98 protein-coding genes and 1 tRNA gene (2 of these 99 cut by a window edge) are annotated in these 115,343 nt (G+C 54.8%); 47 read left to right on the forward strand and 52 right to left on the reverse strand.

Translation table 11 applies throughout. The features are described from left to right. On the reverse strand, positions 1–275 hold the 5' portion of the coding sequence (locus tag L462_RS12595; protein WP_032678557.1) for a protein disulfide oxidoreductase. The gene continues 241 nt to the left of window position 1, outside the view; 275 of the gene's 516 nt are visible here — the first part of the coding sequence; it begins with the start codon at positions 273–275; its stop codon lies off the left edge, out of view. A 70-nt stretch (positions 276–345) separates the two neighbouring features. Then, entirely contained in the window at positions 346–1,266 is a 921-nt protein-coding gene (locus L462_RS12590) for a LysR family transcriptional regulator (RefSeq protein WP_160890458.1), read from the reverse strand. A gap of 122 nt (positions 1,267–1,388) precedes the next feature. Here L462_RS12590 and L462_RS12585 point away from each other — a divergent pair, with 122 nt between their 5' ends. After that, positions 1,389–3,167 carry an adenine deaminase gene (locus L462_RS12585; RefSeq protein WP_032678559.1) on the forward strand — a complete coding sequence of 593 codons (1,779 nt, stop codon included), beginning with the start codon at positions 1,389–1,391 and terminating at the stop codon, positions 3,165–3,167. Between the two features lie 20 nt (positions 3,168–3,187). Then, positions 3,188–4,531, forward strand: a complete 1,344-nt coding sequence (locus L462_RS12580; protein ID WP_032678560.1) for an NCS2 family permease — start codon at positions 3,188–3,190, stop codon at positions 4,529–4,531. Here the strand turns inward: L462_RS12580 and L462_RS12575 are convergent. Genes L462_RS12575 through L462_RS12565 form a run of 3 tightly spaced genes read right to left on the reverse strand, consistent with a single transcriptional unit; the run spans position 4,528 to position 8,314 of the window. Continuing rightward, positions 4,528–6,726: a polysaccharide biosynthesis tyrosine autokinase gene (locus tag L462_RS12575; RefSeq protein ID WP_032678561.1), complete on the reverse strand. Its 2,199-nt coding sequence runs from the start codon at positions 6,724–6,726 to the stop codon at positions 4,528–4,530. The two genes, L462_RS12580 and L462_RS12575, sit on opposite strands and share 4 nt — an antisense overlap. Beyond that, positions 6,726–7,175, reverse strand: coding sequence for an arsenate reductase/protein-tyrosine-phosphatase family protein (locus L462_RS12570; RefSeq protein WP_020883220.1), 450 nt, complete (start codon positions 7,173–7,175; stop codon positions 6,726–6,728). Before L462_RS12570 ends, L462_RS12575 begins: the two co-directional genes overlap by 1 nt. Continuing rightward, the gene (locus tag L462_RS12565; protein ID WP_032678562.1) at positions 7,175–8,314 is read right to left on the reverse strand and encodes a polysaccharide export protein; all 1,140 of its coding nucleotides are present in this window, start codon (positions 8,312–8,314) and stop codon (positions 7,175–7,177) included. The genes L462_RS12570 and L462_RS12565 overlap by 1 nt, the downstream gene beginning before the upstream one ends. A gap of 489 nt (positions 8,315–8,803) precedes the next feature. Between L462_RS12565 and L462_RS12560 the strand changes: the two genes are divergently transcribed. After that, positions 8,804–9,136, forward strand: coding sequence for an RcnB family protein (locus L462_RS12560; protein ID WP_008500887.1), 333 nt, complete (start codon positions 8,804–8,806; stop codon positions 9,134–9,136). Beyond that, on the forward strand, positions 9,111–9,566 hold the full coding sequence (locus tag L462_RS12555) for a GNAT family N-acetyltransferase (RefSeq protein ID WP_014170875.1): 456 nt from the start codon (positions 9,111–9,113) through the stop codon (positions 9,564–9,566). The genes L462_RS12560 and L462_RS12555 overlap by 26 nt, the downstream gene beginning before the upstream one ends. A 94-nt stretch (positions 9,567–9,660) precedes the next feature. Here L462_RS12555 and apbC read toward each other — a convergent pair whose 3' ends face one another. Beyond that, positions 9,661–10,770, reverse strand: a complete 1,110-nt coding sequence (gene apbC, locus L462_RS12550; protein ID WP_020883218.1) for an iron-sulfur cluster carrier protein ApbC — start codon at positions 10,768–10,770, stop codon at positions 9,661–9,663. 137 nt (positions 10,771–10,907) lie between these two features. Here apbC and metG point away from each other — a divergent pair, with 137 nt between their 5' ends. After that, positions 10,908–12,941: a methionine--tRNA ligase gene (metG, locus tag L462_RS12545; protein WP_020883217.1), complete on the forward strand. Its 2,034-nt coding sequence runs from the start codon at positions 10,908–10,910 to the stop codon at positions 12,939–12,941. A 64-nt stretch (positions 12,942–13,005) separates the two neighbouring features. Here the strand turns inward: metG and L462_RS12540 are convergent, their stop codons facing one another. The 3 genes from L462_RS12540 to L462_RS12530 are packed head-to-tail and all read right to left on the reverse strand — an operon-like array spanning position 13,006 to position 15,927. Further along, entirely contained in the window at positions 13,006–13,476 is a 471-nt protein-coding gene (locus tag L462_RS12540; protein ID WP_014170878.1) for a YehS family protein, read from the reverse strand. Positions 13,477–13,528: 52 nt separating this feature from the next. Beyond that, on the reverse strand, positions 13,529–14,248 hold the full coding sequence (gene btsR, locus L462_RS12535) for a two-component system response regulator BtsR (RefSeq protein WP_020883216.1): 720 nt from the start codon (positions 14,246–14,248) through the stop codon (positions 13,529–13,531). Then, positions 14,242–15,927, reverse strand: coding sequence for a sensor histidine kinase (locus L462_RS12530; protein ID WP_032678563.1), 1,686 nt, complete (start codon positions 15,925–15,927; stop codon positions 14,242–14,244). Before L462_RS12530 ends, btsR begins: the two co-directional genes overlap by 7 nt. A 217-nt stretch (positions 15,928–16,144) precedes the next feature. Here L462_RS12530 and mlrA point away from each other — a divergent pair, with 217 nt between their 5' ends. Then, the gene (gene mlrA, locus L462_RS12525; RefSeq protein ID WP_020883214.1) at positions 16,145–16,885 is read left to right on the forward strand and encodes an HTH-type transcriptional regulator MlrA; all 741 of its coding nucleotides are present in this window, start codon (positions 16,145–16,147) and stop codon (positions 16,883–16,885) included. Positions 16,886–16,954: 69 nt separating this feature from the next. Beyond that, on the forward strand, positions 16,955–17,068 hold the full coding sequence (locus tag L462_RS24385; RefSeq protein ID WP_010433613.1) for a protein YohO: 114 nt from the start codon (positions 16,955–16,957) through the stop codon (positions 17,066–17,068). Here L462_RS24385 and L462_RS12520 read toward each other — a convergent pair. From L462_RS12520 to bglX, 5 genes are all read right to left on the reverse strand, one after another. Next, positions 17,043–17,780, reverse strand: a complete 738-nt coding sequence (locus tag L462_RS12520; protein ID WP_032678564.1) for an ABC transporter permease — start codon at positions 17,778–17,780, stop codon at positions 17,043–17,045. The genes L462_RS24385 and L462_RS12520 overlap by 26 nt on opposite strands. Then, entirely contained in the window at positions 17,764–18,714 is a 951-nt protein-coding gene (locus tag L462_RS12515; protein WP_032678565.1) for an ABC transporter ATP-binding protein, read from the reverse strand. Before L462_RS12515 ends, L462_RS12520 begins: the two co-directional genes overlap by 17 nt. Continuing rightward, on the reverse strand, positions 18,707–19,864 hold the full coding sequence (locus L462_RS12510) for an ABC transporter permease (RefSeq protein ID WP_025203650.1): 1,158 nt from the start codon (positions 19,862–19,864) through the stop codon (positions 18,707–18,709). The genes L462_RS12515 and L462_RS12510 overlap by 8 nt, the downstream gene beginning before the upstream one ends. Before the next feature lie 12 nt (positions 19,865–19,876). Next, on the reverse strand, positions 19,877–20,794 hold the full coding sequence (locus L462_RS12505; RefSeq protein ID WP_014170886.1) for a glycine betaine ABC transporter substrate-binding protein OsmF: 918 nt from the start codon (positions 20,792–20,794) through the stop codon (positions 19,877–19,879). A gap of 146 nt (positions 20,795–20,940) precedes the next feature. Continuing rightward, positions 20,941–23,238, reverse strand: a complete 2,298-nt coding sequence (gene bglX / locus L462_RS12500) for a beta-glucosidase BglX (RefSeq protein WP_032678566.1) — start codon at positions 23,236–23,238, stop codon at positions 20,941–20,943. A 189-nt stretch (positions 23,239–23,427) separates the two neighbouring features. Here bglX and dld point away from each other — a divergent pair, with 189 nt between their 5' ends. Then, positions 23,428–25,176: a D-lactate dehydrogenase gene (gene dld / locus L462_RS12495; RefSeq protein WP_020883209.1), complete on the forward strand. Its 1,749-nt coding sequence runs from the start codon at positions 23,428–23,430 to the stop codon at positions 25,174–25,176. 111 nt (positions 25,177–25,287) lie between these two features. Then, positions 25,288–25,842 (forward strand): GNAT family N-acetyltransferase, encoded by a 555-nt coding sequence (locus L462_RS12490; protein WP_020883208.1) that lies wholly within the window; start codon positions 25,288–25,290, stop codon positions 25,840–25,842. Positions 25,843–25,908: 66 nt separating this feature from the next. Here L462_RS12490 and pbpG read toward each other — a convergent pair whose 3' ends face one another. After that, positions 25,909–26,832 carry a D-alanyl-D-alanine endopeptidase gene (gene pbpG / locus L462_RS12485; RefSeq protein WP_014170890.1) on the reverse strand — a complete coding sequence of 308 codons (924 nt, stop codon included), beginning with the start codon at positions 26,830–26,832 and terminating at the stop codon, positions 25,909–25,911. A gap of 167 nt (positions 26,833–26,999) precedes the next feature. Next, entirely contained in the window at positions 27,000–27,587 is a 588-nt protein-coding gene (locus tag L462_RS12480; protein WP_014170891.1) for a Yip1 family protein, read from the reverse strand. A gap of 157 nt (positions 27,588–27,744) precedes the next feature. Between L462_RS12480 and L462_RS12475 the strand changes: the two genes are divergently transcribed. Continuing rightward, positions 27,745–28,317 carry a DedA family protein gene (locus L462_RS12475; protein WP_032678567.1) on the forward strand — a complete coding sequence of 191 codons (573 nt, stop codon included), beginning with the start codon at positions 27,745–27,747 and terminating at the stop codon, positions 28,315–28,317. Positions 28,318–28,359: 42 nt separating this feature from the next. Here L462_RS12475 and L462_RS12470 read toward each other — a convergent pair whose 3' ends face one another. From L462_RS12470 to dusC, 3 genes are all read right to left on the reverse strand, one after another. Next, a complete protein-coding gene (locus tag L462_RS12470) occupies positions 28,360–29,124 on the reverse strand; it encodes an SDR family oxidoreductase (protein WP_082209486.1) in 765 nt (254 codons plus the stop codon). 50 nt (positions 29,125–29,174) lie between these two features. Continuing rightward, positions 29,175–30,584 (reverse strand): multidrug resistance outer membrane protein MdtQ, encoded by a 1,410-nt coding sequence (gene mdtQ, locus L462_RS12465; RefSeq protein WP_032678569.1) that lies wholly within the window; start codon positions 30,582–30,584, stop codon positions 29,175–29,177. 321 nt (positions 30,585–30,905) lie between these two features. Further along, positions 30,906–31,838: a tRNA dihydrouridine(16) synthase DusC gene (gene dusC / locus L462_RS12460; RefSeq protein ID WP_025203644.1), complete on the reverse strand. Its 933-nt coding sequence runs from the start codon at positions 31,836–31,838 to the stop codon at positions 30,906–30,908. A 194-nt stretch (positions 31,839–32,032) separates the two neighbouring features. Here dusC and L462_RS12455 point away from each other — a divergent pair, with 194 nt between their 5' ends. From L462_RS12455 to L462_RS12435, 5 genes are all read left to right on the forward strand, one after another. Then, positions 32,033–32,431 carry a CidA/LrgA family protein gene (locus L462_RS12455; RefSeq protein ID WP_020883202.1) on the forward strand — a complete coding sequence of 133 codons (399 nt, stop codon included), beginning with the start codon at positions 32,033–32,035 and terminating at the stop codon, positions 32,429–32,431. Next, positions 32,428–33,123, forward strand: coding sequence for a CidB/LrgB family autolysis modulator (locus L462_RS12450; RefSeq protein ID WP_014170901.1), 696 nt, complete (start codon positions 32,428–32,430; stop codon positions 33,121–33,123). Before L462_RS12455 ends, L462_RS12450 begins: the two co-directional genes overlap by 4 nt. A gap of 129 nt (positions 33,124–33,252) precedes the next feature. Then, on the forward strand, positions 33,253–34,137 hold the full coding sequence (gene cdd, locus L462_RS12445; protein ID WP_032678570.1) for a cytidine deaminase: 885 nt from the start codon (positions 33,253–33,255) through the stop codon (positions 34,135–34,137). 127 nt (positions 34,138–34,264) lie between these two features. Next, positions 34,265–34,984, forward strand: coding sequence for an outer membrane permeability protein SanA (gene sanA, locus L462_RS12440; RefSeq protein ID WP_014170903.1), 720 nt, complete (start codon positions 34,265–34,267; stop codon positions 34,982–34,984). Positions 34,985–35,105: 121 nt separating this feature from the next. Continuing rightward, positions 35,106–36,494: a glutamine synthetase family protein gene (locus L462_RS12435; protein WP_032678571.1), complete on the forward strand. Its 1,389-nt coding sequence runs from the start codon at positions 35,106–35,108 to the stop codon at positions 36,492–36,494. Between the two features lie 49 nt (positions 36,495–36,543). On the opposite strand, the gene mglC is transcribed toward L462_RS12435, so the two are convergent. The 7 genes from mglC to L462_RS12400 form a co-directional block, all read right to left on the reverse strand. Further along, a complete protein-coding gene (gene mglC / locus L462_RS12430; protein WP_014170905.1) occupies positions 36,544–37,554 on the reverse strand; it encodes a galactose/methyl galactoside ABC transporter permease MglC in 1,011 nt (336 codons plus the stop codon). Between the two features lie 15 nt (positions 37,555–37,569). After that, positions 37,570–39,090, reverse strand: coding sequence for a galactose/methyl galactoside ABC transporter ATP-binding protein MglA (mglA, locus tag L462_RS12425; protein ID WP_020883197.1), 1,521 nt, complete (start codon positions 39,088–39,090; stop codon positions 37,570–37,572). Positions 39,091–39,169: 79 nt separating this feature from the next. Beyond that, entirely contained in the window at positions 39,170–40,168 is a 999-nt protein-coding gene (gene mglB, locus L462_RS12420) for a galactose/glucose ABC transporter substrate-binding protein MglB (protein WP_032678572.1), read from the reverse strand. Positions 40,169–40,463: 295 nt separating this feature from the next. Next, positions 40,464–41,486, reverse strand: a complete 1,023-nt coding sequence (gene galS / locus L462_RS12415; protein WP_020883196.1) for an HTH-type transcriptional regulator GalS — start codon at positions 41,484–41,486, stop codon at positions 40,464–40,466. 155 nt (positions 41,487–41,641) lie between these two features. Next, positions 41,642–42,799, reverse strand: coding sequence for a DUF418 domain-containing protein YeiB (gene yeiB, locus L462_RS12410; RefSeq protein WP_032678573.1), 1,158 nt, complete (start codon positions 42,797–42,799; stop codon positions 41,642–41,644). Positions 42,800–42,817: 18 nt separating this feature from the next. Next, positions 42,818–43,486: a GTP cyclohydrolase I FolE gene (gene folE / locus L462_RS12405; protein WP_020883194.1), complete on the reverse strand. Its 669-nt coding sequence runs from the start codon at positions 43,484–43,486 to the stop codon at positions 42,818–42,820. Between the two features lie 102 nt (positions 43,487–43,588). Further along, positions 43,589–44,737, reverse strand: a complete 1,149-nt coding sequence (locus L462_RS12400; protein ID WP_032678574.1) for a YbfB/YjiJ family MFS transporter — start codon at positions 44,735–44,737, stop codon at positions 43,589–43,591. A gap of 138 nt (positions 44,738–44,875) precedes the next feature. On the opposite strand from L462_RS12400, the gene fghA reads away from it, so the two are divergent. Together fghA and L462_RS12390 are read left to right on the forward strand one after the other, a co-directional pair. Next, positions 44,876–45,712, forward strand: a complete 837-nt coding sequence (gene fghA, locus L462_RS12395) for an S-formylglutathione hydrolase (RefSeq protein ID WP_032678575.1) — start codon at positions 44,876–44,878, stop codon at positions 45,710–45,712. 249 nt (positions 45,713–45,961) lie between these two features. Continuing rightward, positions 45,962–47,947, forward strand: a complete 1,986-nt coding sequence (locus tag L462_RS12390) for a ligand-gated channel protein (RefSeq protein WP_032678576.1) — start codon at positions 45,962–45,964, stop codon at positions 47,945–47,947. Positions 47,948–48,000: 53 nt separating this feature from the next. Here the strand turns inward: L462_RS12390 and L462_RS12385 are convergent, their stop codons facing one another. After that, on the reverse strand, positions 48,001–49,470 hold the full coding sequence (locus tag L462_RS12385; RefSeq protein ID WP_020883191.1) for an amino acid permease: 1,470 nt from the start codon (positions 49,468–49,470) through the stop codon (positions 48,001–48,003). 169 nt (positions 49,471–49,639) lie between these two features. Beyond that, positions 49,640–50,506, reverse strand: coding sequence for a DNA-binding transcriptional regulator YeiE (gene yieE / locus L462_RS12380; RefSeq protein ID WP_032678577.1), 867 nt, complete (start codon positions 50,504–50,506; stop codon positions 49,640–49,642). A 98-nt stretch (positions 50,507–50,604) separates the two neighbouring features. Here yieE and L462_RS12375 point away from each other — a divergent pair, with 98 nt between their 5' ends. Next, positions 50,605–51,651 (forward strand): YeiH family protein, encoded by a 1,047-nt coding sequence (locus L462_RS12375; protein WP_032678578.1) that lies wholly within the window; start codon positions 50,605–50,607, stop codon positions 51,649–51,651. A gap of 64 nt (positions 51,652–51,715) precedes the next feature. Continuing rightward, on the forward strand, positions 51,716–52,573 hold the full coding sequence (nfo, locus tag L462_RS12370; RefSeq protein WP_032678579.1) for a deoxyribonuclease IV: 858 nt from the start codon (positions 51,716–51,718) through the stop codon (positions 52,571–52,573). 47 nt (positions 52,574–52,620) lie between these two features. On the opposite strand, the gene fruA is transcribed toward nfo, so the two are convergent. The 3 genes from fruA to fruB are packed head-to-tail and all read right to left on the reverse strand — an operon-like array spanning position 52,621 to position 56,388. Next, positions 52,621–54,303 (reverse strand): PTS fructose transporter subunit IIBC, encoded by a 1,683-nt coding sequence (gene fruA, locus L462_RS12365; protein WP_025203638.1) that lies wholly within the window; start codon positions 54,301–54,303, stop codon positions 52,621–52,623. A 16-nt stretch (positions 54,304–54,319) separates the two neighbouring features. Continuing rightward, positions 54,320–55,258 carry a 1-phosphofructokinase gene (gene fruK / locus L462_RS12360; protein ID WP_014170919.1) on the reverse strand — a complete coding sequence of 313 codons (939 nt, stop codon included), beginning with the start codon at positions 55,256–55,258 and terminating at the stop codon, positions 54,320–54,322. After that, positions 55,258–56,388: a fused PTS fructose transporter subunit IIA/HPr protein gene (gene fruB / locus L462_RS12355; RefSeq protein WP_032678580.1), complete on the reverse strand. Its 1,131-nt coding sequence runs from the start codon at positions 56,386–56,388 to the stop codon at positions 55,258–55,260. Before fruB ends, fruK begins: the two co-directional genes overlap by 1 nt. A gap of 360 nt (positions 56,389–56,748) precedes the next feature. Here fruB and setB point away from each other — a divergent pair, with 360 nt between their 5' ends. Next, positions 56,749–57,930 (forward strand): sugar efflux transporter SetB, encoded by a 1,182-nt coding sequence (setB, locus tag L462_RS12350; protein ID WP_032678581.1) that lies wholly within the window; start codon positions 56,749–56,751, stop codon positions 57,928–57,930. Here setB and L462_RS12345 read toward each other — a convergent pair. Next, a complete protein-coding gene (locus tag L462_RS12345) occupies positions 57,927–58,181 on the reverse strand; it encodes a YkgJ family cysteine cluster protein (protein ID WP_032678582.1) in 255 nt (84 codons plus the stop codon). The two genes, setB and L462_RS12345, sit on opposite strands and share 4 nt — an antisense overlap. A gap of 164 nt (positions 58,182–58,345) precedes the next feature. Here L462_RS12345 and yeiP point away from each other — a divergent pair, with 164 nt between their 5' ends. Further along, entirely contained in the window at positions 58,346–58,918 is a 573-nt protein-coding gene (yeiP, locus tag L462_RS12340; protein ID WP_008500940.1) for an elongation factor P-like protein YeiP, read from the forward strand. A 43-nt stretch (positions 58,919–58,961) separates the two neighbouring features. Here the strand turns inward: yeiP and uxuA are convergent, their stop codons facing one another. Then, on the reverse strand, positions 58,962–60,152 hold the full coding sequence (uxuA, locus tag L462_RS12335; RefSeq protein WP_032678583.1) for a mannonate dehydratase: 1,191 nt from the start codon (positions 60,150–60,152) through the stop codon (positions 58,962–58,964). A 204-nt stretch (positions 60,153–60,356) separates the two neighbouring features. Between uxuA and L462_RS12330 the strand changes: the two genes are divergently transcribed. The 9 genes from L462_RS12330 to yejF all read left to right on the forward strand — a co-directional run bounded on the left by L462_RS12330 (position 60,357) and on the right by yejF (position 71,938). Next, positions 60,357–61,823 carry a mannitol dehydrogenase family protein gene (locus L462_RS12330; RefSeq protein ID WP_032678584.1) on the forward strand — a complete coding sequence of 489 codons (1,467 nt, stop codon included), beginning with the start codon at positions 60,357–60,359 and terminating at the stop codon, positions 61,821–61,823. Positions 61,824–61,946: 123 nt separating this feature from the next. Continuing rightward, positions 61,947–62,933 (forward strand): CobW family GTP-binding protein, encoded by a 987-nt coding sequence (locus L462_RS12325; protein ID WP_014170928.1) that lies wholly within the window; start codon positions 61,947–61,949, stop codon positions 62,931–62,933. Between the two features lie 33 nt (positions 62,934–62,966). After that, complete coding sequence (locus L462_RS12320) at positions 62,967–63,680, forward strand: phosphatase PAP2 family protein (RefSeq protein ID WP_025203633.1); 714 nt, start codon at positions 62,967–62,969, stop codon at positions 63,678–63,680. 416 nt (positions 63,681–64,096) lie between these two features. Next, entirely contained in the window at positions 64,097–64,666 is a 570-nt protein-coding gene (gene mepS, locus L462_RS12315) for a bifunctional murein DD-endopeptidase/murein LD-carboxypeptidase (protein ID WP_014170930.1), read from the forward strand. Positions 64,667–64,793: 127 nt separating this feature from the next. Further along, positions 64,794–66,335, forward strand: coding sequence for a cyclic di-GMP phosphodiesterase (locus L462_RS12310; RefSeq protein ID WP_020883182.1), 1,542 nt, complete (start codon positions 64,794–64,796; stop codon positions 66,333–66,335). 77 nt (positions 66,336–66,412) lie between these two features. Continuing rightward, on the forward strand, positions 66,413–68,218 hold the full coding sequence (locus L462_RS12305) for an extracellular solute-binding protein (protein ID WP_025203632.1): 1,806 nt from the start codon (positions 66,413–66,415) through the stop codon (positions 68,216–68,218). 9 nt (positions 68,219–68,227) lie between these two features. After that, positions 68,228–69,322 (forward strand): microcin C ABC transporter permease YejB, encoded by a 1,095-nt coding sequence (locus L462_RS12300; RefSeq protein ID WP_032678585.1) that lies wholly within the window; start codon positions 68,228–68,230, stop codon positions 69,320–69,322. Continuing rightward, a complete protein-coding gene (locus tag L462_RS12295) occupies positions 69,322–70,347 on the forward strand; it encodes an ABC transporter permease (protein ID WP_014170934.1) in 1,026 nt (341 codons plus the stop codon). The genes L462_RS12300 and L462_RS12295 overlap by 1 nt, the downstream gene beginning before the upstream one ends. A 1-nt stretch (position 70,348) precedes the next feature. Beyond that, positions 70,349–71,938: a microcin C ABC transporter ATP-binding protein YejF gene (gene yejF, locus L462_RS12290; protein ID WP_032678586.1), complete on the forward strand. Its 1,590-nt coding sequence runs from the start codon at positions 70,349–70,351 to the stop codon at positions 71,936–71,938. A gap of 3 nt (positions 71,939–71,941) precedes the next feature. Here yejF and L462_RS12285 read toward each other — a convergent pair whose 3' ends face one another. The 3 genes from L462_RS12285 to rsuA form a co-directional block, all read right to left on the reverse strand. Next, positions 71,942–72,286 (reverse strand): YejG family protein, encoded by a 345-nt coding sequence (locus L462_RS12285; protein WP_014170936.1) that lies wholly within the window; start codon positions 72,284–72,286, stop codon positions 71,942–71,944. Positions 72,287–72,566: 280 nt separating this feature from the next. Beyond that, entirely contained in the window at positions 72,567–73,763 is a 1,197-nt protein-coding gene (locus L462_RS12280) for a Bcr/CflA family multidrug efflux MFS transporter (RefSeq protein WP_014170937.1), read from the reverse strand. 15 nt (positions 73,764–73,778) lie between these two features. After that, positions 73,779–74,486 carry a 16S rRNA pseudouridine(516) synthase RsuA gene (gene rsuA, locus L462_RS12275; protein ID WP_014170938.1) on the reverse strand — a complete coding sequence of 236 codons (708 nt, stop codon included), beginning with the start codon at positions 74,484–74,486 and terminating at the stop codon, positions 73,779–73,781. A 151-nt stretch (positions 74,487–74,637) separates the two neighbouring features. Between rsuA and L462_RS12270 the strand changes: the two genes are divergently transcribed. Together L462_RS12270 and rplY are read left to right on the forward strand one after the other, a co-directional pair. After that, a complete protein-coding gene (locus tag L462_RS12270; protein WP_032678587.1) occupies positions 74,638–76,398 on the forward strand; it encodes a DNA repair helicase RadD in 1,761 nt (586 codons plus the stop codon). A gap of 125 nt (positions 76,399–76,523) precedes the next feature. Beyond that, positions 76,524–76,808, forward strand: a complete 285-nt coding sequence (gene rplY / locus L462_RS12265) for a 50S ribosomal protein L25 (RefSeq protein ID WP_014170941.1) — start codon at positions 76,524–76,526, stop codon at positions 76,806–76,808. A gap of 54 nt (positions 76,809–76,862) precedes the next feature. On the opposite strand, the gene yejK is transcribed toward rplY, so the two are convergent. After that, on the reverse strand, positions 76,863–77,870 hold the full coding sequence (yejK, locus tag L462_RS12260) for a nucleoid-associated protein YejK (RefSeq protein ID WP_032678588.1): 1,008 nt from the start codon (positions 77,868–77,870) through the stop codon (positions 76,863–76,865). Positions 77,871–78,004: 134 nt separating this feature from the next. On the opposite strand from yejK, the gene L462_RS12255 reads away from it, so the two are divergent. The 5 genes from L462_RS12255 (at position 78,005) to L462_RS12235 (ending at position 81,038) form a co-directional block, all read left to right on the forward strand. Then, positions 78,005–78,232, forward strand: a complete 228-nt coding sequence (locus L462_RS12255) for a YejL family protein (protein ID WP_001135586.1) — start codon at positions 78,005–78,007, stop codon at positions 78,230–78,232. A gap of 19 nt (positions 78,233–78,251) precedes the next feature. Continuing rightward, complete coding sequence (gene yejM / locus L462_RS12250) at positions 78,252–80,012, forward strand: LPS biosynthesis-modulating metalloenzyme YejM (protein WP_020883177.1); 1,761 nt, start codon at positions 78,252–78,254, stop codon at positions 80,010–80,012. Between the two features lie 72 nt (positions 80,013–80,084). Further along, positions 80,085–80,161, forward strand: a tRNA-Pro gene (locus tag L462_RS12245). Between the two features lie 186 nt (positions 80,162–80,347). Further along, entirely contained in the window at positions 80,348–80,587 is a 240-nt protein-coding gene (locus tag L462_RS12240) for a DinI family protein (protein WP_014170944.1), read from the forward strand. A gap of 124 nt (positions 80,588–80,711) precedes the next feature. After that, complete coding sequence (locus L462_RS12235) at positions 80,712–81,038, forward strand: NIPSNAP family containing protein (RefSeq protein ID WP_032679718.1); 327 nt, start codon at positions 80,712–80,714, stop codon at positions 81,036–81,038. A 306-nt stretch (positions 81,039–81,344) separates the two neighbouring features. Here L462_RS12235 and L462_RS25565 read toward each other — a convergent pair whose 3' ends face one another. The 4 genes from L462_RS25565 to L462_RS12215 all read right to left on the reverse strand — a co-directional run bounded on the left by L462_RS25565 (position 81,345) and on the right by L462_RS12215 (position 84,981). Beyond that, positions 81,345–81,695 (reverse strand): hypothetical protein, encoded by a 351-nt coding sequence (locus tag L462_RS25565; RefSeq protein ID WP_236900321.1) that lies wholly within the window; start codon positions 81,693–81,695, stop codon positions 81,345–81,347. A 118-nt stretch (positions 81,696–81,813) separates the two neighbouring features. Continuing rightward, positions 81,814–82,773, reverse strand: coding sequence for a hypothetical protein (locus L462_RS12225; RefSeq protein ID WP_032678589.1), 960 nt, complete (start codon positions 82,771–82,773; stop codon positions 81,814–81,816). A 623-nt stretch (positions 82,774–83,396) separates the two neighbouring features. Then, the gene (locus L462_RS12220; protein WP_032678590.1) at positions 83,397–84,584 is read right to left on the reverse strand and encodes an MFS transporter; all 1,188 of its coding nucleotides are present in this window, start codon (positions 84,582–84,584) and stop codon (positions 83,397–83,399) included. 136 nt (positions 84,585–84,720) lie between these two features. Beyond that, positions 84,721–84,981, reverse strand: a complete 261-nt coding sequence (locus L462_RS12215) for a DUF2534 family protein (protein WP_010433451.1) — start codon at positions 84,979–84,981, stop codon at positions 84,721–84,723. 209 nt (positions 84,982–85,190) lie between these two features. On the opposite strand from L462_RS12215, the gene eco reads away from it, so the two are divergent. Beyond that, positions 85,191–85,694: a serine protease inhibitor ecotin gene (gene eco, locus L462_RS12210; protein WP_032678591.1), complete on the forward strand. Its 504-nt coding sequence runs from the start codon at positions 85,191–85,193 to the stop codon at positions 85,692–85,694. A gap of 93 nt (positions 85,695–85,787) precedes the next feature. Here the strand turns inward: eco and mqo are convergent, their stop codons facing one another. Further along, entirely contained in the window at positions 85,788–87,440 is a 1,653-nt protein-coding gene (mqo, locus tag L462_RS12205; RefSeq protein ID WP_032678592.1) for a malate dehydrogenase (quinone), read from the reverse strand. A 187-nt stretch (positions 87,441–87,627) separates the two neighbouring features. On the opposite strand from mqo, the gene L462_RS12200 reads away from it, so the two are divergent. Then, positions 87,628–88,917 (forward strand): SulP family inorganic anion transporter, encoded by a 1,290-nt coding sequence (locus L462_RS12200; protein WP_032669916.1) that lies wholly within the window; start codon positions 87,628–87,630, stop codon positions 88,915–88,917. On the opposite strand, the gene mgtE is transcribed toward L462_RS12200, so the two are convergent. From mgtE to L462_RS12170, 6 genes are all read right to left on the reverse strand, one after another. Beyond that, on the reverse strand, positions 88,880–90,316 hold the full coding sequence (gene mgtE / locus L462_RS12195; protein WP_032678593.1) for a magnesium transporter: 1,437 nt from the start codon (positions 90,314–90,316) through the stop codon (positions 88,880–88,882). The genes L462_RS12200 and mgtE overlap by 38 nt on opposite strands. Before the next feature lie 147 nt (positions 90,317–90,463). Next, on the reverse strand, positions 90,464–92,107 hold the full coding sequence (locus L462_RS12190; protein WP_014170954.1) for a multidrug ABC transporter permease/ATP-binding protein: 1,644 nt from the start codon (positions 92,105–92,107) through the stop codon (positions 90,464–90,466). A 75-nt stretch (positions 92,108–92,182) separates the two neighbouring features. Further along, positions 92,183–92,833, reverse strand: a complete 651-nt coding sequence (gene alkB / locus L462_RS12185) for a DNA oxidative demethylase AlkB (protein WP_020883168.1) — start codon at positions 92,831–92,833, stop codon at positions 92,183–92,185. After that, positions 92,833–93,891: a bifunctional DNA-binding transcriptional regulator/O6-methylguanine-DNA methyltransferase Ada gene (gene ada, locus L462_RS12180; protein ID WP_032678594.1), complete on the reverse strand. Its 1,059-nt coding sequence runs from the start codon at positions 93,889–93,891 to the stop codon at positions 92,833–92,835. The genes alkB and ada overlap by 1 nt, the downstream gene beginning before the upstream one ends. 72 nt (positions 93,892–93,963) lie before the next feature. Then, positions 93,964–95,019 carry an FAD:protein FMN transferase ApbE gene (gene apbE, locus L462_RS12175; protein ID WP_032678595.1) on the reverse strand — a complete coding sequence of 352 codons (1,056 nt, stop codon included), beginning with the start codon at positions 95,017–95,019 and terminating at the stop codon, positions 93,964–93,966. Between the two features lie 113 nt (positions 95,020–95,132). Beyond that, entirely contained in the window at positions 95,133–96,248 is a 1,116-nt protein-coding gene (locus L462_RS12170; protein WP_014170959.1) for a porin OmpC, read from the reverse strand. A gap of 743 nt (positions 96,249–96,991) precedes the next feature. Between L462_RS12170 and rcsD the strand changes: the two genes are divergently transcribed. Next, positions 96,992–99,664 carry a phosphotransferase RcsD gene (gene rcsD, locus L462_RS12165; protein WP_032678596.1) on the forward strand — a complete coding sequence of 891 codons (2,673 nt, stop codon included), beginning with the start codon at positions 96,992–96,994 and terminating at the stop codon, positions 99,662–99,664. Positions 99,665–99,680: 16 nt separating this feature from the next. Further along, the gene (rcsB, locus tag L462_RS12160; RefSeq protein WP_006176468.1) at positions 99,681–100,331 is read left to right on the forward strand and encodes a response regulator transcription factor RcsB; all 651 of its coding nucleotides are present in this window, start codon (positions 99,681–99,683) and stop codon (positions 100,329–100,331) included. Positions 100,332–100,421: 90 nt separating this feature from the next. On the opposite strand, the gene rcsC is transcribed toward rcsB, so the two are convergent. Then, positions 100,422–103,268, reverse strand: a complete 2,847-nt coding sequence (rcsC, locus tag L462_RS12155; RefSeq protein ID WP_032678597.1) for a two-component system sensor histidine kinase RcsC — start codon at positions 103,266–103,268, stop codon at positions 100,422–100,424. Positions 103,269–103,403: 135 nt separating this feature from the next. Beyond that, entirely contained in the window at positions 103,404–106,040 is a 2,637-nt protein-coding gene (gene gyrA, locus L462_RS12150; RefSeq protein WP_014170963.1) for a DNA topoisomerase (ATP-hydrolyzing) subunit A, read from the reverse strand. 146 nt (positions 106,041–106,186) lie between these two features. Between gyrA and ubiG the strand changes: the two genes are divergently transcribed. The 4 genes from ubiG to yfaE all read left to right on the forward strand — a co-directional run bounded on the left by ubiG (position 106,187) and on the right by yfaE (position 110,984). Then, entirely contained in the window at positions 106,187–106,915 is a 729-nt protein-coding gene (ubiG, locus tag L462_RS12145; RefSeq protein WP_014170964.1) for a bifunctional 2-polyprenyl-6-hydroxyphenol methylase/3-demethylubiquinol 3-O-methyltransferase UbiG, read from the forward strand. A 347-nt stretch (positions 106,916–107,262) separates the two neighbouring features. Then, positions 107,263–109,548, forward strand: a complete 2,286-nt coding sequence (gene nrdA / locus L462_RS12140) for a class 1a ribonucleoside-diphosphate reductase subunit alpha (protein WP_020883162.1) — start codon at positions 107,263–107,265, stop codon at positions 109,546–109,548. A gap of 51 nt (positions 109,549–109,599) precedes the next feature. Beyond that, on the forward strand, positions 109,600–110,730 hold the full coding sequence (gene nrdB, locus L462_RS12135; protein ID WP_014170966.1) for a class Ia ribonucleoside-diphosphate reductase subunit beta: 1,131 nt from the start codon (positions 109,600–109,602) through the stop codon (positions 110,728–110,730). Next, a complete protein-coding gene (gene yfaE, locus L462_RS12130) occupies positions 110,730–110,984 on the forward strand; it encodes a class I ribonucleotide reductase maintenance protein YfaE (RefSeq protein ID WP_014170967.1) in 255 nt (84 codons plus the stop codon). Before nrdB ends, yfaE begins: the two co-directional genes overlap by 1 nt. Positions 110,985–111,032: 48 nt before the next feature. Here yfaE and glpQ read toward each other — a convergent pair whose 3' ends face one another. Beyond that, positions 111,033–112,085 (reverse strand): glycerophosphodiester phosphodiesterase, encoded by a 1,053-nt coding sequence (glpQ, locus tag L462_RS12125; RefSeq protein WP_032678598.1) that lies wholly within the window; start codon positions 112,083–112,085, stop codon positions 111,033–111,035. Positions 112,086–112,096: 11 nt separating this feature from the next. Beyond that, the gene (glpT, locus tag L462_RS12120; RefSeq protein ID WP_025203601.1) at positions 112,097–113,449 is read right to left on the reverse strand and encodes a glycerol-3-phosphate transporter; all 1,353 of its coding nucleotides are present in this window, start codon (positions 113,447–113,449) and stop codon (positions 112,097–112,099) included. A gap of 255 nt (positions 113,450–113,704) precedes the next feature. On the opposite strand from glpT, the gene glpA reads away from it, so the two are divergent. Further along, the gene (glpA, locus tag L462_RS12115) at positions 113,705–115,333 is read left to right on the forward strand and encodes an anaerobic glycerol-3-phosphate dehydrogenase subunit A (protein WP_032678599.1); all 1,629 of its coding nucleotides are present in this window, start codon (positions 113,705–113,707) and stop codon (positions 115,331–115,333) included. Continuing rightward, positions 115,323–115,343 carry the 5' end (the start) of a glycerol-3-phosphate dehydrogenase subunit GlpB gene (gene glpB / locus L462_RS12110; RefSeq protein WP_032678600.1) on the forward strand. 1,197 nt of this gene lie beyond the right edge of the window, so the window shows 21 of its 1,218 coding nt (coding positions 1–21); it begins with the start codon at positions 115,323–115,325; the stop codon falls past the right edge of the window. Before glpA ends, glpB begins: the two co-directional genes overlap by 11 nt.

Consider the following 115,343-nt stretch of genomic DNA (forward strand, 5'->3'; position numbering starts at 1 on the left):
CCCTGTTCTGCCAGCGTATTGACCGAGGGCGTCGTAAACCGGCAGATGCTGCACCAGGTTGCCCATACGTATATCAGCAGCGGGCGTTCCTGGCTGAGTGCCGTTATATCGTGGATCTTTCCGTCGATGCTGTGCATCGGTGCAGCGCTAAAGCTGGCGGGGAGTGTGGGCTTGCGGTATTGATCCACGCCCCACATTACGGCCAGCGCGAGCAGAAAGAAGATGATCCCTTCCCGCGCCCAGCGGCGCAGTCGACTGAATTTGCGGTTTTCCATTGTGACCTCTTGATGAATCGACGGTCATCTTAGCGAGCAATGCGCCATCACGCTGTAAAGAAGTGTCGGGTCATTTCGTTCGCAACGTGTCGGCCATCAGCGTAAAGCAGGATTCGATAAGCGGAGGAAGCGGCTGCGGGGCACGCATTAACGCCACCGTGCGGGCCAGGGCCGGTTGTTGAAGATGTACCACCCTGAGCTGCGGGTCCTGGAGGTGCGTGGTATAGAGCTGCGGTAAAATCGCCACGGCGAGTTTCGAGCGCACCAGACCATACAACGTTTCGATGTAGTCCACCTGATAGCGTGTCGGCAACGACAAACGGTGGCTTTCCGCGAGCGCCGCAACCAGACGCTGAATATTGCCTTTTGAGAACACGGCGATATCCCGCCCTGCCAGTTGCTTCCAGGGCAGGTGCGCCGACGCGGCCAGCGGATCGTCGCTGTGAATGACCGCGACAAACGGGTCATCCTGTAAGGGAAACACGTTCAACTGGTCGGGAACAGAGTTATCGAGCGCACCAATGCCGAAATCAATCTGCCCTTTCAGCAGCTGGGCCACCAGCGCATCGTTGGTTTGATCGTGAAATTCCACCCTGAGGCGGGGAAAAGCCTGCGCGAGCGTCCGGGGCAACAAGGGGAACAGCAGCGAACTCACGGAAGGGATCAACCCGATACGCACCGTTCCTTCGCCGCCCGCCTGAACAATGTGCTGCATGTCGTCAAACGCAAGCTGCGCCACGCTGAGCACCCGCTGCGCGTGCGGCAGGATGGCATTGCCAAGCTCCGTCAACGTCACGGCCGAAGCGGTCCGGTTAACCAGTTTGCCCCCAAGCACCGTCTCGATTTGCCGCAACGCACTGCTGAGGGCCGGCTGGCTGATAGCAAGTTTGCTGGCGGTATCAGTAAAATGACGCAGCTGCGCCAGAGTGACAAAATACTGTAGCTGTCGAAGAGAGAGCGCGGGCAAGCGCTGCCAGGGTTCCGTCATGATTATCCATTACACGCGTCACAGAATAACCCGGGGTTATCGGGCGATAAATTTTATCAGCTGGGCAAACGTTTGCCGTGTGCATAGAGTAGCGTCATTATTTTGATGCTGGAACTGTTAATTGCATGACTGCTGAAACCCGACGCCGCGCCGTTCAGGCTGCACGAGGCGAAATGCCCTTTGACCTGCTGCTCACCGATACCCGTATTGTGGATATGGTCACCGGTGAGATCCGCGAAGCGGATGTTGGTATCGTGGGATCACTGATTGCCAGCGTCCATCCGCGCGGCAGCCGCAACGACGCACATGAGACCCACGCGCTGAACAACCAGTTTCTGTCGCCAGGGCTGATGGATACCCACGTCCACCTTGAAAGCTCCCATCTTATGCCCGCCCGCTACGCGGAGATTGTGCTTGCACAGGGCACCACGGCGGTCTTCTGGGATCCGCATGAACTGGCCAACGTGCTGGGCATTGACGGCGTCCGTTTTGCCATTGAGGCCAGCCGCAATCTGCCGCTGCAGGTGATGGTCGCCGCGCCTTCAAGCGTGCCCTCAACGCCCGGCCTGGAAATGTCCGGGGCGGATTTTGCCGGAGACGAGATGAACACCCTGCTTGGCTGGCCGGAAGTGCGCGGTGTGGCTGAAGTGATGGACATGCACGGGGTGCTTAATGGCAGCCAGCGTATGCTTGAAATTATGCAGGCCGGGCTCGACAGCGGAAAGCTGATTGAAGGCCATGCCCGCGGTCTCAGCGGTGCGGATTTACAGGCTTATCTGGCAGCAGGCGTGACTTCTGACCATGAGTTAACGTCAGCTGACGATGCGCTGGAAAAACTGCGTGCCGGGCTGACGCTGGAGATCCGCGGTTCGCACCCTTATCTGCTGCCCGATATTGTCAGCGCCCTGAAAACGCTCCCCCATCTTTCGTCTCACATCACGGTTTGTACCGATGATGTTCCGCCAGACATCCTCATGGAAAAAGGCGGGATCATCGCGCTGCTGAACCTGCTGATTGAACATGGATTAGCGGCCACCGACGCACTGCGTTTTGCAACGCTCAATGCGGCCATACGCCTGCAGCGTAACGACCTGGGGCTGATTGCCGCCGGGCGTCGCGCGGATCTGGTGGTGTTTGACTCGCTGGATAAACTGACGGCGCGCCAGGTCTACGTCGCCGGAAAGCTGATTGCCCGGGACGGGGCAACGCTCGAACCTGTTGCTGATACGCCTCTTACGTTGCCGCGTGATACCGTACGGTTGTCTGCCCTGACCGCTGATGATTTTTGCATGCGCATTGGCAACGCGAACCATGGCGTGGCTCGCTTGCGCCACATCTGCGGCGCGCGCTTTACCCGCTGGGGTGAAACAGATGTGCAGGTGCGCAACGGGTGCGTGCAGATCCCGGACGGCTTTAGCCTGATCTGGGTTCAGCATCGCCATGCCCGTCATGCAGCAAAACCGCAAATTGCCCTGCTTCAAGGCTGGGGGGAACTGCGCGGGGCGATTGCCACCAGCTACTCGCACGACTCTCACAACCTGGTGGTTTTGGGCCGCGATCCGAACGATATGGCGCTGGCTGCCAATACGCTTATCAACAGCGGTGGTGGCATGGCGCTGGCGCAACAGGGTGACGTGATTGCCCACGTTGCCATGCCGATTGCGGGCATGCTGTCGGAACTGCCACCTGCCGAGCTGGCGCTGCAGTTCAGGACGCTGCGCGATCGCAGCAGTCTGATTGCCGATTGGGAACCGCCGTATCGGGTCTTTAAGGCCATCGAAGGAACCTGCCTTGCCTGTAATGCCGGGCCACATTTGACCGATCTTGGACTGACCGATGGCAGCACGCGCCAGATTGTCGATCCGCTGATTTCTTACCGGGAAACCCCGGACAACACACAATAATACCGAAGGAGAGCCGGATAATGGCCGACAATACCGTTAATTCGCCAGCACCAGGGCGCTGGCTTGAACGTCGTTTTGCACTCCGTGCACGCGGGAGCACCGTGCGCACCGAGTGCCTGGCGGGTATCACTGGTTTTCTCGCCGCCGCCTATTTGCTGGTGGTGATCCCGGGGCTACTGGCCGTGGGAGGAATGGACAAAGGCGCCGCGACCACGGGCACCATTCTGGTCTTCGTTGCCGGGACGCTGCTGATGGCGTTTTACGCCAACCTGCCGTTTATCGTCGGGCCAGGAATTGGTGGCTCGGTGCTGGTCGGAGTGACGCTTGCGGGCAGTGAAGGCATTGGCTGGCAAATTGGTCTGGGTATCGCCTGCTGGTCGGGGATTTTATTCTTTCTGCTGACCCGGTTTGGCCTGCGTGAAGTGGTGACCCGCTCGGTGCCGCAGTCCATCAAGCTGGGGCTGACGGCCTCCATCGGGCTGTTTGTCGCCGTACTCGGTTTCCGCAACGCCGGGCTGGTGCTGGCGAATGCCAAAACGAACGCACTGATGCTGGGAGATTTTTTATCACCCGGTGCACTGGTGGCGTTACTCGGCCTGTTCCTGGCTATCGGCCTGCAGGCTCGTCGTATTCCGGGTGCGATCCTGTGGGCTATCCTGCTCGCGACCCTCGTGGGTATTCCGATGGGCGTCACGAAATTACCCGCCAGTTTTATCGATGTGCCCCACTCCATCGCTCCCGTCCTCGGGCATGTCGATATGCTGGGCGCGCTGAATATTGCCTTTCTGCCGTTCCTGTTTGTCTTCTTCGCCTCCGAGTTTTTCTCCACCATGGGAACAACGCTGGCGGTGGGCGGGGAAGCAGGGCTGCTGGATGAAGAAGGCAATATGCCAAACATTAACCGCCCGTTTATGGTGGACTCCATTGCCGCCGCGATTGGCCCGTGGGTAGGCATTCCTGCCGCCACGGCGCTGATTGAATCGTCCGCAGCCGCAGAAGCCGGCGGCAAAACCGGCATGACCGCGCTGGCCGCGGCGGTAATGTTCCTGCTGATGCTGCTGTTTACCCCTGTGGCGCTGATGATCCCGAAAGAAGCCACGGCGCCCGCCCTGATCCTCATCGGGCTGAATATGTTTAGCGGTTTACGTAAGGTTGATCTGGCGAACTTCACCGACGGCTTGCCGGTGTTGATGATGGTGATGATTACGCTCATTGCCAACAGTTTCGGGACCGGTATTGCGGGCGGGCTGCTGTTTTATATCGTTATCAAAGCGATTGCCGGGAAATGGCGCGATATCCCCGTCGGCCTTTGGATCCTCGCCATTCCCCTGGTGTATTACTTCGCCACGCTGGTGAAGCACTAACCCTCACGCCGCTTTTCCTTCGGGGTATAGCCGTAATCGAAATGGCTATACCCCGCGCTGTAATACAGCGCCGCAGATTTCACGATATCATTGAGAATGGCACCGTTCACCTGCACACCCATCTGCTGCAGACGCTTTACACAGTTTTCCGTCTCTTTCACGTTGGTTTTACCAAAGCGGGCAACCAGTAACGTGGTGGCGGCCACTCTGGCAATCAGCACCGCATCGGTCACGGCCAGCACCGGCGGTGTATCAACGATAACAACATCATAATGTGCATTCATCCCCGACATCACCTCCTGGAAGCGTTCTCCCATGAGCAGCTCCACGGGATGTAACGGCTGGGGACCGCAGGTCAGAACATCAAATCCCGCCTTATCAACGCGCTGGATCGCCTCCTGCCACGCCACATTTCCCTCAAGGACAGCGGATAATCCGTGATGGTTGTTCAGCTTAAAGAGATTATGCACATAGCCTTTACGCATATCCGCATCGATAAAGAGCACCCGCTTTCCGGCCTGAGCCGCTATTGATGCCAGTGACGTGCTGACCAGCGTTTTGCCGCAATTCTGCGTGGGGCCCGTAATCACCACGATCTGGTTTGAGGCGTCCATCATCGTGAAGTGCAGGCTGGTACGCAGTCCACGCATCGCTTCAACAAACATATCCGCTGGCCGGTCTGTGGGCAGGAAGGGGATATCCGAAGTTTTGTGTTTCCCGTGGGGCGCCAAAAAGTGCTTTCGGCGCAAATGCGTTTTTTTCCACAGCCAGACCGAGCGCGGCAGCGTCGCCAGAACCGGCATCCCCTGCTCTTCTATTTGCTCTGACGAGGTGATCCCTCGCCGACAGGTAGTACGAACCAACACCCAACCCATGGAGACCATCAGCCCTAGCAGCACACCAGGCAGAATAATAAGCGCTTTACGGGGCTTTATTGGCTCAGGTTGCGTAACCGCGGTATCAATGATCCGCACGTTGCCGATGGCGCTGGAGCGTGAAATGTTCAGTTCCTGTTGGCGTGTCAGCAGCTGCAGGTAAATGGTACGCCCGGACTCGACATCACGGCTCAGGCGCAACACTTCCTGCTGGGTAGAAGGCATAGATGAAACCCGGCTGTTCAGGCGCGCGCGTCCCTCTTCGAGCGTTTGTCGCTTCTCCCGTAATGCGCGATAGGTCGGGTGATCCTTTTTGAAAAGCTGAGAAACCTCTGCCTCACGAAAGGTCAGTTCGTTGAGTTGATTTTCCACGTTAACGACCTGATCCAGTACGGACTTCGCCTCAAGGGATAAGTCGACGGAATCGCGCTGCGCCCGATAGGCATTCAGTCGTGCTTCGGCCTCATCCAGTTCGTGACGGACCTTAGGTAACTGCTCCTGCAAAAACGCCAGACTTCGGGAATCCTGTGCCTCCTGGCGCGCAATATTCTGGCTGAGATAATTTTCTGCAATCGTATTGAGCACCACCGCTATCCTGTCCGGGTCTTCACCCGTCAGCGTCAGGGTGATCATACCGCTCTGTTTACCGGATTCCGCGACAAAAAGTCTCTTCTGCAGCGCGTTAATTGCCTCAAGCCTGGTAAAGGCTTGAAGGGTAAATTGGGTCCCCGGCTCCGCGCTGAGCGAGGTCACCAGAAGCGTGATCCCGTCTTTCACCAGCCGTTTGCCAACCCTACCGTCAGCCTTAAGCGTCTCCCCTTCCAGACGATACCGGCCCTGCCCCAGCACGGTCAGGACAACCGCTTGCGGTTTCCCCTCCTGCTGGGGCAGGGTAAGCTCACCTATCGTCATGTTGCCCGGTTTGCTGCCGCGTAGACGTTCCCAGAGGCGCCCCACAACCGGGAGAACGCGCTGTTTTACCTGATATGTCAGCCCCAGATTATCAACGGTTCCCCCCAGGATCATGCGCGATTTAAGCAGCAACAGTTCAGGTTCAGCGTCGGGTGAAAGGTCAGACCCAAACTGGCTTAAGCTTTTAAGCAACGAGTTGTCCTGCTTTGCTTCTATTTGTACCAGGGCATCCGCCTGGTAGACCGGCGTGGCGCTATACGCGTAGAGCCCCGCGCACACCGTAAACAGGAGCGTGACCAGCCCGATTAGCATGCGGTGATCAATCATCTCAGCAAGTAGCTGCATAAGATCGATTTCATTACTGTGCGGTGCGGCAGCACCGTATTTGTCTGATGTATGAGAAGACATTAACGCTTCATTCCTTTTTGACCCACACGACGAGCCCATTCCTGACTGGCTTTTACCAGCTGCCCGAAAACATATTCAAACGCTTCACGACTTTTGCGGTAAGGATCGGGAATGTCCCTGTTTTCCAGCCATTGGCCAAACAGCAGCGATTTTCCGCGACATTCGGGCGACACAGCGGCAATAAAACGCAGGTGCTCCGGCTCCATCACCAGAATCAAATCGGAGGTTTGCAACATGCTGCGCGTCATCTTGCGTGCCACGTGCCCCTCCAGCGAAACGCCGTAACACCGGGCCACCTCCCGTGCAGTTGCATCCGCCGGGCGTCCTTCAAATCCGTAAATCCCAGCCGATGTCACGAGTCTGCCGGGCAGCTGTTGTCGCAACAGCCGCTCCCCCATCGGCGAACGGCAAATATTGCCGGTGCAAACCACTAAGATTGAGTTGAACATTATTGCGGCCATGAACGGATGAAGCGGACGGTTTCGGTCAGGTCATGGACACCGCTGATGGTGGGTACCAGCTGGGTGATAACGCGATTCCAGCGTGACAACGGCGCGGTGGTGACGTAGACAATGTCATACGGTTCAAGCTGGAATTCCGTCCCCAGCACCATCGCGGAGGCATCCTTCGCATTGAGCTGATAGATATTGGCAATTTTGTCCGTCGCCCCTTTTTTGGCTACCGAGCGAATAACAAAAATCCCGGTTGCATCGGCCATATTCTGATCCAGCCCGCCTGCATTCCCCAGGGCTTCCGCCAGGGTCATTCCGCTACGATCCATCTTCAATGTGCTCTGCTTCACCACCTCGCCCATCACGAACACTTTTAAGGCATCGTTACGCGGAACAAAGAGGATATCGCCCGGATACAGCAGCTTATTCTGGCTTAAATCACCGTGCTGCATCAGCGCATAGAGCGAAAGGCGCGCGTCCTGGCCATTATGCGTGAGGACCACGTTACGCCAGTCGGCATCCGCTGAAAGCCCACCTGCGGCGTTGACCGCGTCCATTACCGTCAACGGGATATTGGTTATCGGTTGCTGGCCAGATTTTGCCACCTCTCCCGTCACATAGGCTTTTTGTGAGCGGAAAGACGCCACGCTGACATCCACCTGCGGGCTCTCAATGACCTTCTCCAGTTGCGCGGTGATTGCTTCACGCACCTGCGCGACCGTTTTGCCTGCAACATGCAGTTTTCCGACGTAGGGGTAGAAGAGCGTTCCATCCGCATTCACCCAGTTACCCGCGTCACTCGCGGTACGATACTGCCCTGCGGGCGTGGTTAATTCCGGATGATCCCAGACGGTGACCGTCAGGATGTCGCCGGTGCCTATGCGGTATTCCCAGTTTTTAACCTGCTCATCCAGAGTAGGATTTGCCTGAGATTTGAGGACAGGCGGTCGCAATCTTTCAATGAGCGCCGGGGTCAGGGGATAAATTTCCACGTGTTGATCGAGCTGATAATTTGTATCTCCGTCAGTCATGACTTTTTTCCCGGTAATGCTGAGATCCTGACCTGGCGAAAATACGCAACCAGTTAACTGGCCGACTGAAAGAAATAAAAGTGAAAATAGCGTTGTATTTTTCATTTATATAAAAAGTTCTTTTATTGTTGTGTTTGTTGTTAAACAGATAAAAAATAAATTCATTTACATTAAAATTTTCAACGGGTTATTGTTTTAGCGGACGTATTACAAAAAACGGACAACGTTTCCCTTCCTGGTGATAAAAAAGCAAAATCGTTCCCATTCTTTTGAAAAAAATGGAAAGAGATTGATGTCATACGGAGGCGATATTAAATGTTCTTACGTGGGAAAGCATGCGTTGAACAGTCCATTTGCGAAGTGAGAAGGTATTTTCAGAATTGATTAATGAAATAATAAATATTGGAAATATCAAACTCGGGAAATATTGGCTGTAGTGATACTGCACGCGTCATTACGACTACACAAAACCGTCCACTTTTGTTACATTTTTTTTCAAACACACCATGCTTTGGTACTTAAAATGGACCGTCTGCCTCGCGTTCCATGAACCCGCAGACGAAAAGTATCTGTAACGATATCACTGGAGAAAAAATGGCTAAGCGTAAATTGCTGCTTCTGGGTGTATTACTGTCTCTGGCGGGTTCCGCGTTTTCTGCCCCGCAAACCGCCGCTGCACCATCAGGCATTAAAGCCTATGAGGAACAAGAGTTCATCGCTGATTTCACCAAATTCAAGATTGGCGACACCGCACCGGCGCAGTATCAAACGCCTGAGTACACCATTAAACAGTACCAGCTGCGTAACCTGCCGGCCCCGGATGCGGGTACCCACTGGACCTATATGGGCGAGAACTACGTCCTGATTGGCGATGCAGATGGCAAAATCTACAAAGCCTACAATGGAGATATCTTCTATCACCGCTAATGACATTTTAATCCGGCCCTGGCAGGAGAGCGATCGCCCCTTTTTGCGAACACTCTATCTCCACGCGCGGCGCGAGGCCTGGCCATGGCTGGACGGTTCCGAGTGGCAGCTTGAAGACTTTGACGCGGCAACCCGCGATGAAGTGATTTGGGTGGCCGTTCAGGACGGGCATCGACTGGGTTTTGCTTCGGTGTGGACGAACGACAATTTCCTGCACAATCTGTTTGTCGATCCGCAGTATCAAGGTCTGGGCGTCGGTCATTTGCTCCTTGAACAGGTGCAAAACGCGTTCACCAGTACGGGTTCGCTGAAGTGTCTGGTAAAGAATGACAGGGCTGTTGCCTTTTACCAGCGCCATGGCTGGCATATTGAAGCGAAGGGTGACTCGCCGGAAGGCGAGTACTTTTTAATGCATTACGTACAGCGTTAAACGCGGGTGACGCTTCGCTGAGCCGGCCTACAACACGTTATTTCCTTAGGCCGGGTCAGGCGCAAACGCCGCCCGGCAATTCAGACTAAAGCACTCACACCGCGCGAAACGCAATTTCACTCGGGATGACTTCGCCCTGCCAGTAAAGCTGCGCCGCAACGCGCCCCGCCAGCTGTCGATACATCTCTGCAAATTCACTGTCCGGACGGCTGACGACCGTCGGCTTCCCGCTGTCCAGATCTTCACGCAGCGAGATGTGCAGCGGCATCTGCCCAAGCAGTTGGGTGTGATACTGCGCAGCCAGTTTTTCTGCCCCACCGGTGCCAAAGATAGGCTCATGGTGTCCGCAGTTGCTGCAGATATGCATGCTCATGTTCTCGACAATACCCAGCACCGGCACGTCCACTTTCTCGAACATCACGATGCCTTTTTTGGCGTCGATCAGCGCAATGTCCTGCGGGGTGGTCACCACGACCGCTCCCGTGACCGGAATGTTTTGCGCCAGCGTCAGCTGAATGTCACCGGTGCCCGGCGGCATATCCAGCACCAGATAATCCAGATCGGGCCACATTGTCTCCTGCAGCATCTGCATCAGCGCTTTGCTGGCCATCGGGCCACGCCATACCATGGCGTTATCGTCAGTTACCAGATAACCAATGGAGTTGGTTGCCAGACCGTGGGCCATGATCGGTGCCATGTGCGTGCCATCCGGCGAGGTTGGGCGCTGGTTTTCCGCGCCCAGCATGTTAGGCACAGACGGTCCGTAAATATCGGCGTCCAGAATACCGACTTTCGCCCCTTCGGCTGCCAGCGCGAGCGCCAGGTTTACCGCCGTGGAGGATTTACCCACACCACCCTTCCCTGAACTGACGGCAATGATGTTTTTCACGCCGTTAACGCCCGGGTGGTTTTTCACACGCTTGAGGGTGGCGATGCTGTGGGTCAGCTTCCAGTCAATGGCTTTCGCGCCGGTAATGCGCAGCAGCTCAGAGCTGGTTTGCTCTTTCAGCGCGTCGAACGCGCTGGTCCAGACGAAGGGCATCTGCAACTCGATGTGCAGCGTATCGTCCAGCCATGCGACATGGTGTAACGCTTTCAGCGTGGTGAGATTGTGCTTCAGGGTTGGATGCTGAAAGTTAGCCAGCGTCCCGGCGACCATTGCTCTTAAGGCTTCCGGTGATTTGGCCTGGGATTGAGAACTCATCCCGACTCCTTTGTTCTTGTGAATAAGACCTTAGATGAACAAGTTTACCTGAAAGGCCGTGGTTTGTGCTTACTTAATAATGCCCCTTTTGGTAATATCAAAAACCCTTTTCACAGTTAAAAGAAGTAATGCCTACTATGACTCAAGTCGCGAAGAAAATTCTGGTAACGTGCGCACTGCCGTACGCCAACGGCTCAATCCACCTCGGCCACATGCTGGAGCATATCCAGGCTGATGTCTGGGTCCGTTACCAGCGAATGCGCGGCCACGAGGTTAACTTCATCTGTGCGGACGATGCCCACGGCACGCCGATCATGCTGAAAGCGCAGCAGTTGGGGATCTCCCCAGAGCAGATGATTGCCGAAATGAGTCAGGAGCATCAGACCGATTTTGCGGGCTTTGACATCAGCTATGACAACTATCACTCCACGCACAGCGACGAAAACCGTGAGCTGTCGGAGCTGATCTACTCTCGCCTGAAAGAGAACGGTTTTATTAAAAACCGCACCATCTCTCAGCTGTACGATCCGGAAAAAGGAATGTTCCTGCCGGACCGCTTTGTCAAAGGTACCTGCCCGAAATGTAAATCACCGGATCAGTATGGCGATAACTGCGAAGTGTGCGGCGCAACCTACAGCCCGACCGAGCTTATCGATCCGAAATCTGTTGTTTCGGGTGCCACACCGGTAATGCGTGATTCCGAGCACTTCTTCTTCGACCTGCCGTCCTTCAGCGAAATGCTGCAGGCGTGGACCCGCAGCGGTGCGCTGCAGGAGCAGGTCGCGAATAAAATGCAGGAGTGGTTCGAATCCGGTCTGCAGCAGTGGGATATATCCCGCGATGCACCGTACTTCGGTTTCGAAATTCCGAACGCACCGGGTAAATACTTCTACGTCTGGCTGGATGCGCCAATCGGGTACATGGGTTCCTTCAAGAACCTGTGCGACAAGCGCGGCGACACCGTCAGCTTTGACGAATACTGGAAGAAAGATTCCGACGCCGAGCTGTATCACTTTATCGGCAAAGACATTGTTTACTTCCACAGCCTGTTCTGGCCGGCGATGCTGGAAGGCAGTAACTTCCGTAAACCAACCAACCTGTTTGTGCACGGCTATGTGACGGTCAACGGCGCGAAGATGTCCAAATCTCGCGGTACGTTCATCAAAGCCAGCACCTGGCTGAACCACTTCGACGCGGACAGCCTGCGTTACTACTACACGGCGAAGCTCTCTTCCCGCATCGACGATATCGACCTGAACCTGGAAGATTTCGTGCAGCGCGTGAACGCCGACATCGTCAACAAAGTCGTGAACCTGGCTTCCCGTAACGCAGGCTTTATCGCCAAGCGTTTCGACGGCGTACTGTCTGCCGAACTGGCCGATCCTGAGCTGTACAAAACCTTCACCGACGCCGCCGCGGCGGTTGGCGAAGCCTGGGAAAGCCGTGAGTTCGGTAAAGCGATTCGTGAAATCATGGCGCTGGCTGACGTGGCTAACCGCTACGTTGACGAGCAGGCACCGTGGGTTGTCGCGAAACAGGAAGGCCGCGACGCCGACCTGCAGGCGATCTGCACCATGGGCCTGAACATGTTCCGCGTGCTGATGACTTGGCTGAAGCCGGTACTGCCACAGCTGGCCTCCCGCGCTGAAGCGTTCCTCAACACCGAGCTGACCTGGGATGCTATCCAGCAGCCGCTGCTCGGCCACAAGGTGAATACCTTCAAGGCGCTGTACAACCGCATCGAGATGAAGCAGGTAGAATCCCTGGTGGAAGCGTCTAAAGAAGAGGTGAAGGCTGCCGCTGCGCCGGTGACTGGCCCGCTGGCAGACGATCCGATTCAGGAGACCATTACCTTTGATGATTTCGCCAAGGTCGATCTGCGTGTCGCACTGATTGAAAACGCGGAATTTGTCGAAGGCTCGGACAAACTGCTGCGCCTGACGCTGGATCTGGGCGGTGAGAAGCGTAACGTCTTCTCCGGTATCCGTTCTGCCTATCCTGATCCGCAGGTGCTGATTGGCCGTCAGACCGTGATGGTCGCCAACCTGGCACCGCGCAAAATGCGCTTCGGCATCTCGGAAGGCATGGTGATGGCGGCAGGTCCTGGCGGGAAAGATATCTTCCTGTTAAGCCCTGATGAAGGCGCCAAACCAGGTCAGCAGGTGAAATAATAAAAAAGCCGGAGATAATCTCCGGCTTTTTTTTGCCTCTTCATCCTTCACGCCCCGGTACCACTCACGGCTTAGCGTGATGCACCCGGTGAGTCAGTCCGCGTAAAAAATAACGCAAAAACTGGTCGCCGCACTCGCGGTAGTTCTTATGGTCCGGCGCACGCATCATGGCGGTGATCTCCGGCATCGACACGCGGTGCTTCTGCTCTGTCATAATCGCCAGAATGTCGTCTGTTTTCAGTGAAAACGCGATGCGCAGCTTTTTCAGCACCGTGTTGTTATTCACCCGACGCTCAAGCGCCAGTTCTGGTGCTGAGTCATCTTTCCCGCGCTTGTCGTAGATGAGGCCGTTCAGGAAGCCAGACAGGATAATGTCAGGGCAGCGAACAAACCCCTCTTCATCCTCTTTTGTCATCCAGGTGTCGAAACCGGCAGAGGTGGACTCCATGCCAGCAAGCGCAAGAATGCGCACCATATCGTTATTGTTTGCTTTCAGGGTGTAGCGCAGGCTACGGAGAATATCATTACTGAGCATGGGTGCCTTTAACTTAACTGTCGATGATGCAATGGGGCGCAGTGTACCAGTTTTACAGGCCGATCGCCTCTTTCAAACTCTTAAGGTAGCGGCGACTGACGGGGACGGTTTGCCCGGCACGCAGCACCAGCTCTGCCTGTCCGTTGTCTTCCAGCCGGATCTCTTTCAGGTGCGCCATGTTCACCAGATACTGGCGATGGCAACGAACGAGCGGCGTTCGGCTCTCCAGCGTCCGCAGCGTCAGCTCGGTAAAGCCTTCGTTCCCCTCCGCGCTGGTAACAAATACGCCGCTCAAACGGCTGCTGACAAACGCCACATCGTCCATCTGCAGAAGGTAAATCCGACTGTGGCCGGTGCAGGGGATAAATTTCAGCGGCTGCTGGTTTTCCGGCAACAGCGTGACATCCTGCACGGTGCGCTCCTGGCGCAAACGGCTGAGGGTCTTTTCAAGACGCTTCTCTTCAATCGGTTTCAGTAAATAATCGAATGCGTGCTCCTCAAAGGCTTTGACGGCGTATTCATCGAAGGCGGTCAAAAACACAATGTAGGGGCGATGCTCCGGGTCGAGCATTCCGACCATCTCCAGGCCGCTAATTCGGGGCATCTGAATGTCGAGGAACAGCACGTCCGGGCGCAGTTTGTGCACGGCGCCAATGGCCTCAATGGCGTTTGCGCACTCCCCCACAATCTCAATGTCAGGCTGCTCCTGCAACAGAACGCGCAGGTTTTCCCGTGCTAACGGCTCATCATCCACAATCAGCACTCTTAGCATGCGTTTTCCTCCAGCGGCAGTCGTAACGTAATACGGGTGAATCGGTCGGGCTCACAGGCAATGGTAATGCCACAGTCATCACCAAAGTGCGCGCGCAGGCGTTTATCCACCAGGCTCATCCCTAATCCGCCTGAGGTGGAAGGCACGTAAAGCCCGGCGTTATCTTCAATATCCAGCACCAGGTGATGGTTAAAGCGACTGGCGGAAATGGTGATCTCCCCAATCCCCAACAGCTGTGACGTACCGTGTTTAATGGCGTTTTCCACAATAGGCTGCAGGGTAAAGGCCGGAAGATGCTGATACGCCAGCTCATCCGGGACGGATAACGACACCTGCAGACGAGTCTGGAAGCGGGCCTGCTCAATCTGCAGGTAGGCATTAACGTGTTCTATTTCATCGGCCAGGGTCACAATCTCGGACGGACGTTTAAGGTTTTTGCGGAAAAACGTCGACAGGAACTGAACCAGCTGCGCGGCCTGATCGCTGTCGCGGCGGATCACCGCTTTGAGCGTATTAAGCGCATTGAACAGGAAATGCGGATTCACCTGAGCGTGCAGGAGTTTAATTTCGGATTGCGTCAGCAACGCTTTCTGACGCTCATACTGCCCGGCGAGGATCTGCGCGGAGAGCAGCTGAGCAATGCCCTCTCCCAGCGTACGGTTGATAGAGCTGAACAGACGGTTTTTCGCTTCATAAAGCTTGATGGTGCCCATTACCCGCTGGTTTTCCCCGCGCAGCGGAATGACCAGCGTGGAGCCCAGTTTGCACTGCGGGTGCAGCGAACAGCGGTAAGGAACTTCGTTGCCGTCGGCATACACCACTTCGCCGGTTTCAATGGCGCGCAGCGTATAGGCGGAGGAGATCGGTTTCCCGGGCAGATGGTGATCGTCGCCCGTGCCGGTAAAAGCCAGCAACCGTTCACGGTCGGTTATCGCCACCGCGCCGATATCCAGCTCCTTATAAAGCACCTGCGCCACCTTCATGCTGTTCTCTTCGTTAAAGCCCTGACGCAGGATCCCCTCCGTCGAGGCGGCGACCTTCAGGGCCGTCGCGGAAAACGCCGAGGTGTACTTCTCAAACATGGCGCGCTTGTCGAGCAAAATACGCATAAACAGCGCAGCACCGACGGTATTCGTCACCATCATCGGGGCGGCGATATTGCTCACCAGATGGAGCGCATCGTCAAACGGCCGGGCAATCAGCAAGATGATGGCCATTTGCGCCATTTCAGCGACAAAGGTGATCGCCCCGGCGGTGAGCGGGCTAAAGACTTTATCCGGACGACCGCGCTTAATCATGTAGCTGTGAACCAGTCCGCCGAGCAGCCCTTCGACGATCGTTGAGATCATACAGCTTAGCGCCGTCATGCCGCCCATCGAATACCGATGCAGGCCACCGGTTAATCCGACCAGCCCACCGACCACAGGGCCGCCAAGCAGCCCGCCCATCACGGCACCGATGGCTCGCGTATTGGCAATGGAGTCTTCGATATGGAGACCAAAATAGGTTCCCATAATGCAGAAAATAGAGAAGGTCACGTAGCAGAGCAGCTTGTGCGGCAGGCGTACGGTAACTTGCATCAGCGGAATGAACAGACGCGTTTTACTCATCAACCAGGCGATGACAAGAAACACGCACATCTGCTGAAGCAACAGCAGCACCAGATTAAACTCGTACATACTCAAAACCGCACACCCTCAAAACGCGTAACATACACTGCTGGCGGTAAACTTTCTTTGAAGCGCGGCAAAAAAGCTGCAATTCGTGCCCGGCATCACACCTTTTGCCGAACCTAACGCCTGCTTCGCATTATTCGTGCAAAAAACAACCATTTCTTCCTGGTTCAGTAAACAGGGACTACAGTTAAGCTGGGGACGCGTAAGCCAGGGGGCGAATATGGCGCTTTACACAATCGGTGAAGTGGCACTCCTTTGTGATATCAATCCCGTCACGCTACGGGCATGGCAGCGACGGTATGGATTACTCAAACCGCAGAGAACGGACGGAGGCCATCGTCTCTTCAACGATGCCGATATCGACCGGATCCGCGAGATCAAAAGCTGGATCGATAACGGTGTGCAGGTTGGCAAAGTGAAATCCCTGCTCAGCCATGACGATCCTGACACGCAGCTTCTCTGGCGCGAACAACAGGAAACGTTGCTGCGCCTTCTGCAGGCGGGCAATCTGCAGCGCCTGCGCGCATGGATAAAAGAGCAAGGGCGCGATTATCCTGCGCAAACGCTGATTACGCATCTTTTCATCCCGCTCCGTCGACGCCTGCAGTGTCAGCAGACCACCCTGCAGGCGCTGCTGAGTATGCTCGACGGCGTCCTGATCAACTATATTGCCGTCTGCCTTGCCTCGGCGAAGAACAAGCACGGAAAAGACGCGCTGGTGGTCGGCTGGAACGTGCACGATACTACTCGTCTGTGGCTGGAGGCCTGGATTGCCACCCAGAATGGCTGGCGCGTTGACGTCCTTGTGCACTCGCTGGCGCAATTTCGCCCTGAATTGTTCGACGGCCAGACCCTGCTGGTCTGGTGCGGAGAAGTGCCTTCCGCCTCGCAGCAACAGCTGATGACGGAATGGCGTGAACATGGCTACCCGGTTTACTCGCTTGGCCCGGAAGAGCCGTAACGGCATTTAATGGTTCATTAACAGCTGCGCTTCACCGTATAATTGTTCCGTTAACAACAGGAGCACATGATGAAGGCAACCAAACTGGCCGTAATTACCCTTTTTGTTCTGATGGCCGTAAGCGGTATCGGCGGCGTGATGCTGGCCGGGTATTCGTTTATTGTTCGTGGCGGTGTCGGCTGAGATACTGCGCCAGACGCTCAAAAACGCGATCGACGACGATTGCCGCCAGCGCGACCAGCAACGCCCCCTGCACAATATAGGCCGTATTGAACCCGCTTAAGCCGATGATAATCGGCGTTCCCAGGGTGTTGGCCCCCACCGTCGACGCAATGGTCGCCGTCCCGATATTGATGATCACCGACGTACGGATCCCGGCAAGGATGACCGGTGCCGCCAGGGGGAGTTCAACTTTGCGCAGCCGCTCTGCATGACTCATCCCCATCCCTTCAGCGACGCTCAGTACCGACGCAGGTACCGCCGCAATACCGGCCAGCGTACCCTGCAGAATGGGCAACACACCGTATAAAATCAGCGCAATGATGGCCGGTTGCTGACCAAAACCCATCACCGGCACTGCAATCGCCAGCACCGCCACCGGCGGAAACGTCTGGCCAATCGCCGCAATGGTCTCCACCAGCGGGCGAAACTCCCGTCCCGCGGGCCGCGTGACCGCGATGCCCGCCCCCACGCCCAGTACAATAGCGATGGCACTTGAGAGCACCACCAGCCAGAGATGGGCCAGGGCAAGATTAATAAAACTCTCCTGCTGATACACCGGGCGCGGCAAGTCGGGGAAGAGTGTGCTAAACAGCGCCGCGCTGTGCGGCATCAGCAACAGCAAAGCGAGAAAGAGCACGACCAGCCAGAGCAGCGGATCACGAAGAGCCTTCACGTGTCACCTCCCCTGCCAGCAGATCGCGAAAATGCAGGGTGCCACTTGGCGCGCCCCGGGCATCCGCAACGGGCAACACTTCACACTGACGGGCAACAAACGCCGAAAGCGCATCCCGCAAGCTCATCTGTTCCTGCAGAGGCTCGCCACGCACCGTCGCGTCCTGTCGACGCATATAGTCGCTGACCGTACGCAGCGAGAGCAGCCTGACGCCCAGCTCGCTGCGGCCAAAAAACTCACGCACAAAATCGTTTTTCGGCCAAGTCAGCAGCTCAAGCGGCGTCCCCTGCTGCACCACCTCGCCATGGTCCATCAGCACCAGATGGTCGGCCAGACGCAGCGCCTCATCAATATCGTGCGTCACAAGAATGATTGTTCGCCCCAGAATGCGATGAATGCGGGTCATTTCCGCCTGCAGTGCGGCGCGCGTGACCGGATCCAGCGCGCCGAAGGGTTCATCCATCAGTAACACCTGCGGATTGGCCGCCAGCGCACGCGCCACGCCCACCCGCTGCTGCTGGCCTCCGGAAAGCTGGTGCGGGTAGCGGTCACGCAGCGCAGGTTCTAACCCGAGCAGAGACATCAGTTCATCAACCCGGTCGGCAGTTTTTGCCCGCGACCATTTCTCCAGCTGCAGCACGGTGGCGATGTTCTGCGCGACCGTCCAGTGCGGAAACAGGCCGATGGACTGGATGGCATACCCCATACGACGACGCAGTTCCAGCACAGGCAGGCTGCGGATCTCTTCTCCGGCAAAGCGGATCAGACCGCTGTCATGCTCAACCAGGCGGTTAATCATCTTCAGGGTGGTGGATTTTCCCGATCCCGATGTGCCAATCAGCACGGAAAATGCGCCCTCGGCAAAATTCAGATTGAGATGGCTTGCCGCCGGACGACCCGCAAAGGTTTTACTGACATCGTGAAATTCAATCATTGGCTCTTCTCCTGAGCAGCGCGAGCCATAAGGCAAACAGCGCGTCGATGACAACCGCCAGCGCAATCGTGGGCACCACGCCCAATAACACCAGGTCCAGGGCGCTACTCAACAGCCCCTGGAAAACCAGCGCGCCAAAGCCGCCCGCGCCAATCAGCGCCGCAATCACCGCCATACCAACGGTTTGCACCGCCACCACCCGCAGGCTGCGCAGCAGCAGGGGCAAAGCCAGCGGCAGCTGGATCTTCCAGAAACATTGTCTCGCGCTCATCCCCATTGCATGGGCACTTTCCAGCACGTCCGGCGCGACCTGGCTCAGCCCGGCCACCACGCCGCGCACCAGCGGCAGCAGCGCATAGAGCACCAGCGCGATAAGGGCTGGCGTTAAACCGGTTCCGGCGATCCCCATCGTTCCCAGCACCGGGAACGACTTCACCAGCCCGGCCAGCGGAGCAATCAACAGGCCAAACAGAGCGACGGACGGGATGGTCTGAATCACATTCAGTACGGCAAACACCCCACCCTGACGTGAAGGGTGGCGATAGCACCACATACCCAGCGGTATGCCGAGCAGTAAGGCCGGGATCAGGGTGCCGAAGAGGATCGTGAGGTGTTGCGCCAGGGCGTCATTAAACACCTCCTGACGGTTGGCGTACTCTTTTAACAGCGAGAGATTATTCAGCTCACCGCTAAACAGCAGCAGCAATGGAATACACCATATCTGGGCATTGAGTATCCAGCGCCAGACGGATGTTGAGATAAGACGGCGAATAGCATCGCTGCAGGCCAGCAGACACAGCGCCAGCCAGAGCCACAAACCGCTACCCACAGAGGTTCTTGCCAGCGGACTTTCCGCCGAGGTCATGTGCGTTGCTGCAAGCCCGCCTCCCCAGAATAAGGCGATAAACAGCCCTTCACAAAGCAGCAGCGTCAGCCACTGAGCCGTGCGTCCTTGCCAGAGCGACAACGCAACCCACGCGCCCAGTGCCGTCACCAGTAACCACGGCGTAAATGACCAGACCTGCCAGAGCGAGCGACTCTCCCCCGACATCAGGCGATTCGGGGCCACATTCACAAACGGTAACGCGACCGCCGCGATGGCCACACAGGCCAACAGCAGCAGTACGCGGTTATGACATTTTATTGGCACAGCCCTGTCCTGTTACTTCACAAGCCCTTGTTGTTTCAGGAAATCGGCGGCCACTTTTTTGGCATCCAGTCCCTCAACGGCAATGCTGGCATTCAGCTGTTGCAGCGTTTTTGCATCCAGCTTTTCGAAGACCGGTTTGAGCCATTCAGCAATATCCGGGTACGCTTTAAGTACCGCTTCCCGCACGACAGGTGCCGGGGCGTATATCGGCTGGACGCCTTTTGGATCGGTTAAGGTTTGCAGGCCAAGCGCCGCGACCGGGCCGTCGGTGCCGTAAGCCATCGCCGCATTAACACCCGACGTTTGCTGCGCAGCGGCTTTGATGGTCACCGCGGTATCACCGCCCGCCAGAGAGAGCAGCTGGGCCTGATCCAGTTTGAAATCATAGGCTTTTTCAAACGCCGGCAGCGCATCCGGACGCTCAATAAACTCAGCGGAAGCCGCAAGCTTAAAGTCACCCTTCTCTTTCAGGTAGCGACTCAAATCCGCAAGCGAGGTCAGCTTTCCTTTCTCCGCCACGTCCTTGCGCACCGCGATGGTCCAGGTATTGTTGGCCGGCGCCGGCGTCAGCCAGACCAGCTTATTTTGCTCAGCGTCGAGTTTTTTGACTTTTTCATACCCGGCTTTGGCATTTTTCCACGCCGGATCGTTTTCATCTTTGAAGAAGAACGCGCCGTTGCCGGTGTATTCCGGGTAGATATCCAGCTCGCCGGAGGTAATCGCGCCGCGCACCACAGGCGTGGTTCCCAGCTGGACTTTATTGACGGTTTTAACACCGTGGCTTTCCAGTACCTGCAGAATAATGTTACCGAGCAGCGCACCTTCGGTATCTATCTTGGAACCCACTTTTACCGGTTCTGCCGCCTGTAATGGCAGACTCAGCGCCGCCAGTAACACCGCTGAACCCAACATCCCCTTTGCAATCGTCATTCCACTGTCCTCATTTTTTTGCTGCCTTTTTCAGAGGCTTGAGAGAAAAGCGTAGCTTAAAACGGCGGAATTAACCGTCAAAATGCCTTTTTAACATAAGGTAAGACGCATCCCCCGCAAAGCGGGGGATGCAAGGGAGGGAAACGTCAGAGCAGCTCGAACTCGCCTTTATTAACGCGGGCGGAATCGACCCCGATAAAGACGTTAAACTTGCCTGGCTCCGCATCATATTTCATCTGCTGGTTCCAGAACTTCAGCGCATCCACGTCGATGGGGAAGCTGATGGTTTTGGTTTCGCCCGGCTTCAGGTTGACCTTCTCGAAGCCACGCAGCTGTTTCACCGGACGGCTCATGGAGGCGGTCACATCCTGGACGTACATCTGAATGACCGTTGCCCCTTCGCGTTTACCGGTGTTGCTCACCTCGACGCTTGCGGTAACTTTGCCGTCACGCTTCAGGGTCGGCGCAGACATTTTGACGTCAGAAACCTTGAAGGTGGTGTAGCTCAGACCGTAACCAAACGGATACAGCGGGCCGTTCGCTTCATCGAAGTAACGGGAGGTGTACTTATTCGGTTTGTCGGCGTTGTACGGACGGCCGGTATTCAGGTGGCTGTAGTAAACCGGGATCTGCCCGACCGAGCGCGGGAAGGACATTGGCAGCTTGCCTGACGGGTTGTAATCGCCAAACAGCACGTCGGCAATCGCGTTACCGCCTTCAGTACCGGCGAACCAGGTTTCCAGGATCGCGTCGGCCTGCTGGTCTTCTTTAACCAGCGCCAGCGGACGACCGTTCATCAGCACCAGCACCAGCGGCTTGCCGGTCGCCTTCAGGGCGGCAATCAGATCGCGCTGGCTTTGCGGAATGGTGATGTCGGTACGGCTGGAGGCCTCATGCGCCATTCCCTGCGCTTCACCCACTACCGCGACAACCACGTCAGATTGCTTAGCGGTGTTCACCGCTTCATCAATCATCTCTTTCGGCGAACGCGGATCGACCTTCACCGCCTCTTCGTACTGATTGAGGAAGGTGACAATGTCTTTATCGTTGGTGACGTTCGCCCCTTTGGCGTAAACCACTTTCGCATTCTCACCCACGGCGTTCTTGATACCGGTCAGCACCGTGACGGACTGATCGGCCACCCCCGCTGCAGACCAGCTTCCCATCACGTCGCGCTTGCTGTCAGCCAGCGGGCCCACCACGGCAATGGTGCCGGATTTCTTCAGCGGCAGCGTGTCGAGGCGGTTTTTCAGCAGCACCAGACTTTCGCGTGCCACATCGCGGGCCTCTTTACGGTGCAGACGGCTTTCCGCGTTGGTGTCTACCGGGTCAGAATCTTTCGGCCCCAGGTGGCTGTACGGGTCGTTAAACAGCCCCATGTCATATTTCACGTTCAGCACGTGGCGCGTGGCGTCATCCAGCTCCGCCATGGTCACCTTACCGCTCTTCACCAGCCCCGGCAGGTATTTGCTGTAGTACTCATCGCTCATGCTCATGTTGATGCCTGACTTGAGCGCCACGCGTACCGCGTCTTCCGGATCGGAGGCGGTACCGTGCTTAATGAGCTCTTTAATGGCGCCGTGGTCAGAAACGGTGATGCCCTTAAAGCCCCACTGGTCACGCAGAACGTCTTTCAGCAGCCACGAATCGGAGGTCGCCGGCGTGCCGTTGAGGGAGTTCAGCGCCACCATCACCGCGCCGCTGCCGGCATCCAGCCCCGCTTTGTACGGTGGCATGTAGTCGTTGAACAGCCGCTGCGGGCTCATATCCACGGTGTTGTACTCTTTACCCCCTTCCACGGCGCCATAGGCCGCGAAGTGTTTGACGCTGGTCATCACCGCGTAGCGATCTGCCGGGCTCTTACCCTGCATCGCTTCCACCATGGTTTTCCCCATCGTGGCTGTTAAATAGGTATCTTCACCGAACCCTTCTGAGCCGCGGCCCCAGCGCGGATCGCGGGAGACGTCCACCATCGGTGCCCAGGTCATATTCAGACCATCATCCGCCGCTTCATAGGCGGAAACGCGCCCCACGGTTTTCACCGCATCAAGGTTAAAGGACGATGCCAGACCAAGGCTAATCGGGAAGACGGTACGCTGACCGTGCACCACGTCATAGGCGAAGAACAGCGGAATTTTCAGGCGGCTGAGTTCCATCACCTGATCCTGCATTTTGCGGATATCCGGGCGGGTGACGGTGTTAAAAATAGCCCCGACCTGCCCGTCTTTGATCATCTCGCGGATGGCCTCTTTCGGGTTATCCGGGCCGACGCTGATAAGACGCAACTGGCCAATTTTCTCATCGACCGTCATTTTCTTGAGCAATTCCGTGACAAACGCGTCCCGGGCTTCAGGCGTGAGCGGGTGATTGCCAAACAAATCCTCTGCCAGCGCAGGTTGCAGCGCCAGGCTGACGGCGACACCTACAGAACATAGCCATTTCATGTCGTTTTACTCTCTCATCAATAACCGCCGGAAGAACTCGGCCAGACCGTGCGAAAAGCGCAGTGTGCCACAAACCCTCAGAACGTTGCAGGGTTATTCTCTGATTTTTCTCATGAATACTCGACCGCTTAACAGTTAATCGCGCTATGCTTTACAGCGAGAAATTTGCCCCACCACAAGGAGTGGAAGATGTCTTCTGTTCGAACTCACGATAACACGACGTTTATTAACGAACTGTCGCGCCTGGTTGGCTCCTCTCACCTGCTTACCGACCCGGCAAAAACCGCCCGCTACCGTAAGGGCTTTCGTTCCGGTCAGGGCGAGGCGCTGGCGGTGGTGTTTCCCGGCACGCTGCTTGAACTCTGGCGCGTCCTGAGCGCCTGCGTGGCCGCCGACAAAATTATTCTCATGCAGGCGGCTAACACCGGTCTGACGGAAGGCTCAACGCCGAACGGCAACGATTACGATCGTGACATCGTGATCATCAGCACCCTGCGTCTCGACAAACTGCATCTGCTGGATAAAGGCGAGCAGGTGCTCGCGTTCCCTGGCACGACGCTCTACTCCCTTGAAAAAGCGCTTAAGCCGCTGGGACGCGAACCGCATTCGGTCATTGGCTCATCCTGTATTGGCGCCTCCGTGATCGGCGGGATCTGCAATAACTCCGGCGGTTCGCTGGTGCAGCGCGGCCCGGCTTACACCGAGATGTCACTTTTTGCCCGTATCGACGAAAACGGCAAGCTGACCCTGGTCAACCATCTGGGCATTGATCTTGGCGTTACGCCGGAGCAGATCCTGAGTAAGCTCGACGACGATCGGGTGAAAGATGAAGACGTCCAGCACGACGGTCGTCATGCTCACGACCACGATTACATCACCCGCGTGCGGGACATCGAAGCGGATACCCCGGCACGTTACAACGCCGACCCTGACCGCCTGTTTGAATCTTCGGGCTGTGCGGGCAAGCTGGCTGTTTTTGCCGTGCGCCTCGACACCTTCCCGGCCGAGAAAAAACAGCAGGTGTTCTACATCGGCACCAATCAGCCGGACGTGCTGACCGAGATCCGTCGTCATATTCTGGGCGAGTTCGCTCACCTGCCGGTGGCGGGCGAGTACATGCACCGTGATATTTACGACATCGCGGAACGCTACGGCAAAGATACGTTCCTGATGATCGACAAGCTCGGCACCGATAAAATGCCGTTCTTCTTCACCATGAAGGGCCGTACCGACGCGATGCTGGAAAAAGTGCCGCTGTTTAAACCCCACTTTACCGACCGCTTTATGCAGAAACTGGGCAACGTCTTCCCGTCACATCTGCCGGAGCGGATGAAAACCTGGCGCGATAAGTACGAGCATCACCTGCTGCTGAAAATGGCCGGGGACGGAATTGCCGAAGCGCAAACCTGGCTCAGTGAATTCTTCAAAACTGCCGAAGGCGATTTCTTTGCCTGTACCCCTGAAGAGGGCAGCAAAGCCTTCCTGCACCGTTTCGCCGCTGCGGGTGCCGCCATTCGTTATCAGGCGGTGCATTCAGACGAGGTGGAAGACATTCTGGCGCTGGATATCGCCCTTCGCCGCAACGATACCGAGTGGTTTGAACACCTGCCGCCGGAAATCGACAGCAAGCTGGTCCACAAGCTCTATTACGGCCACTTTATGTGCTACGTCTTCCACCAGGATTACATCGTTAAGAAAGGGGTCGATGCGCACGCGCTGAAAGAGCAGATGCTCGCGCTGCTGCACGCGCGAGGCGCACAATATCCTGCGGAACATAACGTGGGGCATCTTTATAAGGCTCCTGACGCACTTAAGCAGTTTTATCGCGAGAATGACCCTACAAACAGCATGAACCCCGGCATTGGTAAAACAACGCGGAATAAATACTGGAAAGAGAGTCCTGACGCGGAGCAGCCCGTGACGCAAGCGTCTGATTAATTCCCACAGCCAAATTTGAGAGATTGTTAAGCGCGCCTTAATCGTACTAGAGTAGCGTTCTGTCGCCGGAGAAACGTTTCTCCGGCATCTGTTACGAGGAGCAGGCACATCATGTCGGCTGTTGATATTTTATCCGAAACCGAAGTGGAAGTGCGCGATGCCCTTCCCGACGATGTGCATGCTATCGCCGCTATCTACGCCTGGCATGTGCTTCACGGGCGCGCATCCTTTGAAGAAGTTCCCCCCACCATTGATGAAATGCGTCAGCGAATGAAAAGCGTGGCCGAGAATGGCTTACCGTGGCTTGTCGCGCTGTATCGCGGCATCGTCGTAGGCTACTGCTACGCGACGCCTTACCGTCCGCGCCATGCCTATCGCTACACTCTGGAAGAGTCGATTTACGTGGATGCGAGTACTACCGGTCGTGGTTTTGGCTCCGTCCTGATGGATGCGCTGATCGCCCGCTGCGAGCAAGGACCGTGGCGGCAGATGATTGCCGTTGTGGGGGATGGCAACAACAATGCCGGCTCGTTACGGTTGCATAAGAAATACGGCTTCGAAATCGTCGGTCAGTTACGCAGCGTCGGGTATAAGAAAGGTGACTGGCGGGATACGGTGATCATGCAGCGCTCACTCAATGACGGAGACTGGACGCTGCCGGAGTAAGGCGCAGCGAGGTCTGTTGCCCTCTCCCGTGGGAGAGGGCGAAAACACAGTCATCAGCAATCCGGCTCAGTCGTTCTGGGCGGTTGCCATCTGCTCCGCTTTCTGCTTTTTGTAGGTCAACGCCGCGGCCGGTACCGGCTGCACTTTCCCCGTCTCAATCCAGGTACGCAGTCGGCTTGCATCCGCGAAGTGGGTGTATTTACCAAAGGCATCCATCACCACCAGCGCCACCGGTTTACCGTTGAATACGGTACGCATCACCAGGCAGTGTCCCGCCGCGTTAGTAAACCCGGTTTTCGTTAACTGAATATTCCAGTTATCCCGGTACACCAGATGGTTAGTATTACGGAACGGCAGCGAATAGGCCGGGTTCGCAAAGGTCGCCATCTCTTCACGGGTCGTACTGAGCTGACCAATCAGCGGGTACTGTTTGCTGGCAATCAGCAGTTTTGTCAGGTCGCGGGCCGTGGAGACGTTGTGAATCGACAGGCCAGTCGGCTCGACGTAACGGGTATTGGTCATCCCCAGCGATTTGGCTTTTGCGTTCATCGCACGAATAAATGCGTCATAGCCACCCGGATAGTGGTGGGCCAGGCTCGCCGCCGCGCGGTTTTCAGAAGACATCAGCGCCAGCAGCAGCATGTTTTTACGGCTGATTTCGCTGTTCAGTCGCACGCGGGAGTAGATCCCTTTCATCTCCGGCGTATGGCTGATATCCACTTTCAGTTTTTCGTCCAGCGGCAGATGTGCATCAAGCACCACCATCGCGGTCATTAATTTGGTAATCGAGGCGATCGGGCGTACCAGGTCCGGATGGCTGGCGTAAATCACCTTATTGGTGTTGAGATCAACAATCATCGCACTGCCGGAAGCGATTTGCGGCTGGGCAGCAGCGGTGGTCACGGCGGGCGTTTTGGCGATCGCTGGCGCGGCAGCGGACGCTCCCAGCAACAGGGCCAGGCTAAGTAAAGAGACTCGGAATTTCAGCATGGTGAGACTTCTGATAATTATTCACGCACGTTATGACGTACACCGCCTGTGTCGATGGAGAAACGCAGGCTGGCTTCGGCATCATAGCGGTCACCGGGCTTTGTCGCCAGAGGATAATCGTGAACAGATGCTGCATTGCTGGCATTTACGCCAGCAATGCAGTGAGCCTAGAAGAGACGGTATCCATAACCCCACAGAATAACCGTCAGAGCCAGTAGCGCTTCCAGCACCAGCACGCCGATGGCGAGCGTTGAACTGGAGAAGCTCAGGCCCTCTTCTTTATTGATATTGAGGAAGGTTGGTACCCCCAGATACAGCAGATAACCGGTGTAAAAGAGGGCAATCGTACCGATCAGCGCGCACAACCAGACCAGTGGATACAGCGCCACAATACCGCTTAAAAACAGCGGGGTCGCGACATACCCGGCGAAAACCATACAGTGTGCCAGCGATGGACGTTGCGGATAGTTACGCGCCATCCAGTGAATGACACGCCCCATGACAGCCACACCCGCCAGCATCAGGCCATAAAAGAGAATGGCCAGTGAAAGACCGGTAAACCAGGAAAGCTGAACCACGGTGCCATCACCAAAGTTCCAGCCGATTTGTGTTGTGCCAATAAACGCGCAGATTACAGGCACCGCTGCCATCAGCAGCACATGATGCGTGTAATGATGCGAGACCGTTTCGTTCTCCGTTTTGATGACATGCATTTCACGATCGGGATGGGAGAAAAGTCCCCAGACATGGTTCATAACGCCCCCTTGTTGTCGGCCCGTCAGCAATATCTTAAGTATAATGCAGGCCTGAGATTATTTTATGTACAGTGGGAAATTTCCGTTGATTGCCCCGTTATTGATTCATGGGGTATATGATTAAACGAGGCATAATAAGGGAGATGACATTGACGTAATGGATATCAACAGTCTTATTGAACAATATGGATACGCTGCACTGGTCGTTGGCAGCGTGGCGGAAGGAGAAACCATCACGCTGCTCGGCGGGGTGGCCGCGCATCAGGGGTTACTCAAATTCCCACTCGTTGTTGCCGCAGTCGCACTCGGCGGGATGATTGGCGATCAGCTGCTCTACTTTCTGGGACTGCGCTTTGGCCCTACGCTTTTGAAGCGCTTTTCAAAGCACCGCAAGAAAATTCACCGCGCCCAACGGCTTATCCAGCGTCACCCTTACCTGTTCGTGATTGGCACCCGTTTTATGTACGGCTTTCGGATTATCGGCCCAATACTGATTGGCGCCAGCCATTTACCGCCGAAAATTTTCCTGCCGCTGAACATTCTTGGCGCGATTGCCTGGGCCCTGATCTTTACCACGCTCGGTTATGTGGGTGGAGAAGTGATTGGTCCGTGGCTGCATAATGTTGACCAGCATCTGAAGCACTGGGCATGGGTTATCCTGATTGTCGTGGTGGTAATTGCGGTCCGGCTGTGGCTGAAGCATCGGGAAAAGACGCGGGATGAAGAGTAAGTGCAATGGCGCCCTCTCGCACAAAGAGAGGGCGAAAAGTTTCTACCCGGCGGGCTTAAATTGTGGATTCGCCAGCATAAAACCGCCGTCGACAATAAATGATTGCCCGGTAGCATAGCTGGCGTCACCGTCACACAGCCACGCCACCAGGCTGGCAATCTCTTTGGTATGCCCCGGCCGCGCGAGCGGGATCGCGGGCATCGAACCGGCCTTCACTTCACTGTCGTCCATATCATTCATTGGCGTGGCAATGGCACCTGGCGCAACGGCATTCACCAGGATGTTATGCTCGACCAGCTCCAGCGCCATGGATTTGGTTAATCCGCCCAGGGCATGCTTGGCCGCCGTATACGCACTGGCATCCGGTAAAGGCGTGTGTTCATGCACCGAGGTAATGTTCACAATTCGCCCCCCTTCTCCCTGCTTCACCATCTGACGCGCAGCGATCTGTGAACAGAGAAACGCGCCATCCACGTCAACGGTAAAAATCCCCCGCCACTCCTCAAACGGCATGTCGAGAAACGGCGCTTTGGTCATCGCCCCGGCATTGTTGACCAGCACGTCCAGCCGACCAAAGCGCGTAATTAACGTTTCAATGGCCTGCGCCCCCTGCGGGAGAGTGCTTAAATCAAGTTGAATCGCCTCTGCACGCCGCCCCTTCGCCTCGACTTCGCGGCAGGTTTCCAGCGCACCTTTTTCGTCGGAATGCCAGGTGACGCCGATATCAAACCCTCGTTCAGCCAGCATCAGGGCCGTGGTTTTCCCAATCCCGGAATCCGATGCGGTAACAATCGCGACTTTGGTCATACTCACCTCCAGAAAAGCTGCAAAGAGGTAAGTATAGATAATCGCGCTTTTTAGCCCTGATGATAGCCGCCACCCAGCACCGAGGTCAGCTGCAGCGTGGCGTCAACGTACTGGCCTTTGAGCATCACCCCGGTGAGCTGCTCCCTGAGGGCCGGTATTCTGGCCTCACTTACGCGGGAGCCGGCGATAATGCCGGCGCGAAAGCGGGCCTGAGCCAGTGCAACAACGCGGGCAGCCTCTTTTTCGACCCGCTGCTGGTGCTGGTTTTTGGCGGTCAGTGTTTCGACTTCGCTGGCCGTGCGCGCCACCTGATTCACCGCATCCACCACCGCTTTGTTATAACGCGCGACGGAGAGATTGTTCTGCGCCTGGGCAATATCCAGTTCGGCGTTTAGCCTGCCGCTGTCGAAAATGGGCAACGTCAGCCCGGCTGTGACGCCCATCTGCTGCGCAGAAGAGCGGAACAAATCGCTCAGGTGCAGGGCATCCTGCTGTAAGAAAGCCATCAGATTCACATCGGGATAGAACGCTGCTCTGGCGGCCTCAACGTCACTCATGGAGGCCTCGATATACCAGCGAGCCTCCTGCAAATCCGGTCGACGTGCCAGCAATTCATACCCCAGCGTGGCCGGGAGCGAGGCTTCGACCGTGGGTAAGGCGTGGCGTGTAAGCGTCACTGAGGAGGTGTTCGTCAGGGCGCTCAGACGCGCCTCAACGGCTTTCATTTTTCCGTTCACTTCTGCCAGCTGCTCGTCAGTTTTGCTGGCGTTGATGTCGGTCTCGACGCCCTCAACGGAAGAGGTGATCCCATGCTGATACAGTTCGCGGTCGGCTGCAATAATCGTGTCCTGCTGGTGTTTAATCTCCGTGAGGACATCCCCCACCGCAGCCTGGGTTTGCCACGCCCAGTAAAGACGTGCGACGCTGCTGGCAAGCAGTTGCCGGGTTTGCTCAAGCTCCGCTTTTTGCGCATTTACCCGGCCAATTCGGGCTTCAACCCGTGCACGATTTTTCCCCCACAAATCGAGATCCCAGCCCGCGCTCAAACCAAAAGTACCGTTGGTGTACCACGGCCCGGTGGTTCCCGCCGCCGGATCGGTTATCGCAAAGGGCCCCATCAACCCTTCGGCCGACATTTTTTGCCGTTCAGCATCCGCTGCGAAATCAATTTCCGGCCCCCCGGCGGCCAGGGTGGCTTTTGCCTGCGCTTCCGCCAGCGTGATGCGCTGACTGGCAATTTGCATATCCGGCGCATCGTTCAGCGCCTTCGCAATCAGCGAATTGAGTTCAGGATCGTTATACGTTTTCCACCATGCATCTTTCGGCCACGCGGTATGGCTCAGCGTAGTATTCACCGCAGCCGTTGTTGATTGCATATTTACAGGGGAAACCGAGGCATGTTCCGGCGCGCAGGCCACCAGAATAAAAACCAGGGGAATACTCAGAGATAAAGGTTTCATTACGCCATTCACGCGAAAAATAAAGGCGCAAGTTACGCCAAACGTCGCTCTTTTTTTTAGTAACGCGTGGCAACCCGCAATTTGTCATACATTTTCATATTCGGAAAATTATTCATCATAAGAATGAATTAAATGAGTGAATTCATCTTCATTATAAATTCACTGCTACACTTACTTTCGACAAACAGACGCGGGAGAAACGAATGAAAATATTACTGTGGGTTATTTTAATTATATTTCTGATAGGGCTGCTGGTGGTAACCGGTGTATTCAAGATGATTTTCTGATTTCATTGCCCGGCTCAGCGCCGGGCACATTCCGTTACCTGGACTGAATCACCCGTGCAATATCAGCGGAAGTCTGCAGCGTGCGGATCTCCTGAAATAACCCCAGTGCTTCACTGTACTCTTTGCGTAAATAACTGAGCCACTGCTTAATTCGCGCGACGTGATATAACCCGGTATCACCCTGTTTTTCGAGGCGACTGTATTTTTTCAGCAGCGTGACCACATCAGCCCACGGCATACGTGGTTCGTTATATTTAATCACCCGGCTGAGGTTTGGTACGTTAAGCGCGCCGCGGCCAATCATCACCGCATCGCAGCCAGTCTCTTTCAGGCACGCCTGCGCGCTTTCGTAATCCCAGATTTCCCCGTTGGCAATAACGGGAATGGTGAGTCTTTTGCGGATCTCGCCAATCGCCTGCCAGTTAATACGTTCGGCTTTATAGCCATCTTCTTTGGTGCGGCCATGCACCACCAGCTCAGTGGCCCCGGCCTGCTGCACGGCATCGGCAATCTCAAATTGCCGCGCGTCGCTGTCCCATCCCAGACGCACCTTTACCGTCACCGGCAGATGCGACGGTACAGCCTCACGCATGGCTTTTGCGCCACGGTAAATCAGCTCCGGATCTTTCAGCAAGGTGGCGCCGCCGCCGCTGCCATTCACCAGTTTTGATGGGCAACCGCAGTTGAGGTCAACCCCAAAGGAACCAAGCTCTACGGCACGGGCCGCGTTCTCCGCCAACCATTCGGGATACTGACCCAGTAGCTGAATGCGCACCAGCGTGCCGGAAGAGGTGCGGCTCTGATGATGCAGTTCCGGGCAAAGGCGATAGAATGATTTTACTGGCAACAACATATCGACCACGCGCAAAAACTCCGTCACGCAGAGATCGTAGTCGTTCACCTCGGTCAGAAGCTCGCGCACGAGGGAGTCGAGCACGCCTTCCATTGGGGCCAGTAAAACACGCATAGCAGTACCTGTGAAAAAAGACGCGCTATAGTAGCCGCTCTCCCGGCATGAGGAAAGCCCGGCGGTTAACCCGGTGAGGTTATACCAGACGTTCCATTTCGGAATGTCTGGTATGCTCAAAATTCATGATGTGATCCGTGGCACATTTTTAGGTTTAATTGTATGATGAATGTGTTTCATCAAGGACTTTCACCATGAGAAAATCATTGAACATTATCTGGCAATATCTTCGCGCATTCGTCCTGATTTACGCCTGCCTGTATGCCGGAATCTTTATCGCATCCCTGCTTCCCATCACCATTCCCGGCAGCATCATCGGAATGTTGATCCTCTTTGTTTTGCTGGCGTTGCAAATTTTGCCTGCCAGATGGGTTAACCCTGGCTGCTTTGTCCTTATTCGCTATATGGCGCTGCTGTTCGTGCCTATCGGCGTCGGGGTTATGCAGTATTTTGATTTGCTCCAGGCGCAATTCGGACCCATTGTGGTGTCCTGCGCGGTCAGTACGCTGGTGGTTTTCCTGGTAGTAAGCTGGAGTTCGCATCTGGTGCATGGCGAACGTAAAGTGGTTGGGCAGAAAGGAACAAAACAATGATGGCCAATATCTGGTGGTCGCTGCCGTTAACGCTGGCAGTGTTCTTCGCCGCACGCAAACTCGCCGCACGTTTCAAAATGCCGTTACTTAATCCGCTGCTGGTGGCGATGGTGGTGATTATCCCGTTCCTGCTTCTCACCGGCATTCCTTATGAACGCTACTTTGCCGGCAGCAAAATTTTGAACGACCTTCTGCAGCCGGCCGTGGTGGCGCTCGCCTTTCCTTTATATGAGCAATTGCACCAGATCCGCGCCCGCTGGAAATCCATCATTACCATCTGTTTTGTCGGGAGCCTGGTGGCGATGATCACCGGCACCTCGGTGGCGCTGTTGATGGGCGCGTCCCCGCAAATTGCGGCCTCTATTCTGCCTAAGTCGGTCACCACGCCTATTGCGATGGCCGTGGGCGGCAGCCTGGGGGGGATTCCGGCCATCAGCGCCATGTGTGTGATATTCGTGGGGATCCTCGGCGCGGTCTTTGGACATACCCTGCTGAATGCGATGCGTATCCACACCAAAGCGGCACGAGGTCTGGCGATGGGTACCGCGTCGCACGCCCTGGGCACCGCGCGCTGCGCTGAACTGGATTATCAGGAAGGGGCGTTTAGCTCACTCGCACTGGTGATCTGCGGGATTATCACCTCCCTGCTCGCACCGTTTATTTTCCCGCTGATTGTGGCTGTCATGGGTTAAAATTTGCGATGCGTCGCGCAAATTTCATTTTGTTTTCATAAGTTGCATACATAATGAGAAGTGGATCACATATAAAGCCCCAGCGGCTTCGTAAACTACCGATCCATTAACCTTTATGAGGCAAACGCCATGCATCCACGTTTTCAAGCTGCTTTCGCCCAGCTTGCAGAGAATGTGCAATCAGCTCTGGCCCCGATTCTGGCGGATGAGCATTTCCCGGCCCTGCTGACGGCTGAACACGTCACGGCACTGAAAGAAGCCACAGGGCTGGACGACGACGCGCTGGCCTTCGCGCTGCTGCCGCTGGCGGCAGCCTGCGCCCGCGCCGATCTCTCTCATTTCAACGTCGGTGCGATTGCACGCGGCGTAAGTGGAACCTGGTACTTCGGTGGCAACATGGAGTTCCTGGGCGCGACCATGCAGCAGACCGTTCACGCGGAACAAAGCGCCATCAGCCACGCCTGGCTGCGCGGTGAACAAGCGCTGAGCGCCATTACCGTTAACTACACCCCTTGCGGCCACTGCCGCCAGTTCATGAACGAGCTGAACAGCGGGCTGGAGTTACGCATCAATCTGCCAGGCCGTGCGCCGCATACCCTCGGGGATTACCTGCCTGACGCGTTTGGTCCGAAAGATCTCGACATCAAAACGCTGCTGATGGATGAACAGGATCACGGTTTTGCCCTTTCCGGCGATTCGCTGAGCGAAGCCGCGATTCGCGCGGCGAACAAGAGCCACACGCCATACAGTCACTCCCCAAGCGGTGTGGCGTTGCAGTGTCGTGATGGTCGCATCTTCACCGGAAGCTATGCCGAAAACGCCGCCTTTAACCCGACGCTGCCACCGCTTCAGGGCGCCCTGAATTTGCTGAGCCTCAATGGCTATGACTACCCGGACATTCAGCGCGCTATTCTGGCAGAGAAAGCCGACGCGCCGTTGATCCAGTGGGACGCCACCGCCGCAACGCTGAAAGCGCTCGGTTGCTCAACTATTGACCGTGTTTTGCTTGCGTAATGCCTCCGGCGGGCAGAAATGCCCGCCGCTTTGCTGAAAAACCCCTCAGTTGATTCGCTGTTTCTTGCGCTAACCAGGCGGGTAAAGTAGCCTGAGTTAAATTTCACCTTCGGTACGAGCCATCTGCATGTTAAAGCGCGCTTTTTACAGCCTGTCTGTCCTGGTCGGCATACTGCTGTTGATCGTGCTGGGTCTTGATCGCTGGATGAGCTGGAAAACGGCTCCGTATATCTTTGACGACCTGCAGGACCTGCCCTATCGTCAGGTCGGCGTTGTGCTGGGTACCGCCAAGTATTACCGCACCGGGGTAATTAATCAGTATTACCGTTACCGCATTCAGGGCGCGCTGAACGCGTATAACAGCGGCAAAGTGAATTACCTGCTGCTGAGCGGCGATAATGCGCTGCAAAGCTATAACGAACCGGTCACCATGCGCAAAGACCTGATTGCCGCCGGCGTCGATCCGGCCGATATCGTGCTCGACTACGCCGGGTTCCGCACTCTGGATTCCATCGTGCGTACGCGCAAGGTGTTCGATACCAACGATTTCATCATCATCACCCAACGCTTCCACTGCGAACGGGCGCTGTTTATCGCGCTGCATATGGGTATTCAGGCGCAGTGCTACGCCGTGCCGTCGCCTAAAGATATGCTGAGCGTCCGCGTACGTGAGTTTGGCGCGCGTTTTGGCGCTCTGGCCGATCTGTACATCTTCAAACGTGAACCACGCTTTTTAGGCCCGCTGGTACCCATTCCGGCGATGCATGAAGTGCCGGAAGATGCGCAGGGCTACCCGGCCGTCACGCCAGAACAACTGCTTGATATGCAGAAAAAAGAGAAAAAATAGCCTCGCCTTTATACTTTCTTTATACCGGGCGTAACGCTTTTTATCCCGCCTTTACGCCGCCCCTTTTAAGCTGAGTTCACTGCCGCTACGGCTTCATTGAAGAATGACTATGAACTCAATAATGAATGCGTTTTTCCTGAAAAATATCCGCCCCTATTTTAACTTCCCGGGTTTATCACTCCCGACGGCGCTCAACGCTGGCCTCTGGCTTGATGACAAACTTGATGCCATGCAGCACAACCTCTCGCTGGAAGTGGCGGATTACCTGGAACGTTACCCGCAGACAAAACATATTGACGTTTACCTGAACGATATCAATGGCATTATGCGCGGCAAGCGGCTCTCGGTGGAAAGCATGCTGAATCTGGAAAAAGGCTGTTACTTCCCCCTCTCCGTCTACTCCATGGACCATAAAGGCAAAATAGCCGCCCCGCTTGATGATGAGCCCGACCGGCTCTGCGTTCCCGTCGGCGGTTCCCTGCGCCCCTGTTCGCAAGACCCTCAGCATAACGCGCAGATCCTGCTGACCATGAAAGAGAGCGACGGCAAACCGTGCCCGCTTGAGCCAAGGGTGATATTGCAAAACGTTCTGGCTCGTTTCCATCAGCACGGGCTCTTCCCGGTGATTGCCCCGGAAATTGAGTTTTACCTGACCGGGCGCGGCACGCAGGATCCACAAAATCAGGGCTGCTTTCATATGGATACCTCAACGGCACACGCGGCGCTGTTTGACGAGCTGGAGCAGCTGGCGCACCTGCAGCGTATCCCCCTGACCGGGATCGTGGCCGAGGCCGAATCTGGCCAGTTCGAGTTAAACCTGAAGCATAGCCATCGCGTCGTTGAAGTCTGCGATAACGTGCTGGCCCTGCGACGCCTGACCCGCTACGTTGCGGAGAAACAGGGTCTGCAGGCCAACTTTATGGCCAAACCGTTCAGCCAGCAGTCCGGCAGCGGTTTGCACTTCCATTTCAGCCTGAACGATATTCATGGCGAAAACGTATTCGCGTCTCCGGTGGAAGCGCTGAACAGCATGATGCGCCTCTGCATCGCTGGCCAGCTGGCGCTGATGCCCGCCTCTATCGCCATTCTCGCCCCTGGCGTTAACGCATTCCGCCGCCTGCGTAAAAACCTCACGGAACCGCTATTTAACTCCTGGGGCTATAACACCCGCTCCGCCGCGCTGCGTATTCCCTGCTCCGATGACCATAACCGGCGTATTGAGTACCGGCTGGCCGGGGCTGATGCTAACCCGTATCTGGTGGCGGCAACGCTTCTGAGCGGAATGCTGTACGGGCTGGAAAATTTTGACGAGCAGGATTTACCTGAACCTCAGCAGGACGGGCCGGATCTGCCGCTGTTTCAGCAGGAGGCGATTGAGACATTTGCACGCTGTCAGTATCTCACCGGCAGCCTGGGAGAGGCTTTTTCTCAACAGTGGGTTGCCTGCAAGCTCTCTGAGCTCGACTGGTTCGAGAGCATTGTCACCCGGGAGGAGTCGAGTCTGGCGTGAAGCACAAAAAAGCCCGCTCGATGAGCGGGCCAGGTAATGCCAGAGGCGATTATTTTTTACGCGCGTATTTGAGTGAATCCAGGGCGACCGCAAAGATGATGATGCCGCCTTTGATGATGTACTGCCAGTACGGGTTCACACCGATGTAGGTCAGACCGTAGTTGATTACGGTAAAGATGATGACACCGGTTACCACGCCGAACACGGTACCCACGCCGCCGCTAAAGGAGACGCCGCCGACCACACAGGCTGCGATCGCATCCAGTTCGTACATGAAGCCCAGGTTGTTCGTTGCAGAGCCGATACGGCCCGCTTCCAGCATCCCACCAAAGGCGTAGAACACACCTGACAGGGCATAGATCATCAACAGGTTCAGGGCAACGTTGACGCCGGATACTTTCGCCGCTTCCGGGTTACCGCCGATAGCGAAGATGTTTTTACCGAAGCGGGTTTTGTTCCACAGGATCCAGACAAAAGCGACGGCAATCAGGGCGTAGAAGGTAATGTACGACAGGCGGAAACTGCCCAGCGCGATAAACCCTTGCGTAAAGGTCGAGAACCCGCTGTCGAAGCCAGAGATTGGCGACGCCCCCACGAAGTCGTAGTACAGGGAGTTGATACCGTAAACGATGATCATCGTACCTAAGGTGGTGATAAATGGCGTCACGTTCAGGTAAGCGATAATGATGCCGTTAATCAGACCAATCACTGCGCCGATCGCACAGACAATCAGGATCACCACGAAAATGGGCATGGTCGCCATTTCCGGGAACACCTTGTTGGCGTTTTCCATCGACTGTAGCAGCGTTGCCGCGATAACCGCCGCGAGGCCAACCTGACGTCCCGCTGACAGGTCAGTCCCCTGCGTCACGATAAGTCCCGCCACGCCCAGCGCGATAATAATACGCACGGAGGACTGGGTCAGGATGTTACTGAGGTTCAACAGGCTTAAGAACGTAGGGTCCTGGAAAATGATGATAGCCAGCAGTACTAAAAGAACAACGTAAATACCGCCTTCTTTCAGGTAAGTGAGAAAACTTTTTTTATTTAACGCACTCATGAGGAGCCCCTGATCTTAAAGGTGCAAAGACGCAAGACGCAAAATTTCGTTTTGCGTTGTCGTTTTGGTGTCAACAATACCGGCAACGAGACCATTGCTCATAACCAGAATACGATCTGTGATCCCTAACAATTCCGGCATTTCGGAAGAAATAATAATGATCCCTTTATTCTTTTTCGCCAGCTCGGCAATCAGCTGATAAATCTCAAACTTCGCGCCGACGTCAATACCGCGGGTCGGTTCATCCAGCATCAGGATTTCTGGCTGGGTTAATAACCAACGGCCAATAATGACCTTCTGCTGGTTACCGCCTGACAGCGAACCAATTTGCGTGCGGTGACCTGGCGTTTTGACGCGCATGGAGTCAATCACCCACTGGGTATCGCTCTTCATGCGGGAGTTATCCAGCAGCCCGACTTTGTTTTTATAGTTGCGAATATTGGAAATTAACGAGTTAAAGTTAATATCCAGATACGCATAAATACCGGTCGAACGACGCTCTTCCGTGACCAGCGCAAAACCATTATTAATGGCTTCGTTAGCGCTGTGGTTATTGATTTTCTTACCGTGCAGCGTGATAGTGCCCGCGGCTTTCTCACGAATACCGAACAGGGTTTCGACAATATCAGTACGTTTTGCCCCAACCAGACCTGCGATACCGAGAATTTCGCCCTTATGCAGGTCAAAAGAGACGTCGCGAATAGACGGCTGACGCAGCGAGGTGAGATTGCGAACCTCAAGGATCACTTCACCCGGCTTGTTCTCTTTGTCCGGGAAGCGCTGGTTCAGAGAGCGCCCCACCATCATGGCGATGATCTTGTCCATATCCAGCCCTTCGAGAGGCTGGGTGGCAATCCACTGGCCATCGCGCAGGATGGTAATCTCATCACACAGTTGGAAGATCTCTTCCATTTTGTGAGAGATATAAACAATGCCGCAGCCGCGGTCTTTGAGCTTACGAATAATGGTAAAAAGGTGGTTAACCTCTTTTTCCGTTAATGACGATGTCGGTTCGTCCATGATGACGATTTTCGCATCATAGGAGAACGCTTTGGCAATTTCGATCATCTGCATTTGGGACACGGATAACGTTCCCACGCGGGCGCGCGGATCGATATCAATATCCAGTTCATCGAAAATCGCTTTGGTGTCGCGATACATTTTATCCTGATCGACAAAGACACCTTTGGTCGGATAACGGCCCAGCCACATGTTATCCATAACAGAACGCTGCAGCACCAGGTTTAATTCCTGGTGAACCATTGAGATACCGTTTTCCAGTGCTTCTTTTGCTGAATGGAAATCGATCTCTTTCCCCTGAAAAAGAATGCTGCCAGAATCTTTTTGATAGATCCCAAAAAGACATTTTAATAATGTTGATTTACCTGCGCCGTTCTCCCCCATTAATGCGTGAATAGAGTGAGGACGAACTTTTAAATTAACATTATCGAGTGCCTTAACCCCGGGAAATGACTTGTTGATAGCGCTCATTTCCAACAAGTATTCACCAGATGACTGAGTATTTGTGCTGACCATAATTATACCTTGTTGGCCTCGCATATCGCGTTATAAAAGGGCGCAACAAGTTGCGCCCAGTGAAGACAATTCAAATAACTTATTTACCGATAAACTCAGCCAGGTTGGACTGGTCTACGCCAACGTAAGGTACGCGAACGATTTTATTTTCAATTTTCCAGGTCGTACCGTCTGCCGCACCTTTGCCATCGGCCAGGTTTTTCGCCAGATCGAAGGTTGCTTTCGCCTGGTTGTTGGCATCGTTCAGCACGGTCCCGGCCATTGCACCGGATTTCACCAGGGCCAGAGCTTCTGGCAGTGCATCCACACCGAACACAGGAATGGCTGATTTGTTGTGCGCTTTCAGCGCTTCTACCGCACCCATAGCCATCGCATCGTTGTTGGCAATTACCACTTCGATTTTGTTAGCGTTCGGGCCGGACAGCCACGCGTCCATCTTATCTTTCGCCTGAGCGGTATCCCACATCGCGGTATCTAATGCCAGCTGCTGGGTTTTCAGGCCCTTATCATTCAGCTCTTTGATAACGTAAGTGGTACGGGCTTCAGCATCCGGATGGCCTGGTTCGCCTTTCAGCAGCACGAACTGGATCTGGCCGTCTTTGTTCAGGTCCCAGTTCGGGTTCGCCGCCCAGTGTTTAGCGATCAGATCGCCCTGAATAATGCCGGACTCTTTGGAGTCAGTACCGACGTAAAACGCTTTGTCATAGCTGTCCAGCGCTTTACGGGAAGGTTCTTTGTTGAAGAAGACAATCGGCACATTCTGGCCGCGCGCTTTTTCAATGACCGTGCCTGCCGCAGCGGGGTCAACCAGGTTGATGGCCAGTGCCTTCACGCCTTTTGCCAGCAGAACGTCGATCTGGTCGTTCTGTTTGGACTGGTCGTTCTGGGAGTCATTCATCAGCAGCTGAACATCTGGCGCTGCTTTAGCATCTTTCTCGATAGCTTTACGGACAACAGACATGAAGTTGTCGTCGTATTTATAGATGGTCACACCAATACGGGTATCCGCAGCGTGCACTGCTGCACCAAAAAGCATGCTTGCCATTACAGCAGACAGGGTCAACACCTTCTTATTCATGGTATCTCCGGTTTTTTTTATGCAGGGTAGTTCTTGTGAATAACGATCGGCAGGCAGGTGTTAATAAAACGTTACTGACAGCCGAAGTTCACTTATAAAATTTCTATCTTCCGTGTTCGGTAACGCTCCAGAAATGCGTTTTATTCGTTGTTTGCGGCACATTGGCTATGGTGAAAGTGATTAATCACTGTTACATAGCGTTTCAGCCCCTAAAACGCTGACATCATAGTCAGCGCCTTGTTAAGATACTGTGAATTTACTCACAGATTGAAAACGGTTACATCCGCTGATGTAATCAGTTAGTGATCGGAACCACAATTTGCCGGGCAGCGACAGAATGTCGACGCACTAAAGTCGGCATGAAACAGTGTGTTGCGCCCGGATCCAGCAGCCCTGCCGCCCCCTGTAACGCCAGCTCAGTGGCCAGTTTGGCCATAGAGGCGATGGGGTAACGCACGGTGGTCAGCTGCGGGTCGGTGTAACGGGCAATGGGAATATCATCAAAACCAATCAACGATAAATGCTGTGGCACCGCAATGCCGTTATCCTTCAGCGCAGTCAGCGCCCCGGCCGCCATGTTATCGTTATAGGCAAACACGGCAGACAGCTGCAGATTACGGCCCAGTAACTCCACCATCGCCGCCTCCCCGCCCTGCATATCCGGCGTGCCGGTTCCAACCCAGCTTTCAGACGGCGTAATACCCTGTTCTTTAAGGGCGTTTTGCCAGCCTTCGCGCCGCAGCTCATCATCTTCAATATGATGGCTGGAGGCCAAAAAACCGATCCGCTGATGCCCGTTGTTGATGAGCATTTTGGTGGCCATCATCGCCCCGCTGACGTTATCCAGCCCGACGCAGCGGTGGGCATACCCTGGCACAATACGGTTGATCAGCACCATGCCCGGGATTTGCTCCATAAACCCGGAAATCTCGTCATCGCTTAAGGCTTTTGAATGCACAATCAGTGCGTTACAACGCTGGCGGATCAGCACTTCAATCGCATGACGCTCTTTTTCAGCCTCGTGATAGCTGTTGCCAATCAGCACGTATTTCTGATGCTGCTGAGCGACAACGTCTACCGCTTTAACCAGCGCACCGAAAAAGGCATCAGAGACATCCATCACCACCACGCCAATGGTATCGCTGACCTGCGTGGCTAGCGCCTGCGCATTGGCATTAGGGCGATAACCCAGCTGGGTCACGGCTTTCATTACGGTTTCGCGGGTGTCAGGGCTGACCAGCGCGCTGTTGTTCAGCACGCGTGAGACGGTAGCCACGGAAACACCCGCCTGACGGGCGACGTCACGAATGGTGATCATATTCACCATCCTTCAAAGGATTGCAGCAACTCACAGACACCCCCTGTGTTTAGCAAGGTGGCTATTTTGGCAGCGAGAGAAAGGGGACTACGTGAAGAAGCTCACACAGATGAAAACGTTTACATCCGTTTTGTTAATGATTGTGATCCAGATCGTTATCTGGATGTATTTCTCAATGATACCCCTGAAGCATGTGCGGTTAACTGACGCCACACCCACTCCAGCGGCCCCTGGCGGAAATAACGTAGCCAGAGAACAGAAAACGCCAGGTTAACCATCCAGACCGGGATAACAAACGCCAGCAGCGAAAGCCGGTCGAATTTCATAAACAGGCCAAACCGATAGAAAAGCGTGGTGCATATCAGCGTCTGCAGAATGTAATTGCTGAGGGCCATACGTCCTACGCAGGCAATGGCACTGACAATCCATGCGCGACAAATTTGTGGCCAGAAGCCGTAAATGAGTGCCGCATAGCCAATCGTCTGGAAGGGCGCGCTCAACTCGCGCGGGACCTGAAGCAGAAACGCACACCAGCGGTAGTTCCAGTGCAGATGCCACTGCATGATCACGGCCGGCAGATTAATCAGCACGCCGAGAAGAATTAACCCGGCTCCCGTCAGGCGATAGTGGCGAAGGGAAAACTCCCCTTTCAGCCAGCCGGTGCGCATCAGTGATGCCCCCATCAGCATCATCCCTGCCAGCTGCCAGCCATATTGTGCGCCCAGCGCCAGCAGGTTATCGCCAAGCATATCCGCACGGTTGCTTATCGCTTCCGTGCCTCCTTTCAGCTTCCAGTACTGCTCGTACTGAAGGTTGGCGGCATCGGGGATCCATGAACGGTTTGCCGCATCACCGGAGATTATCCCCAGCAGTAACAGCACGCCAAGGCCCATGACGTAAAGCATCACGCCCGTGTTAAACAGGCTTTTTACGCTGTGCGCATCGCGAATGAGCCGCCAGCAAATCAGCCCGACTAAGCCATAGGCGAGAAGAATGTCGCCATCCCAGAAGAACAGCCCGTGAATAAAGCCGAGGATCACCAGCAACGTCAGACGCGACTGGATCCAGCGCGTACCGCGCCTGAGCAGTAGCTGCAGGCCCGCGCCAAACAGCAGGGCAAACAGGGTGAGGAATTTGACCTGGGCGAAGAGATCGAGGATGGCCCACGTCCAGGCATCGCTGCGGGTAATGTCGCCATACCACGCAGGATTGAGATACGCCGCCTTCGGCAAGCCGAAGGCGCTGATGTTAAGCAGCAGGATACCGAGAATGGCGACGCCTCGAACAAAATCGAGCGTGACGTTTCGCTCCATGTAGCCTGCCCTGTCAGATTAGTTGTGGTGACGCACGGCGCGCAGAAACTCCTGGCGGGTGTTCTGGCTGGATTTAAACAGACCGCCCAGCGACGTCGTGGTGGTCGCACTGGTGGCATCACGCACGCCGCGCGCTTTCACACAGTAGTGAACGGCGTCGATAGATACTGCCACGTTATTGGTGCCCAGCAGCGTTTGCAGCGCGGTCAGGATCTGCTGCGTCAGACGCTCCTGCACCTGCGGACGCTGAGCAAAGAACTGCACGATGCGGTTGATCTTCGACAGACCAATCACCGTATCTTTAGGAATATAAGCCACGGTCGCTTTACCGTCGATGGTCACGAAGTGGTGTTCGCAGGTACTGGTTAACGTGATATCACGTACCGTTACCATCTCATCCACCTTCATCTTGTTTTCAATGACGGTGATTTTCGGGAAATTGGCGTAATCCAGGCCGGAGAAAATTTCGTCAACGTACATTTTTGCGATACGGTGCGGCGTCTCCATCAGACTGTCGTCGCTCAGATCGAGATTCAGCAGTTGCATGATCTCGGTCATATGCCCAGCAATCAGATGCTTACGGGTTTCATTGTCCAGTTCCTGAACGGGTGGACGCAGTGGCGTTTCAAGACCACGCGCAACCAGAGCTTCGTGAACCAGGGCTGCTTCTTTACTGAGTGATGGCATTCTTTTCTCCTGCAGGTGTGGCGTCTTTTGCCCTCGTTGTGGCAAAAGTGTGCGCTCATTGTGCGTGAGGCGGCGCACATAATCCAGTATTCACGACGATAATTATTGCAATTGCTGTTGCCTTTCGGCCTGACGATCCCAGACCAGTGCGCCGCCGATGAACAGCGCGACGCCCGCCAGCCCCAGCGCAGGCTCCAGTCGGTGCGTGAGCCACGTCGACAACGCCGACGTTACCGGGCCAATCAACTGACCGATGGCATAACCAGTAGTAAGCAGTCCCGCCATGTAGCGCGTGTGATCTGGAGCCAGCTCGCGCCCATAAAGTAAAGAGAGCTGAACGGCACACAAGAACCCGCCCCCAACGAGCAAGCCGCCGGTCAGTAACCCGCCAATCCCCGGCAACAGCCAGGCTGCCAGTACGCCGGCCCCCTGCAACCACAATACGATAGCCAGCCTGCGGTTTGAGGTTGAGGTGTGGCGTAAAACGATGCTGAGCGCAATGCCCGCCACGGCGGCAATACCAAATATCGGCCAGACAAACTGGGCAAACAGACTGCCGGGAAAACGCACGGCCGCCATTTGCGATAAAAAGGTCGCCGGAAGGATATAGCCAAACCCGGCCAGGCTGTAGCTCCAGACCAGGCGCTTTAAATTCTTCGTCAGGACGAGCGGTTCCGGTGCGCTGCCCGGCCGGTGAAGTTGACCCGCACGCGGCAGATACCGGGCCACCAGCGCGATAAGCACCAGCGCCAGTACGCCGTAGATTTGCCATGCTGCACCGGCGGAGAGCGCCTTAGCCTGGATATAGACGGCGAGCAGCCCGCTGAGCGCAATACCTGCACCTGGCCCGGCAAATACCGCGGCGCTGAGACCCGGTTTCCCCAGTTGTCCCAGCCGCTCGTTGGTCCAGGCGGCAATCAGCACCATCGACCAGCCGCTCATGCAGCCAATCACAAAGCGCAGCAGGCCATGTACCACGGCGTTATCGGCCGCAGCGGAAAGCAGCGTCAGCGCAACCGCACCAAAAATACCCAACCAGAGGCGTGTTTCAACGAAGCGGTGCGCACGCATTGCATCCCATGCTCCCACCAGATAGCCCAGATAGTTCATCGCCGCCACCAGGCCCGCGCTGGTGAGCGTGAGTTGCCCGGCAGCAATCATTAGCGGCACCTGAGGGGTAAAAGCAAAGCGCCCTATCCCCATTGCTACCACCAGAACCACAAACCCACTGAGCGCGATACGCAGCGCCATGACCGCTCCAATTGTTAAAGAAAAGTTAATTTATGATGCCGCATCTTACCGTCCTGCGAAAGTGAAAGTTACTCACAGGTAAATGAAAACTCTGTATTATGGGCCGAGTGAATAGCAATTCGTATTAAGGAGCCCTGCATGGAACTGCTCGAAGAGCATCGTTGTTTTGAAGGTCGACAGCAGCGCTGGCGGCACGACTCCAGCGTACTGAACTGTGCCATGACGTTCAGCATTTTTTTGCCGCCAACTGAAACGGGCGTAAAGCCACCCGGGCTGTTCTGGCTGTCCGGTTTAACCTGTACCGACGAAAACTTCACCACCAAAGCGGGCGCGCAGCGTATTGCGGCTGAACTGGGGATTGCGCTGGTCATGCCTGACACCAGCCCGCGTGGCGATGATGTCGCCGATGATGCCGGGTACGATCTGGGCAAAGGCGCCGGATTCTACCTGAATGCGACAGAGCAGCCCTGGGCACGTCATTACCGCATGTATGATTACATTCGTGACGAACTGCCTGCGCTGGTTCAGGCCGAATTTGAGGTAAGCGACCGCTGCGCCATTAGCGGACACTCCATGGGTGGACACGGCGCGTTGATAATGGCGCTGAAAAATCCGGGAAAATACACCAGCGTGTCGGCATTTGCCCCGATTGTGAACCCCACCCAGGTGCCATGGGGTCAGAAAGCCTTCACCCATTATCTGGGCAGTGACACGGATAAATGGCAGGCGTGGGACAGCTGTGCGCTGATGCTGGCCAGCAACACGGGGGACGCCATCCCGACGCTGATCGATCAGGGCGATGCGGATCAGTTCCTCGCCGGTCAGCTACAACCTGCGGTGCTGGCCGAAGCGGCACGCCAGAAGGACTGGCCGCTGACGCTGCGTATCCAGCCAGGGTATGACCACAGCTATTACTTTATGGCGTCATTTATTGAAGATCATCTCCGCTTCCATGCGGCGCATCTGTTTAAGTAAGTTCCTCCCTTCTTGCCCGGAGGCGCTCCGTCTGCCGGGCCTCAAAACCCTATCCCTTTGAATAAAAGCCAGTTTCACCAACCAACATCAAAACACAAATGATTTCGATTATCATTTGTGTTTACAATTTCACATTCTTTTGTACAATTCCAGGCTCTTCTCCATCACAAAGAGTTCTTACAAGACAAATACATACAGTTCTCAGGGTTACCCGATGGAGTGTTTTTCTTTTTGATATGGAATGTTCAAATGACAATACCACGCGTTACGTTACTGGCTGTTGCCATCAGCGCCGCCATGCTCTCCCCTCTTGCTCACGCAGCCGACCCGGATACCGTGGTGGTGACCGCCACGGGTTTTGAGCAAAAAATCCAGAATGCCCCGGCCTCTATCTCCGTCATTTCAAAGCAGCAGATTGAAGACAAAGCTTACCGCGATGTGACCGATGCGCTAAAAGATGTCCCGGGCGTCGTCGTCACGGGCGGCGGAAGCAGCAGCGATATCAGCATTCGCGGCATGGCGTCCCAGTACACCTTGTTCCTGGTCAATGGCAAGCGCGTCAGCACACGCAGCACGCGCCCGAACAGCGATAACTCGGGCATTGAGCAAGGCTGGCTACCGCCGCTGGAGTCTATCGAGCGCATCGAAGTTATCCGCGGGCCCATGTCATCGCTCTATGGCTCAGATGCAATGGGCGGCGTAATCAACATCATTACCAAAAAAGTCTCGAATACCAAAGCCTGGACCGGATCGTTACACGGCGATGCCACGTTCCAGGAGAACCATGATTCCGGGGATATCTTCCAGACCAACGCCTACGCTTCCGGCCCGTTAATTGACGGACTGCTCGGTGCAAAAGTGACAGGCCTGCTCTCACGTCGCGCGGAAGATCAGATCCTGAACGGTTTCAATGAGCAGAAAATGCGTAACGGCGGGGTCACGCTGAACTTTACCCCAGACGAGCAGAACGATTTTGACCTCGATTTTACCCGCGAACTTCAGGACCGAAACAGCACGCCGGGCAAGTCGAAAGCGACTGAAACCTGCCGCGGGACAACCTGCACGCCAAACAGCAAAAGCGAAACCCGCTACGAACATACGACCTATTCCCTTACCCACAGCGGTTACTACAGCGACTTCAACACCACCAGCTACATCCAGCAGGAAGAGACCAATAACCCGGTTCGCAAAATGCGTTCGTATAACACCACTTTCAACAACCAGAACCAGATCTTCCTCGGCGACCATACCCTGACCCTCGGCGGTCAGTATCGCTATGAGAAGCTGCGTGACAACGGTAACCAGCTTGAGGCGGCGGACGGGCTCAACAAACTGACGCGCTGGAGCTGGGCGCTGTTTGCTGAAGATGAGTGGGCGATGACCGATAGCTTCACGGCGACCGGTGGTCTGCGTATGGATAAAGACCAGAACTATGGCACCAACTGGACGCCTCGCGGTTATGGGGTGTGGCACCTTGCAGAACAGTGGACGTTAAAAGGGGGCGTTTCTGCCGGCTACCGTGCACCGGATCTGCGTCAGTCCTCCGCCAGCTGGGGCCAGGCAACGGGCGGCGGTCGGCTGGATGGCATGATCGTGGGTAACCCGGACCTCAAGCCGGAGAAGAGCCTGAGCGAAGAGATCGCCCTGCTCTGGGATAACAATGACAGTCTTAACGCTGGCGTTACGCTGTTCAATACCGACTTCAAAAACAAAATCACTGAAGTACGCCGCTGTAACAGCAGTGCCGACCCTGCCTGTACGATTGGCGGTCATGCCTACGATTTTGTCAGCGACCGGGTCAACGTCGACAAAGCCAACATGCGCGGTGTGGAATCCACTTTCGGCTGGAAAATCACCCAGGATGTTAACTGGACGGCTAACTACACCTATACCGAATCCGAGCAGAAGAGCGGTCAGTTCTCCGGTAAGCCACTGAATAAAATGCCTAAGCATATGTTCAACACCACGCTGGACTGGCAGGCCACGCAGGATGTGGGCTTCTGGAGCCGCCTGAACTTCCGCGGCAAATCTTCTGAGTATCTCAGCCGAACCTCAATGTCACAGGGCACACCGTCTTACACGCAGGTTGATGTGGGTCTGCGTTATAACGCCAACAAGAACCTGCTGGTAACCGCAGGCGTGTATAACGTGCTGGATAAACAGATTGATTACGAGACTTACGATACCGTACTTGATGGCCGCCGTTACACTGTCGGCATGACCTACAGCTTCTGATCGCCAATAAAAAAGCCCGCTCAACCGAGCGGGCTAAAAGAGAGGAAGTGCGGTTATTGTTTTACGCGTCCCGGGAATTCCATTTCACTGTAGCGAACAAAGCGCGTCCCCTTCGTCAGTTTGTAACCAAACCAGATTATCAGGAACAGCGGAATACCGATGTAGGTCGCCGTTACACCACCCCAGTCGATACGGTCCGCAAGGAACGCTTCATAGTTCTGTCCCAGCGTAATAATCAGGCACAGAATGAAGGCGAAAATAGGCCCCAGCGGGAAGAACCCTGAGCGATACGGCAGGTCATTGATGTCATGACCTTGCATAACGTAACCGCGACGGAAGCGATAGTGGCTGATAGCAATCCCGAGCCAGGCGATAAAGCCCGTCATACCGGACGTATTGAGCAGCCACAGATACACCGTCTGGTTACCAAACATGGAGGTCAGGAAGCACAGACCGGCAATCACCGTTGTGGCATACAGGGCGTTACGCGGTACGCCGCCACGGGACAGCTTAGAAAAGATGCGTGGCGCTTTGCCGTCGCATGCCAGGGTATAGAGCATACGGGTAGACGCATACATGCCGGAGTTACCCGCTGAGAGCACGGCGGTCAGGATAACGGCGTTCATCACCGCCGCGGCGGAGAGCAGACCGGCATGCTGGAAGACCAGCGTGAACGGGCTAACGCTGATGTCTTTCACATCATTGCGCAGCAGGCTTGGATCGGTGTAAGGAATGATCAGGCTGATAATCAAAATCGCAAACACATAGAACAGCAGGATACGCCAGAATACCTGACGCACCGCGCGTGGAATGTTCTTCTCCGGGTTCTCGGATTCACCGGCAGCAATCCCGATCAGCTCGGTTCCCTGGAAAGAGAAGCCGACAATCATCGCCACGCCAATCATGGCCGAGAATCCACCCGCAAATGGCGCATCGCCAATGCTCCAGTTACTCCATCCTGCAGGTTGAGCGCCTTTGAAAATACCAACGATCATCGCCACACCGACGACGATAAAGATGATGACGGTTGCCACTTTGATCAAAGAGAACCAGTATTCCGCTTCGCCAAAACCACGCACGGAGATGTAGTTGAGCAGGAAGATCACCGCCAGGAACAGCGCACTCCAGATCCAGCCTGGCGTGTCCGGAAACCACCAGTTCATCACCAATTGTGCGGCGACCAGGTCAACGGCAATAGTAACGGCCCAGTTGTACCAGTAGTTCCAGCCCAGCGCGAAGCCGAAGCCTTCTTCAACGTATTTTTGACCGTAGGTCGAAAACGAACCGGATACCGGCATGTACGCCGCCAGTTCGCCCAGACTGGTCATCAGGAAGTACACCATCAGGCCAATCAGGATATAAGAGAAAAGTGCCCCACCCGGGCCGGCTGCCGAAATTGTTGCGCCAGAGGCAACAAAAAGACCTGTACCGATTGAACCGCCGATAGCGATCATCGTCAGGTGACGCGCCTTAAGTTCGCGACGTAGCGCGGGCGCTTCTGTGGTTTTAATTTCTGAAACCATGTGAAAATGCTGTCCCTTCAACAAATGAGGCGCGATTGTAGCAGACGATACGCGTTCCTTCCGGCAGAAATGCTCAGTTATAAGAGAGCTTCATGACTCGGCCAGGATTATAAGTAAAGCACGCATCTGCATCTCCCCTCTCCCAACGGAGAGGATCCGCATTGCGGGTTTACATGTCGCAATAGCGCAGAAAACGCTGCAGCGAGCTGGAAAGGTGTTTCTGACGATGATGAATGCACCACAGCGTGCGCACCAGTTTAGGCAACGGGAGCGGTATTTCGACCAGCGTGCCGGACTCAAGCTGTTCAGCAATCACCCGCCGGGAGAGACAGCTGATGCCCAGCCCATGACGGACCGCGTGTTTGATGGCTTCCGAGTTGCCCAGCTCCATACTCAGCCGGAAATGCGGCAGGTGGGAGAGCAGCAGGTAATCGACAATTTCACGGGTACCGGAGCCCTGTTCCCGGAGGATCCACTGCGCCTGAGCCAGCCGTTCCAGCGTCACTTCACCCTGTAATAAAGAAGAGGCAGGCGAGGCGAACACCACCAGCTCATCTTCCAGCCAGGGTTCAGCAATGATATCGACATTGTGACACGGCCCTTCAATCAAACCAATGTCCACGCGGAAATCGATCACCGCATTGATGACATCCTGGCTATTGCCAACGCTCATCTCCAGCGGCAGGGTCGGGAAATCCCGGCGATAGCGGGCAATCACTTCCGGCAGAATGTAATTACCGATCGTACTGCTGGCGTAAACGCGGATGGCCCCGTTCTCTTCGCGGAACAATTGTTCGATTTCAGTCGCCTGCTCCAGCAGTGCCAGCGCGCGCGGGTACAGCAGGCGGCCATGTTCATTGACGACCAGCCGTTTCCCCACTCTGTCGAAAAGCTGAACCCCCAGTTGCCCTTCCAGATCGGTCAGGGCCGCGCTGACCGCGGACTGGGACAACGCCAGCATTTGCGAGGCCTGCGTCGTCGACCCGCTTTTCAGCACTTCGGCAAAAACTTCCAGCTGACGCAACGTAATGTGCATGGTCACTTACCACTTATATAGATTGATTATAAGTATATAATCAATTTTATTTTTAAGCCACAACGCCGTAACCTTTTAGCCAGATAAAGGAGAAGGTTATGTCAGAACACACCTTACAGCATCAACGTACATTGTGGCACTTCGTGCCGGGTCTTGCGCTCAGCGCGGTGGTAACTGGCGTAGCGTTATGGGGCGGCAGTATTCCGGCCGTCGCCGGGGCAGGTTTTAGTGCCTTAACGCTGGCAATATTGCTCGGCATGGTGGTGGGAAATACCGTTTACCCCCATATCTGGAAGTCCTGTGATGGCGGGGTTATTTTCGCCAAACAGCATCTGCTGCGCCTCGGGATTATCCTTTACGGCTTCCGCCTGACCTTTTCACAGATTGCGGATGTCGGCGTCAGCGGGATCGCTATTGACGTCCTGACCCTGACCAGCACCTTTTTACTGGCCTGCTTTATTGGCCAGAAAGTGTTTGGGTTGGATAAACAAACCAGCTGGCTGATTGGTGCCGGCAGCAGCATCTGCGGGGCTGCCGCGGTACTGGCAACCGAGCCTGTCGTTAAGGCAGAATCCAGCAAAGTGACGGTTGCCGTCGCGACCGTGGTTATTTTCGGTACGCTGGCGATTTTCCTCTACCCGGCCATGTACCCGCTGGTTGCGCACTGGTTTAGCCCGGAGACCTACGGCATTTATATTGGTTCAACCATGCATGAAGTGGCTCAGGTGGTGGCGGCGGGTCACGCCATTAATCCGGATGCGGAAAATGCCGCGGTCATTGCCAAAATGCTGCGCGTCATGATGCTGGCTCCGTTCCTGATTATCCTGGCCGCTCGCGTAAAACAACTCGCGCCGGCAGGCAGTAGCCAGAAGAGTAAAATCACCATTCCGTGGTTTGCGATTCTTTTCATCGTGGTGGCGGTATTTAACTCCTTCCACCTGCTGCCGAAAGCCGTGGTGGATATGCTGGTCACGCTTGATACCGTCCTGCTGGCGATGGCGATGGCGGCGCTCGGGGTCACGACACACGTTAGCGCGCTGAAAAAAGCAGGTGCAAAACCGCTGCTGATGGCGCTGGTACTCTTCATCTGGCTGATCGTTGGCGGCGGTGCGATTAACCTCGCGGTACATAGCCTGATGGCATAAACCACTTCATCCTTCTCCTGTTAACCCGCTATCATACGTATTTCGGGTTAACAGGAGTCCCTTTATGAAATATGTTGGAGCGCACGTCAGCGCTGCAGGTGGCCTTGCGAATGCCGCCATTCGCGCCGCCGAAATTGAGGCGACCGCTTTCGCCCTGTTCACCAAGAACCAGCGCCAGTGGCGCGCCGCCCCGCTCACCTCTGAAGTGATTGATGATTTCAAAGCCGCCTGTGAGAAATACCACTACGGGCCGGGTCAAATCCTTCCCCACGACAGCTATCTCATTAACCTCGGCCATCCCGTGCAGGAGGCGCTGGAGAAATCCCGCGAGGCTTTTCTTGATGAAGTGCAGCGCTGCGAGCAGCTTGGACTGACGCTGTTGAACTTCCATCCGGGAAGTCATCTGATGCAGATTGACGAAGATGCCTGTCTGGCGCGCATTGCCGAATCCATCAACATCACGCTGGATAAAACCCAGGGCGTGACGGCGGTCATCGAGAACACCGCCGGTCAGGGCAGTAACCTCGGCTTTAAGTTCGAACATCTGGCGGCCATTATTGACGGCGTGGAGGATAAATCCCGCGTGGGCGTATGTATTGATACCTGCCATGCCTTTGCCGCGGGTTACGATCTGCGAACGCTTGATGAGACGAAAAAGACCTTCGATGAGTTTGAACGCATTGTGGGCTTCAAGTATCTGCGCGGAATGCACTTGAACGATGCGAAAAGCGCGTTTGGCAGTCGCGTGGACCGCCATCACAGCCTCGGTGAAGGCAATATCGGCCACGATGTGTTCCGCTTTATTATGCAGGATGCCCGTTTCGACGGTATCCCGATGGTGCTGGAAACCATTAATCCGGACATCTGGGCAGAAGAGATTGCCTGGCTGAAGGCACAGCAAACCGCTGAACAGGCGGCATAAAAAAAGCCGGGTCGCATAAGCACCCGGCTTTTTTATTGTTTTACCGCTTACGCCGCTTTCGCGACCCCTTCCGCTTCCGGACGTTTCAGCACCGCGTAAGAGAGACCTGCCACCAGCGTACCGGCCACAATCGCCAGCAGATAACCCAGCACTGGCGTGATTGCACCAGGGATCAGCAGCACGAACAGACCGCCATGTGGTGCCATCAGTTTCGCGCCAACCGCCATGGAGATAGCACCGGTTACCGCGCCCCCCACGATACAGCATGGCAGCACGCGCATTGGGTCACGCGCCGCGAACGGAATTGCCCCTTCGGTGATAAAGCACAGGCCAAGTACAAGGGCGGCTTTCCCCCCTTCCTGCTGCGCTTTGTCGAACTTACGACGTGCAATGATGGTTGCCAGGCCAAGAGCCAATGGTGGCACCATACCGGCCGCCATAATCGCTGCCATTGGCGCGTAGGTCTGGGTACTCAGCAGGCCAACACCGAATGCGTATGCTGCTTTGTTCACCGGGCCACCCATGTCGGTACACATCATGCCACCGAGAATAGCTCCCAGCAGTACCGCATTCGCAGTACCCATGGTTTGCAGCCAGTGGGTCAGACCCGCCAGGATACCCGCTACCGGTTTACCGATGAGGTAAATCATCGCCAGGCCCACCACCAGGCTGGAAATCAACGGGATGATCAGAATCGGTTTCAGCGCTTCCATACTCTGCGGCAGTTTCAGCTTCGAGCTGATAAGCTTCGCAACGTAACCCGCCAGGAAACCGGCAATGATACCGCCGATAAAGCCAGAACCGGTGCTCACCGCCAGCATACCGCCGATAAGACCCGGCGTCAGGCCCGGACGGTCAGCGATGGAGAAGGCGATAAAGCCTGCCAGCACCGGCACCATCAGGGCAAACGCGGAACCACCACCAATCTGCATCAGGGCAGCAGCCAGCGTGCCTTCTTCTTTAAACGCGGTAATACCAAACGCGAACGAGAGGGCAATACACAGACCGCCCGCCACCACCATCGGCAGCATATAAGACACGCCGGTCAGCAGATGGCGATAGGCGCCAGCTGACTCTTTCTTACCTTCCGTCGCAGTTTGCGTGGACCCCGTTGCCTGATACGGCTTCGCTTCCACCAGCGCTTTATCAAACTCCTGAGCGGTCTTTTTCAGCGCCAGGCCCGTTGACGTGCGGTACATCGGCTTACCGGCAAATTTCGCCAGGTCCACTTCGATGTCAGCCGCAACCATCACCAGATCGGCTTCAGCCACCTCTTCAGGGGTGATTGCGTTGCCCGCACCAACGGATCCACGTGTTTCAACTTTTACCCACCAGCCGCGTTTTTTCGCTTCGGTTTCAATGGCTTCAGCCGCCATAAAGGTATGAGCCACGCCCGTCGGGCAGGCCGTGATCGCCACGATACGTTTTGGTCCGGACGCGGCAACCGGCGCCGCGACCGGTGCGCTGTAAACAGACGCATGACCTTTCGCTTCGCTCAGGAAAAGTTCCGGGTGTGCCACCGCGCGATTGATGTCGCCCAGCCACACTTTTTTGCCATTCAGCGCACTGTCAGCGGGAATTTTATCCCCCAGAACAATCACCATTTCGGCGTCGCCCGGGTTATCCGTCATCTCAAGATGTGCTTTGTTCGCCGCCGCTCCCAGCAAGGTCTTCGCCATATAGGCGCGAGCCTGTCCGAGACCGGAGTCAATGATCAGCAGCGTTTTCATTATTCCTCTCCTGCTGTTAGTTAAAAGGTTTTAAGTCAACGCGCGCCATCATCGCGGCTAACTGGGTACGATCGGTAATACCGACATTGCTCTGGCTAACGGCCAGGGCAGCAACGGCGGTGGCAAGACGTAAAGTATGTTCACTGGATTCACGCATCAGCAGGCCATAAATCAGACCGCCAACCATTGAATCCCCTGCGCCAACGGTGCTGACAACGTCAACCGATGGCGGTTTGGCGATCCATTCGCCAGAAGCGTTAACCCACAGCGCCCCTTCTGCACCAAGAGAGATAACCACGTGAGCGATACCCTGCTCGCGCAGCGCATGGGCAGCGTCAATCACATCTTTTAATTCTGGCAGCTTACGGCCAGCCCAGATCTCCAGTTCGCGGCGATTCGGCTTCACCAGCCACGGCGAGGCTTTCAGGCCGGCGACCAGCGCGTCACGGCTGCTGTCAAAAATAATGCATGGGCACTGGCTTCGCAGACGCGTCATCCAGTCGGTGAACGCTTCAGGGCTCACGCCGGACGGCAGGCTGCCGCTGACGCAGACCATGTCGAACTGACCAAGCCAGGTCAGAGAGTCGTTCACGAAGCGCTCCCAGTCTGACGGAGTCACCTCGAAGCCTGAGAAGTTCAGATCGGTCACTTCGCCGTCTTTCTCCGTCAGCTTGACGTTGATACGGGTACGGCCCTGAACAACCTGAAAACGATTAGCAATCCCCAGTTCGCTGAACAGCTGCTGGAAACCATCCTGGTTATCTTTACCGAGGAATCCGCCCACGGTGACATCGATACCGAGATCCTTGAGCACTTTCGCGACGTTAATCCCTTTACCTGCAGCATGCAGGCCAGTGGTACGCACGAGGTTTACTTCGCCGCGCTCAATCTCCGGGCAAAACCCCACCAGGTCGTATGCCGGGTTCAGCGTAATAGTCGCAACACGTCTGCTCATTATGCGCCCTCCCCCAGACCTGCCGCGATGGCGTCGCCAATCGCTTTCAGCGCCTGTTCAGCATCAGCACCCTGTGCGGTAAAGCGCAGACGGTGACCTTTCTTCACGCCCAGCGCGACAACTTTCATCAGGCTACGACCGTTGGCCGGTTTGCCCGTGCCATCAAGGTTAGTCACGGTAATCTCACTTTCGAATTGTTTAATGGTATTCACCAGCATGGTGCCAGGACGGGCATGCAGGCCGTGCTCGTTACGCACTACAAACTCAGCGGTCAGCACGTCATCAGTCAGCACATCATCGCTGGTCAGCAGCGCCAGCAGCGTGCTTGCGTCAGCGTTCAGCAGTTTTTCAGCCTTGTCATTCAGCAGCAGATCGCCAAGACGTTTTAGCACGGAAACCGGCTGTTCATCGGTCATCGCGACGGTGACCAGCATCGCAGCGTGCGCGCCCTCAACGTCAAACGCGTTGGCCGCGCGGCTCACCGCGATAGCGCTACGCAGGTTGCCTTCAGCACTGTCGTTCAGCCAGATACCTTGTCCCAGGTTCAGCGGCTTCTCATTGATAACGCGCGTGATAAAGGACGCGTCTACCGCACCGGCTTCTTTCAGGCGGCCTGCGTTCAGCGCCTGCAGCGTGACCAGATCGCTCGCCACGACATCCAGGGTCAATGTTTCATTATCCAGTTTCAGCGCTTCACTCTGTTTTTCGCCCATCAGCAACGCGCGCAGCTCTTCCGCCGTCGTCGCGGACTTCAGCTGTTCAGCCACCGAATCATCGCTCAGCACATGCGTCAACTGACGCAGCAGGCCCAGGTGCTCGTCACTGCTGGCAGCGATACCGATTGCCACGTAAGCAACCTGACCGTCGCCCCACACCACACCCTGAGGGAACTGATAAACCTGAACGCCGGTTTTCAGCACCTGATCGCGGGTGTCCGTTGTACCGTGCGGAATGGCAATGCCATTGCCGAGGAAAGTGGAGGTCTGCTGCTCGCGCGCCAGCATGCCGTTAACGTAGCCGTCCGCGACATTACCCGCCTGCACAAGGGCAGCGGCAACCTGGCGAATGGCCTCTTCTTTGTTCCCGGCCTGAGCGCCCGGGTGGATATCCTGAACAGATAACTGGAACATGGTTCTCCTCTCCTGCTGAACTTGAATCGTTTCAGCTTAAATGAGAAAAAATGCGCTAGCCTGCTCCGTTTGTTAAAACAAGATAGCGCTGAAACGTTTCAAAAAGTCTTGCGCTTTCTGCTTAACCTTGCAAGAAAAGTTACAAATGGCGATGCAGAATTTAGAGATACAGCACATTTCTTCTTCGCTCAGCTGAATCTTGCTGACGTTCAGCAAGTCAGTTTCAGCTAAGTTCAGCCCGCGACTGTTAATTGAAATGGCATTTTGATTTTTCGTGGCGAAATTGACCGCAGTACCTGTTTATTTTCTGACAAGCGTCGTACACTCCGCGTCTCTTTATGACTTGCTGATACTGAAAGTATGCATAACACCCCTGCCGCCGCCTCGCCAAAACCCTTTGATTTGACGTCCACGGCGTTTTTGATTGTTGCCTTCCTTACCGGCATTGCCGGGGCGTTACAGACGCCCACGCTGAGCCTGTTTCTGACCAATGAAGTCCACGCCCGTCCGGCAATGGTTGGCTTCTTTTTTACCGGCAGTGCCATCATCGGCATTCTGGTGAGTCAGTTTCTGGCGGGGCGTTCCGACAGAAAAGGCGATCGTAAAAGTCTGATCGTCTTTTGCTGCCTTCTCGGGGTGTTTGCCTGCGTGTTGTTTGCTTTTAACCGCAACTATTTCATCCTGCTGTTCGTGGGGGTGTTCCTGAGCAGCTTCGGTTCCACGGCGAACCCGCAGATGTTCGCCCTCGCCCGCGAGCACGCCGACCATACCGGTCGTGAAGCGGTGATGTTCAGCTCTATTCTGCGTGCCCAGGTGTCGCTGGCATGGGTCATTGGCCCGCCGCTGGCGTATGCCCTGGCGATGGGGTTTGGCTTTACGATAATGTACCTGAGTGCGGCTGTCGCGTTTGTGGTGTGCGGCACCATGGTGTGGTTCTTCCTGCCGTCGATGCGCAAAGAGCCCAAAGTGGCTTCAGGCGTACTGGAAGCCCCGCGCCGTAACCGTCGTGATGCGCTGCTCCTGTTTGTTATCTGTACGTTGATGTGGGGAACAAACAGCCTTTATATTATCAACATGCCGCTGTTTATTATTGATGAGCTGCATCTGCCAGAGAAGCTGGCGGGCATTATGATGGGAACCGCGGCCGGGCTTGAGATCCCGACCATGCTGATCGCGGGCTATTACGCGAAGCGTTTCGGAAAGCGTTTTTTAATGCGCATCGCGGCTGTCGCAGGACTGCTGTTCTATATCGGTATGCTGACGGTGCACACGCCGGGACTCTTGCTGGCATTGCAGCTTCTCAACGCCATTTATATCGGCATACTCGCCGGGATTGGCATGCTCTACTTCCAGGACCTGATGCCAGGCCAGGCAGGCTCCGCCACCACCCTTTATACCAATACCACTCGCGTGGGCTGGATTATTGCAGGCTCAATGGCCGGCATCGTGGCCGAGATCTGGAGCTATCACACGGTATTCTGGATTGCGCTGGTGATGTGTACGCTGACGATAGGGTGTCTGGCGCGAATTAAGGACGTTTAAGGGGCGGTGAGCGCTTCCAGCTCAAGAAGGTAGGTGATCGCCTGCATGCGCGTGCTGCCGCACATCTCCGCGGACGGCTGAAGGCCGGAACAGACTTTCGGGCGCAGCGGTGAACCAAAAATCATGCACAGGTTATTTTCAGCAAGCTGCACGCAGCGGGTATTGGCAGGTTTGCCGTCCGGCATGCCAGGAATGGGGCTTGAAATGGACGGTGCGGTACAACACGCGCCACAATCGGGACGACAATCCATACAGGCTCTCTTTCGCTGAAGAACGCCCGCGCAGTCGGGCATTGCGCGCACAGTAACACCTTTTGTGTATTGATAGCAAAAGCCACGAATTCCGCTTGCCTGAAAGGCCGAGCACGAGTAATTTGGCGCGATATTTTTTACCACCCGTAAACAGGATTACTGCAATGCCAAGAGCGAACGAAATTAAGAAAGGTATGGTACTGAATTACAACGGCAAGCTGCTGATTGTGAAAGATATCGATATTCAGGCCCCGAGCGCCCGTGGTGCAGCAACGCTGTACAAAATGCGTTTCGCCGATGTGCGTACCGGTCTGAAAGTGGAAGAACGTTTTAAAGGTGACGATATCGTTGATACCGTGACCCTGACCCGCCGCTATGTTGATTTTTCCTACATTGATGGCAACGAATACGTGTTCATGGATAAAGAAGATTACACCCCGTATATCTTCACCAAAGATCAGATTGAAGAAGAACTCCTCTTTATTCCTGAAGGCGGGATGCCTGACATGCAGGTTCTGACCTGGGATGGCGTGCTGCTGGCGCTGGAGCTGCCGCAGACCGTGGATCTGGAAATCGTGGAAACGGCTCCGGGCATCAAAGGTGCATCCGCAAGTGCCCGCAACAAACCAGCAACCCTGACGACCGGTCTGGTGGTGCAGGTGCCAGAATACCTCTCCGCGGGCGAGAAAATCCGCATCCATATTGAAGAAAAACGCTATATGGGTCGCGCAGACTAATGCGCTATTCGCCCGGTGGCACAACGCCACCGGGCAACAGACGTTACAGCAGTTCCGGGTATTTCGTCATCTTCAGCGCCAGCTCAACGCCCCGCACTTCCGCCATGCCTTTCAGACGACCAATCGCCGAATAACCTGGGTTCGTTTTCTTACGCAGATCGTCCAGCATCTGGTGACCATGATCGGGACGGAACGGGATAGGACGAACGTCACCCGCGTGCTTACGACGTACCTCTTCCGCCAGAATCGCATCCACTACCGCGACCATATTCACATCGCCGCCCAGGTGCGCTGCTTCATGGAAGGTTTTTGGATTATCCTCACGACAGGTCGCACGCAGATGCGTGAAGTGAATACGATCGCCGAAGGTTTCAATCATCTGCACCAGATCGTTATCCGCACGCACGCCGTAAGAGCCGGTACACATGGTGAATCCGTTATAGATACTGTCCACGGTCTCTTTCAGCCACTGCATATCTTCAATCGTGGACACGATTCGCGGTAAACCGAGAATAGGACGCGGAGGATCGTCCGGGTGCACAGCCAGGCGTACGCCCGCTTCTTCCGCTACCGGTACGATAGCGCGCAGGAAAAACGCCATGTTTTCACGCAGCTGGTTTTTATCAATATTCCCGTATTCCGCCAGTCGCGCGCGGAACTGATCCAGCGTATAGCCCTCTTCAGCGCCCGGCAGGCCAGCAATAATATTGCGGGTCAGCTTTTCAATCTCGGCGTCACTGGCTGCGTTAAACCACGCGAGCGCCTGCTGCTGCTCTTCAGCCGTGTAATCGGCTTCTGCACCAGGACGTTTCAGGATGTGCAGCTCAAATGCGGCAAAGGCAATCTGATCGAAACGCAGCGCTTTTGAGCCGTCCGGCAACGTGTACTCAAGATCGGTGCGCGTCCAGTCAAGAATGGGCATGAAGTTATAGCAAACAGTATCAATACCGCAGGCCGCCAGGTGACGAATGCTCTGCTGGTAGTTGGCAATCCAGGTCTGATAATCACCTGAATGGGTTTTGATATCTTCGTGAACCGGGATGCTTTCCACCACAGACCAGGTCAGGCCTTTTTCCGCCAGCAGCGCCTGACGCTTTTTGATTTCTTCAATCGGCCATACCTGACCATTAGGAATGTGATGCAGCGCCGTCACGACACCCGTTGCGCCAGCCTGACGCACATCATCAAGAGAAACCGGATCGTTCGGCCCGTACCAACGCCAGGTCTGTTCCATTGCCTCACCTCTAAAGTTGTTATACCAATATGGATGACTACGATGACGACTACCATACATGTTTGCCGTAAAGGGTCAACACACCGCCACACATTGATTGATCAAACTCACACTTCGGGGATATTTACGGCTCACCAATTTTATTTGCTGTCATATAACTTTACACTGGCGTTGTTAATTAATGGTTAATCAGGTGTGTATTTCATGAAGACAATTGCCTCCACCTCGCTTCCTGCCCATGTCCAGCTCCCTCGCTACGATCGTAAGCAGTTACGCTCTCGCATCGTCCATTTTGGCTTCGGCGCATTTCACCGCGCGCATCAGGCCTTGTTAACAAACCGGGTGCTGAATGAGAAAGGCGGCGACTGGGGTATTTGTGAGATTAGCCTCTTCAGCGGCGACGTGCTGATGAGCCAGTTGCGCGCACAGGATCATCTCTTCACCGTGCTGGAAAAAGGGGCGGAGGGAAACCAGCCGATTATCGTCGGTGCCGTCCATGAATGTCTGAACGCAAAACTGGATTCTCTGCCTGCCATCATTGAGAAATTTTGTGAACCTCAGGTCGCCATTGTGTCGCTCACCATCACAGAGAAAGGTTATTGCATCGATCCCGCCACCGGTAATCTGGATTTGCACAACCCCCGGATCGTTCACGATCTGGAGAACCCGTCTGAACCGCACTCCGCACCCGGGATCCTGGTCGAGGCGCTCCACCGCCGCCGTGAACGCGGTTTGTCCGCTTTTACCGTCCTCTCCTGCGACAACATCCCTGATAACGGCCATGTGGTGAAAAACGCGGTACTAGGGATGGCCCAGAAACGCGACCCGGCGCTGGCAGAGTGGATTAATTCACATGTGAGCTTTCCGGGGACCATGGTCGACCGAATTGTCCCTGCCGCGACCGAGGCGTCGCTGGCAGAAATCACGAAAGAGCTTGGAGTAGAAGATCCTTGTGCTATCAGCTGCGAACCGTTTATTCAGTGGGTAGTGGAAGACAACTTTGTTGCCGGACGCCCGGCATGGGAAGTGGCTGGTGTACAAATGGTGCAGGACGTGCTGCCGTGGGAACAGATGAAATTGCGCATGCTCAACGGCAGCCACTCTTTCCTCGCGTATCTGGGCTACCTCGCCGGGTATGCGCACATCAACGAATGTATGGAAGACACCGCTTTTCGCGAAGCCGCACGTCGGTTAATGCTGAATGAGCAGGCTCCTACGCTGCGTATTAAGGATGTCGACCTCACGGCTTATGCCGATAGCCTGCTTGAACGCTTTGCCAATCCGGCACTGCAGCACCGGACCTGGCAAATTGCGATGGACGGAAGCCAGAAATTGCCGCAACGCATGCTGGATGGGATCCGCATCCATCTTGAACGTAAAACCGCGTGGCCGCTGCTGGCCCTGGGCGTTGCAGGCTGGATCCGCTACGTCAGCGGAACCGACGAGCGTGGCGACGCAATTGATGTGCGCGATCCGCTGAGCGATAAAATCCGCACCCTTGTTGCAGCCAGCAGCGACGCTGAGCGCGTCAACGCCCTGCTGGGGCTGAGTGAAATCTTTGGTCACGATCTCGCACAAAATAGCATTTTCGTGGAGGCCATCAGCCAGGCCTATCAGCGCATCGCCCGCCATGGCGCGCGTCAGGCTGTTATCGAAACGTTAAATATTTAGCGATTATTGCGCTTAAGGCGAACGGCGATTGCCTCCGTTCGCCCTCCCCCTTCTCATTGCGCCCGTTTTTCGCCAGGATGATGGATAATTGTTATAGCATCACAATTATCGACTGGAGCGCACGTGACCAAAACCAACCTCATTACCGGTTTTCTCGGCAGCGGTAAAACCACCTCAATTCTCCACCTGCTGGCCAATAAGGATCCGGCAGAAAAATGGGCCGTACTGGTCAATGAATTTGGCGAAGTGGGTATTGATGGCGCATTACTGGCAGACAGCGGCGCGATGATCAAAGAGATCCCCGGTGGCTGCATGTGCTGCGTAAATGGTCTGCCGATGCAGGTCGGGCTGAATACGCTGCTGCGTCAGGGCAAACCAGACCGTCTGCTGATTGAACCGACCGGGCTGGGTCATCCGAAGCAAATTCTCGATTTACTGACCGCACCGGTCTACGAGCCGTGGATCGATCTGCGTGCCACGCTGTGCCTGCTGGACCCCCGTCAGCTGCTGGATGAAAAAGCCGTGACCAACGAGAACTTCCGCGACCAGCTCGCCTCGGCAGATATTATCGTCGCCAATAAAGAGGATCGCGCAACGGCGGAAAGCCAGTCCGCGCTGGAGACATGGTGGCAGCACTTCGGTGGCAACCGTCAGCGGGTGCAGACCACCCAGGGGAAAATTGATAACGCCCTGCTTGACCTGCCTCGCCTGAACCTGGCGGCGCTCCCGGCAAGCGCGGAACATGCCCACAGCCATCCGCAAAAACAGGGTCTGGCTGCCCTGAGTCTGCCGGAGCACCAGCGCTGGCGTCGTAACCTTAACAGCGGCCAGGGCTATCAGGCCTGCGGATGGATTTTCGATGCGGATACCGTATTCGACACCATCGGCATACTCGAATGGGCCAGACTGGCTCCGGTCGATCGTGTTAAAGGGATCATGCGCACACCGGACGGGCTGGTGCGGATCAACCGTCAGGGCGAAGATTTCTTTATCGAAACGCAAAATGTGGCGCCACCTGATAGCCGAATAGAGTTAATTAGTGCGGTTAACGCCGACTGGAATGCCCTGCAGTCCAGCCTGTTGAAGCTTCGTTTAAGTTTGGGCGGCTAACGTTGCCCCAGATTTCACTCTATGCTGAATGTTATGACGACTCGACTTCCCCTGATATTACTGCTTAATGTCGCCGGTCTGGCGCTCTTTTTCTCCTGGTATATCCCGGCGAATCATGGTGTCTGGTTTCCGCTGGATTCTGCCATTTTTCACTTCTTCAACCAGGAACTGGTGAAGAGCGAAGCCTTCCTGTGGCTGGTTGCTATCACGAATAACCGCGCCTTTGACGGCTGCTCGCTGCTGGCGATGGGCGGCCTGATGCTCTCTTTCTGGCTGAAAGAGGACAAAACAGGACGCCGCCGTATTCTGATTATTGGTTTGATGATGTTGCTGCTTGCGGTGGTAATTAACCAGCTGGCAACGGCCATTATTCCGGTTAAGCGTTCCAGCCCAACGCTCTTCTTCCCCGATATTTATCGCGTCAGCGAGCTGCTGCATATTCCAACGAAAGATGCGTCGAAGGCCAGTTTCCCGGGCGATCACGGAATGATGCTGCTTATTTTTTCCGGCGTGATGCTCCGCTATTTCGGCCGAAAAGCCTTTGCGATAGCCCTGATTATTTTTGTGGTTTTTGCCTTCCCACGGGTAATGATTGGCGCTCACTGGTTTACTGATATTGCTGTCGGTTCGCTCTCTTCTGTGCTGGTTGCGCTGCCGTGGTGTCTGATGACACCGCTGAGCGACAAGATAATAGCCGTGTTCGATCGCTACCTCCCCGGCAAAACGCAACAAATCAGAAACCAATAATTAACCTTAATTAACACTATGCATCAGGGATCGTTTTGATCCTTGATGTATTTTTCTCTCCTTCCGCCCCCTCCCGTCATCATTTCGTCACAATATTCGTGATAAAAATGAATGTGTTGCACGGTTTTTAACCTTTATCGTGCGTTTTTTGAACAATTATCAATTTTTACTTTCTGTATCACAATTTCTTATAAAAAAAAGGCTTTTTTTGCTCGCAATACCCCAGGCAATCGGTTAATCTCGAACTCGTTTTGCCCCATAGAGATAATTATTTCGCTGGTGAATAAATTTGTGCGCTACGCCACAAATGTGATCAGAAAGAATTGTCTCATTGTGAACAGATAATTAGTCTCGTCACGTTTGGCATTTTTTATAACGATATTTGTCGTTAAGGACTTCAAGGGATAATAAACAAAATGGTCAAATCTCAACCGATTTTGAGATATATCTTACGGGGGATCCCGGCGATAGCAGTGGCGGTACTGTTATCTGCATGTAGTACATCGAACACCGCAAAGAATATGCATCCTGAGACGCGTGTTGTGGGAATGGAAGATTCCTCGTCACTGCAAGCCTCTCAGGATGAATTTGAAAATATGGTACGTAATCTGGACGTGAAGTCCCGTATTATGGACCAGTATGCTGACTGGAAAGGCGTGCGTTATCGTCTTGGCGGCAGCACCAAAAAAGGCATTGATTGTTCCGGTTTCGTACAGCGTACTTTCCGTGAGCAGTTTGGGTTAGATCTTCCGCGTTCAACTTACGAACAGCAGGAGATGGGCAAGTCGATTTCACGCACTAAACTGCGCACCGGGGATTTAGTCCTGTTCCGTGCGGGTTCGACAGGTCGACATGTTGGCATCTACATTGGCAATGACCAGTTTGTACATGCCTCCACCAGCAGCGGTGTGACCATTTCCAGCATGAACGAACCTTACTGGAAGAAGCGCTATAACGAAGCGCGCCGCGTACTGACCCGCAGTTAAAATAATCATTGTATCGTTGGTTATCCCTTGGCCGGCGATATGATAAAAAAAAGCACTGCTTCGGCGGTGTTTTTTTTTGCCCGTTACACTGAATACATTCAGCGGCAATCCAGGAACCACGACGTCTATGTTCACCCGCTACTTCTCCAGTAATCGCAAGATACTTTTCCTCAGCCTTATCACCGGCCTGATCACAGCCCTGCTCCTGGGTTCATTGCAATTTTTCTGGAGCTACCACAAGCGGGAAGTCAGATTCGACACCCTGATTGACGACGTGAGCATCTACATGGAAAGCTACTTCGATGAGTTAAAAAGCTCTATCGATCTCCTTCAGCCGCTCACGCTGAACAGCTGCCACGACGTCAACGCTGAGCTGACCTCTCGCGCGGCCTTTAGCCTTAACGTGCGCGCCTTTTTGCTGGTCAGGGATAAACTGGCGTACTGCTCTTCAGCCACCGGTCCGATGAACGTCCCGATGGAAGAGCTGATACCCGAGCTGCACATCGATAAACAGATTGATATGGCGTTACTGCCGGGTACACCGATGATGCCGCACAGACCCGCGATTGCCATCTGGTATCGAAATCCGCTGGTGAAGGACGGCGGCGTGTTTACTTCGGTAAACATCAACCTGACTCCGTACATGCTTTATACCGCACGCCAGAACGAGTTCGCGGGTATTGCTATCATCATTGGCGACAATGCGTTGTCGACCAGGTCCGCCACACTGGTGAAGGCACAGGATTTACATGAAACGCCGGCGCGTACCGCGACCCTAAAAGAGGTTCCGCTGACGATCAAACTGTACGCCGAAGAGTGGACGAGCGATGAAATCCTGTTCGCGGTGTTCTTTGGACTGGTCTGCGGGATCGCGGCCGGCTCGCTTAATTTCTATATCCTCACTACGCGTCTTAACCCAGGCAAAGAGATCCTGAGCGCCATTAAACGCGGCCAGTTTTATGTGGTGTATCAGCCTGTTGTGGATGCCGAGACGCTGCAAATGCGTGGTGTCGAAGTCCTGATGCGCTGGAAACACCCGACGATGGGGGAAATTCCGCCTGATGCCTTTATCAACTTCGCCGAAGCGCAGAAGCTGATTGTGCCGCTGACGCTGCATCTCTTTGACCTCATCATTCGCGACGCGCCGGTATTACAGACCCTTCTGCCGCCGGGCGCAAAACTGGGCATTAACATTGCGCCGGGGCATCTGCATGCAGAAAGCTTCAAAGAGGATATGCGCACTTTCCTGGACTTAATGCCGCCGGATCATTTCCAGATCGTGCTGGAAATCACCGAACGCGACATGGTTAACCATCGGGAAGCCAACAATCTTTTCGAATGGCTGCACAATGAAGGCTTTGAAATTGCGATTGATGATTTTGGTACCGGCCACAGTGCGCTGATTTACCTTGAGCGTTTCACCATGGATTACATCAAAATTGACCGGGGTTTTGTCAACGCGATCGGGACGGAAACCGTCACCTCCCCGGTGCTTGATGCCGTACTCACCCTGGCAAGACGACTGAATATGTCGACCGTCGCCGAAGGGGTGGAGACGCCGGAGCAGGCAGCCTGGCTGCGCGAACATGGCGTTGTTTTCCTTCAGGGTTACTGGATTAGCCGCCCGATGCCGCTGGAGCAGTTCCGCCAATGGCAGCCTGAACGTTGAATGATTTCACATTGCCCGTGACGTCACTTATTATTCAGCTTAACTGAGCCGGTCAGTCGAAAGGGAGCCGCCGCGAGATGCTTATGCGCTTTATGTTGCTGCTGTTGGCATTAACGAGCCTGTCCAGCCAGGCGCAAACCATCAAAGAGAACATCGCGTTCTCTGTGATTGGTGAGCCAAAGTACGCGGTCAATTTTACGCACTTTGATTACGTCAATCCTGCCGCGCCAAAAGGCGGAAACGTGACCCTCTCCGCCACGGGGACGTTCGACAACTTCAACCGCTTCGCCCTGCGCGGCGTGGCGGCAGCGCGAACAGAATCGCTCTACGATACGTTGTTTGTTACGTCTGATGATGAACCCGGCAGTTACTACCCGCTGATTGCGGACAACGTGCGTTACGCGGATAACTTTGCGTGGGCGGAAATTTCGATTAACCCACGGGCGCGTTTTCACGATGGGACGCCGGTCAAAGCCAGCGACATTGCCTTCACATTTCACAAATTTATGACTGAGGGCGTTCCCCAGTTCCGCATTGTCTACAAAGGCGTGACGGTCAAAGCCATTGCCCCGCTCACGGTGCGTATTGAGCTGAGTGAGCCGAATAAAGAGAACATGCTCAGCCTGTTCTCCCTGCCCGTGATGCCTGAATCGTTCTGGAAAGATCACAAACTTAGCGACCCGCTCTCCACACCCCCGCTGGCGGGTGGCCCTTACCGCATCACCGACTGGCGCATGGGGCAGTATGTTGTCTATTCCCGGGTCAAAGACTACTGGGCGGCAAACCTGCCGGTAAACCGTGGCCGCTGGAATTTTGATACCCTTCGCTACGATTACTACCTTGACGATAACGTGGCATTTGAAGCCTTCAAAGCTGGTGCGTTCGATATGCGCGTGGAGAGCAGCGCTAAAAACTGGGCGACACGGTATATCGGCAAAAACTTCGCTAACGGGTATATCGTTAAAGACGAGCATAAAAACGCGTCCGCTCAGGATACGCGCTGGCTGGCGTTTAATATTCAGCGTCCGGTATTTACTGACCGTCGGGTGCGGGAAGCCATTACCCTGGCCTTTGATTTTGAATGGATGAACAAAGCGCTATTTTACGGCGCTTACAGCCGGGCAAATAGCTATTTCCAGAACACTGAATATGCCGCTCGCGATTACCCAAAAGCGGACGAACTTGTCCTGCTGGCACCGCTAAAAGCAGAACTGCCGCCGGAGGTGTTCACGACGGTATTTCAGCCTCCGGCGTCAAAGGGTGACGGCTACGATCGCGACAACCTGCTTAAAGCCAGTAAACTGCTGGATGACGCAGGCTGGCCACTGAAGAATCAAAAACGCGTCGATTCCAGAACGGGCAAACCGTTAAGCTTTGAGCTGCTGCTTGCGTCCGGAAGCAACGATCAGTGGGTGCTGCCGTTTAAGCACAATCTTGAACGGCTGGGGATTACCATGAACATTCGCCAGGTCGACAACGCGCAGCTCACCAACCGCAAACGCAGCCGTGATTACGACATGATGCAAACCCTGTGGCCCGCGCAGCCGTGGCCCAGTTCGGATCTGCAAATCTCCTGGGCATCCAGCTATATCGACTCCTCCTACAATGCGCCGGGGGTGAAAAGCCCGGCGATTGATGCCTTGATTGCGAAAATCGTGGCGGCGCAGGGTGATAAAGAAAAACTCTTGCCGCTGGGACGCGCCCTCGACAGGGTCTTAACCTGGAATTACTACATGCTGCCAATGTGGTATATGGGCGAAGACCGGCTTGCGCGCTGGGACAAGTTCTCCGAGCCTGCCGTACGCCCTGTCTATTCACTGGGCTTCGACACCTGGTGGTATGACGTTAACAAAGCCGCCAGACTTCCCGCTGAGCGGCGATAAGGAATCATCATGGGTGCGTATCTGATCCGCCGTCTCCTGCTGATTATCCCGACCCTCTGGGCAATCATCACGATTAACTTTTTTATTGTGCAAATCGCGCCCGGCGGCCCGGTCGACCAGGCTATTGCAGCCATTGAATTTGGCAACAGCGGCGGCATGCCTGGCGGCGGTGGCGAAGGAATGGGCGCGAGCCATGCCCGCACCGGCCTGGGAAATATCAGTGAAAGCCATTATCGCGGCGGACGTGGCCTGGATCCGGAAGTCATCGCCGAGATCACCCATCGTTATGGCTTCGACAAACCGCTTCACGAGCGGTATTTCAACATGCTCTGGGACTACCTCCGCTTTGATTTTGGCGACAGCCTGTTTCGCAGCGCGTCGGTTTTAACATTGATTAAGCAAAGTCTGCCGGTGTCGATTACCCTGGGGCTGTGGGGAACGTTGATTATTTATCTCGTCTCTATCCCCCTGGGGATCCGTAAAGCGGTTCACAACGGCAGCCGCTTCGATGTCTGGAGCAGCACGTTTATCATCATCGGCTATGCCATTCCGGCGTTTCTGTTTGCCGTTCTGTTGATTGTCTTTTTTGCCGGTGGCAGCTATTTCGATATCTTTCCGCTGCGGGGGCTGGTGTCAGCGGATTTCAGCACCCTGCCCTGGTACAAGAAGATCTCCGATTATTTCTGGCACATCACGTTGCCGGTGCTTGCGACCGTCATTGGCGGCTTTGCGGCCCTGACCATGTTGACCAAAAACGCCTTTCTCGATGAAATCCGTAAACAGTACGTTGTGACTGCCCGTGCGAAGGGCGTCGGCGAAAAGCAGATCATGTGGAAACATGTCTTTCGCAACGCCATGCTGCTGGTGATTGCCGGATTTCCTGCCACGTTCATCAGTATGTTTTTTACCGGCTCGCTGCTGATAGAGGTGATGTTCTCCCTCAATGGACTGGGCTTGCTGGGATATGAAGCCACCGTGTCGCGCGATTATCCGGTCATGTTTGGCACACTTTATATCTTCACCCTGATTGGCCTGCTGCTGAATATCATCAGCGATATCAGCTATACGCTGGTTGATCCCCGAATTGATTTTGAGGGCCGCTGATGCCGCGTTTAAGCCCCGTCAACCAGGCCCGATGGGCCCGTTTTCGCCACAACCGCCGCGGCTACTGGTCGCTGTGGATCTTTGCCGTCCTGTTTGTCTTAAGCATGTGTTCGGAATTGATTGCCAACGATAAACCGCTGCTGGTGCACTTTAACGACCGCTGGTATGTGCCCGTTCTCACCCAATACAGCGAAAGCGATTTTGGTGGCCCGTTTGCGACGCCCGCTGAATATCAGGATCCGTGGCTTCGCCAGCAAATTGAACAGCACGGCTGGGCACTCTGGGCGCCGGTGCGTTTTGGCGCAAACAGCATTAACTTTGCGACCACCACCCCCTTCCCTTCCCCGCCTTCCGCGCAAAACTGGCTGGGAACGGATGCCAACGGTGGCGATGTGCTGGCACGCATCCTCTACGGCACGCGGATCTCGATCCTCTTTGGGCTGATGCTGACCGTCTTTTCCAGCGTGATGGGTGTGGTAGCAGGTGCCGTTCAGGGCTACTACGGCGGGAAAATCGACCTGTGGGGCCAACGTTTTATTGAAGTCTGGTCAGGCATGCCGACGCTGTTTCTGATCATTCTGCTTTCAAGCGTGGTACAGCCAAACTTCTGGTGGCTGTTAGGCATTACCGTCATCTTCGGCTGGATGGCGCTGGTAGGTGTGGTGCGGGCGGAATTCCTGCGCACCCGTAATTACGATTACATTCGCGCTGCCCAAGTGCTGGGGGTGAGCGACCGCGGGATCATTTTCCGCCATATGCTTCCTAACGCCGTGGTAGCGACCCTCACCTTCCTGCCGTTTATTCTGTGCAGTTCCATCACTACCCTCACCTCGCTTGATTTCCTTGGCTTCGGGCTCCCTCTCGGTTCCCCGTCGCTCGGCGAGCTACTGCTGCAGGGCAAGAACAACCTGCAGGCACCGTGGTTAGGCATCACCGCCTTTCTTGCCGTGGCCGTGCTGCTTTCACTGCTGATTTTTATTGGCGAAGCCGTGCGCGATGCTTTTGATCCCAACAAGGCGGTATAAGATGACGCAGCCCCTTCTCAGTATTGATAACCTGTCGATTGCCTTTTCGAAACAGGATGAGGTGCGTACCGTGGTCACGGAGTTGTCGCTGCAGATCCAGCGCGGCGAAACGCTGGCGCTGGTAGGCGAGTCAGGCTCTGGCAAGAGCGTATCGGCACTGTCGATCCTGCGCCTGCTTCCGTCTCCGCCCGTCAGCTATCCGCAAGGCGACATTCTGTTTCACGGTCGCTCGCTGCTGCATGCCGATGAAAAAACCCTGCGCGGAATTCGCGGCAATAACATTGCCATGATTTTCCAGGAGCCGATGGTCTCCCTTAACCCGCTGCACACGCTGGAAAAACAGCTTTATGAAGTGCTGTCCCTGCACCGGGGCATGCGCAAAGAGGCGGCGCGGGGGGAGATTCTGGATTGTCTTGAACGAACCGGCATTCGCAATGCCGCAAAACGGCTGAACGATTTCCCCCATCAGCTTTCCGGCGGCGAACGTCAGCGGGTGATGATTGCGATGGCCCTGCTCACGCGACCCGAACTGTTGATTGCCGATGAGCCCACCACCGCGCTGGACGTGACGGTGCAGGCGCAAATTCTGCGGCTGCTGCGGGAGCTGCGTGACGAACTGAACATGAGCCTGCTGTTTATCACCCATAACCTCAGCATTGTGAGAAAGCTCGCCGACAGCGTCGCCGTGATGCAAAACGGACGCTGCGTCGAGCAGAACACCGCAGCCACCCTGCTGAAAGCGCCTCAGCACCCCTATACGCAGCGTCTGCTTGATAGCGAGCCCACGGGTGACCCGGTTCCCCTGCCGGCTGACAGCGCGCCGTTGCTGCGCGTTGAGGGGCTGGGCGTGTCGTTTCCTGTTCGCAAAGGGATTCTGCGGCGCATTGTCGACCAGAATCCGGTATTGAAAAATATCCATTTTTCCCTGCGTCCGGGCGAATCGCTGGGGCTGGTGGGCGAGTCCGGTTCGGGAAAAAGCACCACCGGCCTGGCACTGCTGCGCTTAATCGCCTCGCAGGGTAAGATCCTCTTTGACGGTATGCCGCTGCACAACTGGAACCGTCGCCAGATGTTGCCCGTTCGTCCCCGCATGCAGGTTGTGTTTCAGGATCCAAACTCCTCGCTTAACCCACGGCTGAACGTCTTACAGATTGTCGAAGAGGGTCTGCGCGTTCATCAGCCGGCATTGACCGTCCGGCAGCGGGAAGAAGAAGTGATACGCGTTATGGCAGAAGTTGGCTTAGATCCGGATACCCGACACCGCTACCCGGCTGAATTTTCCGGCGGTCAGCGCCAGCGTATCGCCATTGCCCGCGCGCTGATCCTCAAACCGGAGCTGATCATTCTGGATGAACCGACATCGTCGCTGGACAGAACCGTTCAGGCTCAGATCCTGGCATTACTGAAAGGATTGCAGGAAAAGCACAGGCTGGCCTATATCTTTATCAGCCATGATTTACAGGTTGTGCGGGCGTTATGCCATCAGGTGATTGTGTTGCGACAGGGAGAAGTGGTCGAGCAGGGAGAGTGCCAGCGCGTATTTGCTGCGCCAACGCAGAGCTACACGCGCCAGCTGTTGTCCGCAGACTAGCGCTCAGAAAGGATACTGGCCCGAGAAAGGCTCAGCGATAGCAACACCAAAGTTTTTCAGACGGCAGGTCGCGGCAAATTCATCCTGGCTTTTCACGAACAGGCAGGGTTCACCTTCACACTCCAGTACGGAGCTGTCCACTTCAATATCCGTCAGGGCCTCGCTGAGACGCTCCATGACTCGCCATGCATTTTCGTCGCTCGGGCTCAGCAACTTAAGTGCAACCAGACAATTCTCGCAACCCGCGACGCTTTGCGGAATCGGTTCAACTTTCGAACCTGCAAAACCCGCCGACCAGCGATAGCTCTGGGGCAAGCGATGGACTATGGAGAGTTGTAATGTATTCACGTTCTTTCCCCGGAAGCAAAATTTACTTCACAATTTATTTACATTTATAGTAACACATCATCGCCAGCCTGCACTATTCGGCGCTTTTTTATAGGTGTTCAGGCTCGCGTCGGCGCTATATGTACCCGTTTCTGCGATCTAACTCAACCTTTTTAAATACAATGATGTGACTTTTTACACAAATAGATTTTACATAAAAGAAACAAACACAGGGTAAACGAACGCAGCTTTGGTTGATGTGTGTCAACAAAAAAGGCCCTGACTGGGCCTTATTTGCGCGTTAGCTGGCCACCTTTCGCGGCCGACTGGCGTAGAGATAGAAAAGAATGGAGCTGGTTGCACAAAACGCCATCGCCCACAGCATCGGCCAGGCCGTATTAAACGTGGCCATCGACAGTAACGCCCCGACGATGGCGCCGATGCCAAAGCGGAATGTTCCGGCCAGCGACGAGGCGGTGCCTGCCATATGCGGGAATTCGTCGAGGATCACCGCCATCGCATTGGAGGAAACCATCGACACGCAGCCGACGAAGGCCGCAACCCCCACCACCAGCGCCCAGAAGCCCACGCCTGTAAAAGCACTCAGCACCAGCCAGATAGCCATCACAAACTGGATCCAAAGCCCGGCGCGGAACATGTTCAACGCCCCGACTCGGCGGACAAAGCGGCTGTTAATGATGGTCATAATGAACAGGAAGACGATGTTGAGCGCAAAGTAATAACCGAAGTGCTGCGGAGAAACATGGTTCAGTTCGATATAGACAAACGGCCCGGCGCTCAGGAATGAGAACATCCCGGCGAAGCTGAAACCGCTCGCCAGCATATAGCTCAGCACGCGCTTATGGCGAAACAGTGAGGCGAAATTCCCCATTGTGGTTCGGATGTGGAACTTCTGTCGGCGCTCCGCGGGTAGCGTTTCATCAATAAAGAAGAAGATCATTGCCGAGGCCAGCAGCGCGGCAAGCGCCAGGATCCAGAAAATCACATGCCAGCTGAACCATACCAGCACCGCACCGCCGGCCATAGGGGCCACCAGCGGTGCAATCGTCGTCACCAGCATCACGAACGACATCATCCGGGAGAACTCTTCTTTCGGGTAGATATCGCGCATCAGGGCATTGATCACCACGCTTGCCGCTGCCGCCGCCAGACCGTGGAAAAAGCGCATGACAATCAGTTGATCGATGGTTTGCGCCTGCGCACAGGCCACCGCTGCCCCTGCAAAAATCAGGGTCCCGCCAAGGATAACGGGCTTGCGGCCAAAGCTGTCCGCCATCGGGCCATAAAACAGCTGACCGAGGGCAAAACCGAGAATATAGGTGCTGAGCGTCATCTGCGCGCTGCCTGCCGGTACGCCAAACTGCGCGGAAATAACCGGCAGTGCAGGCAGATACATATCAATAGACAGCGGCATCAGCATGGCCAGCAGGCCAAGAATGAAGACGATTTTGAACGACGAGTGTGGCCTGGTGGTCACAGAGTTCTCCTGAAATTAATGCGAAGGCAGACCAACGCTGGCGATCTCTTCTTCCGTTAACGGGCGATATTCGCCGGGCGCCAGCTCAGGATCGAGTTCAATTGCGCCAATACGTTCACGATGCAGACCGACAACGTGGTTACCCACCGCGGCAAACATACGCTTCACCTGATGGTAGCGCCCTTCACTGATGGTCAGACGGACCTCGGTAGGCGCGATCACTTCAAGCACGGCAGGCCGGGTCAGATCTTTTTCATTATGCAACTGAACGCCGTTGGCAAATTGTTCTGCCGTGTCATCCGCGACCGGAGACTCCAGCGTCACCCGATACGTCTTCTCACAGTGATGGCGCGGAGACGTGATACGGTGTGACCACTGCCCGTCGTCGGTCATCAGCACCAGCCCGGTGGTGTCGATATCAAGACGGCCAGCGGCATGCAGCTTGTGCGCGACCGGTTCGTCGAGGAAATAAAGCACCGTTGGATGATCCGGATCGTCCGTAGAACAGACATAGCCTTCCGGCTTATTGAGCATGAAATAGCGCGGCCCGTGCTGTTGGGTCAGCGGGTTGCCGTCATATTCAACCTGATGGTCAGGCTGGAGTTTGAATGCAGTGTCTTTCACAATGTCGCCATCCACGGTAACGCGGCTGGCGCGAATTTCACGCCCGGCAATAGCGCGGCTTACGCCGAGTTGCTGAGCGATAAACTTATCAAGTCGCATGAAATCTTTTTAGCCTTAATGGTGCTGGAAGTCGGACAACAGGTCCGAAAAAGAAGCAGTCTGGAATGGCTCAGTATAATGGTCTGGTTGCGCCACTCAAGGGAAAAAGTTTCGTGGCATACTATATGCGAAATAACTAAACCGAGACCCCATGACTTTTACACTTCGTCCTTATCAGCAGGAAGCCGTTGACTCCACTCTCGCCTGGTTTCGTAAACACCAGGCACCGGCGGCCATTGTGCTTCCGACCGGTGCTGGCAAAAGCCTGGTGATCGCCGAACTGGCGCGTCTGGCACGCGGACGCGTGCTGGTGCTGGCCCACGTCAAAGAGCTGGTGGCGCAGAACCATGCCAAGTATTGCGCGCTCGGGCTGGAAGCTGACATTTTCGCTGCCGGGCTAAAGCGCAAAGAGAGCCACGGCAAAGTGGTCTTTGGCAGCGTACAGTCGGTGGCCCGCAACCTTGATCTGTTTCGCAGTGAATTTTCGCTGCTGATTGTCGACGAGTGTCACCGCATCAGCGATGACGACGACAGCCAGTATCAGCAAATCCTCACTCACCTGAAAGAGGTGAACCCGCACCTTCGCCTGCTTGGCCTGACGGCGACCCCGTTTCGCCTGGGTAAAGGCTGGATCTATCGCTACCATTATCACGGCATGGTGCGCGGCGATGAGAAAGCGCTGTTCAGCGACTGTATCTATGAACTTCCTTTGCGCTACATGATCAAGCATGGCTACCTGACGCCGCCCGAGCGGCTGGACATGCCGGTGGTGCAGTACGATTTCAGCCGGTTACAGGCGCAGAGCAACGGGTTATTCAGCGAAGCGGAGTTGAACCAGGAGCTGAAAAAGCAAAAGCGCATTACCCCGCATATCATTAGCCAGATAGAAGAGTTCGCCGCGACGCGCAAAGGGGTCATGATCTTTGCCGCCACCGTGGAGCATGCGCGAGAAATTACCGGGCTGTTGCCCGCCGAGGACGCGGCCTTAATCACCGGCGAGACGCCCGGGCCGGAGCGCGACCGCCTGATCGACGCCTTCAAAGCGCAACAATTCCGCTATCTGGTGAACGTGTCGGTGTTAACCACCGGGTTTGATGCCCCGCATGTCGATCTGATTGCCATTTTACGTCCGACCGAATCGGTCAGTCTTTATCAGCAGATTGTGGGGCGCGGCCTGCGCCTGGCGCCCGGGAAAACCGACTGTCTTATTCTGGATTACGCCGGTAACCCGCACGATCTCTACTCTCCGGAAGTCGGCACGCCAAAAGGCAAAAGCGACAACGTCCCCGTTCAGGTCTTTTGTCCTGCCTGTGGTTTTGCCAACACCTTCTGGGGTAAAACCACCGCAGACGGCACGCTGATTGAACATTTTGGCCGCCGCTGTCAGGGCTGGTTTGAAGATGACGAAGGACATCGCGAACAGTGCGATTTCCGTTTCCGCTTTAAAAACTGCCCGCAGTGCAATGCGGAAAACGATATTGCCGCCCGTCGCTGTCGCGAATGCGATACGGTTCTGGTCGATCCTGATGACATGCTAAAAGCAGCGCTGAAGTTAAAAGATGCGCTGGTGCTGCGCTGTTCCGGTATGGCACTGCAACCCGGCGCGGATGACAAAGGCGAGTGGCTGAAAATCACCTATTACGATGAAGACGGCGCAGACGTCAGCGAGCGCTTCAGGGTACATACGCCTGCCCAGCGTATGGCCTTCGAACAACTCTTTATTCGCCCGCACACCCGTACGCCCGGTGTACCGCTGCGCTGGATAACCGTGGCCGATATCGTGCGCCAGCAGGTGTTACTGCGCCACCCGGATTTTGTTGTGGCTCGTATGAAAGGACAGTTCTGGCAGGTTCGGGAAAAGGTGTTTGATTACGAAGGCCGTTTTCGTCGCGCCAACGAATTGCGCGGTTAAGGGGACTTTTCATTGATGTGAGGGGCATTTGAGTATAAAATGCCGCCCGCTTCATATCCGTGAAGCAGAACACTCACCTGCTGCTGGGTCGCCTGTAGTAGGGTTTAAAATACAGAGAGAAATCAATGTTTACTATCGAAGCAGAAGTACGTAACGTGCAGGGTAAGGGTGCGAGCCGCCGCCTGCGTAACGCTAACAAGTTCCCGGCTATCGTTTACGGTGGCGAAGCTGCTCCAGTTGCAATCGAACTGGATCACGACAAAGTGTGGAACCTGCAGAACAAACCTGAATTCTACAGCGAAGTTCTGACCATCGTTGTTGGCGGTAAAGAAGAAAAAGTGAAAGTTCAGGCTGTTCAGCGTCACGCGTTCAAGCCAAAAGTCACTCACATCGACTTCGTTCGCGCGTAATCGCAAACACGTCGAAAAAAAAGCCCCGCTTCTGCGGGGCTTTTTTTATGCCTGTTATTTCCCGCCAGAGGTGCGGCGCTGAAGCTGATCGCGCAGGTTCGGCGGCGTGCCTTTAATGGTCAGCGTATCGGTGGCCGGATCCCAGAAGATGCGTTCACCCAACAGCATGGCATCAAAGTTGATGGTCAACCCACCGCCGCTACCGGCAAATTTAGTGAGCTGTCGCAGCGTACTGCGATCCGCCGGGAAGCTCTCTTCGAGCTCATAGCCTTTATCAGCGGTAAATTCCTGGAAGCTGACTTCACTGACGCCCGCCAGCTCTTTTGACAGCGACTCCAGCTCAATCTCTTCTCCCGCCTGCAGCTGTTCGTTGCAGTAACTGTACACCTGCTGGCGCACGGTCTGACGCTCAGATTTATCGAGCTGCGCTTCGGCGGTAAAGTCGTCAACCGCTTGCAGCAGCCCTTTGTTCTGCGCTTTGGCGTTAAGACCTTCGCTGGCGCCGAGGAAGTCCATAAAGAAATCAGCCACTTTACGGCCGACGCGGCCTTTCAGGAAGGTCAGGTAGCGGGTCGATTCCGGGTTCGTTTCCCACTCGGTTAAATCGATACGCGCCACGATATCCGCATGGTTGATATCAAGATAATGGGTAGAGCTGATATCCAGCTGCTCATTCACGCGCATGCTGCTTAAATTGTTCAGCACGGTGACCAGCAGATATTCTACTGCCAGGTACCGATAGTGACAGAACAGGACGATACCGCCGTCTGCGAACGGGTATTTTGCCAGTTCGTCACGCAGACGTCCGGTGGCGGCGCGGCTAAACGCCAGGAAATCCTCTTCGCCCTGACGCTGCAGACGAAGACTATCAGCCAGTTCGCTCCCTTCGCTGAACAGACCATAGGCTTTATTTTTAGCACTGTAGACGCGGTGCAACTCCGCCATCATTTCCACAACGGTCGCCGTGGGTTCCAGTAACGAATCGCGAAGCACCACTTCAAGGGTTTGCTCATCACGCTTGATAAGCTGGTGCAAGGCAATCTGGTTGATTTCCAGACTCATGATAAACTCTCCTTTTAGACCGGGCGGTATTCAACCACCACCAGGTCATGTGTGCAACAACAGATAAAAAAGGGGAAAAAAAGCTGTCGCTACGGTAATATGTTGCCCTTTCATCAACAAACTGATTTTGATTTATGCCACAACATTCCCGCTACAGTGATGAACACGTTGAACAACTGCTCAGTGAGCTGGTCAACGTACTGGAAAAACATAAAACGCCGACCGATCTCTCCCTGATGGTTTTGGGAAATATGGTCACCAACCTTATCAATACCAGCGTTGCTCCGGCTCAGCGTCAGGCGATCGCCAAATCTTTCGCCCAGGCGTTACAGTCCTCCGTCAGCGACGACCAGGCCCATTAAGGGAAACGAACAACAGTTTATGGTGACGAATCGTCAGCGCTACCGTGAAAAAGTCTCCCAGATGGTCAGCTGGGGACACTGGTTTGCCCTGTTCAACATTCTGTTAGCGACGGTCATTGGCTGTCGTTATCTGTTTGTCGCAGACTGGCCGACAACGCTAACCGGGCGTATTTACTCCTGGATGAGCGTTGTGGGTCACTTTAGCTTTTTGGTTTTCGCCACCTATCTGCTGATCCTGTTCCCCCTGACGTTTATCGTCATGTCGCAGCGGCTCATGCGTTTCTTGTCCGCTATCCTCGCGACGGCGGGGATAACGCTGCTGCTTATCGACAGCGAAGTCTTTACCCGTTTTCACCTGCATCTCAACCCCATCGTCTGGGAACTGGTGATCAACCCGGATCAAAACGAAACGGCCCGTGACTGGCAGCTGATGTTTATCAGCGTTCCGGTGATCCTGCTTATTGAGATGCTGTTTGCCACCTGGAGCTGGCAAAAACTGCGCAGCCTGACCCGGCGCCGCCATTACGCGAAGCCCGTTGCGACGCTCTTTTTCGTCTCCTTTATTAGCTCGCACATCATGTATATCTGGGCGGATGCGAACTTCTATCGCCCTATTACCATGCAGCGCGCTAACCTGCCGCTCTCTTATCCGATGACGGCCCGCCGTTTCCTCGAAAAACACGGCCTGCTGGATGCGCAGGAGTATCAGCGCCGTCTGGTCGAACAGGGTAATCCGGAAGCGGTCAGCGTTCAGTATCCGCTGAGCGAACTACGCTATCGCGATATGGGCCGCGGGCAAAACGTCCTGTTAATCACCGTCGATGGACTGAATTATTCACGTTACGAGAAGCAGATGCCTGCTCTGGCTGATTTCGCCAGTAAGAACGTGACGTTTACACAGCATATGAGTTCCGGTAACTCGACCGATGCGGGTATCTTTGGTCTGTTCTACGGTATTTCAGCCGGATACATGGACGGCGTGCTGTCCGCCCGTATTCCTGCGGCACTGATCACCGGACTTAATCAGCAGGGTTATCAGTTAGGGCTATTCTCTTCGGATGGCTTTAACAGCGCGCTCTATCGCCAGGCGCTGCTGTCAGACTTCTCACTGCCGGCGGCACAGAGCCAGACAGATGAACAGACCGCCAGTCAGTGGATAAGCTGGCTGCAACGCTACGCCCAGGAAGATAACCGCTGGTTCTCGTGGGTTGCCTTAAACGGCACCAACCTTGAGGACACGAATCAGAAAAGCTTTGCGCGCCGCTATAGCCGCGCTGCCGGTGATGTGGATGCACAAATCGGCCGCGTGCTCGACGCGTTGCGCGAGTCTGGCAAGCTGGATAACACCGTCGTGATCGTCACGGCCGGTCATGGTATCCCGTTGGGTGACGAGACGAAGAGCATGGAGTGGTCGCGTCCAAATCTGCATGTTCCGCTGGTGATCCACTGGCCGGGAACGCCGGCGCAGCGCATTAATATGCTGACTGAACATAAAGATGTGATGACGACCCTGATGCAACGTCTGCTGCACGTCAGCACGCCAGCAAACGAATATTCACAGGGGCAGGATCTCTTCAGTGCCACCCGCCGCCATAACTGGGTGACGGCTGCCGGAGAGAGCACGCTGGTGGTGACTACGCCAGCGCTGACGCTGGTGCTGAACAACAATGGGAAGTATCAGACGTATAATCTGCAGGGTGAGCGGTTGAAAGACCAAAAACCGCAGCTGAGCCTGCTGCTGCAGGTTCTGACGGATGAGAAGCGCTTTATCGCTAACTGATTAATTATAAACCAGTTAGCAACAGATTCCCTTGCATTCAAAACGGAATCGAGTAGTATTCTTTTTATGCGTCGGCACGTAGCGCAGCCTGGTAGCGCACCGTCATGGGGTGTCGGGGGTCGGAGGTTCAAATCCTCTCGTGCCGACCAAAAATACTCTTTAAAACCAGCCGGTTATGGCTGGTTTTTTTATTGCTTAATTTCTGATGGGAATTAGTACCTGTAGTTTCAGCACCAACGGTCGACAACCCCCCCTTAAAACACTCCGCCACGCTTGATGCTGTATATTTTTACAGTAAAAATACCTCCCCCACTTGAAGTTATTACGGAGGTTTTATGTTTGTTGAATTGGTTTACGATAAGCGAAATGTTCAGGGCCTGGATGGAGCCAGAGAAATTATATTGGCCGAGCTTACGAAGCGAGTGCATAACATCTTCCCTGATGCTGAAGTGAAGGTTAAGCCTATGCAGGCTAACGGACTCAATAGCGATGCCAGCAAAAGCGATCGTGAAAAGTTGAACCGCATGCTGGAGGATATGTTTGAAGAGTCTGATATGTGGCTTACAAATGAATAAATTTCTTTGAAGCCCTCATATCGAATGTACTGGCGCGGACTTTAGCTGATAATTTTCCTTTGTGTAACACAATAACATTGGACAATCGACTTAGTGCGATACACCAACGTCTGGAGCAGTGATGATGAAAACAGTCGAGATACTGCAATACAATTTACACAAAGGCACCGGACCATTTTTTCATAACGTCATGGCAGAAATTAGCGTTCCTCTACATCAACGCCACGGCATCGATGTGGTGTCGTTTGGTCACTCTCTGCACGATCTTGATTGCTACTATCTCATTCGAGCCTTTGAAAGTATTGAAAATATGAATACGGTGCTTAATTCTTTCTATGCGAGCGCAGACTGGCGCTGCGGGCCTCGTGAGTCCATCATTGACTGCATTGAAACAAGCATTAAGACAGTAATTGATCTGCCACGAGTAAGTGTGGATGGGCTACGAGTGTAAGTCCAAATCTGTTACGTCGCGATTGAGCGTTTACTGCCATATTAGGTTTGGTTCGGTGTATTGAGACAGCCAAAACGAGTCTGAGCTGATACATATCTAACCCTACCCTGCTCCCCATTGATTAACACACCGCGATGTTTGTAATGTCTTCATAAGCCACATGAGGACATCCCCAAGAAGCGTTTTTCCGACCAACATATTCTTGAAAACCAACCCTTCCGGGTTGTTTTTGTATTTCTGCAAAGGGAAATGGGTGTGATGTAACTTACTGGAAAAAAAGGGGCCCGTTTAGGCCCCCCTGATGCGTTACGGTTTCACTTTGGCCTTTTCCTCATTGATGACGTTTAGCGCTGCTGCGGTGCAATCACCCTGAGCGATCCTGAGCGTGCCCGCCTGTTGGCGTTGCTCCAACAATGCGGAAAGCGTGTTGTAAACTTTCGTTTCGTGGTGGGCCTGTGCATAGCCCAACGCCTCGCAGATTTGAAAATCTGACATTGCCGCAACACGTTTACCGTTCCCCCCCATGAAAGGCCGGGTGCTTAATGCATCCGTTTCGGGTTGAGAAGCAATGCTACATCCTGTTGTAGTCACCGCTGCCAGAATGATTAATATCCACCGAGCCTTTTTCATCAGTAACACTTTTTTTAAGGGTTTCACTTAAAATACTTCCCAAATTCGACATGTTGTCGCCTGATTTCTTTCAGGTTTGCCACTATTCCAGCCATACACCAGCCACTGACAACCCCCAAAAACCAACCCATCAAGAGATTGACTATCACCAGTGACCCACGTTTCTGGAGCCAGACTGCGCGCTACCACCACCAATATGATTGCCACCGCCTAAGCCGTGGGCGCTGTTGCTGTTGGCTGCATTGTTGCTGCCGTTCCCCGTTCCATGCTCATGTCGTGAGTTATTACGGCTATGATCGCTTCCCTGACGCTGAGAGACGATCAACGCGTCTACATGCGGAACTGCGATTTGCACATTCGGATCGACTTTGGCGATCTCCCCTGCGGTGGTGGTAGTAGTGACACCGTTAACAGTGATATTCACAGGCGTCCCCGGCTTCATACTGGACACAGCAACGTTAATCGAGCCCGTGTCTTTTGTTATGGCAACACTTGTAACGTTATCAGGTGCTTTCGTGGTGGCTGGAGTATGAGTAAGCGAGGGCGCAGTAACCGCCGTGCCAGCGGGTAAGGCTGGACCTGTTGTCGCTTGCTGCATAGATACCACTGCGGCGCGGTAAGTTGTGCCTGTGATTTGTGGCGCAGCCACTGCAGACATTTTGGTGGCGTCAGGGGTGTTAACGGCAGTTCCTGCAGGTAAGGCTGGCCCTGTTGTGACTTGCTGCATTGAAATTACAGCGTTCCGGTAAGTCGTGCCCGTAATGTGTGGCGTTTTCTGCTGCAGGGGTTGCGGCGTTCTTTGTGTTACAGGTCGCGGCGCATCGGGAGCCATTTCAGTTGCCTGTACTGCATTAATACGATCGCCTGCAGTGCGTAAGCTGTTTTCGATGTCCCCTAAACGGGCCATATTTTCAGGTGAACGGTCGGCATTGTAAGCCTTTAATGCAGCCTGCTTATCCTCCATGGCCTGATTGGCTTCATTGCGAATCGACTGAATAGCAGTGGCTTTTTCATCCATGGTCATGAAATTAGAAGCGAAGGCGTTCACACTTCCGCATGAAAGCGCAATTATTACAGATAAAGAAATGATAGAATGGCGGTTCATTACAATAATTACCTTTAATTTACGTTAAGGGAAAACAGAAACAACAATTAACTACCCCGGCACATGTCGGGGACTTTTTTCAACAAACGAAACAAGCACTTCAAACCGCGCATAATAACGACTGTAAACGATTACACTTTTGATATTTATCAATATCCCTAATTCAAATCGTAGAAATAACAATCAACTCAGCCACTATATTTCCCTGTTAATTCGCTTCAAAACATCTCTATTGTTATCGCAACAAATCATTTTTTTAGTGGATAACACTCAGATGGTGAATTTTTCCGGTTCATTATCCTGCATAAAAAAGTGAAATAATGTTTCAGTGCACGTGCATTGACGTAACGAAAGCATCCCTCACCCTGGATAAAGCACTCTGTCCCTGCGTAGCTGGTGCGGCCCCAAGCCAGACACGGTCAGCAATGCAGAGAGGGATATATACCCGGATTTCACGCGATAAGAGATGTGATAATTGAACAACGTGGCGGTATAGCGTGGGGTCTAATTACAGAGGCAGGAATTTATTGCAATTGATGACAGGGCTGGTTGAATCAGCATGAATGCTGTCCAGCCCTGATTCGTACGACTAAAAAAAGACAAGCATTTTAATAACCGTATTCTTACCGCACTTCGGCAGGCGTTTTACGCAGATAAAGCAGCGTCAGCAAACAAATCACCGCGCCGGCATAAAAGGTATATTCTGCGCCCCACAGTTCCCAGATAGCGCCGACACCCACGCTGGCCATCAGTAACCCGACCCCGCTGACCAGACTAAAAAGACCAAACGCCGTACCGCGCAAATCCGCAGGCGCTGTTTTGGCCACCATCGCGGCCAGCAGCCCCTGAGTCATCCCCATATGCATGCCCCAGAGCGCAACGCCGACAATAATACCGATCCAGTGGGTACTCAGGGCCAGAACGATATCAGCGGCAATCAATACGACTAGTCCCCACTGCAGAAGCCGGGTATGGCTCATACCATCAGAGAGTTTGCCAAACGGATAGGCCGAGAAAGAATAGATCACGTTCATCACCACCATCACCAGCGGGATTAAGGCCAGGGGAACGCCAGACTGTTGCGCACGGAGGACAAGAAAAGCCTCGCTAAAACGTGCCAGTGTGAATACCGCCCCCAGGCCAATGACCCACCAGCACGATTTTCCCAGCCGCGTTAAATTCTCTCTTTTGATGGGATTAGTGCGTTTATGTTCGACAGGGGTTTTCGGCTCCTTCAGGCCGAAATACAGCAGCGCAACCGAAAGAAAGCCGGGGATCAGGGCTATCCAGAAAACCGCGCGAAAATCATTGTGTAGCAGCAGCATTAACCCCACGGCCAGTAGTGGCCCCAGAAATGCGCCGGTGGTATCCATAGACTGACGCAGGCCATATGCCGCCCCGCGCAGTTCCGGCGGGGTGATATCTGCGACCAGTGCATCCCGTGGAGCACCGCGGATCCCCTTCCCCGCACGATCCATCAGGCGCGCGCCTAAAACCATCCCCGAAGAGGATGCGAGGGCGAAAAAGGGTTTGCTCAGCGCACCGAGGCCATACCCGAGTAGCGCCAGCCCTTTACGCTTGCCAAGATAGTCGCTAATCGCCCCCGAAAAGACTTTGATAAAGAGAGCGGTAGCCTCCGCGAGCCCTTCAATCAGGCCGATAACCAACACGCTCGTTCCAAGCATAGTCACCATAAACAGTGGAAGCAGGCTGTGGATACTCTCTGACGAGATGTCCATCAACATACTGACGCCACCCACTACCCAGACCCCACGAGGGATCCGGCTGAGTACCGTAAATCTGGAAAGCATCTGTAACTCCTGCTCTGAAAACAGTGGCCTGACTGCTTACAGAATAGGATACGACGGATTAAAAAACCTGAGGAAGAACAACGAGCCAATAAAAAAGCCAGCGCTCAGGCTGGCTTTTTTATCGCTGGAAAGGCGTTTAGTGTTTATCACGCCCACCCAGGAAGAAAATACCCAGCGGAATGGCAAGCAGCACGGTGAACACCAGGCTATAAACAAAGATCATCGCTGATTGCAGGACATACATGCTGGTCGTCCAGGCAGAGAGAGGAATGTTGTATTGTTCAATAACGCCAACAATGGTTGCCCGCCCAACGCACGCGGCAGCAATCATAAACACAACCAGTAACGCCAACAGGAACTTGCGGCCTTCAGGTGTTTTCAGTTTTGCACGTACCATCTCTCTCTTCCCTTCACAGATGAATAACATTATGTGGCGCTTAAAATAACACGATCTGCCGCCAGACTCCAATACAGTACAAACAACCACTCATTGCGCATTAATAGAGTTTTATACGCTGCCAATATTGAAAATGTAAGTAAATTACACTAACCATTCACGAACATTATGTTAACCTGTGCCTGATAGTTTGACATAAAGGAATGACTGTGAAAAAAGCACCTAAATTTGCCATTGCCCTGATTGCCGCCGCATGCGTTAGCACCAGCGCTTTCGCCAGCGACCCCCCTAAAGCGCAGCCTCTGGAAAAAGTAGCGCCTTATCCGCAAGCGGAAAAAGGGATGAAGCGTCAGGTCATTCAGTTACCCGCTCAGCAGGATGAAGCGAATTTCAAAGTGGAACTGTTAATTGGCCAGACGCTGGAAGTGGACTGCAACCAGCACCGTCTGGGCGGTCAGCTGGAAAGCAAAACCCTGGAAGGTTGGGGCTACGACTATTACGTCTTTGATAAAGTGACGTCTCCGGTTTCGACCATGATGGCCTGCCCGGATGGCAAGAAAGAGAAGAAATTTGTTACCGCGTATCTGGGTGACAACAGTCTGCTGCGCTATAACAGCAAGCTGCCAATCGTCGTTTATACGCCTGCAAACGTGGAAGTGAAATATCGCGTGTGGAAGGCGGAAGAAGAGACGGGCACCGCAGAAGTCCGTTAAGGATAAGCCGTGTGGCGATTTCGCCTGACCCGGCCATGATACTGTGCGGTTTAATAAGCCGGGTAAGCGCTAACGCTACCCGGCTTTTTCACATCAGAGTGCGATATCCGCGACCGGTTTGTTTTCCGCCTGAGGCTTCAGCTCTGCCTTTAGTGCTGCGTCAGCAGCAGCTTGCGGCTTCACATATTGCAGCTGCAGAACGCGGCTGGTGTATTCCAGTTCCTGTTCCGTCGCGTCAACGTTACCGTTCAGCTTAGTGCCGTAAGAAGGAATAATGGTTTTCAGTTTTGCCTGCCATTCCGGGCTGGCAACTTTGTCTTTAAACACTTTTTCCATCAGATGCAGCATGATTGGCGCAGCGGTAGAAGCCCCCGGTGACGCACCCAGCAGCGCAGCAACAGTGCCTTCTTTGTCACTGACCACTTCGGTACCCAGACGCAGTACACCGCCCTCTTTCGGATCGCGTTTGATGATCTGTACACGCTGACCCGCCTGCCATAAACGCCAGTCTTCTTTCTTCGCCTGCGGATAGTACTCTTTCAGCGCGTCAAAGCGTTCATCGTCAGAGAGCATCACCTGGCTAATCAGGTATTTCACCAGATCGAAGTTATCCAGACCGACGTCCATCATGGGCTTAACGTTAGAGGTGGTGGTCGCACTCAGCAGGTCCCACAGGGAACCGTTTTTCAGGAACTTCGTGGAGAAGGTCGCGAATGGCCCGAACAGCACCACACGTTTACCGTCAAGCACGCGGGTGTCGATGTGCGGAACGGACATGGGTGGCGCACCAACGGAAGCCTGACCGTAGACTTTTGCCAGGTGACGATTCACCACTTCCGGGTTTTCAGACACCAGGAACTGACCGCCCACCGGGAAGCCTGCGTAATCGTCCGCTTCCGGAATACCGGTTTCCTGCAGCAGTTTCAGCGCCGCGCCGCCCGCACCAATAAAGACAAACTTCGCCTTGATGACGTGCTCTTCTTCATTGTGTTTCAGATCGGCAACGGTCACGCTCCAGCTGTTATCCGCATTGCGCTTGAAGCCACGCACTTCGGTGCTGAGCTGCAGATTAAAGTTCTCTTTTTTCTGCAGGGAACCTACCAGCTGGCGGGTAATTTCGCCGTAGTTCACGTCAGTACCAATTTCAGTACGGGTCGCGGCAACTTTCTGGTTCGGGTCACGACCTTCCATGACCAGCGGAGCCCACTCTTTAATCTGCGCGTGATCTTCGGAGTATTTCATGCCGCGGAACAGCGTGCTCTGCTGCAGAGCCGCATAGCGCGCACGCAGGAAGTTAACGTTCTGCTCGCCCCACACAAAGCTCATGTGCGGCACGGTGTTGATGAAGGAGTGCGGATCGTGCATTACGCCGCTGTTCACCTGGTGAGACCAGAACTGGCGAGAAATCTGGAATGCTTCGTTGATCTCAACCGCCTTCTCGATACTAATGGAACCGTCCTTTTTCTGCGGTGTGTAGTTCAGTTCCATGAGTGCCGAATGGCCCGTACCGGCGTTGTTCCAGCCGTTCGAGCTCTCCTGCGCCACGCCATCGAGGCGCTCGACCATGGTCATAGACCAGTCTGGCTGCAGTTCTTGCAGATAGGTTCCCAGCGTGGCGCTCATAATACCGCCACCAATTAAAAGGACGTCCGTTTCCTGCTCTTTTGGCGTGTCAGCTTTTGCCGCCATTGAGACGGTATTCAGCCCCACGGCCAGAGACAAGAGCATGGCAGTCATTTTTTTCATAATTTATGCCTTAGTGTAAAAGTGCGTGATGCGTGGAAATTGCAGGTGAAAAAAGCTGCGCGGGAACGGTAACAACTTTTAAATGGTGTTTAAAGGTTAAGAAATTATTGTAATTGTGAAATTTAATGATGGATTGTTTGTGAGGGATTACCTATGCGGCTGGCAAAAGGCGGCTTTTCTGGCTAGTATGTTGCGTTTTGTGATCGCGCGCACGGAAGCCTGCCCTAACCTGCGAAGTGTTATGTCATTACCCGATTCTTCTTTACCCCATGAAGGCCATGTCGCCTCGGTGTTACGCTCTCCCCGGCTGCTGATGCGTGAAACGCTGGCGGGCGTGATTACTGCCCTGGCGCTTATTCCTGAAGTGATTTCGTTTTCTGTCGTGGCAGGGGTTGATCCTAAAGTCAGCCTGATTGCTTCCGTGGTGCTGTGTCTTGCCCTGTCCGTGCTCGGCGGCCGCCCGGCAATGGTCACGGCGGCAGCGGGTTCCGTGGCGCTGGTGATTGGCCCGATGGTGCATCAGCATGGCGTGCAGTACATTTTGCCGGCCGTTCTGCTGGCCGGGGCGATCCAGATCCTCTTCGGCGTGCTCGGTATGGCGCGACTGATGCGCTTTATTCCGCAGTCGGTGATGACCGGGTTTGTTAACGCGCTCGGTATTTTGATTTTCTTCGCCCAGGTTCCCCATTTCTGGAGCCGAAGCCCGCTGATTGTGGGCCTGTTCGTGCTGACGCTGCTGATCGTCCTCTGGGTGCCCCGCTATATCAAAAGTATCCCCGCGCCGCTTATTGCCATTGTGGTGTTAACCCTGTTTACCGTGACCACCGGGCAAATCCTGCCGACCGTGGGTGACGAAGGCACCATGAGCGGTGGCCTGCCCGGGCTGACGCAGCTGCTTGTCCCGCTGAACACCGATACGCTGAGCATTATCTGGCCATGCGCATTAAGCATTGCGTTTGTGGGCCTGCTGGAGTCGCTGCTGACGGCAAAACTGGTGGATGAGCTGACGGCGACCCCGTCCGGCAAGCGCCGCGAAAGCATTGGTCTGGGCATCGGTAACATTCTGGCCGGCTGGTATGGCGGTATCGCAGGCTGCGCCATGATTGGTCAAACCATCGTCAACGTGGAGATGGGCAAAGGCCGCAGCCGCATTTCCACTGTTGCGGCCGGTCTGGTGCTTCTGGTGCTGGTGACGGCGCTGAGTGAAGTGATGGCCAGCATCCCGATGGCCGTGCTGGCCGGGATTATGGCGATTGTCGCCGTCAAAACCTTCAGCTGGCATAGCCTGCAGCCCGCGACGGTGAAAAATGCCCCCCTTGCGGAAACGGTCGTGATGCTGGTGACCGTTGCAGCCACGGTATCAACCGGTAACCTGGCCATTGGCGTGCTGGGCGGGATTATCGTGATGGCACTCCTTCCCGCCCGAATTAAGCGTCGGGTTAAAGAAGAAAAAGCGTTGCCAGCCCAAGAAAAATAAAGAAGCCGCCCGTATCGGTGATGGCAGTGATCATCACGCTCGACCCCACTGCGGGGTCGCGCCCGAGTTTTGTCATCGTCAACGGGATGATGACGCCCATCATCGACGCAACCAGCAGGTTCAGCACCATCGCCAGCATCATCACGCCGCCTAATGCCATATCGTCGTACAGCCACCAGGTAATGCCGCCCATAATTCCGCCCCACACCAGGCCATTAATCAGCGCCACGCCCATCTCTCTGAAGATCAGGAAGGCAAAGTTACCCGGCTGAATGTTCTCCAGCGCCAGCGCGCGAACAATCATGGTGATGGTCTGGTTGCCGGTGTTGCCGCCTATCCCGGCCACAATCGGCATCAGCGAGGCTAACGCGACCAGCTGCGAAATGGTGTGTTCGAAGCCATCAATCACGCGGGAGGCGATAAACGCGGTACAGAGGTTAATGGCAAGCCAGGCCCAGCGGGTTTTGACCGCCTTGCCCACGGAGGCATGGACGTCATCTTCGGCGCTGATCCCACCAAGCGCACGCAGATCGTTATCGGTCTCTTCGTAGACCACGTCAACGATCTCATCGATTGTCAGACGTCCCATCAGCTTGCCGACCGAGTCCACGACCGCCGCACTCACGAGGTCGTCACGTTCGAAGGTACGCGCGGCTTTTTCCGCGTCATCCTCCGGCGAGAAGACCATCGGCTCGTTTTCCATGACCTCGCTCACCCGCCGCTGAGTGCTGTTGAGCAGGATCGTTTTCAGCTCCAGCTCACCAAGCAAGGTTTTATCCCGCGAGGTCACGAACAGTTTATCGGTGTTGTCGGGCATACTGCCCAGGCGGCGTAAATAGCGCTGCACCGTGCCGAGCGTGACGTCCGGGCGCACCGTGATGACGCCAAACTCCATAATTGCGCCAACGCTGTGTTTATCGTAGTGCATCACCTGGCGCACGCGCGCCCGCTCATCGGCAGGCAGCGAGGCCAGCAGTCGGCCGGTCAGGTTACGCGGCAGGTGTTGAACAAGGTAAATCTGCTCGTCGATATCCAGCGTTTGCAGGGCATCAAGAATATCCCGGTCGCTCATCTCATAGATAAGATCATCCCAGACGTTTTCCGACGCCTCCAGCAGCACCTGCCCGCGCTCGTGATCCTGCACCAGACGCCACAGGGCGTGACGCTCTTCCGAGGGAAGTGCTTCGAGGGTATCCGCCAGGTCGGGCGGAGGCAAATGGGCAACCAGTGCACCTACCTCAGCAATATCGTCGGCTAAAGTGCCGACATCATATTGCTCAGCCAGGGTCAGTTTTCCCAGTAACGCAGACGTGACCGCTTTATCGGTCGTGAGAAGCCAGATGAGACGCGCACGTTCCTGGTCACGCTGCCGGGCGCTGTTTTTCTTTAATACCGACATCAATCATAAATCCATGAAATGAGATGGCATTAAGCATAGCGCGGGGATATGTAAATAAGAATAAACAACGGGACGGGATGCATAAAAAAGCGGCACATCGGCCGCGATTTTATCCCCTCTCCCGGTCGGAGAGGGTCAGACGAGACATCAGGCCGTGCGCGCTACCGCATCACGAGACGCTGCATCGCGCTCCTCGCCGGTCAACTCGCTGAGCTTGCCGTCGCGCATCTCCAGCAGACGGTCGGCATGAATGAAGTAGTGATCGTCATGGCTGATGGCGAAAATAGTTTTGCCCATCGCCTTCATCAGCGGCAGTAACACCTGATAAAACTCGCGGCGGAAATGCGGGTCCTGGTCTGCCGCCCATTCATCAAGCAGGATGATGTCACGCTCTTCAGCCAATGCCAGCAGCAGCGCCACGCGCTTTTTCTGCCCCTTCGAGAGTTTCAGGTTCAGGATTTTACCGTCCTGAAGCTCAAGCTTATGGGACATCTGCAGTTGCCCAAGCCATTTCTCCACCAGCGCAGGGTTAGCCTGCTGCCCTTCCGGCCCCAGCAGGTGATCAAAGAGCCAGACATCGGTGAAGACTGCCGAGAAGAGCTTGCGATAATCCTCAGGTTTCTCCGCGCTCAGCGCTTTGCCATCCAGCAAAATCTCGCCCGATTGCGGCTGATATAAACCGGTGAGCAGCATCGCCAGCGTGGATTTCCCGCTACCGTTACCGCCAATCAGGAACAGCAGTTCGCCGCGATGAATCGTCAGGTTTACCGGTCCGACGGAAAAAGCGTTGTCCTGATAGCGGAACATGACGTTACGCAGTTCCAGGGTTTGCCAGTTCGGGAAGGCCTGCGGGCGTGGGAATTCGGCTTTAAACGGTGCGAGATCGAATTTATTGAGCTTGTTAAACGCCACCTGAGCGCTCAGCAACGTTGGCAATGCGCCCACGGCGGAGAGGAGCGGTGTACGTAAAAACAGCAGCGTCAGTGAATAGGTCGCCGCGACGTTGGTATCCGCCCATCCCAGACTGTTCGCCATCCAGAAGACCAGGCCAATGGCGCCCAACATCATAATGTTCGACCAGTTCACCGCGCTCAGGTGGAAGGTATCGGCGCGAATGATGTGATGCCGGTATTCGCGGGCATCGGGAATATAGAGATGGTTAAAGATATGCTCGGCACGCTCGCGATTCAGGGTCAGCTCTTTACGCCCTTCCAGCACGGTCTGGTAATCGTTATAGAGCTTATCCTCGGTTTCACGCAGCACCGCCATGTGTTTATAGACGCGCGACACCAGCAGAAAACCGCCCCAGATGGTGATAACAATCCACAGCGCAGTGACCGCCAGCATTTTTGTGGAGAGCCAGGCGAGATACGCCGCCGAACCAAAGGTCAAAATAATGCCCTGCACCAGCTCCGGCAGACGAACGAAGGCAATGGTAATGGCGCGCACGTCGCTGGTCAGCCCTGCCAGCAGGGAGGCACTTCCAAGCTGCTCAACGCGTTCTACCTGCGTGTCCAGAATACGCTTGATAAATTCACTGCGCAGACGGAAAACGAAATGGTGTCCCAGCGCCGTCAGCGCCAGCTGCGAGCCGAGCGTCACCGCCATCAACAGCAGTAGCAGGCCAAGAAACTCCGGCAGGACGGCGAGTGAGGTATCGACCATTTCAATCAAGCGCACGTTAATAAACGCGATCAGGCCGATACCTAACGCGGCGCTGGCGAGGCTTAACGCCATGACGGCAATGAAGGGCCAGCGATACTGACGCCAGACGAGGAGAAGTAGTTGCATGCAGGCAATCCGGGCAATAAAAATCAGCCAGCAGTTTAAACTGCCGGACGGTTACATCAAGAATAATTCTTATTTTTATTGGCCACGGGATGCCTGCCGGAACGTCAGGTTAAGACGGAACTCGCCGGTCTGAGGATGTACTCCCGGTTTGAGGGGCTGAATGCCGTGATAAAAAAGCCGCGATTCCCTGCCCCAAACCACCACATCACCGTGCTCCAGCATGAGCCGTTTCAGCGGATCGTTACGGCGTAATCCGCCAAACTGGAAGACCGCGGGCAGGCCTAAGGATACCGAGACGATCGGCGCGCGCAGATCGGGTTCATCCTTGTCCTGATGCAGCGAGAGCTTTGCCCCCACGGCGTAGCGGTTAATCAGACAGGCATCCGGGCGAAAGTCGGCATAGCCCGCTTCAACGGCGGCGTCATGGCAGAGCGCCCGAAAAACGTCAGGCATCGGCGGCCATGGCTGGCCGGTTACAGGATCGCCCGGGGCATATACATAGCCCTGCGCGTTTGTCGCCCAGCCCAGTTCTCCGCAGTTCGTCATCGCCACCGACATGGTGTACCCCCCGGGCGTCACCATGTGTCGAAACGGCGAGACCGCCGCCACCTCATCGATGCCGGCAAGCAGCGCCGCCGCGCGGGAAAGCGCAAAGCGGCGCAGGATCACCGCGCCGGGCGCAAGGGGCTCCTGCCAGGGTTCCGCATCTGCAAAAAGATCGAGCATTATCCCTCCGGGTTCTTTGCCTCACGTTTCAGTAACAACGCCTTTCGTTCTGTCCCCCAGCGGTAGCCCGAAAGCGCACCGTCGTGACGAACAACACGGTGGCAGGGGATGATAACGGCCAGTTTATTTGCGGCACAGGCTCCCGCCACCGCACGGACAGCGCCTGGGCTACCGATCGTCTGCGCCACCTGGCGATAACTTGCCGTTTCACCGCGGGGAATGTCACGAAGCGCCTGCCACACACGCTGCTGGAAAGCGGTGCCCCGAATATCCAGCGGAAGTGCCAGCGGCACGGTATGGTCATCGATAGCGCTAATCACCCGCTCAATACGCCGGGCGAATTCTCCTTCCAGCGTTTCTCGCTCTGCTTTGGGAAACAGCGTCAAAAGCTCCTCGGTTAATGTCGCATCGTCGTCACCCAGCAGAATCGCGCAGATCCCGCGCTCGCTTTCACCCACCAGGCAACGGCCTAACGAACACTCACCAATCGCATAACGCACCGCCACATCCCCTTTGCGGTACTGCTTCGCCGTCATGCCCAGCGCAGCGTTGGCTTGACGATAATAGCTGCTGCTGTCAGGAAACCCGGCGGCCAGCACGGCATCGGTAATTTTGTTCCCCTGCGCAAGCGCGGTACGCAGGCGTTGTACCCGCGCCGCCTGTTGCCAGGCTTTAGGCGTCATACCGGTAACGGACTTAAACAAGCGGTGGAAGTGGAAAGGACTCATGGCGACCTGCTGCGCCAGCATTTCCAGCGTTAACGCGGGATCGCGCTCCAGCAGACGGCAGGCATGTTCAACTTTTGCCAGCGTCTGTTCCTGCGGATCGCGTTTGTCCGGCTGACAGCGTTTACACGGGCGAAACCCTGCCTGAAGGGCATGATCTACATCGGGGTAGAAGCGGACATTTTTACGTAACGCGTGGCGGGCACGGCAGGACGGACGACAAACGATCCCCGTCGTTTGCACGGCAAAGACAAACTGATCGTCAGCACGCGGATCGCGAGCCAGCACGGCCAGCCAGCGATCGTCATCGGTAGTAAAGGTCGGGTTTTTCATCATCAGCTCCTCTTACAAGCATACATACAGCGTGCCCGAGTGCCACTGATTAAAAACCCGCAACCTTGCTTTTTAATTCTTATCACTTACCAGGAAGCTGTCGAACTGCGGCGAACTCCAGGTTTTGAAGCCATCAGCCTCTTTGGTGATCATATAGACAGCCAGTCCTTCCTGGCGGACCACCTCTTTGGCTTTCTCCGGACCGAGGACCATTAAACCGGTATCCCAGGCATCGGCTTCCAGCGCGGTGGGGGCAATGACCGTCACCGAGACCAGATTATGCGCGATTGGGCGACCGGTCTGCGGATCGATGACATGCGAAATCCGCTTCCCGTCGAGCTCATAATAGTTACGGTAACTCCCGGAGGTGCTGATACCGTGGCCGTTGATATCCACAATCGCCTGTACGGCGTTTTGCTGGTCGGTCGGTTTTTGAATCGCCACCCGCCACGGATTACCGCTGGCATTCATGCCGCGGCTGACTAACGCACCGCCCACGGACACCAGGTAACGTGAAATACCTTCCTGGGCCATCAGCGCGGCCAGATGATCTGCCGCATACCCTTCCCCTACCGTCGACAGATCAACAAACAGATCGGGAATATCTTTTTGCAGGTACTGTTGTCCGTACTGGTTGATCACCGTCAGGTGCTGCAACCCTGTCCGGGCCCGGGCGTCATCTATCGCCGCCTGGTCAGGCGTGGTGACAGGCTGCTTGTTCGGGCCAAACCCCCACAGGTTAACCAGCGGCCCCACGGTCACGTCCATCGCGCCGTTGGTCTTGTAGCCCACGCGCATTGATTCGGTCACGATATCGGCCATTGCTTCGCTCACCGGCCACAGGGAAGTGCTGGTGGAGAGGTTAAAGCGCATCAGCGCAGAGTCATTTTTGTAGGTCGAAAGAAGCTGATCGTCGGCGTCCAGCTGCGACTGAATTTTGCTGCGAAGCTCTTCAGCGCGTGTCTTATCGAGATTCATCACGCTGACACGCCAGAATGTGCCCATCGTTTTGCCTTCCAGCACCGTCGCCGCGGGAGCATCCGTTTTGGCCACAGGCGTGGAAGAGTCACATGCTGTCAGGAAAAAAAGTATAGCCAGGAAGCTGGCGCGTAAAAAAGTCATGTCCATTCATTATTATCCTCATGCCAGGGCGGCAAGAGTACACCAAAAGGGTGAATTGTAAGAACCGAAAAGGCACGAAAAAGGGGCCATAAGGCCCCCTTTGTCACACGATGAAGCGATTAGAACTGGTAAACCAGACCCAGCGCTACGATATCATCAGTACCGATACCCGCCTGACGGGTGAATTCATTTTCATCAACCAGGTTGATTTTGTAATCAACGTAGGTGGACATGTTTTTGTTGAAGTAGTAAGTCGCACCAACATCAACATATTTCAGCAGATCCTGATCGCCGTAACCTTCGATGTCTTTACCTTTGGACTGCAGGTAAGCCACGGATGGACGCAGACCGAAGTCGAACTGGTACTGAGCAACCACTTCGAAGTTCTGTGCTTTGTTAGCAAAGCCGTAAATGTCGCTGCTGCTCTGAGAGTTACCAAAACGGGTTGCGTTATAGGTCTGAGAGTACTGCGCCGCCAGGTAGATGTTGTTGGCGTCGTATTTCAGGCCACCAGAGTAAACTTCAGCACGATCGCCTTCGCCTTTCAGCGCCAGGTTAGTGGTGTCGTTCTGGTCAGCAGTACGTTTAGAAGAAGACATCGCACCACCGATGCTGAAGCCTTCGCCCAGGTTGTAGGTCACAGACGCGCCGTAACCGTCACCGTTCTGTTTCAGGGTGCTACGACCGGAATCGTTTTCACCGCTTACGCTGCCGTTTTTACCCTGATACTGCAGAGCAAAGTTCAGGCCATCAACCAGACCGAAGAAGTCCTGGTTACGGTAGGTTGCTACGCCGTTAGCACGGGATTGCAGGAAGTTGTCTGCACCGTAGGTGTCGCCGCCAAATTCTGGCAGAACGTCAGTCCAGGACGTTACGTCGTAGATCACACCGTAGTTACGACCATAATCGAAAGAACCCGCGTCAGCGAATTTCAGACCCGCAAACGCCACACGCGTCCAGGACTGGTTGTCGCTTTCAGAGGTGTTGCCCTGAATCTGGTATTCCCACTGGCCGTAACCGGTCAGCTGATCGTTAACCTGGGTTTCGCCTTTGAAGCCAAGACGCATGTAAGTCTGGTCGCCATCATTGCTCTTGTCGTCAGAGAAATAGTGCAGACCATCAACTTTGCCGTACAGATCTAATTTGTTGCCATCTTTGTTATAAATTTCAGCCGCATTTGCTGCGCCTGCCACCAGCAGAGCTGGTACCAGGAGGGACAGTACTTTAACTTTCATTTTATTAACCCTCTGTTATATGCCTTATAATTGCCACTGCTTACTGATTAACCCTCATTAACCAGTCGGCAATTTCATTCTCCGCAAAATTACAGAATAATCCAACGGGAATATGATACGAAAACTTTGAAAATGTTTCATTTCACGATAAACATGTTTCCAAATGTAAATATCAAGGAACTTTTACAAAGCACAGAGAGCTTAAGAATTTAGCACTTATCATCAAGCGAGAAGAAAAAACATTTAAATTCAGTAAACTACATTAAAAATATTTACAGCACTGAATGACAAAACAAGATCGGCCGTTATCTCTAAAATAACTCTCGCTATCATCATTAACTTTATTTATTACCGTCATTCAGATTTGAATGTCTGTTTATCCCTAATTCTACCGAATGCCTGGCATTCGGTTTTTTTTTACCTTTCTTTACGTAGCATGCGTTTTTTTGTGCTACCGCACTGAAATTGTAACGACTATTAACTAAATTCGTTTCCTCTCTCCTCGAGAACCGCGTCATTACTGCAAATCTCAATTTCTTGTTAATTCGTGCTATTTACCGGTATGTATCGTTTTTTATTTGTACACGCTCACTCGCTTTGTACATGTTTCATGCAATGGCGTTCTCCGATATTGTCAGTCGAAAAAGTGGCGGGTTCAAAGAGCGTGACGCTGGAAATTCAGGTATTACCCTTTATACTGCCCTATCGCCATAGAGCACGACCATTACGGGTTAAAGATATCAATGAGTCAGACTGAAACTACCGCTCCGAGCAAATTCTCCCTCTTACCCGGGAGCATCACCCGTTTCTTTCTTCTTTTGATCGTTGTGCTGCTAGTCACAATGGGGGTTATGGTTCAGAGCGCGGTTAACGCCTGGCTGAAGGACAAGAGCTATCAGGTTGTTGATATCACCCACGCCGTCCACAAGCGCATTGATACCTGGCGCTATGCAACCTGGCAGATTTACGACAACATCGCGGCCGCGCCGGCAACCTCCTCCGGAGACGGGCTTCAGGAGACTCGCCTGAAGCAGGACGTCTATTATCTGGAAAAACCACAGCGCAAAACCGAAGCGCTGATCTTCGGCTCTCATGACAGCGCGACGCTTGAGATGACCCAGCGCATCTCAACCTATCTTGATACCCTTTGGGGTGCCGAGACGGTGCCGTGGTCGATGTACTATTTGAACGGTCAGGACAACAGCATGATCCTGATCTCAACCCTGCCGCTAAAAGATCTCTCTTCCGGTTTCAAAGAGACGACTGTGGGCACCATTGTCGATTCCCGCCGGGCAGAAATGCTGCAGCAGGCGAACGCCCTTGATGAACGTGAGAGCTTCTCATCTCTGCGCCGCCTCGCCTGGCAGAATGGCCATTACTTTACGCTGCGTACCACCTTTAACCAGCCAGGCCATCTGGCAACGGTAGTGGCCTTTGATTTGCCTATCAATGACTTGATTCCACCGGATATGCCGCTCGACAGCTTCCGTCTGGAGCCGGACAGCAGCACTCAGAATATGCGTGCCGCATCGGATAAAGAGGCCGCAGAGAGCGTATCGATCTCCTTTAACGGCTCGAAAATCGAAATTGCCTCTTCGCTGAACTCAACCGGTATGCGTCTGGTGTGGCAAGTGCCGTTCGGCACCCTGCTGCTTGATACGCTGCAAAATATCCTGCTGCCCCTGCTGCTGAATATCGGCCTGCTGGCGCTGGCGCTGTTTGGCTACAGCACGTTCCGCTTCCAGTCAGGGCGTCAAAGCGATGCCGCTCCGGTCCCGGCAGGAACCAGTAACGAACTGCGCGTGTTGCGCGCGCTGAATGAAGAGATTATTTCCGTGCTGCCGCTTGGGGTGCTGGTTCACGATCAGGAAGCCAACCGTACGGTGATGAGCAATAAAATTGCTGACCACCTGCTGCCTCATCTCAATCTGCAGAACATCACCGCTATGGCGGATCAACATCAGGGCGTGATTCAGGCCACCATTAATAACGAGCTGTATGAGATCCGACAGTTCCGCAGCCAGATCGCCTCCCGCACGCAGATCTTCATCATCCGCGATCAGGATCGTGAAGTGCTGGTGAATAAAAAGCTCAAGCAGGCACAACGTCTGTATGAGAAAAACCAGCAGGGGCGCGCTGCCTTTATGCAAAATATTGGTGATGCCTTCAAGAAGCCGTTAAAAATGCTGGCGACCCAGGCGGCGGCGCTGAATACATCGGAAAGTCATCAGCTTGCCTGCCAGGCCGACTCGCTGGTGCGCATGGTAGATGAGATCCAGCTGGCGAATATGCTCGAAAATGATTTCTGGAAAGGAACGCCGACCCTCTTCTCTATCCAGAATCTGATCGATGAAGTGGTGCCTGAGGTCCTGCCCGTGATTAAGCGCAAAGGGCTGCAGCTGCTGATCAATAACCATTTACCGGCGAATGATGAACGTCACGGCGATCGCGAAGCGCTGCGTCGCATTCTGCTGATGATTATTCAGTACGCCGTCACCACCACCCAGATCGGCAAGATCACCCTGGAAGTCAGTACCGACGAGTCGGCTGAAGATCGCCTGACGTTCCGTATCCTGGATACCGGGGAAGGCGTAACGACAAGTGAAATCGATAATCTGCATTTCCCGTTCCTGAATGACACCCAGAGCGATCATTACGGCAAGGCCAATGCCCTGACCTTCTGGCTGTGCGATCAGCTGGCACGTAAGCTCGGTGGCCATCTGAATATCAAGGCCCGCGAATCACTTGGCACGCGTTACTCACTGCACGTTAAAATGGCGGCGAATCCACAGGAAGAAGACGAAGAACGCCTGCTGGATGATGTGGTCGTGATGGTGGATGTGACCTCGAATGAGATCCGCAATATTGTGGTTCGTCAGTTAGAAAACTGGGGCGCGGCCTGCATAACGCCGGATGAAAGACTCTCAAGTCAAGAATTTGATCTGTTTTTAACTGATAATCCGTCTAATCTTACTGCCTCCGGCTTGCTTTTAAGCGATGATGAGCCAGGCGTGCGAAAAATCGGCCCAGGCCAGCTGCGCGTCAACTTTAATATAAGCAATGCGATGCAGGAAGCTGTACTACAACTAATAGAAGAGCAACTGGCGCAGGAAGAGATAGCGGAATCACCGTTAGGCGGCAATGAAAATGCCGAGCTTCACGCCAGCGGATACTATTCACTCTTTGTTGATACAGTACCAGATGATGTTAAGCGGTTGTATACTGAGTCCGCTGCGAATGATTTTGCAGCGCTGGCACAGACAGCACACCGGCTTAAAGGGGTGTTTGCCATGCTTAATCTGGTTCCCGGCAAGCAGTTATGTGAAACGCTGGAACATCTAATTCGTGAGAAAGATGCCTCTGGCATTGAAAAATACATCAGCGACATTGACGCCTACGTCAAAAGCTTGCTGTAGCAAGGTAGCCTTATACATGAACAATATGAACGTAATTATTGCCGATGACCATCCGATTGTACTGTTCGGTATTCGCAAATCACTTGAACAGATCGAGTGGGTGAATGTAGTCGGTGAATTTGAAGACTCTACAGCACTGATCAATAACCTCCCAAAGCTTGATGCGCATGTGCTCATCACCGATCTCTCCATGCCTGGGGACAAATACGGTGATGGGATCACACTCATCAAATATATCAAACGTCACTTCCCGGACATTTCGATCATTGTTCTGACCATGAACAACAACCCGGCCATTCTCAGCGCCGTGCTGGATCTGGATATCGAAGGGATTGTGCTGAAACAGGGTGCGCCGACCGATCTGCCAAAAGCGCTCGCAGCTCTGCAGAAAGGCAAGAAGTTCACGCCTGAAAGCGTCTCTCGTTTGCTGGAAAAAATCAGCGCCGGTGGCTATGGCGACAAACGCCTGTCTCCGAAAGAGAGCGAAGTTCTGCGCCTGTTCGCCGAAGGTTTCCTGGTCACCGAGATTGCCAAGAAGCTGAACCGCAGTATTAAAACCATCAGTAGCCAGAAGAAATCAGCAATGATGAAACTGGGTGTGGATAACGATATTGCGCTGCTGAACTATCTCTCCTCCGTTACGCTGAGCGCGTCGGATAAGGATTGATGTTTACCGGGTGTGCGGCCTGATGGCCTCACCTCCCCCCCCTCCCGGCGTGTGAGGGAAACAACAAAAAAGGCCCTGACGGGCCTTTTTTTATTCTCTCGCTTTTCTGACCCGCTCCGCATACACGGAAATCGTCTGTTTCAGGACGTCCAGCGTTACCGGTTTCGACAGACAACTGTCCATCCCTGACTCCAGACAGCGCTGTTTCTCTTCCGCCAGCGCATTCGCCGTCACGCCCACGACCGGCAACGTCAGGCCAAGCTGGCGTATACGCTGCGTCAGACGGTAGCCATCCATATTCGGCATGTTGACGTCGCTAAGAACGATATCAATGTGGTTTTTACTCAGCACGTTCAGCGCATCCACGCCGTCATTGGCGGTTTTGCACTGATAGCCAAGCGAACCCAGCTGGTCTGCCAGCAGGCGACGGTTAATCGGATGGTCATCCACCACCAGAATCATCATATCGTCATTCAGCGATGCCAGCGCATCCGGTGACGGCAATTCCGTCGCCCCATCGCTATCTTCCAGCTGCACGCTGTAGATACGTGCCAGCAGGCTCATGAGCTCATGCGGCGTCGCCACGCTGTGCACCCATTCACCCGGAGCTCGTTCGACCGGAATACCGATATGGCGACGGCAGAAGTGAACCACCCCTCTGCCCTGCCAGGGTTGTTCCAGCACCTCGTCGGTGATCAGCACGTCGTCGACATCCGGCGTTTGCCCTTCATAGCGGGACACGCGCACGCCGCTGTGGGTAAGAAGCGCCGTCAGGTAATCATTTAGTGAGGCATTGTGTACTGCCAGCCAGCAGCGCTTATCGCTCAGGCCGTCCACCACCGCTTTTGCCGGGTACTGGGCAGAATAGAGCGGAATGCGGATAGTAAACTGGCTGCCCATGCCTGGCTCGGTATCAACGGAGATATCGCCGTCCATCATGCTCACGAGCTTCTCACAGATCGCCAGACCCAACCCGGTCCCCTGGAAGTTACGCTGTACGCCGGTACCGACCTGGAAGAACGGGTCAAACAGACGCACCACTTCCTTCGCCGGGATACCCACGCCGGTATCACGCACGCGAATACTCAGGTAGTCCCCTGCCCGACACACGTGCAACACAATGCAGCCGATATCGGTAAATTTAATGGCGTTACTGAGCAGGTTAGAAATGACCTGCTGCAGACGCATCGGATCGCCATGCAGCGTCAGCGGCACGTCCGGCTCAATAAAGCAGTAGAGGCCCAGCTGTTTACGCACCACCAGCGGCAGATAGTTGGCGCTGATGTGGTTCATCACCTCGCGCGGAGAGAACTCCCGCGGCTCAATTTTCAGCTGCTCCGACTCAATTTTGGAGAAATCGAGAATATCGCTGATGATTTTCAGCAGCAGGCTGGAGGAGTTATTCATCGCCGTCACCAGGCGATCGACCCCTTTCGGCAGCTCTTTGGTCTGGAGAAGATCAAGGTTACCGATAATCCCGTACAGCGGGGTACGCAACTCGTGGCTGACGGTGGCAAGGAACATGGATTTCGACTGGCTGGCCTGCTCGGCGGCCTGCGCCATCTCCTGCAACGACTCTTCCATCTTCACACGCGCCGAGACGTCTACCAGGACGCAAATTGCCACGTTCTCATTACGATAGCGGGAGTGCACAAAGCTGATTTGCAGGTTCGTGTGCGTGCTGGTCAGCACGTCAACGAAGTTCACCTGCTGGCCACAGATAATCTGCGTCAGCCTCTGTCGGTCCTCATGCGTCAGCATGTTCAGGTAGTTATGCGCCAGCTCGTTACTGAGGATATTGGTCCCGTCCTGCGTGCGCAGGATGCAGATCCCCACCGGCGCCGAGGCGACAATCTTGCGGTTAAACTGCTCGTGCTCTTCCAGCCGCTGGGCGTCGCTTTCGGCGGGTATAAAGATTTTGCGCTCATACATTCGCGCCAGGGTAAACAGCGCCCCCCCGGCCAGCAGGTTCAGCAAAATCGCGTTCATGATAAGAATGCGGATCCGCTCAAGCACCATATCCACGGGCAGCGAATAGACAATACTCAGCGACGAAGGCGGCAAGCTCTTTTTAAGCACCAGCTCACGGAAGCCTGAGGTATAGCCAAACCACGACCGCTCCTGCATCCAGTGCGGATCGACGTTCAGTCGATTATCCGGACCGGCAAGTGAGATCAGGGTATGTCCGTTTTCATCCAGAATGGTCACGCCCATCGGCAGACTGCCCGGCGTGAAGAAGTTTTCCATGCGAATGGTCTGTTCAATCCCCAGCAGCGCCTGCAGACGATTGCCCAGATAGACCGGCGTGAGGGCGTAGAAATAGCCCACGCCCATGCGTGGCCCCTGGCTTATCCAGAAGATGTTATTCCCGCGCTCGTCCTGCGGCGCATTGCGATATTTCACAATACGTTCGTGCAGGCTTTTCAGCGCATCATCGCGCTCAACGGGCACATCGCGCAGGCCAAAGTCGGCCATGCAGAGATTTTCACTGCCAATCAGGAAGACGCGGTTCAGATCATAGGCGGCGGAAAAGTTGTCACGCCAGTAGCGCATAAACCAGGAGAGCGACTCCAGTGAACCACGCCAGGTGCTGCCCATCGCAGAGCAATCGGAATCCGGAAACAGCGGCTCGAAATTCGGTACTTCGGTTTTGTCATTACGCCCACGGATGGCAAGAATGCCGTTTTCCGCGGTCAGCCGATTCTCGGCAATGTACTTCAGCTCCTTCATCACGTCGGACGTTCGCTGAATATAGCGCTGGGCCTGATCGGAGCTTAAGTTAAACTCCTGGCGGATCTCCGCTTCTTTCTGATGAAGGGCGTTAACGATGTAAAACACCGACAATAATGCCACCAGCAACCAAAGCAAGAGCGCCAGCGCCCGAAACAGATAGCGAGAGACTTTCAGCGTGGTACGAAAGGAGACGAGGTATTTCAAAGGGGCGAGGCTCCGCCGTCGGGGTCAAAAAGAATGTGGTTAAGGTAGCGGTAAACGCGCCTTGTCGCAACGTTCACTTATCTGCTTGTGCAAAAGAAAAGGGCCGGAAACCGGCCCTTTTTGCATCAGGAGACATTACTCGTCAGCGTCATCCGCTGCATCATCTTCGGTATCGGCTTCTGGTGCGATTTCATCATCACCTTCTGCGACGCTACCGTCGATGGAGTCGAGCTCTTCGTCATCCACAGGCTCAGCTACACGCTGCAGACCCACGACGTTTTCATCTTCCGCGGTACGGATGAGGATCACACCCTGAGTATTACGGCCAACCACGCTGATCTCAGATACGCGTGTACGCACCAGCGTACCGGCATCCGTGATCATCATGATCTGGTCGGCATCGTCTACCTGTACCGCACCCACAACGGATCCGTTGCGCTCGGTAACCTTGATAGAGATAACGCCCTGCGTGCCACGAGACTTGGTCGGGTATTCGCTTTCGGCAGTACGTTTACCGTAGCCGTTCTGCGTGACGGTCAGGATAGCACCTTCACCGCGCGGAACGATCAGGGAAACGACGGTATCTTCACCGGCCAGTTTGATACCACGAACACCTGTTGCAGTACGGCCCATTGCACGAACCGCGTTCTCTTTGAAGCGCACCACTTTACCGGCGGCGGAGAACAGCATCACTTCATCGGAACCGGAGGTGAGGTCAACGCCAATCAGTTCGTCACCGTCGTTCAGGTTCACCGCGATGATACCGGCAGAACGTGGACGGCTGAATTCGGTCAGCGCGGTTTTCTTCACGGTACCGCTGGCGGTCGCCATAAAGACGTTCACGCCTTCTTCGTACTCACGTACAGGCAGAATCGCGGTGATACGTTCGTTCGCTTCCAGCGGCAGCAGGTTCACGATTGGACGACCACGCGCACCACGGCTCGCTTCTGGCAGCTGATAGACCTTCATCCAGTACAGACGACCACGGCTTGAGAAGCAGAGGATCGTGTCATGGGTGTTTGCCACCAGCAGACGGTCAATAAAGTCTTCTTCTTTAATACGTGCTGCCGATTTGCCTTTACCGCCACGACGCTGTGCTTCGTAGTCGGTCAGCGGCTGATACTTCACATAGCCCTGGTGAGACAGGGTGACCACCACATCTTCGCGGTTGATCAGATCTTCAATGTTGATATCAGAGCTGTTCGCCGTGATTTCGGTGCGACGCTCATCGCCGAACTGATCGCGGACCAGTTCCAGCTCTTCACGGATCACTTCCATCAGGCGCTCTGCGCTACCCAGGATATGCAACAGCTCGGCAATCTGTTCCAGCAGTTCTTTGTATTCGTCGAGCAGTTTTTCGTGCTCAAGGCCGGTCAGTTTCTGCAGACGCAGATCCAGAATCGCCTGGGCCTGCTGTTCAGTCAGGTAGTACTGACCGTCACGCACGCCGAACTCAGGCTCCAGCCACTCAGGACGCGCAGCATCGTCGCCAGCGCGTTCCAGCATGGCGGCCACGTTGCCCAGATCCCACGGACGGGCAATCAGAGACGCTTTCGCTTCCGCAGGGGTTGGTGCACGGCGAATCAACTCAATGATTGGGTCGATGTTTGCCAGTGCAACGGCCAGCGCTTCAAGGATGTGTGCACGGTCGCGGGCTTTACGCAGTTCGAAAATAGTACGGCGAGTCACCACTTCACGGCGGTGACGCACAAACGCGCTCAGAATATCTTTCAGGTTCATGATCTTCGGCTGACCATGGTGCAATGCAACCATGTTGATACCGAAGGAGACCTGGAGCTGAGTCTGGGAATACAGGTTGTTCAGTACAACCTCGCCCACCGCGTCGCGTTTGATTTCAATCACGATGCGCATGCCGTCTTTATCAGATTCGTCACGCAGCGCGCTGATGCCTTCAACACGTTTTTCTTTTACCAGCTCGGCGATTTTTTCAATCAGACGCGCTTTGTTCACCTGATACGGGATCTCGTGAACAATGATGGTTTCACGGCCGGTTTTGGCGTCCGCTTCCACTTCGGCGCGGGCACGGATATAAATCTTGCCACGTCCGGTGCGGTACGCTTCTTCAATACCACGACGACCGTTGATGATCGCCGCCGTCGGGAAGTCTGGACCCGGGATGTGTTCCATCAGCCCTTCAATGCTGATGTCTTCATCCTCAATATAGGCCAGGCAGCCGTTGATCACTTCCGTGATGTTATGCGGTGGAATGTTGGTTGCCATACCGACGGCGATACCGGACGAACCGTTCACCAGCAGGTTAGGGATTTTCGTTGGCATAACGTCCGGAATGCGTTCCGTGCCGTCATAGTTATCAACGAAATCAACCGTCTCTTTTTCCAGGTCAGCCATCAGCTCATGGGCAATTTTCGCCAGACGGATTTCCGTATAACGCATTGCCGCGGCGGAGTCGCCGTCGATAGAACCAAAGTTACCCTGACCATCTACCAGCATGTAACGCAGCGAGAATGGCTGCGCCATTCGGACGATAGTGTCGTACACCGCGGAATCACCATGGGGATGGTATTTACCGATTACGTCACCAACGACACGGGCAGATTTTTTGTAGGCTTTATTCCAGTCATTGCCCAATACGTTCATGGCGTATAGTACGCGACGGTGTACCGGCTTCAGGCCATCGCGGACGTCCGGCAGCGCACGGCCAACAATGACCGACATCGCATAGTCCAGATAGGAGCTCTTCAGCTCTTCCTCGATGTTAACCGGTGTAATTTCTCTCGCAAGGTCGCTCATCTAACCGCTATCCCTCTACTGTATCCCGGATTCAAAGGTCGCAAATTATAACACAGCCGCGGTGATTGAGGTAAACCAATAAGCTTTATTCAACCGCGCGGGCTGATATACTCCGAAGTCTTGCAAAATAAGGAGTAAAAGCGCCCATGAATGCCGAAAAATCCCCGGTGGCTCACAACGTTGACCATGAAGAGATTGCCAAATTCGAAGCGGTGGCATCCCGCTGGTGGGATCTCGAAGGTGAGTTTAAACCTCTGCACCGCATTAACCCGCTGCGTCTGGGCTATATCGCGGAGCGTTCCGGCGGCCTGTTCGGTAAGAAAGTGCTCGACGTCGGCTGCGGCGGCGGCATTCTGGCAGAAAGCATGGCGCGCGAAGGGGCCACCGTCACCGGTCTGGATATGGGCTTTGAACCGCTGCAGGTTGCCCGTCTTCATGCGCTGGAATCTGGAGTGCAGGTGGAATATGTGCAGGAAACCGTCGAAGAACATGCGGCAAAGCATGCCCATCAGTACGACGTGGTGACCTGTATGGAGATGCTGGAGCACGTTCCCGACCCCCAGTCCGTGGTTCACGCCTGTGCAAAACTGGTGAAACCGGGCGGCCAGGTCTTCTTCTCGACGATCAACCGAAACGGAAAAGCCTGGCTGATGGCGGTCGTCGGGGCGGAGTATGTGCTGCGTATGGTGCCAAAAGGCACGCACGACGTGAAGAAATTCATCAAGCCTGCTGAATTACTGAGCTGGGTTGATCAAACGTGGCTCAAGGAGCAGCACATCACCGGTCTGCATTACAATCCATTGACCGATAAATTCAAACTCGCACCGGGTGTAGATGTTAACTATATGTTGCATACAACCGCCAAAAACGACTGACGTCATCCATTATTCTTATAAAGATTGCGCGACATCATGTTGCGCAATTCTGACCTCCCGTTGAAGAAATCAGCACTCGATCAAATTTTGAATTTTTTTTCTTAATTATTGACATCTCTTCCAGGCCTTACGGTACGAGGACTTAGCCTTTTTTACCCTTTGACAACCTCAATTTAACGTCAAAATCAACCCTTGTGCTGAAAAGATTCGATACTAGAATACTCACCATATAGCGTTTTTCTTATCGCAAACCCCCTATATGTAGTATTTATCCACAGAGTTAGTCACAAGACGGATCTGTGGATAAGCGGGGGATATTTTTTATTTCACGGACAGGTAAAACCCACATGAATCAGAGTCTGCTGGTGACTAAGCGCGACGGTACCACCGAGCGTATCAATCTGGACAAAATCCATCGTGTTCTCGACTGGGCAGCAGAAGGACTGAATAACGTATCTATCTCCCAGGTTGAACTGCGCTCTCACATTCAGTTCTACGATGGCATCAAGACATCTGATATCCACGAAACCATCATCAAGGCTGCGGCGGATCTCATTTCCCGTGAAGCCCCGGATTATCAGTACCTCGCTGCACGTCTGGCGATTTTCCACCTGCGTAAAAAAGCGTACGGCCAGTTTGAGCCGCCAAAGCTTTACGATCACGTGGTGAAAATGGTTGAGCTGGGTAAATACGACACGCATCTGCTGGAAGACTATACGGAAGAAGAGTTCGAGCAGATGAACGGGTTTATCGATCACTGGCGCGACATGAACTTCTCTTACGCGGCGGTGAAGCAGCTCGAAGGCAAATACCTGGTTCAGAACCGTGTGACCGGTGAGATCTACGAAAGCGCCCAGTTCCTCTATATTCTGGTGGCCGCCTGCCTGTTCTCTAACTACCCGCGTGACACCCGTCTGGAATACGTGAAGCGTTTCTACGATGCGGTTTCCACGTTCAAGATTTCTCTGCCTACGCCAATCATGTCTGGCGTGCGCACCCCAACCCGTCAGTTCAGCTCATGCGTCCTGATCGAGTGTGGTGACAGCCTGGATTCCATCAACGCGACCTCCAGCGCCATCGTGAAATATGTCTCCCAGCGTGCCGGTATCGGCATCAACGCCGGTCGCATCCGTGCACTGGGTAGCCCGATTCGCGGCGGTGAAGCGTTCCACACCGGCTGTATCCCGTTCTACAAACACTTCCAGACCGCGGTAAAATCCTGCTCTCAGGGCGGCGTACGCGGTGGTGCAGCCACCCTGTTCTACCCAATGTGGCACCTGGAAGTGGAAAGCCTGCTGGTACTGAAAAACAACCGTGGCGTTGAAGGCAACCGCGTTCGTCACATGGACTACGGCGTACAGATCAACAAGCTAATGTACACCCGTCTGCTGAAAGGTGAAGACATCACCCTGTTCAGCCCGTCCGACGTTCCGGGCCTGTATGACGCGTTCTTCGCCGATCAGGATGAGTTCGAGCGTCTGTACACCAAATACGAAAAAGACGACAGCATCCGTAAGCAGCGCGTTAAGGCGGTTGACCTGTTCTCCCTGATGATGCAGGAACGTGCCTCTACCGGCCGTATCTACATTCAGAACGTTGACCACTGCAACACCCATAGCCCGTTTGACCCGGTGGTTGCGCCAGTGCGCCAGTCTAACCTGTGCCTGGAAATCGCCCTGCCGACCAAACCGCTGGAAGATGTTAACGACGAAAACGGCGAAATCGCGCTCTGCACCCTCTCTGCTTTCAACCTGGGCGCTATCAAGAGCCTGGAAGAGCTGGAAGAGCTGGCGGTGCTGGCCGTGCGTGCGCTGGATGCCCTGCTGGATTACCAGGACTACCCAATCCCGGCGGCAAAACGTGGAGCAATGGGCCGTCGTACCCTCGGTATCGGCGTTATCAACTTTGCCTACTGGCTGGCGAAACACGGTAAGCGTTACTCCGACGGCAGCGCGAACAACCTGACCCACGAAACGTTCGAAGCGATTCAGTACTACCTGCTGAAAGCCTCCAACGAGCTGGCGAAAGAGCAAGGCGCGTGCCCGTGGTTCAACGAAACCACCTATGCGAAAGGCATTCTGCCGATCGATACCTACAAGAAAGACCTGGATGCGATTTCTAACGAACCGCTGCATCTGGACTGGGAAGCGCTGCGTGAATCCATCAAGACTCACGGCCTGCGTAACTCCACGCTGTCTGCCCTGATGCCGTCTGAGACCTCTTCGCAGATCTCTAACGCCACCAACGGTATTGAACCACCGCGCGGCCACGTCAGCATTAAAGCGTCGAAAGACGGTATCCTGCGTCAGGTTGTGCCTGACTACGAGCTGCTGAAAGACAACTACGAGCTGCTGTGGGAAATGCCAAACAACGACGGTTACCTGCAGCTGGTGGGGATCATGCAGAAGTTTATCGACCAGTCGATTTCTGCTAACACCAACTACGACCCGACGCGCTTCCCGTCTGGCAAGGTACCGATGCAGCAACTGTTGAAAGACCTGCTCACCGCCTACAAATTTGGTGTGAAAACCCTGTACTATCACAACACCCGTGATGGTGCGGAAGACGCTCAGGATGACATGGCACCGTCAATCCAGGACGATGGCTGCGAAAGCGGCGCATGTAAGATCTAATGAAGGGCGGGGATATCCCCGCCTTTATTTCGTAAGACAGGACTCCAATTCATGGCATACACCACCTTTTCACAGACGAAAAACGACCAGCTCAAAGAGCCGATGTTCTTCGGGCAACCGGTCAACGTGGCACGCTACGATCAGCAAAAATATGACATCTTCGAAAAGCTGATTGAAAAGCAACTCTCCTTCTTCTGGCGCCCGGAAGAAGTTGACGTCTCTCGCGATCGTATCGATTTCCAGGCGTTGCCGGAGCACGAAAAGCATATCTTCATCAGCAACCTGAAGTACCAGACGCTGCTGGACTCCATTCAGGGCCGTAGCCCGAACGTGGCGCTGCTGCCGCTGATCTCCATTCCGGAGCTGGAAACCTGGGTGGAAACCTGGGCGTTTTCTGAGACCATCCACTCCCGCTCTTACACCCACATTATCCGCAACATCGTTAACGATCCGGCGGTGGTGTTTGACGATATCGTCACTAACGAGCAGATCCAGAAACGTGCTGAAGGTATTGCGCACTACTACGACGAACTGATCGAGATGACCAGCTACTGGCATCTGCTGGGCGAAGGCACCCACACCGTGAACGGCAAAACCGTCACCGTGAGCTTGCGCGCGCTGAAGAAACAGCTTTACCTGTGCCTGATGAGCGTTAACGCACTGGAAGCCATCCGCTTCTACGTGAGCTTCGCCTGCTCCTTCGCTTTTGCGGAACGCAAGCTGATGGAAGGTAATGCCAAAATCATCCGTCTGATCGCCCGTGACGAAGCCCTGCACCTGACCGGCACCCAGCATATGCTGAACCTGCTGCGCAGCGGTACAGACGATCCGGAGATGGCTGAGATTGCCGAAGAGTGCAAACAGGAGTGCTATGACCTGTTCGTGCTGGCCGCTCAGCAGGAGAAAGAGTGGGCAGACTACCTGTTCCGCGACGGCTCCATGATTGGCCTGAACAAAGACATCCTGTGCCAGTATGTTGAGTACATCACCAACATCCGTATGCAGGCGGTCGGGCTTGAGCTGCCGTTCAAAACCCGCTCTAACCCAATTCCGTGGATCAACACCTGGCTGGTATCCGATAACGTGCAGGTTGCGCCACAGGAAGTGGAAGTCAGTTCTTATCTGGTCGGGCAGATTGACTCTGAAGTTAACACCGACGACCTGAGCGACTTCCAGCTCTGATGAGCCGCGTAACGCTTAGCCTTTCCGGTACCGAAGTGCTGTGCCGGGAAGAACACCCTTCCCTGTTGATTGCGCTTGAGGCGCATCAGGTTGAAGTGGAGTATCAATGCCGCTCAGGCTATTGCGGCTCATGTCGCTGCCGTTTAGTCGCCGGACAAGTGGACTGGCTGACCGAACCGCTGGCCTTCATCAACGAAGGTGAAATTTTGCCCTGCTGCTGCCGGGCAAAAGGCGATATAGAGATTGAGATGTAAACCGCCCCTCCGGGCGACATAAAAAAGGGCCTTACGGCCCTTTTTCTTTTACTTCAAAAACTGCACGGCTTTATCCGGGAAATCGGTGAACAGCCCGTCCACCCCGGCCTGGTTATACAGCACGTCGTACAGCTGGTTTACGTCCGTCGCATAAGCCGGTAGCTGGTCCGCACGCACCGTATACGGATGAACCTGCATATGGCTGGCGTGCGCCTCTTTCACCATTGCCGTCAGCTTGACGTGGCCTGGCGTTGAGCCTTCCGCCACCAGCATATGGTAATCCGGTCCGATACCGTCGGCGTACTGCGCGATCTGTTTCATTGCGCCCGGCTTAAACATCCAGTCGTAGTTGTAATTCACCCACGTGCCGTCGGGCTGTTTCTCCTGAGTTTCATTCCAGTCGGTGTAGGCAATCAGCTGTACCAGATTGAGATCCATCCCTCTCTTTGGCGCCAGCTCGGTTTTAATGCGCTTCAGCTCAGCGGCGTCAAAACACTGCAGATAGACTTTGTCGCGCTTGCTGGTGTAGCCGTACTTTTTCAGCACGTCCAGCGTCTTCGCGGCAATGTCCTTCCCTTCCTGATGGTGGAACCACGGCGCTTTTATCTCCGGGTAGATGCCGATGTTTTTCCCGGTTGAGTGGTTCAGTCCCTGAACAAACTCAATCTCTTCTTCGAAGGTATGAATGCGAAAATCAGATTTACCCATCGGGAAACGTCCCGGATAGACCTGCACCTTCTTGCCGTTTTCAACCTCGAAACCCTCGGTAAACTTCAGCGAACGAATCTCATCCAGCGTAAAGTCAATGGCGTAGTAGCGACCATCTTTGCGGGCGCGGGCCGGGAAACGCTCAGCCACGTCCGTCACGCGGTCAAGATAGTGGTCATGAAGGACGACCAGCTGGTCGTCACGGGTCATCACCAGATCCTGCTCGAGATAATCTGCCCCCTGCGCATAGGCCATCGCTTTTGCCGGGAGCGTGTGCTCTGGCAGATAGCCGCTTGCGCCGCGATGGGCGATAACCATTTTCTCGTTAGCCAGCGCTGAGCCTGTCATCAGGCCCGCCAGCAGCAGGCCCGTTGCTACGTAAGTTAATTTCATCAGCCTTCTCCTTATTGACGACGCGCCTGCATTTCGGCGTGATGACGTTTTTCACCAATCATCACCACAATCAACAGCAGCACCGCCAGCACGCTACCGCCAATCATCACCATAAAGCCGCCGTCCCAGCCGAAGAAGTCAACGGTGTAGCCCACAATGGCGCTCGCCGCGACCGAACCGCCAAGGTAACCGAACAGACCGGTAAAGCCGGCCGCCGTACCTGCCGCTTTCTTCGGCGCCAGCTCCAGGGCATGCAGACCAATCAGCATCACCGGGCCGTAAATCAGGAAGCCGATGACGATCATACAGGCCATATCGATTGACGGGTTACCCGGCGGGTTGAGCCAGTAAACCACGGTGGCAATGGTCACCAGCGTCATAAAGAAGACGCCCGTCGCACCACGGTTACCCCGGAACACTTTGTCCGACATCCAGCCGCAAATCAGCGTCCCCGGGATCCCGGCGTACTCATAGAGGAAGTAAGCCCAGGAGGATTTATCCAGCGCGAAATGCTTCACCTCTTTCAGATAGGTAGGTGACCAGTCGAGGATGCCGTAACGCAGCAGGTACACGAAGACGTTGGCCACCGCGATATACCACAGCAGTTTGTTGGGCAGGACGTACTTCATGAAGATCTGTTTGGCCGTCAGCTCTTCTTCATGCTGCTCGCTGTAATCATCCGGATAGTCGTTTTTGTACTCTTCAATCGGCGGCAGGCCACAGGACTGCGGCGTGTCACGCATCAGGGCGAAAGCGATAACCGCCACCAGAATGGCACCAAAGGCAGGCATATAAAGCGCGGCTTTCCAGTCGTTAAACCACGCCATCCCCAGCAGGAACAGCAGAGGTGGAATACCGCCACCGACGTTATGCGCGCAGTTCCACACCGACACGATGCCGCCACGCTCTTTCTGCGACCACCAGTGCACCATGGTGCGCCCGCAAGGCGGCCACCCCATTCCCTGGAACCAGCCACAGAGGAACAGCAGCACGAACATCACGGCGATGCTGGAGGTTGCCCATGGCACAAAGCCCATGAACAGCATCACCGCTGCCGCCAGGATCAGACCCGCAGGCAGGAACACGCGTGGATTCGAGCGATCGGACACTGAACCCATGATGAATTTGGAAAAACCGTAGGCGATAGAGATCCCCGACAGCGCGAACCCCAGATCGCCACGAGAAAAGCCCTGCTCCACCAGATACGGCATGGCGAGCGCAAAGTTTTTACGTACCAGGTAGTACGCCGCGTACCCGAAGAAGATCCCCAGGAAGATTTGCCAACGCAGACGACGGTATAGCGGATCAATTTCTGCCTCTGGCAGACGCGCCCGATGCGGCGCAGGTTTGAAGATACTGAGCATGACAGCCTCCGTGGCCAGGTATTGAATTTACAGGGGTTTAACTGCCCCACACTCCAGAGAGGCGGCGATGTTAAGAAATCACGGTGATTGTTACTGTGAATCAACGCACAAATTGTTACAGAAATATGACAATGTGCGCAGAAAAGCGCATGGAATCACGTTTCACTTTCGAATTTCGTTCGTTTATGTTCGAAATCAAACAAACCACAGTTTTGATGTGGCTAAATGGTAAAAAACGAACACAGAGGGATAACAATGACAATTCACGATCCTCGCTACAGCGATGTGATTATCATTGGCGGTGGCGCGACCGGCGCCGGCATCGCACGCGACTGCGCCCTGCGTGGGCTGAGCGTCACGCTTCTGGAGCGCCATGACATTGCGACGGGCGCAACCGGGCGCAATCATGGCCTGCTGCACAGTGGTGCCCGTTACGCGGTGACCGACCCCGAATCCGCGCGGGAATGCATTGCTGAAAACCAGATCCTCAGACGCATTGCCCGCCACTGCATTGAACCGACCAACGGTCTGTTCATTACGCTTCCCGAAGACGATCTCTCATTTCAGCCAACCTTTGTGACCGCCTGCCGCGCTGCAGGGATTGAGGCTGACGTCATCGACCCCGAACTCGCGCGTCGCCTGGAACCGTCTGTCAACCCGGCCCTTATCGGTGCGGTGAAGGTCCCGGACGGCACGGTTGACCCTTTCCGCCTGACCGCCGCGAACATGCTGGACGCCCGTGAACACGGCGCACAGGTTCTGACCGGGCAGGAAGTGACCGGGCTTATCCGGGAAGGGAACCGCGTCTGCGGCGTACGTGTTTTTGATACGCAGTATAAGGAGCATGGCGAACTGTACGCCGCCGTGGTGGTCAACGCGGCGGGGATCTGGGGGCAACGCATCGCGGAGTACGCCGAGCTGTCTGTGCGCATGTTCCCGGCAAAAGGCTCGCTGCTGATCCTCGACCACCGCATTAACAACCACGTGATCAACCGCTGCCGCAAACCTTCTGATGCCGACATCCTGGTGCCGGGCGATACCATTTCGCTTATCGGCACCACTTCAACCCACGTGGACTATAGCGAGATTGATTACAACCGCGTGACCGCCGACGAGGTGGATATCCTGCTGCGCGAAGGGGAAAAGCTGGCTCCCGTGATGGCGCAGACCCGAATTCTTCGCGCCTATGCCGGCGTGCGCCCTCTGGTGGCGAGCGATAACGACCCGAGCGGGCGCAACGTCAGCCGTGGCATCGTGCTGCTCGACCACGCCGCACGCGATGGCCTGGACGGGTTTATCACCATCACCGGCGGCAAGCTGATGACTTACCGCCTGATGGCCGAGTGGGCAACCGATGCCGTCTGCCGCAAGCTGGGTAATAGCGAACGGTGTGTGACCGCAGAGCAACCTCTGCCCGGCTCGCGTCAGTCCACCGAGAAAACGCTGCAAAAAATCATCTCCCTTTCCGCCCCCCTGCGCGGTTCCGCCATCTATCGCCACGGAGACCGCACGCCAGTCTGGCTGGGGGAAGGACGGCTGAGCCGTAGCCTGGTGTGTGAATGCGAAGCCGTCACGGCGGGTGAAGTGCAATACGCCGTGGAGAATCTGACCGTCAACAGCCTGCTTGATTTACGTCGGCGCACCCGCGTGGGCATGGGCACCTGCCAGGGTGAGCTGTGCGCCTGCCGTGCCGCCGGGTTGTTACAACGTTTTCATACCACCACTGCCACCCAGTCGCTGGCACAACTCAGTGATTTCCTGAACGAACGCTGGAAAGGTATTCAGCCTGTCGCCTGGGGTGATGCCCTGCGTGAAAGCGAGTTTACCCGCTGGGTCTACCAGGGGCTGTGCGGTCTTGAAAAGGAGCAACAGGATGAAATTTGATACCGTGATT

Source organism: Enterobacter sp. BIDMC 26 (assembly GCF_000534435.1).
GTDB lineage: Bacteria > Pseudomonadota > Gammaproteobacteria > Enterobacterales > Enterobacteriaceae > Enterobacter > Enterobacter ludwigii.

What these genes read in the sequence shown, in the direction of transcription:
- bglX (WP_032678566.1), bottom strand. Translation starts at nt 23,238, where the DNA reads ATGAAATGGCTATGTTCTGTAGGTGTCGCCGTCAGCCTGGCGCTGCAA.
- L462_RS12300 (WP_032678585.1), top strand. Translation starts at nt 68,228, where the DNA reads ATGGGTGCGTATCTGATCCGCCGTCTCCTGCTGATTATCCCGACCCTC.
- L462_RS12385 (WP_020883191.1), bottom strand. Translation starts at nt 49,470, where the DNA reads ATGGTTTCAGAAATTAAAACCACAGAAGCGCCCGCGCTACGTCGCGAA.
- fruA (WP_025203638.1), bottom strand. Translation starts at nt 54,303, where the DNA reads ATGAAAACGCTGCTGATCATTGACTCCGGTCTCGGACAGGCTCGCGCC.
- L462_RS12515 (WP_032678565.1), bottom strand. Translation starts at nt 18,714, where the DNA reads ATGATTGAATTTCACGATGTCAGTAAAACCTTTGCGGGTCGTCCGGCG.
- uxuA (WP_032678583.1), bottom strand. Translation starts at nt 60,152, where the DNA reads ATGGAACAGACCTGGCGTTGGTACGGGCCGAACGATCCGGTTTCTCTT.
- L462_RS24385 (WP_010433613.1), top strand. Translation starts at nt 16,955, where the DNA reads ATGAAGGCAACCAAACTGGCCGTAATTACCCTTTTTGTTCTGATGGCC.
- L462_RS12320 (WP_025203633.1), top strand. Translation starts at nt 62,967, where the DNA reads ATGACGACTCGACTTCCCCTGATATTACTGCTTAATGTCGCCGGTCTG.
- apbC (WP_020883218.1), bottom strand. Translation starts at nt 10,770, where the DNA reads ATGAGTTCTCAATCCCAGGCCAAATCACCGGAAGCCTTAAGAGCAATG.
- yfaE (WP_014170967.1), top strand. Translation starts at nt 110,730, where the DNA reads ATGAGCCGCGTAACGCTTAGCCTTTCCGGTACCGAAGTGCTGTGCCGG.
- yeiB (WP_032678573.1), bottom strand. Translation starts at nt 42,799, where the DNA reads ATGGAGCGAAACGTCACGCTCGATTTTGTTCGAGGCGTCGCCATTCTC.
- L462_RS12215 (WP_010433451.1), bottom strand. Translation starts at nt 84,981, where the DNA reads ATGGTACGTGCAAAACTGAAAACACCTGAAGGCCGCAAGTTCCTGTTG.
- L462_RS12310 (WP_020883182.1), top strand. Translation starts at nt 64,794, where the DNA reads ATGTTCACCCGCTACTTCTCCAGTAATCGCAAGATACTTTTCCTCAGC.
- L462_RS12200 (WP_032669916.1), top strand. Translation starts at nt 87,628, where the DNA reads ATGTTGCGTTTTGTGATCGCGCGCACGGAAGCCTGCCCTAACCTGCGA.
- rcsB (WP_006176468.1), top strand. Translation starts at nt 99,681, where the DNA reads ATGAACAATATGAACGTAATTATTGCCGATGACCATCCGATTGTACTG.
- L462_RS12390 (WP_032678576.1), top strand. Translation starts at nt 45,962, where the DNA reads ATGACAATACCACGCGTTACGTTACTGGCTGTTGCCATCAGCGCCGCC.
- fruK (WP_014170919.1), bottom strand. Translation starts at nt 55,258, where the DNA reads ATGAGCAGACGTGTTGCGACTATTACGCTGAACCCGGCATACGACCTG.
- apbE (WP_032678595.1), bottom strand. Translation starts at nt 95,019, where the DNA reads ATGGACATGACTTTTTTACGCGCCAGCTTCCTGGCTATACTTTTTTTC.
- ubiG (WP_014170964.1), top strand. Translation starts at nt 106,187, where the DNA reads ATGAATGCCGAAAAATCCCCGGTGGCTCACAACGTTGACCATGAAGAG.
- glpT (WP_025203601.1), bottom strand. Translation starts at nt 113,449, where the DNA reads ATGCTCAGTATCTTCAAACCTGCGCCGCATCGGGCGCGTCTGCCAGAG.
- L462_RS12580 (WP_032678560.1), top strand. Translation starts at nt 3,188, where the DNA reads ATGGCCGACAATACCGTTAATTCGCCAGCACCAGGGCGCTGGCTTGAA.
- L462_RS12530 (WP_032678563.1), bottom strand. Translation starts at nt 15,927, where the DNA reads ATGTACGAGTTTAATCTGGTGCTGCTGTTGCTTCAGCAGATGTGCGTG.
- L462_RS12455 (WP_020883202.1), top strand. Translation starts at nt 32,033, where the DNA reads ATGAGAAAATCATTGAACATTATCTGGCAATATCTTCGCGCATTCGTC.
- L462_RS12295 (WP_014170934.1), top strand. Translation starts at nt 69,322, where the DNA reads ATGCCGCGTTTAAGCCCCGTCAACCAGGCCCGATGGGCCCGTTTTCGC.
- mdtQ (WP_032678569.1), bottom strand. Translation starts at nt 30,584, where the DNA reads ATGAAACCTTTATCTCTGAGTATTCCCCTGGTTTTTATTCTGGTGGCC.
- L462_RS12345 (WP_032678582.1), bottom strand. Translation starts at nt 58,181, where the DNA reads ATGGATTGTCGTCCCGATTGTGGCGCGTGTTGTACCGCACCGTCCATT.
- mgtE (WP_032678593.1), bottom strand. Translation starts at nt 90,316, where the DNA reads ATGTCGGTATTAAAGAAAAACAGCGCCCGGCAGCGTGACCAGGAACGT.
- yejM (WP_020883177.1), top strand. Translation starts at nt 78,252, where the DNA reads ATGGTGACGAATCGTCAGCGCTACCGTGAAAAAGTCTCCCAGATGGTC.
- L462_RS12560 (WP_008500887.1), top strand. Translation starts at nt 8,804, where the DNA reads ATGGCTAAGCGTAAATTGCTGCTTCTGGGTGTATTACTGTCTCTGGCG.
- L462_RS12235 (WP_032679718.1), top strand. Translation starts at nt 80,712, where the DNA reads ATGAAAACAGTCGAGATACTGCAATACAATTTACACAAAGGCACCGGA.
- yejK (WP_032678588.1), bottom strand. Translation starts at nt 77,870, where the DNA reads ATGAGTCTGGAAATCAACCAGATTGCCTTGCACCAGCTTATCAAGCGT.
- L462_RS12225 (WP_032678589.1), bottom strand. Translation starts at nt 82,773, where the DNA reads ATGAACCGCCATTCTATCATTTCTTTATCTGTAATAATTGCGCTTTCA.
- L462_RS12170 (WP_014170959.1), bottom strand. Translation starts at nt 96,248, where the DNA reads ATGAAAGTTAAAGTACTGTCCCTCCTGGTACCAGCTCTGCTGGTGGCA.
- yeiP (WP_008500940.1), top strand. Translation starts at nt 58,346, where the DNA reads ATGCCAAGAGCGAACGAAATTAAGAAAGGTATGGTACTGAATTACAAC.
- L462_RS12270 (WP_032678587.1), top strand. Translation starts at nt 74,638, where the DNA reads ATGACTTTTACACTTCGTCCTTATCAGCAGGAAGCCGTTGACTCCACT.
- L462_RS12575 (WP_032678561.1), bottom strand. Translation starts at nt 6,726, where the DNA reads ATGTCTTCTCATACATCAGACAAATACGGTGCTGCCGCACCGCACAGT.
- L462_RS12555 (WP_014170875.1), top strand. Translation starts at nt 9,111, where the DNA reads ATGGAGATATCTTCTATCACCGCTAATGACATTTTAATCCGGCCCTGG.
- L462_RS12255 (WP_001135586.1), top strand. Translation starts at nt 78,005, where the DNA reads ATGCCACAACATTCCCGCTACAGTGATGAACACGTTGAACAACTGCTC.
- nfo (WP_032678579.1), top strand. Translation starts at nt 51,716, where the DNA reads ATGAAATATGTTGGAGCGCACGTCAGCGCTGCAGGTGGCCTTGCGAAT.
- L462_RS12540 (WP_014170878.1), bottom strand. Translation starts at nt 13,476, where the DNA reads ATGCTCAGTAATGATATTCTCCGTAGCCTGCGCTACACCCTGAAAGCA.
- L462_RS12305 (WP_025203632.1), top strand. Translation starts at nt 66,413, where the DNA reads ATGCTTATGCGCTTTATGTTGCTGCTGTTGGCATTAACGAGCCTGTCC.
- sanA (WP_014170903.1), top strand. Translation starts at nt 34,265, where the DNA reads ATGTTAAAGCGCGCTTTTTACAGCCTGTCTGTCCTGGTCGGCATACTG.
- mglB (WP_032678572.1), bottom strand. Translation starts at nt 40,168, where the DNA reads ATGAATAAGAAGGTGTTGACCCTGTCTGCTGTAATGGCAAGCATGCTT.
- glpQ (WP_032678598.1), bottom strand. Translation starts at nt 112,085, where the DNA reads ATGAAATTAACTTACGTAGCAACGGGCCTGCTGCTGGCGGGCCTGATG.
- mqo (WP_032678592.1), bottom strand. Translation starts at nt 87,440, where the DNA reads ATGAAAAAAATGACTGCCATGCTCTTGTCTCTGGCCGTGGGGCTGAAT.
- L462_RS12470 (WP_082209486.1), bottom strand. Translation starts at nt 29,124, where the DNA reads ATGACCAAAGTCGCGATTGTTACCGCATCGGATTCCGGGATTGGGAAA.
- folE (WP_020883194.1), bottom strand. Translation starts at nt 43,486, where the DNA reads ATGCCATCACTCAGTAAAGAAGCAGCCCTGGTTCACGAAGCTCTGGTT.
- pbpG (WP_014170890.1), bottom strand. Translation starts at nt 26,832, where the DNA reads ATGCTGAAATTCCGAGTCTCTTTACTTAGCCTGGCCCTGTTGCTGGGA.
- setB (WP_032678581.1), top strand. Translation starts at nt 56,749, where the DNA reads ATGCATAACACCCCTGCCGCCGCCTCGCCAAAACCCTTTGATTTGACG.
- fghA (WP_032678575.1), top strand. Translation starts at nt 44,876, where the DNA reads ATGGAACTGCTCGAAGAGCATCGTTGTTTTGAAGGTCGACAGCAGCGC.
- mlrA (WP_020883214.1), top strand. Translation starts at nt 16,145, where the DNA reads ATGGCGCTTTACACAATCGGTGAAGTGGCACTCCTTTGTGATATCAAT.
- alkB (WP_020883168.1), bottom strand. Translation starts at nt 92,833, where the DNA reads ATGCTCGATCTTTTTGCAGATGCGGAACCCTGGCAGGAGCCCCTTGCG.
- dusC (WP_025203644.1), bottom strand. Translation starts at nt 31,838, where the DNA reads ATGCGTGTTTTACTGGCCCCAATGGAAGGCGTGCTCGACTCCCTCGTG.
- L462_RS12400 (WP_032678574.1), bottom strand. Translation starts at nt 44,737, where the DNA reads ATGGCGCTGCGTATCGCGCTCAGTGGGTTTGTGGTTCTGGTGGTAGCA.
- mglC (WP_014170905.1), bottom strand. Translation starts at nt 37,554, where the DNA reads ATGAGTGCGTTAAATAAAAAAAGTTTTCTCACTTACCTGAAAGAAGGC.
- L462_RS12570 (WP_020883220.1), bottom strand. Translation starts at nt 7,175, where the DNA reads ATGTTCAACTCAATCTTAGTGGTTTGCACCGGCAATATTTGCCGTTCG.
- L462_RS12505 (WP_014170886.1), bottom strand. Translation starts at nt 20,794, where the DNA reads ATGACGATTGCAAAGGGGATGTTGGGTTCAGCGGTGTTACTGGCGGCG.
- yejF (WP_032678586.1), top strand. Translation starts at nt 70,349, where the DNA reads ATGACGCAGCCCCTTCTCAGTATTGATAACCTGTCGATTGCCTTTTCG.
- L462_RS12330 (WP_032678584.1), top strand. Translation starts at nt 60,357, where the DNA reads ATGAAGACAATTGCCTCCACCTCGCTTCCTGCCCATGTCCAGCTCCCT.
- L462_RS12435 (WP_032678571.1), top strand. Translation starts at nt 35,106, where the DNA reads ATGAATGCGTTTTTCCTGAAAAATATCCGCCCCTATTTTAACTTCCCG.
- galS (WP_020883196.1), bottom strand. Translation starts at nt 41,486, where the DNA reads ATGATCACCATTCGTGACGTCGCCCGTCAGGCGGGTGTTTCCGTGGCT.
- rplY (WP_014170941.1), top strand. Translation starts at nt 76,524, where the DNA reads ATGTTTACTATCGAAGCAGAAGTACGTAACGTGCAGGGTAAGGGTGCG.
- L462_RS12450 (WP_014170901.1), top strand. Translation starts at nt 32,428, where the DNA reads ATGATGGCCAATATCTGGTGGTCGCTGCCGTTAACGCTGGCAGTGTTC.
- L462_RS12375 (WP_032678578.1), top strand. Translation starts at nt 50,605, where the DNA reads ATGTCAGAACACACCTTACAGCATCAACGTACATTGTGGCACTTCGTG.
- L462_RS12190 (WP_014170954.1), bottom strand. Translation starts at nt 92,107, where the DNA reads ATGCAACTACTTCTCCTCGTCTGGCGTCAGTATCGCTGGCCCTTCATT.
- fruB (WP_032678580.1), bottom strand. Translation starts at nt 56,388, where the DNA reads ATGTTCCAGTTATCTGTTCAGGATATCCACCCGGGCGCTCAGGCCGGG.
- nrdA (WP_020883162.1), top strand. Translation starts at nt 107,263, where the DNA reads ATGAATCAGAGTCTGCTGGTGACTAAGCGCGACGGTACCACCGAGCGT.
- ada (WP_032678594.1), bottom strand. Translation starts at nt 93,891, where the DNA reads ATGAAAAACCCGACCTTTACTACCGATGACGATCGCTGGCTGGCCGTG.
- L462_RS12475 (WP_032678567.1), top strand. Translation starts at nt 27,745, where the DNA reads ATGGATATCAACAGTCTTATTGAACAATATGGATACGCTGCACTGGTC.
- L462_RS12585 (WP_032678559.1), top strand. Translation starts at nt 1,389, where the DNA reads ATGACTGCTGAAACCCGACGCCGCGCCGTTCAGGCTGCACGAGGCGAA.
- gyrA (WP_014170963.1), bottom strand. Translation starts at nt 106,040, where the DNA reads ATGAGCGACCTTGCGAGAGAAATTACACCGGTTAACATCGAGGAAGAG.
- yieE (WP_032678577.1), bottom strand. Translation starts at nt 50,506, where the DNA reads ATGCACATTACGTTGCGTCAGCTGGAAGTTTTTGCCGAAGTGCTGAAA.
- metG (WP_020883217.1), top strand. Translation starts at nt 10,908, where the DNA reads ATGACTCAAGTCGCGAAGAAAATTCTGGTAACGTGCGCACTGCCGTAC.
- L462_RS12490 (WP_020883208.1), top strand. Translation starts at nt 25,288, where the DNA reads ATGTCGGCTGTTGATATTTTATCCGAAACCGAAGTGGAAGTGCGCGAT.
- rsuA (WP_014170938.1), bottom strand. Translation starts at nt 74,486, where the DNA reads ATGCGACTTGATAAGTTTATCGCTCAGCAACTCGGCGTAAGCCGCGCT.
- L462_RS12480 (WP_014170891.1), bottom strand. Translation starts at nt 27,587, where the DNA reads ATGAACCATGTCTGGGGACTTTTCTCCCATCCCGATCGTGAAATGCAT.
- dld (WP_020883209.1), top strand. Translation starts at nt 23,428, where the DNA reads ATGTCTTCTGTTCGAACTCACGATAACACGACGTTTATTAACGAACTG.
- L462_RS12220 (WP_032678590.1), bottom strand. Translation starts at nt 84,584, where the DNA reads ATGCTTTCCAGATTTACGGTACTCAGCCGGATCCCTCGTGGGGTCTGG.
- L462_RS12240 (WP_014170944.1), top strand. Translation starts at nt 80,348, where the DNA reads ATGTTTGTTGAATTGGTTTACGATAAGCGAAATGTTCAGGGCCTGGAT.
- mepS (WP_014170930.1), top strand. Translation starts at nt 64,097, where the DNA reads ATGGTCAAATCTCAACCGATTTTGAGATATATCTTACGGGGGATCCCG.
- rcsD (WP_032678596.1), top strand. Translation starts at nt 96,992, where the DNA reads ATGAGTCAGACTGAAACTACCGCTCCGAGCAAATTCTCCCTCTTACCC.
- btsR (WP_020883216.1), bottom strand. Translation starts at nt 14,248, where the DNA reads ATGCTAAGAGTGCTGATTGTGGATGATGAGCCGTTAGCACGGGAAAAC.
- glpA (WP_032678599.1), top strand. Translation starts at nt 113,705, where the DNA reads ATGACAATTCACGATCCTCGCTACAGCGATGTGATTATCATTGGCGGT.
- nrdB (WP_014170966.1), top strand. Translation starts at nt 109,600, where the DNA reads ATGGCATACACCACCTTTTCACAGACGAAAAACGACCAGCTCAAAGAG.
- mglA (WP_020883197.1), bottom strand. Translation starts at nt 39,090, where the DNA reads ATGGTCAGCACAAATACTCAGTCATCTGGTGAATACTTGTTGGAAATG.
- cdd (WP_032678570.1), top strand. Translation starts at nt 33,253, where the DNA reads ATGCATCCACGTTTTCAAGCTGCTTTCGCCCAGCTTGCAGAGAATGTG.
- L462_RS12565 (WP_032678562.1), bottom strand. Translation starts at nt 8,314, where the DNA reads ATGAAAAATACAACGCTATTTTCACTTTTATTTCTTTCAGTCGGCCAG.